At 72.6% G+C, this 112100-nt stretch carries 99 protein-coding genes and 2 pseudogenes (2 of these 101 cut by a window edge); 36 read left to right on the top strand and 65 right to left on the bottom strand.

Translation table 11 applies throughout. From position 1 onward, the window contains the following. A protein-coding gene (locus DEJ51_RS01965) for a TetR/AcrR family transcriptional regulator (protein ID WP_150255700.1) crosses the window boundary here: on the bottom strand, positions 1-112 show its 5' portion. It extends 452 nt beyond the left edge of the window; the window shows 112 of its 564 coding nt (coding positions 1-112); the start codon lies at positions 110-112; the stop codon falls past the left edge of the window. A 129-nt stretch (positions 113-241) separates the two neighbouring features. On the opposite strand from DEJ51_RS01965, the gene DEJ51_RS01970 reads away from it, so the two are divergent. After that, positions 242-1534, top strand: a complete 1293-nt coding sequence (locus DEJ51_RS01970) for a helix-turn-helix domain-containing protein (RefSeq protein WP_150255702.1) — start codon at positions 242-244, stop codon at positions 1532-1534. Here DEJ51_RS01970 and DEJ51_RS01975 read toward each other — a convergent pair. The 3 genes from DEJ51_RS01975 to DEJ51_RS01985 form a co-directional block, all read right to left on the bottom strand. Beyond that, a complete protein-coding gene (locus tag DEJ51_RS01975; protein WP_150255704.1) occupies positions 1452-3392 on the bottom strand; it encodes an APC family permease in 1941 nt (646 codons plus the stop codon). The genes DEJ51_RS01970 and DEJ51_RS01975 overlap by 83 nt on opposite strands. A 183-nt stretch (positions 3393-3575) precedes the next feature. Then, positions 3576-4031, bottom strand: a complete 456-nt coding sequence (locus tag DEJ51_RS01980; RefSeq protein WP_150255705.1) for a (2Fe-2S)-binding protein — start codon at positions 4029-4031, stop codon at positions 3576-3578. Between the two features lie 34 nt (positions 4032-4065). Then, the gene (locus DEJ51_RS01985) at positions 4066-6294 is read right to left on the bottom strand and encodes a xanthine dehydrogenase family protein molybdopterin-binding subunit (RefSeq protein ID WP_150255707.1); all 2229 of its coding nucleotides are present in this window, start codon (positions 6292-6294) and stop codon (positions 4066-4068) included. 489 nt (positions 6295-6783) lie between these two features. On the opposite strand from DEJ51_RS01985, the gene DEJ51_RS01990 reads away from it, so the two are divergent. After that, entirely contained in the window at positions 6784-8205 is a 1422-nt protein-coding gene (locus tag DEJ51_RS01990) for a PP2C family protein-serine/threonine phosphatase (protein ID WP_150255709.1), read from the top strand. A gap of 153 nt (positions 8206-8358) precedes the next feature. Here the strand turns inward: DEJ51_RS01990 and DEJ51_RS01995 are convergent, their stop codons facing one another. Then, positions 8359-9855 carry a hypothetical protein gene (locus DEJ51_RS01995; RefSeq protein ID WP_150255710.1) on the bottom strand — a complete coding sequence of 499 codons (1497 nt, stop codon included), beginning with the start codon at positions 9853-9855 and terminating at the stop codon, positions 8359-8361. A 231-nt stretch (positions 9856-10086) separates the two neighbouring features. Between DEJ51_RS01995 and DEJ51_RS02000 the strand changes: the two genes are divergently transcribed. From DEJ51_RS02000 to kstD, 3 genes are all read left to right on the top strand, one after another. Beyond that, positions 10087-11211 carry an aminoglycoside phosphotransferase family protein gene (locus tag DEJ51_RS02000; RefSeq protein WP_150255712.1) on the top strand — a complete coding sequence of 375 codons (1125 nt, stop codon included), beginning with the start codon at positions 10087-10089 and terminating at the stop codon, positions 11209-11211. 220 nt (positions 11212-11431) lie between these two features. Beyond that, positions 11432-12025, top strand: coding sequence for a hypothetical protein (locus DEJ51_RS02005; protein WP_150255713.1), 594 nt, complete (start codon positions 11432-11434; stop codon positions 12023-12025). 90 nt (positions 12026-12115) lie between these two features. Then, positions 12116-13909 (top strand): 3-oxosteroid 1-dehydrogenase, encoded by a 1794-nt coding sequence (gene kstD, locus DEJ51_RS02010; protein ID WP_150255715.1) that lies wholly within the window; start codon positions 12116-12118, stop codon positions 13907-13909. Between the two features lie 25 nt (positions 13910-13934). Here kstD and DEJ51_RS02015 read toward each other — a convergent pair whose 3' ends face one another. The 11 genes and pseudogenes from DEJ51_RS02015 to DEJ51_RS02065 all read right to left on the bottom strand — a co-directional run bounded on the left by DEJ51_RS02015 (position 13935) and on the right by DEJ51_RS02065 (position 24825). Next, complete coding sequence (locus DEJ51_RS02015; protein ID WP_150255717.1) at positions 13935-14435, bottom strand: hypothetical protein; 501 nt, start codon at positions 14433-14435, stop codon at positions 13935-13937. 88 nt (positions 14436-14523) lie between these two features. Then, positions 14524-15285: a maleylpyruvate isomerase family mycothiol-dependent enzyme gene (locus tag DEJ51_RS02020; protein WP_150255719.1), complete on the bottom strand. Its 762-nt coding sequence runs from the start codon at positions 15283-15285 to the stop codon at positions 14524-14526. Between the two features lie 34 nt (positions 15286-15319). After that, positions 15320-18195: pseudogene (locus DEJ51_RS02025) on the bottom strand (ATP-binding protein). A 103-nt stretch (positions 18196-18298) separates the two neighbouring features. After that, on the bottom strand, positions 18299-18706 hold the full coding sequence (locus DEJ51_RS02030; RefSeq protein WP_150255721.1) for an ACT domain-containing protein: 408 nt from the start codon (positions 18704-18706) through the stop codon (positions 18299-18301). 87 nt (positions 18707-18793) lie between these two features. After that, a complete protein-coding gene (locus DEJ51_RS02035) occupies positions 18794-19456 on the bottom strand; it encodes a hypothetical protein (RefSeq protein WP_150255723.1) in 663 nt (220 codons plus the stop codon). 88 nt (positions 19457-19544) lie between these two features. Then, the gene (locus tag DEJ51_RS02040) at positions 19545-20003 is read right to left on the bottom strand and encodes a hypothetical protein (RefSeq protein ID WP_150255724.1); all 459 of its coding nucleotides are present in this window, start codon (positions 20001-20003) and stop codon (positions 19545-19547) included. Between the two features lie 155 nt (positions 20004-20158). Further along, a complete protein-coding gene (locus tag DEJ51_RS02045; RefSeq protein ID WP_411757374.1) occupies positions 20159-20386 on the bottom strand; it encodes a DUF397 domain-containing protein in 228 nt (75 codons plus the stop codon). A 143-nt stretch (positions 20387-20529) separates the two neighbouring features. After that, complete coding sequence (locus DEJ51_RS02050; protein ID WP_150255727.1) at positions 20530-21696, bottom strand: thiolase domain-containing protein; 1167 nt, start codon at positions 21694-21696, stop codon at positions 20530-20532. Beyond that, on the bottom strand, positions 21693-22751 hold the full coding sequence (locus tag DEJ51_RS02055) for a thiolase domain-containing protein (protein ID WP_150255729.1): 1059 nt from the start codon (positions 22749-22751) through the stop codon (positions 21693-21695). Before DEJ51_RS02055 ends, DEJ51_RS02050 begins: the two co-directional genes overlap by 4 nt. Beyond that, positions 22751-23713: a Zn-ribbon domain-containing OB-fold protein gene (locus DEJ51_RS02060; RefSeq protein WP_150255731.1), complete on the bottom strand. Its 963-nt coding sequence runs from the start codon at positions 23711-23713 to the stop codon at positions 22751-22753. The genes DEJ51_RS02055 and DEJ51_RS02060 overlap by 1 nt, the downstream gene beginning before the upstream one ends. A gap of 311 nt (positions 23714-24024) precedes the next feature. Beyond that, positions 24025-24825 (bottom strand): crotonase/enoyl-CoA hydratase family protein, encoded by an 801-nt coding sequence (locus DEJ51_RS02065; protein WP_150255733.1) that lies wholly within the window; start codon positions 24823-24825, stop codon positions 24025-24027. Positions 24826-25025: 200 nt separating this feature from the next. On the opposite strand from DEJ51_RS02065, the gene DEJ51_RS02070 reads away from it, so the two are divergent. Then, on the top strand, positions 25026-26654 hold the full coding sequence (locus tag DEJ51_RS02070) for an acyl-CoA synthetase (RefSeq protein ID WP_150255735.1): 1629 nt from the start codon (positions 25026-25028) through the stop codon (positions 26652-26654). 29 nt (positions 26655-26683) lie between these two features. Here DEJ51_RS02070 and DEJ51_RS02075 read toward each other — a convergent pair whose 3' ends face one another. Continuing rightward, positions 26684-27250 (bottom strand): hypothetical protein, encoded by a 567-nt coding sequence (locus DEJ51_RS02075; RefSeq protein ID WP_190620134.1) that lies wholly within the window; start codon positions 27248-27250, stop codon positions 26684-26686. 325 nt (positions 27251-27575) lie between these two features. On the opposite strand from DEJ51_RS02075, the gene paaK reads away from it, so the two are divergent. After that, positions 27576-28904, top strand: a complete 1329-nt coding sequence (gene paaK, locus DEJ51_RS02080) for a phenylacetate--CoA ligase PaaK (RefSeq protein WP_150255737.1) — start codon at positions 27576-27578, stop codon at positions 28902-28904. Between the two features lie 71 nt (positions 28905-28975). Then, positions 28976-29830 carry a YhjD/YihY/BrkB family envelope integrity protein gene (locus tag DEJ51_RS02085; RefSeq protein ID WP_150255738.1) on the top strand — a complete coding sequence of 285 codons (855 nt, stop codon included), beginning with the start codon at positions 28976-28978 and terminating at the stop codon, positions 29828-29830. 69 nt (positions 29831-29899) lie between these two features. Here the strand turns inward: DEJ51_RS02085 and DEJ51_RS02090 are convergent, their stop codons facing one another. Beyond that, positions 29900-31441: a fatty acyl-CoA synthetase gene (locus DEJ51_RS02090; RefSeq protein ID WP_150255740.1), complete on the bottom strand. Its 1542-nt coding sequence runs from the start codon at positions 31439-31441 to the stop codon at positions 29900-29902. Positions 31442-31598: 157 nt separating this feature from the next. On the opposite strand from DEJ51_RS02090, the gene DEJ51_RS02095 reads away from it, so the two are divergent. Beyond that, the gene (locus DEJ51_RS02095) at positions 31599-34064 is read left to right on the top strand and encodes a penicillin acylase family protein (protein ID WP_150255742.1); all 2466 of its coding nucleotides are present in this window, start codon (positions 31599-31601) and stop codon (positions 34062-34064) included. Here DEJ51_RS02095 and DEJ51_RS02100 read toward each other — a convergent pair. The 4 genes from DEJ51_RS02100 to DEJ51_RS02115 form a co-directional block, all read right to left on the bottom strand. Then, the gene (locus tag DEJ51_RS02100; protein ID WP_150255744.1) at positions 34018-34791 is read right to left on the bottom strand and encodes a hypothetical protein; all 774 of its coding nucleotides are present in this window, start codon (positions 34789-34791) and stop codon (positions 34018-34020) included. The two genes, DEJ51_RS02095 and DEJ51_RS02100, sit on opposite strands and share 47 nt — an antisense overlap. Before the next feature lie 91 nt (positions 34792-34882). Then, entirely contained in the window at positions 34883-35983 is a 1101-nt protein-coding gene (locus DEJ51_RS02105) for a calcium:proton antiporter (protein ID WP_150255746.1), read from the bottom strand. 253 nt (positions 35984-36236) lie between these two features. Next, positions 36237-37829, bottom strand: a complete 1593-nt coding sequence (locus tag DEJ51_RS02110; protein WP_223835624.1) for an acyl-CoA synthetase — start codon at positions 37827-37829, stop codon at positions 36237-36239. After that, positions 37826-38941 (bottom strand): nitronate monooxygenase, encoded by a 1116-nt coding sequence (locus DEJ51_RS02115; RefSeq protein WP_150255748.1) that lies wholly within the window; start codon positions 38939-38941, stop codon positions 37826-37828. The genes DEJ51_RS02110 and DEJ51_RS02115 overlap by 4 nt, the downstream gene beginning before the upstream one ends. 412 nt (positions 38942-39353) lie before the next feature. On the opposite strand from DEJ51_RS02115, the gene DEJ51_RS02120 reads away from it, so the two are divergent. Next, positions 39354-41333 carry a serine hydrolase domain-containing protein gene (locus DEJ51_RS02120; RefSeq protein ID WP_150255751.1) on the top strand — a complete coding sequence of 660 codons (1980 nt, stop codon included), beginning with the start codon at positions 39354-39356 and terminating at the stop codon, positions 41331-41333. Positions 41334-41382: 49 nt separating this feature from the next. On the opposite strand, the gene DEJ51_RS02125 is transcribed toward DEJ51_RS02120, so the two are convergent. The 4 genes from DEJ51_RS02125 to DEJ51_RS02140 form a co-directional block, all read right to left on the bottom strand. Then, complete coding sequence (locus DEJ51_RS02125) at positions 41383-41757, bottom strand: VOC family protein (protein ID WP_150255753.1); 375 nt, start codon at positions 41755-41757, stop codon at positions 41383-41385. Between the two features lie 9 nt (positions 41758-41766). After that, positions 41767-42294, bottom strand: a complete 528-nt coding sequence (locus DEJ51_RS02130; RefSeq protein WP_150255755.1) for a hypothetical protein — start codon at positions 42292-42294, stop codon at positions 41767-41769. A gap of 146 nt (positions 42295-42440) precedes the next feature. Next, the gene (locus DEJ51_RS02135) at positions 42441-43844 is read right to left on the bottom strand and encodes an alpha/beta hydrolase family protein (protein ID WP_150255756.1); all 1404 of its coding nucleotides are present in this window, start codon (positions 43842-43844) and stop codon (positions 42441-42443) included. 366 nt (positions 43845-44210) lie between these two features. Then, positions 44211-44870 (bottom strand): TetR/AcrR family transcriptional regulator, encoded by a 660-nt coding sequence (locus DEJ51_RS02140; protein WP_150255758.1) that lies wholly within the window; start codon positions 44868-44870, stop codon positions 44211-44213. Between the two features lie 98 nt (positions 44871-44968). Between DEJ51_RS02140 and DEJ51_RS02145 the strand changes: the two genes are divergently transcribed. Continuing rightward, positions 44969-46177 carry an FAD-dependent monooxygenase gene (locus tag DEJ51_RS02145; RefSeq protein ID WP_150255760.1) on the top strand — a complete coding sequence of 403 codons (1209 nt, stop codon included), beginning with the start codon at positions 44969-44971 and terminating at the stop codon, positions 46175-46177. A 54-nt stretch (positions 46178-46231) separates the two neighbouring features. Next, positions 46232-46681 carry a nitroreductase family deazaflavin-dependent oxidoreductase gene (locus DEJ51_RS02150; RefSeq protein WP_150255761.1) on the top strand — a complete coding sequence of 150 codons (450 nt, stop codon included), beginning with the start codon at positions 46232-46234 and terminating at the stop codon, positions 46679-46681. Positions 46682-46745: 64 nt separating this feature from the next. Here the strand turns inward: DEJ51_RS02150 and DEJ51_RS02155 are convergent, their stop codons facing one another. The 4 genes from DEJ51_RS02155 to DEJ51_RS02170 form a co-directional block, all read right to left on the bottom strand. Then, the gene (locus DEJ51_RS02155; RefSeq protein WP_150255762.1) at positions 46746-47153 is read right to left on the bottom strand and encodes a PPOX class F420-dependent oxidoreductase; all 408 of its coding nucleotides are present in this window, start codon (positions 47151-47153) and stop codon (positions 46746-46748) included. 317 nt (positions 47154-47470) lie between these two features. Next, the gene (locus DEJ51_RS02160; RefSeq protein WP_150255764.1) at positions 47471-49039 is read right to left on the bottom strand and encodes a phytoene desaturase family protein; all 1569 of its coding nucleotides are present in this window, start codon (positions 49037-49039) and stop codon (positions 47471-47473) included. Beyond that, the gene (locus tag DEJ51_RS02165; protein WP_150255766.1) at positions 49036-51147 is read right to left on the bottom strand and encodes a serine/threonine-protein kinase; all 2112 of its coding nucleotides are present in this window, start codon (positions 51145-51147) and stop codon (positions 49036-49038) included. Before DEJ51_RS02165 ends, DEJ51_RS02160 begins: the two co-directional genes overlap by 4 nt. 26 nt (positions 51148-51173) lie before the next feature. Further along, positions 51174-52079: an oxygenase MpaB family protein gene (locus DEJ51_RS02170; RefSeq protein ID WP_150255768.1), complete on the bottom strand. Its 906-nt coding sequence runs from the start codon at positions 52077-52079 to the stop codon at positions 51174-51176. Between the two features lie 467 nt (positions 52080-52546). Between DEJ51_RS02170 and DEJ51_RS02175 the strand changes: the two genes are divergently transcribed. Continuing rightward, entirely contained in the window at positions 52547-53548 is a 1002-nt protein-coding gene (locus DEJ51_RS02175) for a DUF4344 domain-containing metallopeptidase (protein WP_190620136.1), read from the top strand. A gap of 266 nt (positions 53549-53814) precedes the next feature. Here DEJ51_RS02175 and DEJ51_RS02180 read toward each other — a convergent pair whose 3' ends face one another. Next, on the bottom strand, positions 53815-54942 hold the full coding sequence (locus DEJ51_RS02180; protein WP_150255770.1) for a DUF6183 family protein: 1128 nt from the start codon (positions 54940-54942) through the stop codon (positions 53815-53817). An 82-nt stretch (positions 54943-55024) separates the two neighbouring features. On the opposite strand from DEJ51_RS02180, the gene DEJ51_RS02185 reads away from it, so the two are divergent. The 3 genes from DEJ51_RS02185 (at position 55025) to DEJ51_RS02195 (ending at position 56482) form a co-directional block, all read left to right on the top strand. Continuing rightward, on the top strand, positions 55025-55417 hold the full coding sequence (locus tag DEJ51_RS02185; protein WP_150255771.1) for a molybdopterin-binding protein: 393 nt from the start codon (positions 55025-55027) through the stop codon (positions 55415-55417). 67 nt (positions 55418-55484) lie between these two features. Further along, complete coding sequence (locus tag DEJ51_RS02190; protein ID WP_150255773.1) at positions 55485-56072, top strand: MepB family protein; 588 nt, start codon at positions 55485-55487, stop codon at positions 56070-56072. Next, positions 56069-56482 (top strand): VOC family protein, encoded by a 414-nt coding sequence (locus tag DEJ51_RS02195; protein WP_223835625.1) that lies wholly within the window; start codon positions 56069-56071, stop codon positions 56480-56482. The genes DEJ51_RS02190 and DEJ51_RS02195 overlap by 4 nt, the downstream gene beginning before the upstream one ends. A gap of 35 nt (positions 56483-56517) precedes the next feature. Here the strand turns inward: DEJ51_RS02195 and DEJ51_RS02200 are convergent, their stop codons facing one another. From DEJ51_RS02200 to DEJ51_RS02210, 3 genes are all read right to left on the bottom strand, one after another. Beyond that, on the bottom strand, positions 56518-56997 hold the full coding sequence (locus DEJ51_RS02200; RefSeq protein ID WP_150255775.1) for a hypothetical protein: 480 nt from the start codon (positions 56995-56997) through the stop codon (positions 56518-56520). Between the two features lie 285 nt (positions 56998-57282). Then, the gene (locus tag DEJ51_RS02205) at positions 57283-58995 is read right to left on the bottom strand and encodes a SulP family inorganic anion transporter (RefSeq protein WP_150255777.1); all 1713 of its coding nucleotides are present in this window, start codon (positions 58993-58995) and stop codon (positions 57283-57285) included. A gap of 87 nt (positions 58996-59082) precedes the next feature. After that, entirely contained in the window at positions 59083-59490 is a 408-nt protein-coding gene (locus DEJ51_RS02210; protein WP_223835626.1) for a pyridoxamine 5'-phosphate oxidase family protein, read from the bottom strand. Between the two features lie 341 nt (positions 59491-59831). Here DEJ51_RS02210 and DEJ51_RS02215 point away from each other — a divergent pair, with 341 nt between their 5' ends. The 3 genes from DEJ51_RS02215 (at position 59832) to DEJ51_RS02225 (ending at position 61744) form a co-directional block, all read left to right on the top strand. Further along, entirely contained in the window at positions 59832-60296 is a 465-nt protein-coding gene (locus DEJ51_RS02215) for a Crp/Fnr family transcriptional regulator (protein ID WP_150255781.1), read from the top strand. Between the two features lie 25 nt (positions 60297-60321). Then, positions 60322-60960 carry a CBS domain-containing protein gene (locus DEJ51_RS02220; protein ID WP_150255783.1) on the top strand — a complete coding sequence of 213 codons (639 nt, stop codon included), beginning with the start codon at positions 60322-60324 and terminating at the stop codon, positions 60958-60960. Positions 60961-61045: 85 nt separating this feature from the next. Then, the gene (locus DEJ51_RS02225) at positions 61046-61744 is read left to right on the top strand and encodes a response regulator (RefSeq protein WP_150255785.1); all 699 of its coding nucleotides are present in this window, start codon (positions 61046-61048) and stop codon (positions 61742-61744) included. A 14-nt stretch (positions 61745-61758) separates the two neighbouring features. Here the strand turns inward: DEJ51_RS02225 and DEJ51_RS02230 are convergent, their stop codons facing one another. The 5 genes from DEJ51_RS02230 to DEJ51_RS02250 all read right to left on the bottom strand — a co-directional run bounded on the left by DEJ51_RS02230 (position 61759) and on the right by DEJ51_RS02250 (position 68232). Beyond that, complete coding sequence (locus tag DEJ51_RS02230) at positions 61759-63522, bottom strand: GAF domain-containing protein (RefSeq protein WP_411757277.1); 1764 nt, start codon at positions 63520-63522, stop codon at positions 61759-61761. Positions 63523-63601: 79 nt separating this feature from the next. Continuing rightward, entirely contained in the window at positions 63602-63877 is a 276-nt protein-coding gene (locus DEJ51_RS02235; RefSeq protein WP_411757278.1) for a DUF1918 domain-containing protein, read from the bottom strand. Positions 63878-63879: 2 nt separating this feature from the next. Next, entirely contained in the window at positions 63880-66456 is a 2577-nt protein-coding gene (locus DEJ51_RS02240) for a cation-translocating P-type ATPase (protein WP_150255787.1), read from the bottom strand. Between the two features lie 7 nt (positions 66457-66463). After that, positions 66464-67327, bottom strand: a complete 864-nt coding sequence (locus DEJ51_RS02245; protein ID WP_150255789.1) for a universal stress protein — start codon at positions 67325-67327, stop codon at positions 66464-66466. Next, positions 67324-68232 carry a universal stress protein gene (locus tag DEJ51_RS02250; protein WP_150255791.1) on the bottom strand — a complete coding sequence of 303 codons (909 nt, stop codon included), beginning with the start codon at positions 68230-68232 and terminating at the stop codon, positions 67324-67326. The genes DEJ51_RS02245 and DEJ51_RS02250 overlap by 4 nt, the downstream gene beginning before the upstream one ends. A gap of 237 nt (positions 68233-68469) precedes the next feature. On the opposite strand from DEJ51_RS02250, the gene DEJ51_RS02255 reads away from it, so the two are divergent. The 8 genes from DEJ51_RS02255 (at position 68470) to DEJ51_RS34845 (ending at position 74543) form a co-directional block, all read left to right on the top strand. Continuing rightward, positions 68470-69213, top strand: coding sequence for a ketopantoate reductase C-terminal domain-containing protein (locus DEJ51_RS02255; protein ID WP_150255793.1), 744 nt, complete (start codon positions 68470-68472; stop codon positions 69211-69213). 235 nt (positions 69214-69448) lie between these two features. After that, positions 69449-70117 carry a CBS domain-containing protein gene (locus DEJ51_RS02260; protein ID WP_190620138.1) on the top strand — a complete coding sequence of 223 codons (669 nt, stop codon included), beginning with the start codon at positions 69449-69451 and terminating at the stop codon, positions 70115-70117. 31 nt (positions 70118-70148) lie between these two features. Then, a complete protein-coding gene (locus tag DEJ51_RS02265) occupies positions 70149-71018 on the top strand; it encodes a universal stress protein (protein ID WP_150255794.1) in 870 nt (289 codons plus the stop codon). A 111-nt stretch (positions 71019-71129) separates the two neighbouring features. Further along, complete coding sequence (locus tag DEJ51_RS02270) at positions 71130-71762, top strand: CBS domain-containing protein (RefSeq protein WP_150255796.1); 633 nt, start codon at positions 71130-71132, stop codon at positions 71760-71762. Positions 71763-71775: 13 nt separating this feature from the next. Further along, positions 71776-72372, top strand: coding sequence for a CBS domain-containing protein (locus DEJ51_RS02275; RefSeq protein ID WP_150255798.1), 597 nt, complete (start codon positions 71776-71778; stop codon positions 72370-72372). A gap of 108 nt (positions 72373-72480) precedes the next feature. Then, positions 72481-73359, top strand: a complete 879-nt coding sequence (locus DEJ51_RS02280; protein ID WP_190620140.1) for a universal stress protein — start codon at positions 72481-72483, stop codon at positions 73357-73359. A 24-nt stretch (positions 73360-73383) separates the two neighbouring features. Further along, positions 73384-74376, top strand: coding sequence for an Acg family FMN-binding oxidoreductase (locus DEJ51_RS02285; protein WP_223835627.1), 993 nt, complete (start codon positions 73384-73386; stop codon positions 74374-74376). A 23-nt stretch (positions 74377-74399) separates the two neighbouring features. Then, positions 74400-74543, top strand: coding sequence for a LuxR C-terminal-related transcriptional regulator (locus DEJ51_RS34845; RefSeq protein WP_317852443.1), 144 nt, complete (start codon positions 74400-74402; stop codon positions 74541-74543). Positions 74544-74620: 77 nt separating this feature from the next. Here DEJ51_RS34845 and DEJ51_RS02295 read toward each other — a convergent pair whose 3' ends face one another. Further along, positions 74621-75496, bottom strand: coding sequence for a universal stress protein (locus tag DEJ51_RS02295; RefSeq protein ID WP_150255800.1), 876 nt, complete (start codon positions 75494-75496; stop codon positions 74621-74623). 239 nt (positions 75497-75735) lie between these two features. On the opposite strand from DEJ51_RS02295, the gene DEJ51_RS02300 reads away from it, so the two are divergent. Further along, positions 75736-78105: a phosphoketolase gene (locus DEJ51_RS02300; protein ID WP_150255802.1), complete on the top strand. Its 2370-nt coding sequence runs from the start codon at positions 75736-75738 to the stop codon at positions 78103-78105. 18 nt (positions 78106-78123) lie between these two features. On the opposite strand, the gene DEJ51_RS02305 is transcribed toward DEJ51_RS02300, so the two are convergent. The 14 genes and pseudogenes from DEJ51_RS02305 to DEJ51_RS02365 all read right to left on the bottom strand — a co-directional run bounded on the left by DEJ51_RS02305 (position 78124) and on the right by DEJ51_RS02365 (position 90012). Then, the gene (locus tag DEJ51_RS02305) at positions 78124-78945 is read right to left on the bottom strand and encodes an ABC transporter permease subunit (protein ID WP_150255804.1); all 822 of its coding nucleotides are present in this window, start codon (positions 78943-78945) and stop codon (positions 78124-78126) included. Next, positions 78942-79091, bottom strand: a complete 150-nt coding sequence (locus DEJ51_RS34350) for a hypothetical protein (RefSeq protein ID WP_190620142.1) — start codon at positions 79089-79091, stop codon at positions 78942-78944. Before DEJ51_RS34350 ends, DEJ51_RS02305 begins: the two co-directional genes overlap by 4 nt. 68 nt (positions 79092-79159) lie before the next feature. Then, positions 79160-79324 (bottom strand): annotated as a pseudogene (locus DEJ51_RS35785) (ATP-binding cassette domain-containing protein); the annotation flags it as partial. A 112-nt stretch (positions 79325-79436) separates the two neighbouring features. Further along, positions 79437-79721, bottom strand: a complete 285-nt coding sequence (locus tag DEJ51_RS02315) for a dsRBD fold-containing protein (RefSeq protein ID WP_150255806.1) — start codon at positions 79719-79721, stop codon at positions 79437-79439. 18 nt (positions 79722-79739) lie between these two features. Then, positions 79740-82403 (bottom strand): cation-translocating P-type ATPase, encoded by a 2664-nt coding sequence (locus DEJ51_RS02320; RefSeq protein ID WP_150255809.1) that lies wholly within the window; start codon positions 82401-82403, stop codon positions 79740-79742. Further along, positions 82396-82992: a hypothetical protein gene (locus DEJ51_RS02325; RefSeq protein ID WP_150255811.1), complete on the bottom strand. Its 597-nt coding sequence runs from the start codon at positions 82990-82992 to the stop codon at positions 82396-82398. The genes DEJ51_RS02320 and DEJ51_RS02325 overlap by 8 nt, the downstream gene beginning before the upstream one ends. Before the next feature lie 40 nt (positions 82993-83032). Next, positions 83033-83533 carry a flavodoxin domain-containing protein gene (locus tag DEJ51_RS02330; RefSeq protein ID WP_150255813.1) on the bottom strand — a complete coding sequence of 167 codons (501 nt, stop codon included), beginning with the start codon at positions 83531-83533 and terminating at the stop codon, positions 83033-83035. A gap of 43 nt (positions 83534-83576) precedes the next feature. Beyond that, the gene (locus tag DEJ51_RS35690) at positions 83577-84032 is read right to left on the bottom strand and encodes a PEP/pyruvate-binding domain-containing protein (RefSeq protein ID WP_150255815.1); all 456 of its coding nucleotides are present in this window, start codon (positions 84030-84032) and stop codon (positions 83577-83579) included. 332 nt (positions 84033-84364) lie between these two features. After that, positions 84365-84523, bottom strand: a complete 159-nt coding sequence (locus tag DEJ51_RS34355; protein ID WP_190620144.1) for a hypothetical protein — start codon at positions 84521-84523, stop codon at positions 84365-84367. Between the two features lie 32 nt (positions 84524-84555). Then, positions 84556-85008 (bottom strand): universal stress protein, encoded by a 453-nt coding sequence (locus DEJ51_RS02345; RefSeq protein WP_190620145.1) that lies wholly within the window; start codon positions 85006-85008, stop codon positions 84556-84558. Positions 85009-85092: 84 nt separating this feature from the next. Continuing rightward, positions 85093-87492, bottom strand: a complete 2400-nt coding sequence (locus tag DEJ51_RS02350; protein WP_150255816.1) for a glycoside hydrolase family 65 protein — start codon at positions 87490-87492, stop codon at positions 85093-85095. Continuing rightward, on the bottom strand, positions 87489-88247 hold the full coding sequence (locus tag DEJ51_RS02355) for an HAD family hydrolase (protein ID WP_150255818.1): 759 nt from the start codon (positions 88245-88247) through the stop codon (positions 87489-87491). The genes DEJ51_RS02350 and DEJ51_RS02355 overlap by 4 nt, the downstream gene beginning before the upstream one ends. Continuing rightward, on the bottom strand, positions 88244-88939 hold the full coding sequence (locus DEJ51_RS02360; protein WP_150255820.1) for a helix-turn-helix domain-containing protein: 696 nt from the start codon (positions 88937-88939) through the stop codon (positions 88244-88246). The genes DEJ51_RS02355 and DEJ51_RS02360 overlap by 4 nt, the downstream gene beginning before the upstream one ends. Beyond that, positions 88936-90012: a zinc-dependent alcohol dehydrogenase family protein gene (locus DEJ51_RS02365; RefSeq protein WP_150255822.1), complete on the bottom strand. Its 1077-nt coding sequence runs from the start codon at positions 90010-90012 to the stop codon at positions 88936-88938. The genes DEJ51_RS02360 and DEJ51_RS02365 overlap by 4 nt, the downstream gene beginning before the upstream one ends. 173 nt (positions 90013-90185) lie before the next feature. On the opposite strand from DEJ51_RS02365, the gene DEJ51_RS02370 reads away from it, so the two are divergent. The 3 genes from DEJ51_RS02370 to DEJ51_RS02380 all read left to right on the top strand — a co-directional run bounded on the left by DEJ51_RS02370 (position 90186) and on the right by DEJ51_RS02380 (position 92704). Next, on the top strand, positions 90186-91613 hold the full coding sequence (locus DEJ51_RS02370; protein WP_150255824.1) for an MBL fold metallo-hydrolase RNA specificity domain-containing protein: 1428 nt from the start codon (positions 90186-90188) through the stop codon (positions 91611-91613). 94 nt (positions 91614-91707) lie between these two features. Further along, positions 91708-92040 (top strand): hypothetical protein, encoded by a 333-nt coding sequence (locus DEJ51_RS02375; protein ID WP_150255826.1) that lies wholly within the window; start codon positions 91708-91710, stop codon positions 92038-92040. A gap of 10 nt (positions 92041-92050) precedes the next feature. Then, positions 92051-92704, top strand: a complete 654-nt coding sequence (locus DEJ51_RS02380; RefSeq protein WP_150255828.1) for a CBS domain-containing protein — start codon at positions 92051-92053, stop codon at positions 92702-92704. Between the two features lie 276 nt (positions 92705-92980). Here the strand turns inward: DEJ51_RS02380 and DEJ51_RS02385 are convergent, their stop codons facing one another. Continuing rightward, positions 92981-94171: an acyl-CoA dehydrogenase family protein gene (locus DEJ51_RS02385; RefSeq protein ID WP_150255830.1), complete on the bottom strand. Its 1191-nt coding sequence runs from the start codon at positions 94169-94171 to the stop codon at positions 92981-92983. A gap of 129 nt (positions 94172-94300) precedes the next feature. Between DEJ51_RS02385 and DEJ51_RS02390 the strand changes: the two genes are divergently transcribed. Further along, on the top strand, positions 94301-94852 hold the full coding sequence (locus DEJ51_RS02390; RefSeq protein ID WP_150255832.1) for a DinB family protein: 552 nt from the start codon (positions 94301-94303) through the stop codon (positions 94850-94852). Positions 94853-94952: 100 nt separating this feature from the next. Further along, positions 94953-95639, top strand: coding sequence for a hypothetical protein (locus tag DEJ51_RS02395; protein ID WP_150255833.1), 687 nt, complete (start codon positions 94953-94955; stop codon positions 95637-95639). Between the two features lie 23 nt (positions 95640-95662). Here DEJ51_RS02395 and DEJ51_RS02400 read toward each other — a convergent pair whose 3' ends face one another. Genes DEJ51_RS02400 through DEJ51_RS02410 form a run of 3 tightly spaced genes read right to left on the bottom strand, consistent with a single transcriptional unit; the run spans position 95663 to position 97964 of the window. Then, entirely contained in the window at positions 95663-96202 is a 540-nt protein-coding gene (locus DEJ51_RS02400; protein ID WP_150255835.1) for a hypothetical protein, read from the bottom strand. Positions 96203-96228: 26 nt separating this feature from the next. Then, positions 96229-97065: a class II fructose-bisphosphate aldolase gene (locus tag DEJ51_RS02405; RefSeq protein WP_150255837.1), complete on the bottom strand. Its 837-nt coding sequence runs from the start codon at positions 97063-97065 to the stop codon at positions 96229-96231. Continuing rightward, positions 97062-97964 carry an SIS domain-containing protein gene (locus DEJ51_RS02410; RefSeq protein WP_150255839.1) on the bottom strand — a complete coding sequence of 301 codons (903 nt, stop codon included), beginning with the start codon at positions 97962-97964 and terminating at the stop codon, positions 97062-97064. The genes DEJ51_RS02405 and DEJ51_RS02410 overlap by 4 nt, the downstream gene beginning before the upstream one ends. Before the next feature lie 211 nt (positions 97965-98175). Between DEJ51_RS02410 and DEJ51_RS02415 the strand changes: the two genes are divergently transcribed. Next, positions 98176-98955, top strand: a complete 780-nt coding sequence (locus DEJ51_RS02415) for a DeoR/GlpR family DNA-binding transcription regulator (protein WP_150255841.1) — start codon at positions 98176-98178, stop codon at positions 98953-98955. A 134-nt stretch (positions 98956-99089) separates the two neighbouring features. Here DEJ51_RS02415 and DEJ51_RS02420 read toward each other — a convergent pair whose 3' ends face one another. The 4 genes from DEJ51_RS02420 to tdh all read right to left on the bottom strand — a co-directional run bounded on the left by DEJ51_RS02420 (position 99090) and on the right by tdh (position 104507). Continuing rightward, positions 99090-101027: a S41 family peptidase gene (locus tag DEJ51_RS02420; RefSeq protein ID WP_150255843.1), complete on the bottom strand. Its 1938-nt coding sequence runs from the start codon at positions 101025-101027 to the stop codon at positions 99090-99092. 137 nt (positions 101028-101164) lie between these two features. Then, entirely contained in the window at positions 101165-102079 is a 915-nt protein-coding gene (locus tag DEJ51_RS02425) for a LysR family transcriptional regulator (protein ID WP_150255844.1), read from the bottom strand. A 48-nt stretch (positions 102080-102127) separates the two neighbouring features. After that, positions 102128-103336 (bottom strand): glycine C-acetyltransferase, encoded by a 1209-nt coding sequence (locus tag DEJ51_RS02430; RefSeq protein ID WP_150255846.1) that lies wholly within the window; start codon positions 103334-103336, stop codon positions 102128-102130. Between the two features lie 142 nt (positions 103337-103478). Then, on the bottom strand, positions 103479-104507 hold the full coding sequence (gene tdh / locus DEJ51_RS02435) for an L-threonine 3-dehydrogenase (RefSeq protein ID WP_150255849.1): 1029 nt from the start codon (positions 104505-104507) through the stop codon (positions 103479-103481). 209 nt (positions 104508-104716) lie between these two features. On the opposite strand from tdh, the gene DEJ51_RS02440 reads away from it, so the two are divergent. Next, complete coding sequence (locus DEJ51_RS02440) at positions 104717-105625, top strand: alpha/beta hydrolase fold domain-containing protein (RefSeq protein WP_223835628.1); 909 nt, start codon at positions 104717-104719, stop codon at positions 105623-105625. A 39-nt stretch (positions 105626-105664) separates the two neighbouring features. On the opposite strand, the gene DEJ51_RS02445 is transcribed toward DEJ51_RS02440, so the two are convergent. Then, a complete protein-coding gene (locus tag DEJ51_RS02445) occupies positions 105665-106402 on the bottom strand; it encodes a class I SAM-dependent methyltransferase (RefSeq protein WP_150255851.1) in 738 nt (245 codons plus the stop codon). A 194-nt stretch (positions 106403-106596) separates the two neighbouring features. Here DEJ51_RS02445 and DEJ51_RS02450 point away from each other — a divergent pair, with 194 nt between their 5' ends. After that, positions 106597-108840 carry a SpoIIE family protein phosphatase gene (locus tag DEJ51_RS02450; protein ID WP_190620867.1) on the top strand — a complete coding sequence of 748 codons (2244 nt, stop codon included), beginning with the start codon at positions 106597-106599 and terminating at the stop codon, positions 108838-108840. Positions 108841-108853: 13 nt separating this feature from the next. On the opposite strand, the gene DEJ51_RS02455 is transcribed toward DEJ51_RS02450, so the two are convergent. Both DEJ51_RS02455 and DEJ51_RS35455 read right to left on the bottom strand, forming a co-directional pair. Next, the gene (locus DEJ51_RS02455) at positions 108854-110638 is read right to left on the bottom strand and encodes a glycoside hydrolase family 15 protein (protein ID WP_150255855.1); all 1785 of its coding nucleotides are present in this window, start codon (positions 110636-110638) and stop codon (positions 108854-108856) included. A 67-nt stretch (positions 110639-110705) separates the two neighbouring features. After that, on the bottom strand, positions 110706-112100 hold the 3' portion of the coding sequence (locus DEJ51_RS35455; RefSeq protein ID WP_263411694.1) for a discoidin domain-containing protein. The gene runs 1161 nt beyond the window's last position; 1395 of the gene's 2556 nt are visible here — the last part of the coding sequence; the start codon falls outside the window, past its right edge; the stop codon is at positions 110706-110708.

Consider the following 112100-nt stretch of genomic DNA (forward strand, 5'->3'; position numbering starts at 1 on the left):
CGCCCGCCCCGGCGTCCACCGCGCGCAGGGTCAGGCCGCGCGAGCCCTCGCGCGCCAGGACTTCGATGGCCGCGTCGAGCAGTGCGGCGCGGCGCTCCGGGTTCTGGCGCATGGGCGGGTCCCTGGGTGTGGGTGGGGCACATCGGGTGAGCACTGCAGGTGCAGTGATTCGCACACGGTAGCGGACGTGCCCGGTCCGGGGCCTCCCCACCGCCCCCTCCCCCGTGTCAGGCTGCGCGTCATGGAGCGGATCATCGAGGAGATACGCGAGGACCTGTCCCGCCGGATCGCCGCGGCTGCGGACCGGCTCGCCGACCGGATACCAGCCGAGGACCCCGCCTACGCGGCCCTGCTGGGCCGGACCGAGCTGCGCGAGCGGATCCACCACGACCTCCGCCAGACCGTCGAGGGGCTGCTCCGCAGCTCCCGGGGACTGCCGTTGGACCTCACCGACGCACGGGCCGTCGGCTCGCTCCGTGCCGAGCAGGGAGTGCCGCTCACCTCGGTGCTGCGGGCCCATCGCCGGGGCGGCCGACTGCTCTGGCAGAGCCTCACGGAGGCCGTGACGGCGCACGACCGGGCGGCGCTGCCCCGGCTGCTGCCGGGCGCGACCGCACTCTGGGACGTACTGGACCAGACGGCCGACGCCATGACCGAGTCGTACCGCCGGACGGAGGCCGCGCACGGCGAGCGGGACCGGGAGCGCCGGGCGGCCCTGCTCGACGTGCTGCTCGGCGGGCCGGACGGCGCCGCCGGGGCCGACGGGGTGCCGGAGCCGGCCGCCCAAGCCGCCGCCGCGCAGCTGGGTCTGCCGGAGCGGGGCCGTTTCACGGTGGTCGCGCTCGCCGCCGACGCGCCGGGCGCGCCGGTCCCTCCGGTCCTCCCGGCCGGGGGGACCGGAGCCGCCTCCGCTCCGCGCGTGCTGTGGCGCATCCGCGCCGACGGGGAGATCGGCCTGGTGGAGCTGGGCCACCATCCGCTGGAGTCCGTACGGGAACTGCTCGCGCCCCTCGGGGTGCGTGCCGGGGTCGGGCCGGTCGTCGAGGCTCCGGCCGAGCTGGCCCGGGCCCGCCGGCTGGCCGCCCTCGCGCTGCGCACGGCCCCCGAGTCCGAGGGCCCGCGGACCGCGCTGCTGGACGAACGGCTGCCGGCGGCGCTGGTCGCGGCGCAGACCGAGCTCGCGGGCCGGCTGCGCCAGGTGGTGCTCGGTCCGGTGCTCGCGCTGCCGGCCGAGGACCGGCGGACGCTCCTGACCACCCTGGGCACCTGGCTGGCCTGCCGGGGCTCGACCACGGACGCCGCGCAGCGGCTGTACTGCCACCGCAACACCGTGTCCAACCGGCTTCGGCGGCTGGAGCAGCTCACCGGCCGTTCCCTGTCCGATCCCCGGCACGTGGTGGAGCTGGCGCTGGCGCACTCGGCGGTGCTGCAGCACGTCGGGGCCGGGCTTCCTACCCGTCCCGTCGTGCCGGATCCGCGGGCTTCGCGGACTCCAGGAGGTACGGCACGTCGATCACCGCGACGCCCGGCGTGAAGAGCAGTCGCGCCTTCAGCCGCAGGGCGTTCTGGTTGTGCAGCGGCTGCTCCCACCAGTGGCCCACCACGTATTCGGGGATCACCACCGACAGCATGTCCGTCCGGGAGCCGGCGGCCAGTTCGTCCACGTGGGCCAGGACGGGGGCCACCACTTCCCGGTACGGCGAGTGCAGGATCTTCAGTGGCAGGCCGGTGTCGTGCGCGGCCCACGCCTCGCGCAGCCCGGCCGCCTCCGTCTCGTCCGCCGCGACGGTGACCGCCGTGAGGGTGTCCGGGCGCAGCCCCTGCGCGTAGCCGATGGCCTTGAGCGTCGGGGCGTGTACGGCTGCGACGAGGACCAGGACGTGGTGGCGGGTGGGCCTGCGCGGGGTGGCGTCGGGGGCGATGGCGACCTGCCGGGCGACCTGGTCGTAGTGGCGGCGGACGCCCTTCATGCCGAGGAAGAGCAGCGGCATGGCGATGACCACCAGCCAGGCGCCGTGGGTGAACTTGGTGAGGAGCACGATGACCAGGACCAGGCCGGTCAGGGCGGCGCCGACCGCGTTGATGGCGCGCCTGCGGTGGATGTGGATCCGCTCCTCGCGCGGGGTGGCGGGTGAGGCGAGCACCTTCTTCCAGTGCCGGACCATGCCCGACTGGGAGAGGGTGAACGAGACGAAGACGCCGATGATGTAGAGCTGGATGAGGCGGGTCAGTTCGGCGTCGAAGGCCACGATCAGGGCGATGGCGGCGAGTGCGAGCAGGACGACGCCGTTGGAGTAGACGAGCCGGTCGCCGCGGTTGAAGAGCTGGCGGGGCGCGTACCGGTCCTTGGCCAGGATCGAGGCGAGCATCGGGAAGCCGTTGAAGGCGGTGTTCGCGGCGAGGATCAGGACGCCCGCGGTGACGGCCTGGAGCAGGTAGAAGAGGAAGTGCCAGCTGCCGAAGGTGGCGCGGCCGATCTGGGCGAGGGCGGTGGAGGTCGGGGTGCCCGGGGGCAGGCCCAGCTCGGTGGGGTCGGCCGCGACGTGCACCTGGTACGACATGGCCAGGGCGGTGATGCCGGCGAACATCGTCACGGAGAGCACGCCCATCGCGGCCAGCGTGCTCGCGGCGTTCTTCGCCTTGGGCTTGCGGAAGGCGGGGACGCCGTTGCTGATGGCCTCGACGCCGGTGAGGGCGGTGCATCCGGAGGCGAAGGCGCGCATCGTGAGGAACACCAGGGCGAGTCCGGTATAGGTGTCGACCGGGGTGATGGGGAGGGTGGCGGACTCGGCGCGGATGGTGTCGCCGGTCCCGAGCCGTACGGCGGCGACGGCGAACATGAGGTAGATGACGAGGACGAAGCCGTAGGTGGGGATGGCGAAGACGCGGCCCGACTCCCGTACGCCGCGCAGGTTCATGAGGGTCAGCAGCACCACGAAGGCGACGGACAGGGCCACTTCGTGGTCGCTGAGCGAGGGAACGGCCGAGGTGACGGCGGAGACGCCGGAGACGACGGAGACCGCGACGGTCATCACGTAGTCGACGAGGAGGGCGCTGGCGGCGGTGAGCGCGGCGGTCTGCCCGAGGTTCTCCGAGCTGACGACGTAGGCGCCGCCCCCGCCCGGGTAGGCGTGGCAGGTCTGCCGGTACGAGGCGACGACGACGATCAGCAGGAAGACGATGGCGGCGGCCGCGTACCAGGTGAGGTGCAGCAGTGCGACGCCGCCGAGGGCGAGGATCAGCAGGATCTCCTCGGTGGCGTAGGCCACGGAGGAGAGCGGGTCGCTGCAGAAGATCGGCAGGGCGAGTCTCTTGGGCAGCAGGGTCTCGCCCAGGCGGGCGGTGTCGAGGGGTTCGCCGACCAGCACCCGTTTCACATTGATACGCCTCATTCGGGCATGATCATGCATGTGGTCAGGGCATTACCCCTTTTGCGGCTTGTGTCACCGGATGAGGTTTCCGAACCGCGGCAGCCGCTCCGGGGCCGTACGGGTGGCCGGGACCCCTCTGACGCGGCCGGCGGCGTACGGGCGCACCGGGCCGGGCCGGGTGGGGTCGGTGGATCCCGTCGCCGTTCACATCTTGCGCGCGGCGCTGCGGATGGCCTCCCGGATGCGGAAGTAGGTGCCGCAGCGGCAGATGTTGGCGATGGCGTCGATGTCCTCGTCCGTGGGCTCGCTCGTACGCTTCAGCAGGGCGACGGCGGCCATGATCTGGCCGGGCTGGCAGAAGCCGCACTGGGAGACGTCCTGTTCGAGCCAGGCCTCCTGCACGGGGTGCAGGTCGTCCCCATCGGCCAGGCCCTCGATGGTGGTCACCGTCCGCCCGGCGCACGCCGACACCGGCACCACGCACGGGCGGATGTCGGCGCCGTCCAGGTGGCTGGTGCAGGCCTTGCAGACGTCCACCCCGCAGCCGTACTTGGGGCCGCGGACGCCCAGCATGTCGCGGAGCACCCACAGCAGGGGCATGTCGTCGGGCGCGTCCACGGTGACGCTCCGCCCGTTGACGGTGAAGGTGTGCGAGGGCACGGGTTTCTCCTGGATCCGGGACCGGTGCTACGGCCTAGCGGGGGTAGGGGGTGAAGTCGACGTCGAAGTCGAGGGGGAAGCTGCGCGGCTTGGAACCGGTGGCCCTGGCCCAGGCGTTGGCGATCGCTCCCACGGCGGCGGGCACGCCGAGCTCGCCCGCGCCGCCCGGCTCCTCGCCGGTGGCCGGCAGCACGAAGACCCGTACGTCGCGCGGGGTGTCGCGCTGCCGGGCCCAGTGGAACTGGCTGTAACTGCCCTCCAGCGGAAGCCCCTTGTCGATGTGGAGTCCGGCGCGCAGGGTGGTGGAGATCGCGTCGGTGAGGCCGCCGATCATCTGGGCCTCCAGTCCGCGGGGGTTGACGGGCAGACCCACGTCCACGGCGATGACGGCCTTGGTGACGCGCACATGGGCGGGGTCCCGCGTGTCGATCTCGACGAGGCACGCGGTGCGGGACTTGTACTCCTCGTGGAAGGCGATGCCCTGGGCGCAGCCGGCCTCCATGGGCCGTCCCCAGCCGCCCTCCTGGGCCACCTTGTCGAGTACGGCGCGCTGCGCGTCGGCCTTCAGGAAGGTGCGCCGGAAGCGGTACGGGTCCCGGCCCGTCCGGGCGGCGAGTTCGTCGACCACGATCTCCTCGGCCCCGCGCGTGTTGGCGGAGTAGACCGAGCGCCAGGAGGAGGTGGGGATGCCGGTGGGTACCTCGGTGAGGGCCTGGGTGGTGAGTCCGAAGTGGTACGGGGACTTCACCGTGGTCAGGAAGAGGGTCTGGGCGAGGGTGGCGTTGCCGATGCCCAGCGGCAGACTGGCCGCGGTGGCGGTGACGATCTCGCCCAGGCCGTGCCGGAAGTCGGTCTCCGCGGCGGCGACGCGGTGCTCGAAGCTGAGGACCTCGCCCAGCAGGTGGGTGGCACGGATCTTGTGATGGGTGGCGGGGCGCATCCGGCCGTGCCGGGTGTCGTCCACGCGGGTCCACATCAGCCGGACCGGGCGGCGGCAGGCTTTGGAGACGCGGGCGGCCTCCAGGGCCGCGTCGAAGAAGAGCCGCCGGCCGAAGGATCCGCCGGCCTGGACCACGTGCACCTGGACCTTGGACAGCGGCAGGCCGAGGTCGGCGGCGATGGTCTCGCGCGCCACGATCGGGGACTTGAGGCCGGACCAGATCTCGGCCCGGTCCTCGCGCACGTCTGCGATGGCGGAGTTGGTCTCCATCGGGGCGTGGCTGACGAAGGCGAAGTCGAACTCGGCGTCGACGTACGGGGTCAGCAGGGGCGGGACCAGCAGCGGCGGGGTGGCGGCCCGCAGCTTGGCGCGGATCACGTCGTCGGACAGCTGGTCGGCGGGGCCGGGGCCCCACGTGACCTGGAGGGCCGCCTTGGCGTCGATGGCCTGCCCGAAGGTCTCGGCGACGACCGCGACCCCGGTCGGAACGGTCACCACGTGCAGCACACCGGGCATGGCCCGGACGGCGGCGAGGTTGGTGACGCCGCGGACCGTGCCGCCCAGGGTGGGCGGGCGGCGCACGACGCAGGGCTTGGCGCCGGGCACGTCGAGGTCGAGCGTGTACTGCAGGGCGCCGGTGACCATGGCGCGGGCGTCGACGCGGCCGGTCGGCCGGCCCACGAGGGAGTGCCCGGCCCGCTTCTTGGGGGTGGCGCCGAGGACGGTCAGGCCGGGGTCGGCGGCGGCCGCGGCCAGGTCGCCGTAGTCGGCGGTGCGGCCGTCGGGGGCACGGACGGTGCCGTCGGAGGTGGTCAGTGCGGCCGGGGTCAGGCCCCAGCGGTGGGCGGCGGCCGCGACGAGGCGGGCCCGGGCGGTGGCGGCGCACTGGCGGACCGGCCCGTAGAGGGAGCGGATGGAGTTGGAGGATCCGGTGAGCTGGTTGAAGAGCAGCTCGGGCCGGGCGTCGTCCAGTTCCACGCGTACGTCGGCCAGCGGGGCGTCGAGTTCCTCCGCGACCAGCATCGCCACCGCCGTGGTGAGGCCCTGGCCCACCTCCTCCCGGGGCAGCCGGAAGCGGATGGTGCCGTCCGGCTCGACGGCGAGGGCCAGCAGGGCCGAGGTGGGGGCGCCGGCCAGGATGAACAGGTCACCGAGGTCGATCACGTCGGCGATGGCCGGCAGGGAGGGCACCACGGCGTGTGCGGTCTGCGGGGCCAGCGCGTCGGCGCCGGCCCGGGTGACCAGGGCCAGGGTCGGCGCGGCCACCAGACAGGTGAGGAAGGAACGGCGGCTCTGTCCTGCGGCGTGGTGCTGCCCGGTCATCTCGTTGTGTGTCCCCACGCTGCGCGGGCCCGCCCGAGCAGACCTCCCCCGGTTTATTACCGGCACGTAGGGTAGCGACCCGGCAGCGCGTTGGGAAGCCCCGATCACGCCGCGTCACCTACGGCGACATCACTCGTTCGGGGGTATCTCGACGGCCCGTCTTGATCCGTTCCTTACGCAATTCCCGCGGCCGTCCGGGCTCGCACATCTCGACCGTACGATCGATCGACGGCCGCCGGATGGCCTGATTCCGGCCGCTGCGTCCGCGGCCGTACGCCCCCCACCGGCCATGGCCGGCGCCTGGCCCCGGAGTTGGCCTGACCGGATTCGTTCGCACGCCACGGCCGGGGCGCCAGGCCTACGGCATATACCAGAAGCAAGAACGTAGCGGATGTTGCCAAACGCCTTACACACCGTCGCGCCCTGTGCAACAGTCGTTACCGGTCCTTCCTTCAGACTTGGCCGTGCCGCGCCTGTATCGGAGTTCTCATGCCGTCCCACCTGTTCGCGGACCGTCCCGCGCAGCCGCCCGAGCCGGGATCGGTGGACGCGCTGATCTCCCAGACCCGGCGGCTGCGGGGGGAAGTGGACGCGGTCCGCCGCGACACCGTGGTCGACGACGACGACGCCCAGGGGCGTTGGCAGCGCGCTCTGTGCGATCTCGCCGTCCACCACCTCGACGACCTCCGCGAGCACCTCGACCAGCTCAAGGAGGGCCTGCCGCCGGTTCCCGAGCCCCTCGGGGAGCCGCAGCCGGCGCCCGAGGCCGGGCCCGAGACCCAGACCCGCGTCGGCAGCGCCGAGTGGAACCTGCTGACCGACGAGGTGAGTTGGTCCGACGAGCTGTTCCAGATCTTCGGCCGCCCGCCCGAGTCCGGCGCGCTCCCCCTCGACGAACTGGGCTCGACCCTCTTCTCCGAGGACCAGCCGCTGCTCACCGCATGGCTCACCGCATGCCTGGTGGACGGCAAACCGATCGACGGCGAGTTCCGCATCGTCCGGGCCGACGGCCGGGTCCGGACGTTGCACATGAGGGGCGAGCCGGTACTCGACTCCGACGGCTGTACGGCCTCGATGTGGGCCGTACTGCGGGACGTGAGTGAACTGCGCCGTAGCCAGCGCGCGGTGCGCGAGTCACGTGACTCGCTGCAGCGCCAGCGGGAGATCGCGCAGACCGAGCGCCGGCTGGCGGTCGAGCTGCAGGAAGCCGTGCTCCCCCCGTGGCGCGGCTCCCTGCGGTTCCCGTACGGCAGCGCGGGCACCCTGGACGTGGCCGCGCACTACCTGCCCTCCGCGACCAGCGCGCTGATCGGCGGCGACTGGTACGACGCACTCGAACTTCCCGACGGCGGCTCCATGCTGACGGTCGGTGACCTGACCGGACACGGGGTGACCGCCACCTCCGGGATGGCGATGATGCTGGGAGCCCTGCGGGGCATGGCCATGGCGGGCATCGAGCCCGGCCCGCTGATGGGCTGGCTCAACCAGCTGCTGGAAACCTCCGTACAGCCTGCGCTCGGCTCCGCCGTGTGCTGCCGTTACGACCCCGCGCGCCGGGTCCTCTCCTGGGCACAGGCGGGCCACCCGGCGCCCCTGCTGTTCCGGCGCGGGTCGGGTCGCTCCCTGATGCCGCCGGAGGGCGTCCTGCTGGGCGCGACCTCCGGAGCGTCGTACGGGCAGGCCGAGGAACGCCTCGAAGTGGGCGACCTGCTGGTCCTGCACACGGACGGACTCACGCCGCGCAGCATCGAGTTCAGCCGGGCGGACGGGACCGAGCGGCTGCTGGCGCTGGCGCCGCGGTTCTCCGCGGCGCGGTCGGCGCAGGAGTGCCTGCGGATCGTGATCGAGGAGTTCGGCGAGAGCGAGCGCGAGGACGACGCCTGCATGCTCGTCGCCCGGGTCGGCGGGTGACGGGACGCGCGCCGCGAGGCTGCAGGACCGCACTGCCGTAAGACCGCATGGCTGCAAGGGACTTCAGGGCCGCGCCGGAAGGCGCGGCCTTTCTCGTCTGCGTACGGGATCCGGTGCGGGGGCGCGGCGGACCGTGCGGGGGCCGGCGTGGGACTACACCCCCGTACCGCGCGCGCCGCGCGGCGCCGGGGCGTCGGGGAGGGCCAGCTTGATCTCCTCGCGCAGGTCCTCGATACGCGCGTACCCGGAGTACTGGGCGGTGAGCCGGTACATCTCCCGCAGCCGGTCCCAGGTCCGGTGCGAGGAGGTCTCGTTCATCGAGACCAGGGCGAGGCGCGCGTACCGGTCGGCCTGCTCCGGCTCGTCGGCGATGAAGCAGGCCGAGGCCATGGAGATGTAGTCGAAGATCTGCGAACGCTGGTAGCCGTCGCCGCGCAGCCGCAGGGCCTCTTTGGCGTGGCGCGCGGCGATCGGCGCCGCGGCGGCGTCGTGGTCCGCGAGGGTCCGGTAGGCGAGGGCCTGCATGCCGTGCAGGTCGGCCTCGTCGAAGTGCTGCATCCAACTCGGCGGCGGCACGTCGCCCTTGTCGGAGACGAACAGCTCCTCCGCCTCGCCGAGGGTACGGCGCATGGCCTGGCCCTTGCCCATGGCCGCCTGCGCCCAGGCCTCGATGGTGTGCAGCATGGCGCGCGTGCGAGGCAGGGTCTGTTCGCCGGATCCGGACTGGGCGAGCTTCATCAGGTCCAGGGCCTCGTTCGGCTTGCCCAGGTGGACCATCTGCCGGGCCGCCCGGGACAGCGCCTCTCCGGCGCGCGGCCGGTCGCCGCCCTCGCGGGCCGCGTGCGCGGCGATGACGAAGTACTTCTGCGCCGTGGGTTCGAGCCCCACGTCGTGGGACATCCAGCCGGCGAGGACCGCCAGGTTGGCCGCCACCCCCCAGAGCCGGCGCTGGAGGTGGTCGGGGTGGTGGTAGGCGAGCATGCCGCCCACCTCGTTGAGCTGGCCCACGACGGCCTTGCGCTGGAGTCCGCCACCCCTGGAGGCGTCCCAGGCGCGGAAGACCTCGACGGAGCGCTCCAGGGCCGCGATCTCCTGGGAGCCGATCGGGGCGGCCTCGTAGCGGTCGTAGCCCGCTGGGTCGGCCTGGAAGGACTCCCCGAACTTCCGGGCCTCCGCGGCCCGGGCCGGGTCGGTGTGCAGCCAGTCGTACATGGCGTTGCTGAGGGCGGAGCCGGCGGTGAGCACCGCTCCCGCGCCCATCAGACCGCGACGGTTGAGCATGAGGTCCATTCCCGTGAATTCGGTGAGGACCGCGGCTGTGCGTTCGGGCGCCCAGGGCATCCCGTCGGGGTTCTCATGAGCCCCGTCCGGCTGCCGTCTGGAGGTGCGCCGCTGCCGTACGAACCCGAGGTCCTCGATGGTCACGACACGACCGAGCCGCTCGGTGAACAGTGCTGCCAGTACCGTGGGTACCGGTTCGCGGGGGGCCTCCCCCATGTCGATCCAGCGCCGTACCCGCGAGGTGTCGGTGGCCAGTTGGGGGTGGCCCATGGCCGCCGCCTGCCTGTTCACCATCCTCGCCAGTTCGCCTTTCGACCAGCCGGCCAGGCCGAACAGGTCGTTCAAGCGGGTGTTCGGACCTTTGCTCACGTCAAGCCCCCAGGTTCTCGGCTGAGTTGACAGTAGCCCGCCGTCAGATGCCCAGCGACTATTCGCCAGGCTTCGCCAGGGCACGCCCGATGGTTCGCCACCTTCCCGCGGGTGTCAGGTAGGAATGCGCCTCCCCGACCCGGTTCACCGGCGGAACTCCCCAGGGTGAAGTACGGGATCCGGCGGGGCGGCGTACGCAACTCGTCGGCGCACGAAGGGATCCGTATCACCATGTACGCAGCAACCTCCTCCGTGTCCGCACCGGTCCGGTCGCACCGCACGCTCCCGGCTGGCGGCGGCCCCTACCTCGAACCCGGCCGCCCGTCGGCACCGGCGCAAGGCGCCGTCCGGGCGCGGCGGATGCCGGGCACCGGGTCGCTGCCCGTCAGCGGAAGAATCGACCTCTCGGGGCCGCAGGGGGCGCAGCTGCGCACCGCGCTCGCCTCGGTGCAGCGGATCTGTCCGGAGTTCGCCCCGGTGCAGGTACTACGGCGCAGCGGCCGCTCGGTCCTCCTGGTCGGCACCACCGGGCGGATGACCGCCGTGGCCAAGGTTTTACTGGATCACTCGCCCGAGTGGCGTGAGCGCTACCGCCACGAAATAGCGGCATACCGGACCTTCGTCCGGCACCGCCCGCCGGTCCGGGTGCCGCGGCTGATCGCCGCCGACCCCGAGAACTGCACGCTCGTGGTGGAGCGGATGGCCGGCCGGGTCGCCGCACTGCAGCGGCACCCGGTGGAGCCGCCGCCGCGGGTGGACCTGCGGGCGGCCCTGGGCGCGGTGTGCCGGGTCAACCAGTGGCGCCCGCCGACGGAGTTGTTCGGCACTCCGCTGAACTACGCGCGGCGGATCGCCCGCGACTACGAGCTGGGCCTGCTGACCGACCGGGACCTCGGCGACCTGCAGAAGCTGCTGCACGGCGTGAAGCTGTCGGGCACGGCGCTGCAGTTCAACCACGGTGACGCCCTGCTGTCGAACCTGCTGCTGTCGCCGGCCGGTCCGGTCCTGCTCGACTGGGAGCACGCCGGCTGGTACCTCCCGGGGTACGACCTGGCCACGCTCTGGACGGTCCTGGGCGACGCCCCGGCCGCCCGCGCCCAGATCAGCCGGCTCGCCCAGTCGGCCGGTCCGGCCGCACGGGACGCCTTCCTGGTCAATCTGATGCTGGTGCTGACCCGGGAGATCCGGATGTCCGAGACGGCGGTGCAGCGCTCGATGCTGGCGACCACCCCGGCCCAGCCCCTGCCGGTGGGCGCCCTGTCCTGCGGCGAGGAGCAGCGGCTGCTGCTCCGCCGCCTGCACGACGATGCGGGGATGGCGCGCCGGGCGGTCCGTGCGGCGGTCGGCACGCGCTGATCCCGTCCCCCCGAGACGCGAAGCCCCGTGGCCCCCACCGCCACGGGGCTTCGCCGTTCACGGGTGCGGCACGGGGTGCGCGGCGTCTCATTCCCGAGGGGGACGGGTCTCCCCCACCCGGTGGAGGCGGATCCTTCCGGTGGGCGATCCGCACCCGCCCGCGCGGCTGCGATCTTCGAAGCGGAGCGGGCAAGGGCTGCCCGCGGCTCCGGAGGAGACCATGTCCGCACCTGTCGACGACCGCCCTGCGGGCGGTCGCGTCCGCACCGCCTGGAAGGCCGCGCACACCCCGGTGGCGGGGGTGCCGCGCTGGGCGCGGATCTGCGCCTTCGCCATCCCGTTCACCGTCCTGCCGTCCGGCCTGTGGCGGCTGGGCCTGCTCTTCGTCGACCACTCCTCGGCGGACAGCGGGCAGCTGCCCGACTGGCTGCCGCTGGAGGTGTACGTCGTCATCCTCTCGGTCGTCTCCGAGCTGCTGGCCTTCACCGCGGTCGGGCTGGTGGCGGCGTGGGGCGAGGTGCTCCCCCGCCGGATCCCGGTGCTGGGCGGGCGCCGGATCCCGGTGGCGGCCGCCGTCGTCCCGGCCTCGCTCGGCGCCGTCGCGCTGACCGGCCTCTGGAGCGTCCTCGCCGTGGTGACCCAGGTGGCCGGGACCACGCTCCAGGGCGATCCGGTGCCCGCCGGCTTCCCCAGTGAGGTGGGCGGCTGGAGCGCTCTGTGGTTCTACGTCTGCTACGCCCCGCTGGTCCTGTGGGGCCCGCTGCTGGGCGCGGTGACCGTGGCCTACTGGAGGCGGCGGCGCCGGATGCCTTGACATCACATGATCCCCCGAACACCTTTTCTGACTCAGCATCAGAAATGCTGGAGGCACTTCCCTTCCTCCCCACACCGCTGGAGCATGCCCATGTCCGCGAGCGCTTCACGCACCACCCCCGCCGCCCTCCCGTCCAGACGCTCGGTCCTCGCCGGTACGGGCGCCGGGGTGCTCGCCGCCACCGTGCTGCCGTCCGCCACCGCCCGGGCCGCCGGCGCCCAGGACGGGCCGCCGCTCGGCGAGTACGACGTCGTCGTGGTCGGGTCCGGGGCCGCGGGGATGACCGCCGCGCTCACCGCCGCGAAGCGGGGGCTGAGCGTACTGGTCGTGGAGAAGGCCCCGACCTTCGGCGGGTCGGCCGCCCGGTCGGGTGCCGGTATCTGGCTGCCCAACAACTCGGTGATCCTGGGTGCGGGGGTGCCGGACACCCCGCAGAAGGCGGCCGCGTACCTCGCGGCCGTCGTCGGACCCGGGGTGCCGGCCGACCGGCAGGCCGCGTTCCTCGCCAACGGGCCGCGGATGCTCGACTTCGTGATGGCCAACAGCCCGCTGAGGTTCCGCTTCATGGAGGGCTACAGCGACTACTACCCGAATCTGCCGGGCGGGCTGCCGAACGGCCGCTCCATCGAGCCGGACCAGATCGACGGCAACGTCCTCGGCGCCGAACTGGCCCGCCTGAACCCGGCGTACATGCCGGTCCCGGCCGGGATGGTGGTCTTCAGCCAGGACTACAAGTGGCTGAACCTGGCGGCGGTGAGCGCCAAGGGGCTCGCCGTCTCCACCGAGTGCCTGGCGCGCGGTACGAAGGCGGCGCTGCGCGGCGAGAAGCCCCTCACGATGGGCCAGGCCCTGGCGGCCGGACTGCGCGCCGGGCTGCAGCGGGCCGGGGTTCCGGTGTGGCTGGACAGCCCGCTGGTGGACCTGGTCCAGGAGGGCGGCGCGGTCACCGGCGTGGTGGTGGAGCAGGGGGGCGTACGAGGCACCGTACGGGCGCGGCGCGGGGTGGTCATCGGCTCGGGCGGGTTCGAGCACAACGCGGAGATGCGGGCGCAGTACCAGCAGCAGCCGATCGGCACCCAGTGGTCGGTGGGCGCGAAGGAGAACACCGGCGACGGGATCCGGGCGGGGCAGCGGGCCGGGGCCTCGCTGGCGCTGATGGAGGACGCCTGGTGGGGGCCGTCGATCCCGCTGCCCGGGGAGCCGTACTTCTGCCTGGCCGAACGGACCCTGCCGGGCGGGCTGATCGTGAACGCGAACGGCGCACGGTTCGTCAACGAGGCGGCGCCGTACAGCGACGTGGTGCACGTGATGTACGAGAAGGACCGGGGTGCGGCCGGTTCGCACATTCCGGCGTGGCTGATCGTGGATCAGCACTACCGCAACAAGTACCTGTTCAAGGACATCCTGCCGACGCTGCCCTTCCCGGACTCCTGGTACCAGGCGGGCGCGGCGAAGAAGGCGTGGACCTGGGACGCGCTGGCCGGTCAGATCGGGGTGCCGGCTGCGGCGCTGCGGGCGACGCTGGGCCGGTTCAACGCGCAGGCGTGGAGCGGTGACGACACCGACTTCCACCGGGGCGACACGGCGTACGACCACTACTACACGGACCCGAACGTGCACCCGAACTCGTGTCTGGCACCCGTCTGGGTCCCGCCGTTCTACGCGTTCAAGATCGTGCCGGGGGACCTCGGCACGAAGGGCGGCATCGTCACGGACGCCCGGGCGCGGGCCCTGCGCCCGGACGGTTCGGTGATCCCGGGCCTGTACGCGGCCGGCAACGCGAGTGCGGCGGTGATGGGCCACAGCTACGCGGGGGCCGGATCGACGATCGGGCCCGCGATGACCTTCGGCTACGTGGCGGCGAACGCCATCGCGGACGCGTGACGCCCGCGCCGGGGAGTACGGAGGGTCAGCCCTGCTGGAAGAGCTCGGCGGGGAGCGGCTTCAGGAGGGCGTAGAGGTCGTCGGTGATCGGTCGGTCCCAGCTGGCGATGGTGACCAGCACGTTGTCACTGCGGTCGAACTGGACGCAGGAGATGCGGGACTCCGACAGCTTGACCTTGCGGACGATGAGGAGGTTGTCGCCCTGCATGACCGGGCAGTCCTCGACGCCGGTGACCTCGACGTCCTCGTCGTTCTCCAGGGCGTCGAGGAGCTGGGCCACCTCGAAGGGGATCTGGGCGTCGGTGAGGTCCCGGGCCGGAGAGCCCTCCGGGAGGTTCCCGATGATCATCGCGGGGCCGCGCCCGCCGAACAGGTCGTAGCGGAGGAAGACACCCTGGCAGCTGCCGTCGGGCGCGGGCAGCAGCCCGGCCCCGAGATTGCCCGGCCAGTCCCCCGGGTCCATGGCCAGGACGTCGAAGTCCGGGCCGGCGGGTGTGGCGGCGCGGTGGCGGCGGAGGAAGGACATGCCGCCATGGTACGTGGCCTCGCGGGATTTCCGGCCCGGGGGCCCGCATCGGGGGACCCGTCCGGGCCGGGCCCTCCGGCCCGGGCCCTCAGACCGGGGGGACGAGCGTGAACCAGTACGGGAGCAGGGCGGCGTCGCCGGTGACGTGCAGGGCGGTGGGCGGGAGGCGGCGCCAGAGGAACAGGGCGAGGTCGGAGGCGGTACCGGCGGCCTCGACGTCCACCGGGGCGGTGGAATCCGGGTCCAGCAGGACCTCGTCCCCCGAGAGGACGACCGTCCAGGATTGCGGACCGTCGGTACGCCGGAAGCGGTACCTCTCCCCCGTGCCCGGCGGTGGCTGCTGCCAGCCGCGGCGGGCCGGGGCCATCACCTCGATCGTCTGGGTCACCGCGTCGGCGGCCACGTCCTGGTCGAGGCGGCCCGGGGTGCCGGTGGCGGATTCGGCGTCCCAGCGGTGCACGGCCAGCTCGATCAGCTGCATCCGGAGCCAGAATCCCGTGGTCTGCTGCGCCGACCAGGTCCAGACCGCCGTGTCCGGCCCCAGCTCGTCGAAGAGCTCGGCCAGCTCCCGGGCGCCCTGGGCGAACCAGTCGGTCAGCGCCTCCGGGTCGCCGGGGACCTCGGGGAGGGTGAGGCCGGCGGGGTCGGGCGGGACGGTGAGCCGTTCGCGCAGGACGCAGGCCAGATAGCGGTGCACTCCGCCCAGGTGCCGGACGAGGTCGGTGACCGTCCAGCCGGGGCACGCGGGAACGGCGGGCACCGGCTCTCCGAGGTCGAAAGCCCGGCGCACCGCCTTCTCGAACGCGGCCGCCTCGGTCCTGAAGGGTGCGAGTCGCTCGACGTGATCCATACGGTTCACCCTTCCCGCCGCGCCGCGGGTCCGATCACGTTGAGCTACGGGCGAACGCCTCCAGCGCGTCCCTGAGCCCGGGCCGGTCCGTGCCCAGCTTGCGGCAGGCCGCCGACAGGGCCCAATCCGGCGTGGGCAGCACCACGGCCTCCGGCGCGGACTCCTTCTCGGCGCGCACCGCGAGGTCCGCCGCCCGCTGCTCCTCCTCCGTGAGCGCGTCCTCCCAGGCCAGCCCGCAGGGGAGGGCGCCGCCCAGACCCAGCAGGGTGTCGGTGGTCGCCGCGGCGAGCCCGTCCGCACCGCATTCCCGTGCGGTCACCACGGCCTGCATCAGCAGGTCCGCGTCGCGCAGCTCGGTGCCGAGCGCGGACAGGGCGCATGCCAGTTCGTAGCCCGCCGGGGAGGCCGAGAGCAGGGTGACCGCCTCCTGGAGCATCCCGGCCCGTTCCTCCGGGGCCGCGACCTGCGCCGCCACCCGCAGGGCCTGGCCGATGCCCGAGGCGGCGCCGAAGGCGCGGGCCCGCCGGACGGCGTCGTCGGCCAGGGCGCGGGCCCGCCCGGGATCGTCCGCGGCCACCGCGCGGGCCAGGTGCAGCTGCCACGGGCACCAGGCCGGGTTCTGGATGCCGCGCGGGGTCAGCCGCCGGTCGACCGCCTCCAGTTCGACGATCGCTGCCTGCACCTCGCCCCGGGACAGGAGCAGTTCGGCGTACACGGTCTGCGAGTCGGGGAAGACGACGGCCGCCGGGAAGGGTGCGCCGTACTCGTGCTCCCGGGCGAGCTCCCAGGCCTCCTCGGGCCGGCCCCGTGCGAGCAGGGTGGTGAGGAGGATGGCTATGGCGTACCAGTGCACGGGGGTACGCCGTCCCACGCGTTCGGCGAGCCGCAGCCCGGACCGGGCCAGTTCCTCGGCCTCCGCGAGCCGCCCGCGCCGGTAGCGGACGTAGGCGCGCAGGCTGTAGGCGAAGGAGAGGTGTGCCCCGCGCCAGCCGTGCCGCTCGAACTCGGCGGTGCCCTCCTCGAACAGCTCCTCGGCGCGTCCGGGCCGGTCGGTGTACATGTGGGCCATCGCGACCAGGACCGGGACCTCGAAGCCGCGGTCCTCGTGGGCCCAGCTGAAGGGCCGCTCCAGCACCCGTCCGGCGTGGTGCAGCACGACGTCGACCGGCTCGCCCCGCAGGCACGCATCCCAGGCGCGCAGCCCGATGATGTACCGCTCGGTGAGGTCGCGCCCGGTCAGCCGGTCAGCCGGTCGGCGAGGCGGGCGAGCCGGCGGGAGCGGGCCGGGGAGTCGGTCTCGGCGGCGTTGAAGGCGTCCCACATGAACTGCTCGGACTGCAGGCGCAGCCGTGCGCGTACGTCCTGGGTGTACGGGATCTCCCGGGCGAGTGATTCCGAGGCCTCGGCCAGCCGGTCGCTGTGCGCGAGGACCTGGGCGAGCCGGATGACGATGCCCTGGCGCAGGGCGGGGTCGTCGGAGGGCTCGGCGAGGGCGGCCCGCAGGTGGTTGACGGTGTTGGCGGGTTCGGTGAGCAGGGAGGCGCAGCCCAGTTCGTAGAGGACGGCGGCGCGTTCGTCGAAGTCCGGGGGTTCGAGCAGGGCGCGGGCGAGCTGGCGGCGGGCGGCCTCGGGGGCGCCGGCCCGGAGGTTCTCGCCAGCGGCCTCGCGCAGGGTGCGGACCACCCAGGGGTCGTTCTCGGGGTGGGTCTCCAGCAGGTGGCGGGCGGCCGCGGAGGAGCCGAGTCCGGCGTCGACGACGGCGGCCGCGGCCTTGCCGTGGAGGGCGACGCGGAGCGCGTCGGGGATGGCCCGGTAGATGGAGGTGGCGATGAGCGGGTGGACGAACTCCAGCCCTGTTTCGGCTTCGTGTTCCTCGGCGGTGGCGGCCGAGAGGATGCGGGCGTCGCGCAGCCGCCTGGTGGCGTCCACGGCCTCCTCGGCCCCGAGGGCGGCGACCCGGGCGGCGAGGTCCTGCGGGATGGCGGTCCCGAGCACGGCGCAGGCCCAGGCGAAGCGGACGGTGGAGGGGCCGAGGCGTTCCAGGCGGGCGACGAGGCCGCTGCCGCGCTGGGCGGCGGCGAGGTCGCGCAGCTGTGGGGCGTTCGCCTCGACGGGGGTCAGGCCCTTGCCCCGGACCTTGGCGGTGAGTTCGACGGCCTCGAAGGGGTTGCCGGTGGTGACGGCCCACGCCTCGTGGCAGAAGGCGTCGTCGGCGTGGGCCCCGACGGCCTCGCGGACCAGGGTGGCGACGGCGGCCGGGGTGAGCGGGGCCAGGGGCAGCGGGCGCTGTCCGGCCCGGCCGGGCAGGGTACGGAAGGCGTCGGCGTGCGCGGGCAGTTCGTCGGGGCGGTAGGCGACGACGAGCAGCAGCGGGAGATGTTCGGCGCGCGGGGCGAAGGCGGCGAGCCAGCCGAGGGACTCGGGGTCGGCCCAGTGGGCGTCGTCGAGGACGAGGACGACGGGGGCGCGCTTGACCACGAGGTGGGTGAGGACCCAGTCGAGTCCGTCGCGCAGGCCCTGGGGGTCGGGCGGCACGCCCTGTTCGGGGGCGCAGAGTCCGAGGGCCGGGCCGACGATGGAGTACCAGCCGCCGAGGGCTGCGCGCAGCTCCTGCTCGGAGGTGCCGGCGAGCTGGGGCTGGATGAGCTGGCGGGCGACGTGGAAGGGCTGGCTCTGCTCCTGTTCGCCGCCTCGGGCGGCGAGGACGGTGCAGGTGCGGGACAGGGCGCGGCGGCGCAGTTCGGCCAGCAGGGTGGTCTTGCCGAGTCCTGCGGGGCCGGAGAAGGCGAGCAGCGCGCCGCCCGCGTCCGGCCCGGGACCGGTGAGCTGGTCCAGGGCTTCGTCGACGATCGCGAGTTCGGCATCGCGTTCGACCATCGTGCGCCGTGTGCGGGTCCGGCGGTCCGTCATGGCTGGTACCCCCCAGGCCTGTTCGGGGGTTCAGCGTACGCCCGGCGCACAGCGTGAGGGATGCCAGTGCGGAAAAGAATCCGATCTTCTTTTCCGGAGGGCTTCAGTCGTGTACGGAACGGGCCGCGAGCTCCTCCAGGACGGCCACGGCCTCGGCGGCTCGGTCGGCGTCCACGAGGAGGTGGTCGTGGTGGTAGCCGGCGATGACGTTGCAGCTCAGACCGTGTGCGCCGAGTTCGGTGGCGAAGGCTGCGGTGAGCCCGACGGCGTCGAGGGCGGAGTGGACGCGGAGGGTGATCCACCCGGCGACGTAGTCGTACGGCAGGCCGGCCGCGTCGGCCTCCTCCTGACGCAGCACCAGGGTGAGCCCTTCGGGTTCCAGGACGGTGGCGACGGGGGCGGTCCCGGCGGGGACGGTGGTGCCGTTGACGGTGCAGAAGACGTACCGTCCCTCGTTCAGCTCGGGCCGCATGCCGCTCAGGAGTTTCCGCAGGTCGTGCTCTCCGCTCATGCGGCCGACCCTACCCGTCGCCCCGGCTGTGCCCGGTACGCGGGGAGTCGGGCCGTGTGCCGTGTTCGGCCGCGAGGGGTCCTCGGCTCACGGGAACTCCTCGGAGTAGTGCGCGGAGCGGCCCCACACCCGGGCGAGCTCCTGCCGGTCGGTGGACGCGACGAGCGCCGCGAGGCGATCCGCCTCGGCCTCCGGGTCCCCGTCGCCCACCTCCAGGGTCACCCCGAGCTGCAGCCACGGCCGGCCCTCCCGGTCCGCCGCCGCATCGGGGTGGAGGAGCACCAGCTCCACACGGCCCGGCGCGGCCTGGTCGGTCCAGACCGCGTCCAGCTCGCACTCCCAGCGCCGTGACCAGCCGGGGTCCGCCCGCAGCCGCTCCGCCAGCAGGCCCGCCACCGTCCGCGCGGGCCACTCCCAGGCCCGGTCCTGCTCCGCGCGGCGGACCTCGGCCGCGTACCGCGCCGCGTCGAAGCGGAACTCCGGCATATCCGCATGGCCGCCGGCCGGATTGCGCCAGCCGTCCCAGACGACCTCGCCGCCCTCCCGGCGTACCGTCACGTACAACGCCCCGCAGCAGACCTCCGTGCAGGAGATCCGCGCGAGCCGTACCTCGTGGGGCCCGCCCCCGGCGGCTGCGACGCCGCCCGGGCCCAGCACGACCCACGGGTCCTCCCCCGCCCACGGCGGCCACAGCTCCGCCAGGACGTCGCGCCCGTCGATCACGGGCCGGACCTGGATCCATCCCCTCACGGGTGCCACGATCCGCAGCTCCAACACCTGGCCCCGTTCCGCTTCTCCCAATTCCCCCTCGCTCCCCGTCACTTCCATGGCCCTCCTCTCACCCGTCCTCGTACAGCCGCCGGTGCCACCACGGACGCGGATTCCCCAACCGGTCCGTGGTCGCGGCGTCCCGGTCGAAGACCGTGCGCCGGCGGAACTCCGCGTCCAGGGGCCGCAGTACGTGGCCCAGCGCGCGCCGGGCTCCGGGCGCAAGGGACCGGTACGCGTCGGCCAACTCGTCCCGGACCGCGGCGACGTCGTCGATCGCGCAGGACGGCGCCGGGCAGACGGCGTGGGTCAGCCGCAGGCGGGAGCCGGGGCTCCGCAGGAAGGCGCGGTAGCGGTGCAGGAGGTCGCCGAGCGGGTGGATGCGGGCGCCGGCCGTCCAGTGGGCCTCCGCGCTCGCGGCGGGTGACAGCCGGTCCGAGGAGGGCAGTTCACGCGCCCAGGCGGGTGCGCGGCGGCCGGCGTGGCTTCCTCGTGCGGCGCGCAGCGCGCCGGGCCGTCTACGCGGCATCGCCCTTTCGGCGGGTGAGCTTCATGCGCCCCATCCTGCCGGATGCCCCTGGCGGGCACAAAGGGATTCGGCGGCCACCGGGCCGGCGGCTCCGCGCCCGGTGGTGCGCCGCGTACGTACTCCTCGTACGTACCCCGCCTACGTACTCCGCCCGGTCAGGTCAGGTCGAACTCCCCGCCGCGGGCGTTCAGCACGAACTTGTGCCACTCGTCCGGCGAGAAGATCAGCGAAGGGCTCTCGGGGCGCTCGCTGTTGCGCATCGCGATGAAGCCCTCGACGAAGGCGATCTGGACGTCGCCCACTCCCCGGCTGCTCGACTGCCAGTCCGCCCCGGTGAGATCGAGGTCCGGCTTCCCCCAGCCGGCGAGGGGTCGTGAAGTCATGCTCTCGGCCACGTGCGTGCTCCTCCCGGTACGTCGTCCGGGGCAAGGGTAGCCACCGCGGCGAGTGCCGGACAGGCCACGGTGCGTCACCCGTGGCCGTCGGGCTTCCCGGCCGGCCCCTCCGTCACCGGCCAGGCGGGCGTTCAGGAGGTCGGCTCCTCGGCCCCCACCAGCCACATCGCGAAGAACTGCGCGCCGCCGCCGTACGCGTGCCCCATGGCCCGGCGGGCGTCCGGAACCTGGTGCTCCGCCGCCTGGCCGCGGACCTGGAGGGCCGCCTCCGCGAAGCGGATCATGCCGGAGGCGCCGATCGGGTTGGTGGACAGGACACCGCCCGAGGGGTTGACCGGGAGGTCCCCGTCGAGTTCGGTGACCCCGGCCTCGGTGAGCTTCCAGCCCTCGCCCTCCGCGGCGAAGCCGAGGTTCTCCAGCCACATCGGCTCGTACCAGGAGAACGGTACGTACATCTCGACCGCGTCGATCTCCCGGCGGGGGTCGGTGATCCCGGCCTGGCGGTAGACGTCGGCGGCGCAGTCCTTGCCGGCCTGCGGCGACACGAAGTCCTTGCCGGCGAAGAGGGTGGGCTCGCTGCGCATCGCCCCGCCGTGCACCCAGGCGGCCGGCTTCGGCGAACGGGCGGCGCCCGCCCGGTCGGTGAGGATCATCGCGCACGCACCGTCGGAGGAGGGGCAGGTCTCCGAGTAGCGGATCGGGTCCCAGAGCATCGGCGAGGCCTGGACCTTCTCCAGGGTGATGTCGTGCTCGTGCAGGTGCGCGTACGGGTTCTTCAGCGCGTTGCGCCGGTCCTTGTACGCCACCAGCGAGCCCACCGTGTCCGGCGCGCCGGTGCGCCGCATGTACGCGCGTACGTGCGGGGCGAAGAACCCGCCCGCGCCGGCGAGCAGCGGCTGCTGGAAGGGGACCGGGAGCGACAGACCCCACATGGCGTTGGATTCGGACTGCTTCTCGAAGGCGAGGGTGAGGACGGTGCGGTGGACGCGGGCCGCCACCAGGTTGGAGGCGACCAGGGCCGTGGACCCGCCGACCGAACCGGCCGTGTGCACCCGCAGCATCGGCTTGCCGACCGCGCCCAGGGCGTCCGCCAGGTACAGCTCGGGCATCATCACCCCCTCGAAGAAGTCGGGGGCCTTGCCGATGACGACCGCGTCGATGTCCGCCCAGGTCAGTTCGGCGTCGGCGAGGGCGCGGGCGGCCGCCTCGCGGACCAGTCCGGCGATGGACACGTCGTGGCGGGCCGCCACGTGCTTGGTCTGGCCGATCCCGACGATGGCCACGGGCTCTTTACTCACCTTGCGTCCCCTTCCAGGACGGCGACCAGGTTCTGCTGGAGGCAGGGGCCGGATGTGGCGTGGGCGACGGCCCGTCGCGATGCGCCGCGGTGGATCCGGGCGGCCGCCTCGCCGATGCGGATCAGGCCGGCGGCCATCATCGGGTTGGCCGCGAGCGCTCCCCCGGAGGGGTTGACGGCCACGTCGTCGGCGAGGCCGAGCGCCTTGCGCAGGACGATCTCCTGGGAGGAGAACGGCGCGTGCAGTTCGGCCGTGTCCACCGGGGCTTCGAAGACACCCGCGTGCTCGGCGGCGAGCCGGGTGGACGGGGAGTCGGTGAGGTCGCGCAGGCCCAGGCTGTGGGCCTCGATGCGGTGGTCGATGCCGGTGATCCAGGCGGGGCGTTCGCAGAGCCGGCGCGCGAGGTCGCCGGCGGCCAGGACGACGGCGGCCACGCCGTCGCCGACGGGCGGGCAGTCACCGGTGCGCAGCGGCCGGACCTGGTAGTCGCCCTGGGGGACGGGGCCGCGGAGCTGGGCGTGCGGGTTGGCGACGGCCGCGTCCCGGCTGCGCGCCCCGACGGCTGCCAGGGCGGCCTCGTCGGTCTCGCCGGTGTCGATCAGGGCCTGGGCCTGGAGGGCGGCCAGCGCGACCGCGTCGGGCCAGAGCGGGGCGACGTAGTACGGGTCGAGCTGGCGGGTCAGCACGTCGCGCACCGACCCGGGCGAGGACTTCCCGTACGAGTAGACGAGCGCGGTGTCGGCCTCGCCGGTCTGGATCTTGACCCAGGCCTCGTAGAGGGCCCAGGCCCCGTCCATCTCGACGTGTGATTCGGAGATCGGGGGCCAGGCGCCGACCCCGTCGAGGGTCATGGTGAAGGAGAAGGCCCGGCCGGCCAGGTAGTCGCTGGAGCCGGAGCAGGTGAAGCCGATCTCGCCGGCCTTCAGTCCGGTGGCGGCCAGCACCTCGTGCAGGACCGGCATGACCATCTCGACTTCGCTGAGCTCGTCGGTGCGCCGCAGGTGGTCGCTCTGCGCGAAGGCGACCACCGCGACCTCGCGGGCGTGTCGGGCCATCAGATGAGCTCCTTGTACGCGTCGTAGTCCGCGTCCGGTTCGCCGGTGGGGCGGTAGTGGTCGGGGTAGCGGCCGCCTTCGGTCCATACGGGCTCGACGCGCAGGCCCATGCGGACCTGGTCGTAGGGGATGCCGCCGATCCGGCCGTGGAGGGCGAGGTCGGCGCCGTCGAGGGCGATGTGGGCGTAGACGTAGGGGACCTCGATGTCGAGGTTCTTGGCCTTGATGTTGACGATGCAGTAGGTGGTGACCGTGCCGGCGGGGCCGACCTCGACGCGGTCGGTGGTGGCGACCCCGCAGGTGGGGCAGGCGCCGCGCGGCGGGACGTACACCTTGTGGCAGGAGGGGCAGCGCTCGCCGACGGTCCGCCGTTCGGAGAGGGCGTTGATGTACGCGGTCTGGGCGCGGCCGGGGCTGTAGACGTAGTCGAGGCGGGCCTCGGCGACGATGCCGGTGACGGAGTCGGCGAAGGCCCCGTCGTGCGGGGTGGGCCCGCCGTCCGCGGGCCCGTCGTCGCACGGCTCGAAGCAGGCGATGTCGGTGATGGCACCGGTGCGCTCGGCGGCCCAGCGGACGCGGACGCGCATGCCGGTGCGGACGGCGTCGGGGCCGGGCGCGTCCAGGGCGTGCAGGAGGGCGGTGTCGGAGCCGTCGAGCCTGACCAGCACCCAGGCGAAGGGGGTGTCCAGGGGCTGTTGGCGGCGGGGATGCTCGTTCCACGCCCAGGTGGTGACGGTACCGGTGGCGGCGACCTCGACGAGTTCGCGGATCTCCTCGGCGGTGACGGGGTCGTACTCGACGGGCGGGACCATCACCTTGCCGTCGGAGGTCCTCACCCCGAGGACGGTGCCTTCGCGCAGCCCGGTGAGGAAGGCGCTCTGGACGGGCCCGAGGGACCGGGTGAAGGGGAACTCGACGACGAGGGGCGCGCGGAGCACCTCCGGTGGGGAGGCAGCTGTCATGGTGTCTCTCCGATGCGATCGATTCGGTTGATGTCAGCCCGGCAGGCACAAGAGGCCCTCCACCGGCCCGGCCGGCGCCCTCATCCAGCCCTGCCTACGATTGAGGCGCCCTCTTCCAGCCCCGCCGGCGTTCGAGGCGAACCTTCAGCCCCGCCGGCGTTCGAGGCGAACCTTCAGCCCCGCCGGCGTTTGAGGCGATCCTTCAGCCCCGCCGGCGTTTGAGGCGCGGGGGTCCGGGGGCAGCGCCCCGGGCAACGGCGCCGCACCCGGCAACGCAACGGCAGCGGCACCCGGCCCGGCCCCGGCCAGAACTACTCGCGCCGATACACCGCGGCCCGCTTCTCGGCAAAGGCCCGCGCCCCCTCTTTCGCATCGGCGGTGTCGAAGATCGGCCACCCCCGCAGCAGCTCCGACGCCAGCCCCTCCCGCTCCGTCATCTCGGCGGTCTCGTAGACCGACGCCTTGACCGCCTCCACCGCCAGCGGCCCGCACGCGTTGATCCGCTCCGCGATCTCCAGGGCCGCCTCCAGCGCCGTACCGTCCGGCACCACCCGCCCGACCAGCCCGATCCGCTCGGCCTCGGCTGCGGAGTACGGGCGCCCGGTCAGCAGCATCTCCAGGGCGTGCGTGCGCGGGATCTGGCGCGGCAGCCGCACGGTGGAGCCGCCGATCGGGAAGAGTCCGCGCTTGACCTCGAACAGCCCGAAGGTCGCGCCCTCGGCCGCCACCCGGATGTCCGTGCCCTGCAGGATCTCGGTCCCGCCGGCCACGCAGTAGCCCTCCACCGCCGCGATCACCGGCTTGCGCGGCCGGTGGTGGCGCAGCATCGCCTTCCAGTGCAGGTCGGGGTCGGCCTTGAGACGGTCCCGGTACCGGTCGCCCGCCATCCCCTTCCCTGCAAGGGCCTTGAGGTCCATTCCGGCGCAGAAGTCCCCGCCCGCGCCGGTGAGGACCACCGAGCGGATCCCGTCGTCGGCGTCCGCCTCCAGCCAGCCGTCGTACAGCCCCACCAGCAGCGGCAGCGAGAGCGCGTTCTTCGCCTCGGGCCTGTCCATGGTGAGCACCAGCGTGGCGCCGTGCCGATCCACGGTCAGGTGTTCCGTCCCACCCATTGCCGTCCTCCCGTCTCAAGACCTAGAACAGGTTGCAGTAGGGGAGGGTGCAGTTCAATAGTCTTCTGACACCCAGTCAGATTTCTTGGGTGGCGCCCTTCCCACTTGCCGTCTCCGGCGCTCTAATGACCGCCGGAGCAGGCCGGTCGCACGGCCGGCCGTCGGGAGTTCCGGGCAAACATCCAGGGTCAGGAGGAACGGTGGAGTACAACCTTGCCGACCTGTTCGAGTCGGTCGTGGACGTGGTCCCGGACCGCGAGGCCCTCGTGTACGTGGACCACCCCGGGACCGGCGCCGAGCGCCGCCTGACGTACGCGGAGCTCGACACGGCGGCGAACCGGATCGCGCACCACCTGCGCGACAGCGGCCTGGCCGCCGGCGAGCACGTGGGCCTTCACCTCTACAACGGAATCGAGTACCTGCAGACGGTGCTCGCCTGCCTGAAGGCCCGGCTGGTACCGGTGAACGTCAACTACCGGTACGTGGAGGAGGAGCTGGTCTACCTCTACAACGACGCCGATCTCGCCGCCCTGGTCTTCGAGGGCGAGTTCACCGAGCGGGTCGCGGCCGCACTGCCGCAGACGACGAAGCTCCGGCACCTGATCCGGGTCGGCCGGGCTCCCGAGGGCGCACCCGAGCCGTCGGTCGCGCCGGTCCCGTACGCGGACGCCGAGGCGGCCGGATCGCCCGGGCGCGGCTTCCCGCCGCGCAGCCCCGACGACCTGTTCATCATCTACACCGGCGGCACGACGGGCATGCCGAAGGGGGTGATGTGGCGGGCCGAGGACCTCTTCTTCGCCGGACTGTTCGGCGGCGAGCCCTCGGGCGAGCCGGTGAAGCGGCCCGAGGAACTGGCCGAGCGGGTCGCGGGGCGCGGCGCGGGGCTCACCTTCTTCCCGGCGCCCCCGCTGATGCACGGCACGTCGACGCTGACCTCCTTCATCGCGTTCAACTACGGCCAGCGGGTGGTCATCCACCGGAAGTACGCGCCGGAGGAAGTGCTCCGCACGATAGAGAAGGAGAAGGTCTCCAGCGTGTCGCTGGTCGGCGACGCGATGCTGAGGCCACTGATCGACGCCCTGAACGGCCCGCTCAAGGGCACGGACCTGTCGTCACTGTTCAGTGTCTCCTCGTCCGGGGCGATCATGTCGGATTCGGTGCGGGCCGAGTTCCAGCGGCTGGTGCCGAACGTGCTGCTCCTGAACAACTTCGGTTCGTCGGAATCCGGTTCCAACGGCCGGGCGACGGACGACTCCGGCCCGGAGAAGGGCTTCCGGCTGGAGGTCAACGACCGTACGCAGGTGGTGGACCCGGTGACGCACGAGCCGGTGGCGGTGGGCGAGCCGGGTCGCCTCGCGCAGCGCGGGCACGTCCCGCTCGGCTACTACAACGACCCGGGGAAGACCGCCGAGACCTTCTTCCAGAAGGGCACGGAACGCTGGGTGCTGCTCGGCGACATGGCGACCGTCGACGAACAGGGCATCGTCACGGTGCTCGGCCGCGGCTCGCAGTGCATCAACACGGGCGGCGAGAAGGTCTATCCGGAGGAGGTCGAGCAGGCCCTGAAGTCCCACCCCGACGTGTACGACGCCCTGGTGGCGGGGGTCCCGGACCCGACCTGGGGCAGCCATGTGGCCGCTGTGGTGCAGGTCCGGGAGGGCGCCGAAGCGCCGTCCCTGGACCAGATCCAGAGCCACTGCCGCACCAGGCTGGCGGGCTACAAGATCCCGCGGCAGCTGGTCATCGCGCCCGCCATCCAGCGGTCCCCGAGCGGCAAGGCGGACTACCGCTGGGCCAAGGCGGTGGCGACGGAGGCGGATTCGGCGTAGCCGTGGGGTCTCGTACGTCCCGCGCTCGCTCAGGACGGCACGGGCGCGGGTATGAGGGCCGGGGCGGACGGCGAGGGTGCCGTGGCGGCGTCGCCCTCGTCCACGCAGGTCAACACCATGGACACCGGAACCGGCAGACCCGACGCCCCCTCACCCGTGGGGCGGGAGGTCACCGTCCAGTTGCCCTTCGTCAGGGCCAGCGCCCCGTCGCCCCGGTCGGGGCCGTCCTGCCAGCCGTGTTCGGAACGGGCCCGCGCGAAGGCCGCTGCCACGGCGGCGTCCGCCGTCTCCGGCGCATGAAGCCCTGAGAGCCGTTCGTAGCACGAACGTATGCCCCGGGAGGGCTCCCGCTCCACCGTGATCCCCTCCGCCGCCAGTATCGAGGTCATCTCCGACACCACCGTTTCGCGGGGCAGCGGCGGACCCGAGTACCGCGGGGGCAGCGGGCCGAGGTCCCGCAACAGATACGCGCCGACCGCCACCGCCGCCGTCGCCAATGCCGCCAAAGCCAGGGCCGCCACGGCTGTGAGCAGCAGTATCCGTCGCACGGTGTTGTCGGCCCTCTCGGTTCGCTGTACGGCCGGCCAGTCTGTCACCCCGCCGATCTTGACGAACCACCGGCCACCGGCCAGTGGCGGCCGCTCGGGGGCGACTCGTCGGCCGGCGGTGCGGAGTCGCCCGTGCCGCGCCGGTCGAGGAGGATCAGAGGACGACCCTCCGCCGGTCCGCCGGTCCACTGGTCCACCTGACCGCTGGTCCACCTGACCACCGGTCCGCCGGTCCGCCGGTCCGCCGGTCCGCCGAGAAGATCGGCATCCGGGCCGCCACAACAGACGATCACTCGTTCGAGTCATTGATTTAACCTGCGGATTCCTGGCAATCTACCGAATGATCGGTCGGTTCTCATGGTGAGGTGACGGCATGGCGGTGTACACGGATCTCCACGACACGGGCGAGCGGCTGGGCCGCGACGAGCTGGCCGCGCTCCAGCTCACCCGGCTGCGCGCGACCCTGCACCGCGCCTACGAGAAGGTGCCGTTCTACCGGCAGGCGTTCGACAAGGCCGGCGTACACCCCGACGACTGCCGCTCCCTCGCCGACCTCTCCCTGTTCCCCCTGACCACCAAGGCCGATCTGCGCGACCAGTACCCCTTCGGGATGTTCGCCGTACCGCGCTCGCAGGTGCGCCGCATCCATGCCTCCAGCGGCACGACCGGGCGGCCGACCGTCGTCGGGTACACCGAGGGGGACCTCGCCACCTGGGCGGACGTGGTCGCCCGGTCCATACGCGCGGCGGGCGGACGTCCCGGGCAGATCATTCACATCGCCTACGGGTACGGGCTGTTCACCGGCGGCCTGGGCGCGCACTACGGTGCCGAACGCCTCGGCTGTACGGTCGTGCCCGCCTCGGGCGGGATGACGGACCGGCAGGTCCGGCTCATCGAGGACTTCCGGCCGGAGGTCATCATGGTGACCCCTTCCTACATGCTGACCCTGCTGGACGAGATGGAGCGCCAGGGGATCGACCCGCGCACCACCTCGCTGCGGACGGGGATCTTCGGTGCGGAGCCGTGGACCGAGGCGATGCGCCGGGAGATCGAGGAACGGCTCGACATCGACGCGGTGGACATATACGGCCTGTCCGAGGTCATCGGACCGGGCGTGGCGCAGGAGTTCGCCGAGACCAAGGACGGCCTCCACATCTGGGAGGACCACTTCTATCCCGAGGTGGTCGATCCGCTGACCGGCGCGGTACTGCCGGAGGGCGAGCCCGGCGAGCTGGTGTTCACCTCCCTCACCAAGGAGGCCATGCCCGTCATCCGCTACCGCACCCGGGACCTGACGCGGCTGCTGCCCGGAACGGCCCGGCCTGCCTTCCGCCGGATGGAGAAGATCACGGGGCGCAGTGACGACATGATCATCGTGCGTGGGGTGAACGTCTACCCGACGCAGATCGAGGAGGTCCTGCTGCGGACGCCGGGCCTGGCTCCCCACTTCCAGCTGCGGCTGACCCGGGAGGGCCGGATGGACGCCCTGACGGTACGGGTGGAGGCGCGCCGGGAGACGGACGCCGCTCGGCGGCAGGACGCGGCCGCCGCCGTGGTCCGGGCCGTCAAGGAGGGGGTCGGGGTCTCCGTCCGGGTCGAGGTGGTGGACCCGGAGACGCTGGAACGCTCGGTGGGGAAGATCAAGAGACTGGTCGACCTCCGCGGAGCCGGGGAGGCCGGAGACACGCGTCCGGGCGGCTGAAACCACCCCTTCGGGCCCATTTGGGGGTGGCCTCCGGGAGCGGGCGCACGCTCGGGGGTATGGCTTGAGACGTGATCTCCACCCTCCGGAAGCTCTACGACCGGCTCCAGGGCTCCCAGATCGGGCTGGCCTGGAGCCGCGGCCGGGAGATGGAGCTGATGCACCGGGCGATGGGCTTCGCGGCCCTCGGGTTCCTCACCCTGGTGCCGCTGCTGGTGGTCGTGGCGGCCGCCGCGCCCGGGAGCGGCTCGGGCTTCGGGCGGTGGCTCGGTCAGGCCCTCGGGGTCACAGAGGCCTCACGGGTCCGGGTCGAGATGCTGTTCGGCGCGGCGGACCTGGCGCTGGAGCGGACCACCGCGTTCGGTCTGGCCGCCCTCGCGGTGTTCGGCCTGACCTTCGGGTCGGCCGTGCAGACGGGCTACGAGAAGGTCTGGGACCTGCCGACGGCGCGCTGGCACACGATGTGGCTGCACGTCGTCTGGCTCGCCCTGCTGGTCTGCTATCTCGCCCTGCTCGTCGGGATCCCCTCGCCGTCGGACAACGCCATCGGCACGGTCCTCGGTGCTCTGGGCGACCTCGTCGGCACGTGCCTGTTCTTCATCGCCTCACAGCGGCTGCTGCTCGGCGGCCGGGTCCGCTGGCGCGCCCTGGTGCCGGGGGCGGTCGCGACCAGCCTCGGGCTGCTGGGACTGCGGATCTTCTCGCAGCTGGTGTTCTCGCCGCTCATCGCCTCCAACGCGGTGATCTACGGCCCCTTCGGCACCCTGCTCGTCGTCCAGTCCTGGCTGGTCGGCGTCGGCTTCGTGGTCTACGGCGGCGCGCTCGTCGGCCGGCTCGTGCACGAGCACCTCACCCTGCGGCGGCTGCGGCGCAGCGGGCTCTTCCCTCCCGGGGATCCCCCCGCACACCGGCCGCACCGCGGTTGACCGGGCTCCCCCACCGGTCCCCCACCGGTTCCCCGAGGGGCTCCCCCGGGCCGGTTCCCCGGGCGGGTGTCAGCGGCCGGGCTGCGCGAACCGGTCGCGCAGTTCCCGCTTGAGGATCTTGCCGCTGGCGTTGCGCGGGAGGGCGTCCACGAAGAACACCCGCTTCGGGGCCTTGAAGTGGGCGAGCCTCTCCCTCGCGTAGGCCACCAGCTCCGCCTCCGTCACGTCCCCCGCCTCCCCGCGCCGTACGACCACGGCGGTGACCGCCTCGATCCAGCGCTCGTCGGGCAGCCCCACCACCGCGGCCTCGGCCACACCCGGGTGGGTGTAGAGCACGTCCTCCACCTGGCGTGAGGCGACCAGTACCCCGCCCGAGTTGATGACGTCCTTCACCCGGTCCACGACCGTGAAGTACCCCTGCGCGTCGCGCACCGCGAGGTCGCCCGAGCGGAACCAGCCGTCCCGGAAGGCCTTCTCCGTCGCCGCCGGATCGTTCCAGTACCCCTGGCACAGCTGTGGCGAGCGGTAGACCACCTCGCCCGCCGTCCCGTCCGGTACGTCCTTGCCGTCCTCGTCGACGACCTTCGCCTCCACATGGCGCACCGGCCGCCCGCAGGAGTCCATCCGTCCCTCGTGCTCCAGCGGCCCGAGCACCGTGGCCAGCGGGCCGATCTCGCTCTGGCCGAAGCAGTTGTAGAAGGCGAGCTCCGGCAGCCTCGCGCGCAGCCGCTCCAGGACCGGGACCGGCATGATCGAGGCCCCGTAGTACGCCTTCCGCAGCGCGCCCAGCTCACGCACCGCGAACTCCGGATGCTCGGCCAGACCGATCCACACGGTCGGCGGCGCGAAGAGGCTGTCCGCCTCACCAGCCTCGACCAGGTCGAAGATCCGCTCCGCGGCCGGCGCCTCCACGATCGTGTTCCGTGCCCCCACCGCCAGGTACGGCAGCAGGAAGACATGCATCTGCGCCGAGTGGTAGAGCGGCAGCGAGTGCACGGGCCGGTCGTCCTCGGCCAGGTCCAGTGCCTCGATCGCGCTCTCGTACTCGTGCGCGAGGGCCCGGTGGGTCATCATCGCGCCCTTGGGCAGGGCCGTGGTCCCCGAGGTGTAGAGGAGCTGCGCCAGCGCCCCCGGGTCCCGGTCGCCTTCAAAGGGCAGCGGCTCGGCCAGCTCCGCCAGGAAGGAGCCGGGGGCATCGCGCAGCGCCCGTGCCGCGTACCCGTCGGGGACCCGCCCGGCCAGGCCGGGATCGGCGAGGACCAGGGCGCTCCCGGAGTCGTCCAGGATGTACGAGAGGTCCTCGCCGGTGAGGTTCTGGTTGACCGGTACGTGGGTGAGCCCGGCGCGGGCGCAGGCCAGGAAGGCCAGGAGATAGGCGTCGGAGTTGTGGGCGAAGGTGGCGACCCGGTCCCCGGCGGCCAGCCCGTACCGCTCCCGCAGCACGGCGGCGCCGGTGGTGACGGCCGCGTCGAGCTGGGCGTACGTCCAGCTCCGGTCGCGGTATCGCACCGCCGGCCGGTCGGGGATCCGCCGTGCGCTGTCGTGCACCAGTCCGTCGACCGTACCGTCCCGCACCGCTCGCCCGGTCCGCACCGCCCGCTCTGCCGTCATGGCGCGATCCTCGCCCTCCCGTATGCCCAAGGTCAACAACCCGGTACCACACGCGATGTTGACAGTCCGCCGGACGGCCTGAATGAGTGTGGGGGCACGGACGTACCGCCTGTCCAACGGGTAACCACGCCCATCCACAGGCTACTTGGGAGGACCGTTGCACCTCAGCACTCGTCCGACACTCCGGCGCGTCGCCCTCACCGGCGCCGCCCTGCTCGCCGCGACGGCCGCCGTGCCCCCGGCTTCGGCCGCGGCGCCCGACGACCGGAGCCCCTCCGGCGGCGGTCTGTCCGCCGTCATCCGGTACACCGAGAACGGCGTCCCGCACATCCTCGCCCGCGATTACGCGCGGCTCGGCTTCGGCACCGGCTGGGCCCAGGCCTCCGACCAGGTCTGTGTCCTCGCGGACGGGTTCGTGACCGTGGCCGGTGAGCGCTCGCGCTGGTTCGGCGCCGACGCGGCACCCGACTTCTCGCTCTCCTCTGCCACGAGGAACCTCTCCAGCGACCTGTACTTCAAGGGGGTGCGGGAGTCCGGCACGGTGGAGAAGCTGCTGGCGGCCCCCGCCCCGGCCGGTCCCGGCAAGGACCTCAAGGAGCTGATGCGCGGCTGGACCGCCGGCTACAACGCCTGGCTGGCCCAGAACGAGGTCGACGACCCGGCCTGCAAGGGAGCCGGCTGGGTCCGCCCGGTGACCACGGCCGACGTGGCCGCCCGCGCCTTCGCGGTCTCGGTCCTCGGTGGCCAGGGCCGCGCCGTCGACGGCATCACGGCGGCGCAGCCCCCGGGCGCCACGGCCTCGCCTGCCGGCCCCGCGGAACGCCCGCCGGCCGCCGGTCCGGTGGCCGGCCCTGCGGCCGATCCGGCGGCCGCCGCCGAGGCCGCCCGGGAGTTCTTCGACACCGCCCGCTACGACATGGGCTCGAACGCGGTGGCCTTCGCCGGCTCCACCTCGGCGAGCGGCCGCGGCCTGCTCCTCGGGAACCCGCACTACCCGTGGCACGGCGGGCGCCGCTTCTGGCAGTTCCAGCAGACCATCCCGGGCGAACTGAACGTCTCGGGCGCCTCCCTGCTCGGCACCGCCGTGGTCAACATCGGCTTCAACGAGAAGGTGGGCTGGAGCCACACGGTCGCCACCGGCACCCCGGTCAACCTGCACCAGCTCACCCTGGACCCGTCGGACCCCACCGCCTACCTCGTCGACGGCGAGCCGGAGCGGATGACCCGGCGGACCGTCACCGTCCCGGTGGCGGACGGCGCCCCGGTCACCCGCACCCAGTGGTGGACCCGCTACGGACCGGTGGTCCAGGCCCTCGGCCCGGGCCTGCCCCTGCCGTGGACCGCGCAGACGGCCTACGCGCTGAACGACCCCAACGCGGCGAACCTGCGCGGCTCCGACACCGCCCTCGCGATGGGCAAGGCCCGTTCGGTGGCCGGGATCCAGGACGCCCTGCGAAGCACCCAGGGCCTGCCCTGGGTCAACACCGTGGCCGCCGACTCCGCGGGCGGCACCCTCTTCACCCAGACCCAGGTGCTCCCCCGGATCACCGACGAGCTGGCGGCCCGCTGCTCCACCCCGCTGGGCCGGGCCACGTACCCGGCGTCGGGCCTGGCGGTCCTGGACGGTTCGCGCGGCGACTGCGCGATCGGTTCGGATCCGGACGCGGTGCAGCCGGGCGTCTTCGGCCCGGGGAAGGCACCGACCCTGCGGGACGCGCCGTACGCGGAGAACTCCAACGACAGTGCCTGGCTGGCCAACGCCGACCGGCCGCTGACGGGCTACGAACGGATCTGGGGCAACGTCGCCACCCCGCGCTCACCGCGCACACGCGGCGCGGTCGAGGACGTCTCCGCGATGGCCGCGAAGGGCCGGCTGACCGTGACAGACTTGCAGAAGCAGCAGTTCGCGAACCGGGTCCCGGCCGGTGACATGGCCGCGGCGGACGCGGCGCAGGCGTGCGCCGCCCTGCCGGGCGGAACGGCGACGGGGAGCGACGGCGGTGCGGTGGACATCTCGGCGGCCTGCGGGGTGCTGGCGGGCTGGGACCGTACGGCCGACAGCGCCAGCCGGGGCGCGCTGTTCTTCGACCGGTTCTGGCGCAGGCTGACGGCCGGGACGCCCGCCAAGGACCTGTGGCTGGTGCCGTTCTCGGCGGCCGATCCCGTACGCACCCCCCGTACGCTCGACCGGACGGCACCCGGCATCGGGCGGGCGCTCGCGGACACGGTGGCGGAGCTGAAGGCGGCCGGGATCGCGCTGGACGCTCCGCTGGGTGAGCACCAGTTCGTGGTGCGGGGCGGGGGCAGGCTGCCGGTGGGCGGCGGTACGGAGGCACTCGGCGTCTGGAACAAGACCGAGGCGCCGTGGAACGCGGCGGCCGGCGGCTACGCGGAGGTTTCGAGCGGGTCCAGCCACATCCAGGCGGTCGGCTGGGACGGCGGCCGCTGTCCGGTGGCGCGCACCCTGCTGACGTACAGCCAGTCCTCGAACCCGCTCTCGCCGCACTACGCCGACCAGACCCGGATGTACTCCGAGGAGCGCTGGGTCACGGCACGCTTCTGCGAACGGGACATCCTCACCTCGCCGAAGCTGAAGGTGGTCCTGGTGCGCGAACGGCGCTGACCCGGGAGCCGCCGAGGGCGGTGGCCAGCGCCTGGGCCTGATCCGGGGTGATGCCCAGGGCGAGCGGTACCCGGCGGGGGCTGTACGAGGAGGAACACACCGCGACCGGGCCGGCCTCCGTAACCGTCCACCGGGGGCCGCCGACCGGATCCGGCTCCCCCAGCAGGGTCGCGGCCAGATCGCCGGCGGCGTCCGCGCGTATTCCGCAGTGGGCCAGTGCCCGGGCCACGATGCCGCGCGCCCCGGCGGGCAGGGCGGCGTCCCCGAGCATGGGGAGCAGGAGCAGGAGGCGCTCGGACGGATCGGTCAGGCCCTCACCGCCGTCCTGCGTCGGTGTGGCGAGCGCGCGGAGCTCCGGCCAGGACAGGCCGGGGCGTGCGTCGTCGGCGCCGCACTGGCCGAGATGGCCCAGGCGCCCCCATCGGGGGTGCCGGACGAAGAACTCGACGTTGTTCTCGTCCTCCTCGTTGGCGTAGACGGCATAGGCCGTGTGCCCGCCGCCGAAGGGGATCCGCAGCACGGGCCACGGCCGCTCGGGGTCGCTGAGGCGGTCCACCATCGCGTCGTAGGCGGACGCGTCCACGCCGTACGGCTCGGTCGGCTCGTCCGGATCGCCGGTGGTCAGGAGGAGATGAGCGAGCCAGAAGGCGGGGTCGCGGGCGAGGTCCTCGCTCGCGACCAGCTCGCGGTCCTGCAGGTACTCGGGGATGTGTACGCCCATGGTCATGGGAGGAGGGTAGGAGGGCCCCCGGACACGGCCCCGTGCGGGGGCCGCACGGGGTGGCGTCCGGGGCGCTCGGGCGGGGGCGGGGCGGTGGCTACGGGCTCACGGCCAGGAAGAGGTAAGCGGCCAGCAGCACGATGTGCACGCCGCCCTGCAGCAGCGTGGCCCGCCCCGGGACGATGGTGAGGGCGCTGACCACGACGGTGAGGGCGAGCAGCACCATGTGGATCGGTCCGAGGCCGAGCAGCAGCGGGCCGGAGAGCCAGACCGAGGCGAGGGCGATCGCCGGAATGGTCAGGCCGATGCTGGCGATGGCGGATCCGTAGGCGAGGTTGAGACTGGTCTGCACGCGGTCGCGGCGGGCGGCCCGGACGGCGGCGAGGGTCTCGGGCGCCAGGACGAGCAGGGCGATGATCACACCGACGACCGCCTGGGGCAGGCCTGCGGCCGCGACGGCCCGCTCGATGGTCGGGGAGACGGCCTTGGCGTCGCCGACCACGGCGACGAGCGCGATCAGCAGCAGGCCGAGGCTGACGAGGGCGGCGCGGGCGGTGGGAGGCTCCGCGTGCTCCTCGCCGCCGGGCCCCTGCCCGGTGTCCACGGGCAGGAAGTAGCTGCGGTGGCGGACGGTCTGGACGGCCACGAAGAGCCCGTACAGGGCGAGTGAGGCGACCGCGGCGAAGGTGAGCTGCGCGGTGGAGAACTCCGGGCCCGGCTTGCTGGTGGTGAAGGTCGGCAGGACCAGGCTGAGGGTGGCCAGGGTCGCGACGGTGGCGAGGGCGGCACCGGATCCCTCGGGGTTGAAGACGGCGATCCGGTTGCGCAGGGCGCCGACGAGCAGCGACAGCCCGACGATCCCGTTGCACGTGATCATGACGGCTGCGAAGACCGTATCGCGGGCCAGTGAGGCGGTCTTGTCGCCGCCGTCGGCCATCAGGGTGACGATGAGCGCCACCTCGATCACCGTGACCGCGACGGCGAGGACGAGGGAGCCGAAGGGCTCGCCGACCCGGTGGGCGACCACCTCGGCGTGGTGGACCGCCGCCAGCACCGCGCCCGCGAGGCAGAGCGCGACGAGCGCCACCGCGAAGCCGGGCAGGTCCCGCCCCCAGCTGAAGACGAGCGCGACCAGCGCCACCACGGGGACCACGAGGGTCCAGTCGGTCAGGGGAGATCTGCGCGCAGTCGTACTCATATCAGCCAAGTTGCCAGAAGTGTCCCGCCAGTGCGGCGCAAGGCGCGCCTCCAGGGCCTTGACGTGGCTTTTCTCACGACATTGCGCGCGCCGCGGCGGGTGCGGGGCTGCCCGGACGAGGCGGCGACGAGCCGGGACATGCGGGCCTGCCCCGGCGCACCCGCCCTCGCTCTGCAACGACGACCTGACGGACCTGCACCGTGCGGCGCCGCGGGCGCTGCTGCGTCACGTCTCGGATCGCCGCGCCCCCGTGTCAGAGCGGCCGGTCATGGCCCTCCCAGTAGGGGTCGCGCAGCCGCCGCTTGTAGAGCTTGCCGTTCGGGTCGCGGGGCATCGTCTCGATGAAGTCGACCGTCTTGGGGCGCTTGTACCCGGCCAGCTGCCGCTCGCAGTGGTGCAGGATCTCGGCGGCCAGGGCGTCACCCGCGACGAAGCCCTCGGCCGGCTCGACCACCGCCTTGACCTGCTCGCCCCAGTCGGCGTGCGGGATGCCGAAGGCGGCGGCGTCCGCCACGGCCGGGTGGGTGAGCAGGGCCGACTCGATCTCGGCCGGGTAGATGTTGACCCCGCCCGAGATGATCATGTCGATCTTGCGGTCGCGGAGGAAGAGGTAGCCCTCCTCGTCCATCAGCCCCAGGTCGCCGACGGTGAAGAAGTCCCCGATCCGGTTCTTCCTCGTCTTGCCCTCGTCCTTGTGGTAGCTGAAGCCGCCGGTGTTCATCTTGAGGTAGACGGTGCCCAGTTCCCCGGCGGGCAGCCGGTTGCCGTCGTCGTCGAAGATGGCGAGTTCACTGATCGGCCAGGCCTTGCCGACGGTTCCCGGCTTCTTCAGCCAGTCCTCGGCTGTGGCGAAGGCGCCGCCGCCCTCGCTGGCCGCGTAGTACTCCTCCACGCAGCGGCCCCACCAGTCGATCATCGCCCGTTTGACGTGGTCGGGGCAGGGCGCGGCGCCGTGGATGGCGTGCCGCATCGAGGAGACGTCGTACGCGTCCTTCGTCTCCTGCGGGAGGGCGAGGAGCCGGTGGAACTGGGTCGGCACCATGTGGGTGTGCGTGCAGGCGTGGCCGTCGATCAGGCGGAGCATCTCCTGTGGCGTCCACTTGTCCATCAGCACCAGCGGGTGCCCGATGTGCAGGGCGGCGCCCGCGAACTGGAGGACGGCGGTGTGGTAGAGCGGCGAGCAGACGAGGTGGACGTTGCCGTCGAACGGCCGGATGCCGAAGATGCCGAGGAACCCGCCCAGATACGTCTCCTCCGGGAGCTTGCCGGGCAGCGGGCGGCGGATGCCGCGCGGGCGGCCGGTGGTACCGGAGGTGTAGTTCATGACCCAGCCCAGGGTGCGGCCCTCGGGGACGCTCGCGGGCTGTCCGTCGAGCAGCTCCGCGTACGGCCGGAAGCCCTCGACCGGTCCGACGCAGTAGCGGTGGCTCGCGGGCAGGGCGGCCTCGTCGGCGGCGGCCGTGGCGGCTTCGGCGAAGCGCTCGTGGGCGATGAGGACCTTCGCACCGGAGTCGGAGACGATCCAGGCGATCTCGGGGCCGACCAGGTGGTGGTTGACGGGGACGAGGTAGAAGCCCGCCTGGGAGGCGGCCAGGTAGGCGGTGAGGAACTCGACGCCGTTGGGGAGGACGACGGCGAACACGTCGCCCTTCTCCAGGCCGGCGGCGCGCAGTCCGTGGACGAGGCGGTTCACGTCGGCGTGCAGCCGGCCGGCGCTCCATTCCTCGCCCTCGGGGGTCACCAGGACGGTGCGCCCGGGGTCTGCGGCGGCCTGGGCCCAGAAGCCGTTGGGCGGCTGCCGGTCGGCGGCAGGATGCGTGGACGTCGTGGCGTTCATGTCGGTCATGCCTCTCGGACTCGGCCGGCGATGCGGTTGATGCGGTCGATCGCCTTCTCGAACCCGCTGGTGAGGTCGTCGAAGACGGCCCGGACGCTGCGTTCCTCGGTCATCCGGCCGACGATCTGGCCGACTGGGGTGCCGAGCAGGGGCTGGATCTCGTACTTCTGGATCCGGGAGACGGCTTCCGCGACGAGCAGGCCCTGGAGCGGCATGGGGAGCGCACCGGGGCCGGCCGGGTCGTCCCAGGCGTCGGTCCATTCGGTGCGCAGCTGCCGTGCGGGCTTGCCGGTGAGGGCGCGCGAGCGGACGGTGTCGCCTGAGCCGGCGGCGAGCAGCTTCTCGGTGAGGGCGCGCGAGTGGAGGTCGGCCTCGGTGGTGGTGAGCCAGATGGAGCCGAGCCAGGCGCCCTGGGCGCCGAGGGCGAGGCCTGCGGCGATCTGCTCGCCGCTGCCGATGCCTCCGGCGGCGAGGACCGGGAGGGGAGCGACGGCCTCTGCGATCTCGGGGACCAGGACCATGGTGGCGATGTCGCCGGTGTGCCCGCCGGCCTCGTAGCCCTGGGCGACGACGACGTCGATGCCGGCCTCGGCGTGGCGGCGGGCGTGCTTGGCGCTGCCTGCGAGGGCGGCGACGAGGACGCCGTGGTCGTGGGCGCGCGCGATGACGTCGGCGGGTGGCGAACCGAGGGCGTTCGCCAGGAGTTTGACGGGGTAGTCGAAGGCGACGTCGAGCTGGCTCCGGGCGACCTGCTCCATCCATCCGGTGATCCGCCAGCCGGAGGCCTCGCCCTCGGCGAGTTCGGGCACGTGGTACTTGGCGAGGGTGTCGCGGACGAAGGCACGGTGCGCGGCCGGGATCATCGCCTCGATGTCGGCCTCTGCGATGCCGTCGACCGCCTTCTTCGCGGGCATGACGACGTCGAGGCCGTACGGCTTTCCGCCGGTGTGCGCCTGCATCCAGTCGAGGTCGCGTTTCAGGTCGTCGGGGGCCGTGTAGCGGACCGCTCCGAGTACCCCGAAACCGCCCGCTCGGGTGATGGCGGCGGCGACCGCGGGGAAGGGCGTGAAGCCGAAGATGGCGTGCTCGACTCCCAGTTTCTTGCTCAGCTCCGTCTCCATGGGCGGCAGGATGCCGCAGCCCGACGGCCGAGGGAAGAGATTTTCTGATGCAGTGTCAGATTCTTTACGGGCCGGTCGGTGCGGAGGGTGCCCGGCGGGCGGGCAGATACCCACTACCGTGCGGATCGCCTGCGGCGCGCTCGGCGCATCCGGGGAGCCCGGGACGTGTCGCCCGCGGCGCGCCCGGAGGTCCCGGAGCCCGGAACCCGGGCGGGCGATGGCGCCGCAGGCGGTCGGCGGGGCGGTCCGGCCCGTCGGTGCGGGAGGTGCGCGACCCCGGGCCGAGCGCCGGAAGACGGCACCGCGGACCGGGGCCGTCCCGGCCCCGCCGGGCGTTCGGGGCGCGGGGGCCCGAGCCGGGGCCGGGCCCGGAGAGACGACGCCGCAGGTAGGCAGCGGACAGGAGGCGGACATGACAGTACGCACGGGGGTCATCGGTGGGGCGAGCGGGGAAGCGCGGCCCGCACCGACCGCGTCGGGCACACCGACCGCGTCGGGCGGGCCCGAGAACACGGGCGGCCGGCCCGGGCCGGCCGGCGGCGCACCGACACGACGACGGCCCGGGGCGGCGACGGGCACGCTGACACGGCGACGGCTCGGGGCGGCGACGGGCACGCTGACACGGCGACGGCTCGGGGCGCGACTGCTCGCGCTGGGCGGGGTACTCGTCCTGCAGGCCGCGCTCCCGGGCTCCGCGGGCGCCGCGGGCGGTCCCGCCGAACGGCGCGCGCTCCAGGGGCTGCGGCTGCGGTACGGGTCGGCACGCCAGGCGGGCCTGCTGGAGCGGCACCTGGAGGGGGTCGCGGACGAGGCCCGGCGCTTCCTGGGCCCCTCCCCCGAACACCCCTACTACGCGGGGGCGGTGGTCCTCGCCGGCCGGGGCCGCACCATCGCCCTGCACCGGGCCATGGGGTACGCGGTCCGGTACGCGGAGTACGACGGACGGACCGACCGGGTCCGGGAGTTCCCGGCGGCCGAGCGGATCGCGATGGCCGAGGACACCGTCTTCGACCTGGCCTCGCTGACCAAACTGTTCACCTCCATCCTGGCGGTGCAGCAGATGGAGCGCGGGCGCCTGGAGCTGGAGGCTCCGGTGTGCCGGTACCTGCCGGAGTTCGTCGGGGGCGGCAAGGAGATCGTCACGGTCCGCCAGCTGCTGACGCACACCTCGGGGTTGCGCTCCTGGGCGCCCTTCTACCAGGAGTCCACGCGGGAGGGGCGGCTGAGGCTGCTGTGGTCGGTGCGGCCGCAGGAAACCCCCGGGACCGTCTACCGGTACTCCGACCTCAACCTCATCACGCTGCAACTGCTCCTGGAACGGATCACCGGTCGCACTCTGGACGTCCTGCTCCGGGACGAGATCACCGCTCCGCTCGGGATGCACCGCACGCGTTACAACCCACCGTTCTCCTGGCGCCGGGTCACCGCCGCCACCGAGGTGCAGCGCCCGCCCTGGTCCGGCCTGGACCGCGGGCTGGTCTGGGGCGAGGTCCACGACGAGAACGCCCACGCGCTCGGCGGCGTCGCGGGCCACGCCGGGGTCTTCGGCACCGCCTGGGATCTGGCCGTCCTCGCCCGCGCCCTCCTCGACGGCGGGGTCTACGCGGGCAGGCGCATCCTGCGCCCCGCCTCCGTCGAGCTGCTCTTCACCGACTACAACACGGCCTTCCCCGGCGACGACCACGGTCTCGGCTTCGAGCTCTACCAGCACTGGTACATGGGCGCCATGGCCACCCCGCACTCCGCCGGGCACACCGGCTTCACCGGCACCTCCCTGGTCCTCGACCCCTCCACCGACTCGTTCCTGATCCTGCTCGGCAACTCCGTCCACCCCGTACGGACCTGGCGGGCCGGCAGCGCGCCACGGGTCGCCGTCGGCAACCGCTTCGCCCGGGCCGTCCCGGTCCGCACCCGGCACGGCGGCGCGGCCTGGTTCTCCGGCATCCAGCCGGGCGCCTCGGGCACCCTCACGCTGCCGCCGCTCGTCCCGGCGACAGCCGCCGCCCGGCTGCGCTGCGCCGTGTGGTGGGACACCGTGCCCGGTGAGGGCGCCCTGCACCTGGAGGCCTCCGCCGACGGGGAGCGCTGGGAGCCGCTGCCCTTCAGCACGCTCCGGTCCACCGGCGGTACGCCCGAGCAGTGGCCGCGGGGTTCCGTGAGCGGCTGGTCGGGCCGCGTCTGGCACCGCCTCGAAGCCCCCCTCACGGCCGCCTGGGCGGGGCGCGAGGTGCGACTGCGCTTCCGCCACACCGCGACCGGCCGCTACGTGGGGCGCGGGGTCTACGTGGACGTGGTCCGCGTGGCCGAACCGGGCCGCCTGCTCTTCGCGGAGGACCGCCCCGCCGACGCCGCCCGCATCGAAGCCATCGGCTGGACCCGGTCGCCGGACTGAACTCCCCGACCGCCGCCACGGATCGGTGCTGTTCGAGAGTCCGGGCGGATCAGTGCCGTACGAGACAGAAGGGGTGCCCCGCCGGGTCGGCGTAGACCCGCCAGCCACGCCCGTCCGAACCGTCGAGGAGCGTCCCCCCGGCCGCCAGCACCTCCTCCTGCGCCCGGTCCAGGTCCGGGACCCCGAGGTCCAAGTGGAACTGCTGGGGCCGGGTGGGGTCGGGCCAGCGCGGCGGCACGTGGTCCAGGGCCTGCTGGAAGGCGAGGACCAGGCCCGACGGGGTGTGGAGCGTCGCCCAGCTCTCGTCGAGCGACCAGCGCCGGTCCGGCTGGTTGACGGTCCCGCCCAGCAGGGACCGGTAGAACGCGGCGAGCGCCTGTGGCTCGGGGCAGTCCAGGACCACGCACTGAAGTTCGGCAATCATGATCGAATCCTAGGTCGTGGGGCCGCCGGCTCCTCGTCGGCCGGGCCTGGCCAGTGGCTCCCGTGCGGCGCCGGCCGGCCAGACGACCTCCACCGGCAGTCCCTGCGCGCGAGCGGCCGCCACGGCGTCGCCCGTCCCGCCCCGTCCGCCGCCCGGCCCTCCGTCCCAGACCGCGACCAGCAGCTCGGCCCGGCCGAGCAGCAGTCGGTTGGCCGCGGCGTAGGCGGCGGAACCCGCCCTCTGGTACGGCATGACCTTGACCTCGGAGGCCGCCCGGACGAGGCGGTCGAACGCGACGGTGTGCGGCCCCTCCGGCATCCGGGCGCGGTAGTCGGCCGAGGGGAGCACCGCGACCAGCCGTCCGCCCAGCGCGAGAACGGCGTCCCCGAAGACCGTGTCCGCGCCGGCGGCCAGGCAGGACACCCCGGTGAGCTCCGCGGCCGGGTGGCGGGCGAGCAGCGGGAGCAGCGCCTCCGCGACGAGGGGAAGGGTCGCCGCGGTGAGGTTCACATGGCCCGTCACCGCGATGGTCGCCATGGCATCCCTGCTCCACGTCGTAGGACCGTCATCGAGGCCGCCGGGCGGCGACGCCCCCATCATGCCGTCCGGAACGGCCCCGGTCACGGAACGGGCCGCCGGGCAGCGTCCGGCCGAAAACGGGCCCGGGTGTTCCGGGCCCGCCCTCAGCGGTTCAGGAGCGTCTGCTGGAGCCAGTCGAAGACGACCTCGCAGTGCAGCTGCGGGGCCATGGGGGAACAGTGCAGCTGCGCGCCCTGGGCCGCCGTCAGTTTCAGGTAGTCCCTGGGCGAGGTGAGGGCGTCGTACATGCGGCGCGGCTGGCCGGGGTAGAACTGCTCGCCCTCGTAGTCCAGCACCAGGGTGGGTGCCTTGATGCGGCCGACCACATCGGTGATCGACAGGGCCTGGATCCGGGTGGCGGGGGTGTAGAAGTCGGTGAACAGCTTTCCCTGACGGGCTTCGAGCATCGCGGGGATGGAGAACGGTTCGAAGCGCTTCTTCATCACGTCGGCCGCGTCCGGCGGCAGTTCGGGGACGACCTCCTTGTTCCAGATGTCGTTCGTCTCCTGCTGGTCGGGGGTGAGGATCTTGCGGATCTCGGGCGGGAATCCCAGCCACGGCTCCACACACCCCGGCATGGCCACCAGCGCGGCGATCCGGGTCTCGAACGCCGCCGCCCTCGGGGCGAGGTCCCCGGCCATGCTCAGACCCGTGAGGGCGATCTTGCCCGGGTCCACGTCGGGCCGGGCCGACAGCCAGTCGACGAGGGGGGTGACGACCTTCTCCCAGGTGGGCGTGAAGACGACCTGGTCCACGAAGAGCAGCTGCCCCTGGCCCGGCCCGTCGTAGACGAGCGCGTTCCAGCCCCGGTCCAGCGCAGCCGGGACCCCGTAGGTCCACATGTCCACGTTCTGGCCGTCGCTGCCGTTGGTCAGGATCACCGTGGGGCGCGGGGTGTTGGAGGTGTCGGGGCGGAAGAACCACACGGGCAGGGGTGTGGTGCCGTACGGCACGTTCGCCTTCACCGGCGCGGGCTCGCACAGGCCGCAGAAGGTGTCCCAGGCCGCGCGCCCCGCCTTGTACAGCTGCTCCTCGCTGCCCGGGTCGTCGGAGCCGAGGACGAAGAACAGTGCCTGGCCGTAGTACTGGGCGGCGCGCAGCGCCCGGAACCGCTTGGTCTGGCTGTCGGCCGGGGCGCCCGGTGGTGCCTTCAGGAGCTGGTCGCCGAGTGCGCGGAAGGTCTGTACGTAGGTCTGCGCGGTCGTACCCGCGCCGTTGATCGTGTTCACCGCGGTGAGGACCTCGCCGACCTCGGCGGCGCCCGCGCCCGAGGCGCCGAGCGCGAGGAGGCCGTTGAAGTTGTACGCCGGGTCCTTGAACAGCGTCATCGCGCCCGGGGTGAGGCCGCCCGCGGCCGCGGTGGGTGGGGCGGAACTGCTGGACTCCGCCGCCGGGGCACCCGGGGCGCCGCCGCGGGTGCAGCCCGCCACGAGGGCGGCACCCGCCCCCGCGGTGAGGAGGGCACGGCGGGTGGGGCCGGAGGGCTGGTCACCGGATATGCGGTTCATGCCATCGGAACGTAGCCCCGACACGGTACGGCGACCTCCCGTGCCGTCCGCTGCGAAGGGGGCGCGGCCCCCGGTCCCGGCGTCGGCGAGCCATCGAACCGGCAGGTCACAGCCTTGTGTCCCGGCCTGTCGGTGCCTGTGCGCGGACGCCGCCCGCCTTGCGCCGGTCGGGGGACACGGCTCCCGGCGCAGGCTCGCCATCCCCTGTCGGCCCGGAACGTCCTACGCTGAAAAGCGGCGGCCGAACCGGCGAGCGGCCTGCGGCCGCCTGTGGGCACCTGCCCCTCCCCCACTGTGCAGGTGCCCACCTCGGGCTTCCCGCGGCGCTGCGCCGGCCTGATCCGCAGGGCTCCGGAGCCCTGCGGATCAGGCCGGACGGGCGAGGACCGCGTCGAGCATCCGCCGGGTGACGGAGGTGAGTTCGGCGAGGTCCGGGGCCGGACGGGAACGGGCGAGGGCGCCGGCCAGCCGGTCGTAGAGCAGCCCGTCCGTCCAGGCGACCAGCAGTTCGGCGGCCTCCTCGGGCCGCTGCGCGCCCAGGGCGGCGAGGATGCCCGAGGCCCGGACCCGGGCCCCCCGGCCGGCCCGGTGGAAGTCCGCCTCCAGTTCGGGGTTGCGGGCCGCTTCGAGGCTGAGTTCGAAGCGGGCCAGCTGACGCGCGCGGCCCACCGTCAGCCAGCGGTGCAGCAGCCCGCCGAGCGCGGCCGCGGCCGCCTCCCGGCCCCTTTCCAGGTCCCGCTCCAGGTCCCTGTCCAGGTCCGCAGGCGGCCCCCCGGGCGCGAGGGGGCCCCCGAGGTCGCCGACGTCGTCCAGATCCAGCTCGGCCAGCCGCTGGTAGCAGGCCCCGATCAGCGCCGTCCTCGTACGGAAGTAGTACGAGGTGCTGCCGGCCGGCAGCCCGGCCGCGCCGTCGACCGCCCGGTGGGTCAGGCCCCGGAGCCCGGTGGCGGCCACGAGGTCGATGGCGATGTCGGCGATCAGCGTTCTGCGGTCCGCCGCGGGCGGGCTCTTGCGAGGGGTGGACATCGGCCCACTCTACAGCTGTAGAGTGACTGCAACGGACTCTACAGATGTAGAGGATCCGGCCGCAGGAGTACCGAGGAAGAGGAAGCGGGGGACTCGTCATGTCTGCAGTTCAGCGTCACGCGGTCGTGGCAGGCGCGGGGATCGGCGGGCTCGCCGCGGCCCTGGCCCTGCACCGCCACGGCTGGCGGGTCACCGTCTGCGAGCGGGCGGCCGGGCCGACCGCGGTCGGCGCCGGGATCGTGCTCGCCCCCAACGCCCTGCGTGCCTTCGACACCCTCGGCTTCGACGTCACGCGCGCGGCGGGCCGCGCTCTGCCCGCCGCGATGGGCCTGCGCCGCCCGGACGGCCGCTGGCTCAGCCGAGCCGACACCGCCGCCCTGGCCGCCCGCTTCGGCGGCCCGCCGCTCGCCCTGCACCGCTCGGCCCTCGCCGAAGCCCTGGCCGCCGCCCTCCCCGCCACGGCGATCCGCTACGGCGCCGCCGTCACCTCCGTCGACGACGCCGACGGCTCCCCCGTGGTCCGCACCGACGCCGGCGACCTGGACGGCGCCGATCTCGTCATCGCCGCCGACGGCATCCACAGCCCGCTGCGCCGCCAGTACTTCCCCGGCCATCCCGGCCTGCACCACAGCGGCGAGACCGCCTGGCGCACGGTCCTGCCGGCCGCCGCGCACCCCACCGGGGCGGCGACCGCCGAGACCTGGGGCCGCGGCGAGCGCTTCGGCGTGGTCCCGCTCGCCGACGGCAGGACCTACCTCTACGCCACCGCCGTCGCCCCGGAGGGATACCGCCCCGCCGACGTCCGCGCCGAACTCCTGCGCCGCTACGGCACCTGGCACGACCCGATCCCGGCCCTGCTGGAGCGGATCGATCCGGCGGCCGTGCTCCAGCACGACCTCTACGACCTGGCCGGTCCGCTCCCCCGCTTCCACCACGGGCGCCTGGCCTGGCTCGGAGACGCCGCCCACGCCATGACCCCCAACCTCGGGCAGGGCGGCTGCCAGGCCGTCGAGGACGCGGCGGTCCTCGGCCGTCTGCTGGCGGGCACCCGCGCCGAGGACGTCCCGGCCGCCCTCGCCGCCTACAGCGCCGCCCGCTGCGCGCGCACCGACGCCATCCGCGTCCGCGCCCGCCGGGCGGGCCGGGTCGCCGCCCTCTCCCACCCCCTCGCAGTGGCCGTCCGCGACCTCGCCGTCCGCGCCACCCCGGCCCGGGTCACGGACCGGGCCATGGCTGCACTGTTCGACGGATTCACGCTCCCGGAGGGAACGGAAACCGTGCCCTCGGGTGTTTCCACTCGTTGGTGAGGTTCGCTGACTGTGATGACTGTGCTGATCCGATGCGAAGGCAGGCGGAGTGACATGACGACCGACATCGACTGGGACAACCCGACCGACCCCAGGGAGGGCACCTGGCAGCTGGACCACGTCAAGCTCTACGCGGGCTCGGGCGGCTCCGAGGGCCAGTACTGGAACGGCACCCAGACCCTGCTGCTGACCACCCTGGGCCGGGTCTCGGGCAAGCCCGTACGGACCCCGCTCATCTACGGCGAGGCCGAAGGCGCCTACCTGGTCGTCGCGTCCAAGGGCGGCGACCCCGAGCACCCGCTCTGGTACCGGAACCTCTCCGAGCACCCCACGGTCCGTGTCCAGGTCGGCCCGAAGATCATGCAGGGCACCGCCCGTACCGCCACCCCCGAGGAACGCGCGGCGTACTGGCCGGTGATGGTCGGGCACTGGCCCGCGTACGACGAGTACCAGGCCAAGACGGACCGCGAGATCCCGATCGTCGTCATCGAACCCGCCGGATGACCACCGCGGCCCGGTGGTCCGAGGGCCGGCGGGAGTCTCCTCCCGACGGCCCGTCCGGCGCGCGTCAGATGGAGCCGACCACCTTGCGCGGGGTGACGCGGACGACGACGCGCTGGGCGTCGTCCTTCGACGCCGGGTTGAAGTCCGAGTAGTCCTTGCCCGTGTACTTGCGCGACAGCGCGTCGATCAGCTCGTACCCGCCCTCCGTGGTCAGTTCGGCGGTGCCGCGGACCTCGGCGTAGGTGTAGGGCGCGTCCGCCGGGTTGATCATGACCGTGATCCGCGGGTCCGCGCGCAGGTTCTTCTCCTTGCGGCGGCCGACCGTCGTGGAGACGAGCAGGTCGTCGCCGTCCCGGGTGAGCCAGGTGATCGACAGCTGCGGGCTGCCGTCGGGCTGGATCGTGGCCACGGTCGCGAAGACCGGGCTGTCGTCGATGAGGTTCTTCAGGTCGTCGGAGAGTGCGGCGGACACGGGGCGGTTCCTTCCCTCGGCTGGCTGCCGTCCCCCGGCCGACTGGCCTCGGAGGGGACCGGCAACGGACAGCCTGCAAAACCGCTGCCGCCCCGGGCAAGCTCCGCCACCCCGTGCCGCACCGCGCGCCGCGGCGCCGCGGGCCCCGGATCCCCGGTGGTGGCCGGGCCGCGGCGCCCGACCCGGCGGGCGGACGCGTACCCACGATCCACCCGTCCGGCCGAGCGCGGTCGCACCGCACCCGGATCCTGCCGGACCCGCGACGCCCGGCACCGCGCCCTGATCCGCCCTGGTCCCCCCGATCGGCAGGACACGTCCTAGCGCCCGAGTACCGCCATCGCCGCGTTGTGTCCGGGGACCCCGCTGACACCGCCGCCGCGGACCGCGCCCGCACCGCACAGCAGGACGTTGCGGTGGGCGGTCTCCACGCCCCACCGGCCGCCCTGGTCGGCGTAGGGCCAGGACAGGTCCCGGTGGAAGATGTGGCCGCCGGGCAGCCGCAGTTCGCGCTCCAGGTCCAGCGGCGTCTTGGCCTCGATGCAGGGGCGGCCGTCCGCGTCGAAGGCCAGGCAGTCGGTGAGCGGTTCGGCCAGGTGTGCGTCGAGCTGCGCGAGGGTGGCCGTCAGCAGGACCTCGCGGGCCTGCTGGTTGTCGTGTCCGAAGAGCCGGGCCGGGGCGTGCAGGCCGAAGAGGGTGAGGGTCTGGTAGCCCTGCTCCACCAGTTCCGGGCCGAGGATCGTCGGGTCGGTCAGCGAGTGGCAGTAGATCTCCGAGGGCGGTACGGAGGGCAGCTCGCCCGAGGCGGCCTCCGCGTAGGCCCGGGCGAGCTCGGTGTAGCCCTCGGCGATGTGGAACGTGCCGCCGAAGGCCTCGCGCGGGTCCACCGAGGTGTCCCGGAGCCGGGGCAGCCGGCGCAGCAGCATGTTGACCTTGAGCTGGGCTCCCTCGGGGGCCTCGGCCGCGCCCTCCGCCGGGGCTTCGCCGAGGAGTTCGGCCAGGGCCTTCGGCGAGGCGTTCACCAGCACCGTGCGGCCGACGACCCGGCCCTCCCCGGTCGCCGTACGGAACACCACCTCCGCCGGGGCGACTCCATCCGTGTCGATCCGCAGCACCTCGTGGCCGGTCGCGATCTCGGCACCGGCCGCCCGGGCCGCCGCCGCGAGGGCGTCCGTCAGCGCGCCCATGCCGCCGACGGGCACGTCCCAGTCGCCGGTCCCGCCTCCGATGACGTGGTAGAGGAAGCAGCGGTTCTGCGCCAGGGAGGGGTCGTGCGCGTCCGCGAAGGTGCCGATCAGCCCGTCCGTGAGGACCACACCGCGCACCAGGTCGTCGGCGAAGTTCCGCTCCACGGCCTGCCCGAGGGGCTCCTCGAAGAGCATCCGCCAGGCGGCCTCGTCGTCGATCCGGGCCCGCAGCTGCGCACGCGTGGGCAGGGGTTCGGTCAGGGTCGGGAACACCTTCTCGGCGACCCGCCCGGTGGTCCCGTAGAAGGAGCGCCAGCTCTCGTACTCGCGCTCCGAGCCGGTCAGCCGCGCGAAGGACTCGCGGGTGCGCTGTTCTCCGCCGCCGACGAGCAGCCCGCCGGGCCGCCCGCCGCGTTCGGTGGGCGTGTACGAGGAGATCGTGCGCCGGCGTACCGCGAACCGCAGGTCAAGGTCGCGCACGATCTTCGACGGGAGCAGGGAGACGAGGTACGAGTAGCGCGAGAGTCTGGCGTCGACGCCCAGGAACGGGCGGCTGGAGATCGCCGCCCCGCCCGTGTTCCCGAGCCGCTCCAGGACCAGCACCGAGCGGCCCGCCCTGGCCAGGTACGCGGCGGCCACCAGGCCGTTGTGCCCACCGCCCACGATCACGTCGTCGTACACGTCCCGCCCGAAGGTCGTCATGGCTCTTGGTAGCACACCTGGCCGAGCCGCTCCAGACAGTGGGCCTCGTCGGCGTGGGCCAGGACCGTGTCGGGATGTTCGTCGCCGAGGGACCGTTCGCGGATGCCGGAGAGGTCCCGGTAGATGGGCAGCGCCTCGTCCCAGCGGCCCAGCCGGCCCAGCCCTCCGGCCAGTTCCCGGCGGCTGACCAGGGTGTCCGGATGCTCGGGCCCGAGCACCTCGGCCCGCAGGGCGCCCACCTGGCGGGCCTCCGCCACCGCTTCCGCCCAGCGTTCCAGACGGCCCAGGTTGACCCCGAGGACGTGCCGGGCGCGCAGCGTCTCGGGGTCGGTGACCCCGTAGGCGCGGGTGCGGTCGCGGACCAGGCCCCGGAACAGGTCGAGGGCCTGCTGGGTGTTGCCGGTGCGGCCCAGCGCGATGCCGACCTCGTAGCGGGCGGCCAGGGTGTCGGGGTGGTCGGGGCCGAGCACCCGCTCGCGTGCGACGCCGACCTGGTGGAAGGCGACCAGGGCCTCCTGCCAGCGCTCCAGGCGGCCGAGCGCGTACGCCGCCTCGTAGCGGGTCAGCAGGGTGTCCGCGTGCTCGGCGCCCAGGACGGCCGCCCGGTCGGCGGCGACCTCGGCGGCGGTGGCGTGGGCCTCCGCGTGGCGGCCCAGCGCACCCAGCGCGCAGGCCAGGTTGTGCCGGCAGCGCAGGGTGTCGGGGTGGAGCGGGCCCATGCTCCGCTCGCGGGCGACGAGGACCGCCCGGTAGACGTCGTGCGCCTCCTGGTGGCGGCCGAGCCGGCCCAGTTCGTACGCCGTCTCCTGGCGTGCCGCGAGGGTGTCGGCGTGGTCCGCGCCGAGGACCCGCGTGCGCCCCTCGGCCACGGCCGTGTACCCGGCGAGCGCCTCGTCGGGCCGGCCCGCGCGGCTGAGGGCGTACGCACGCGCGTGACCGGCGGCGAGCGCGTCCGGGCCGCTGCCGCGCGGCCCGGCGGGGCGCGGGAACCCGTACGCGGCGGTGAGCCGCGGGTCCTCGGCGGGCGCCGGACGGACGATGGTGGTGGTGCCGGGGTGGACCGGGGGGTACGCGCCGCGCGGACGCGGTACCGGCGGCCGGCCGGCGGGGCGCGCGGCGGTCCAGGCTCCGGTGAGCACGGCCCATTCGCCGCTCGCCGGCCGGGCGTCGATCCCGGCCTTGCGGCCGGCGGTCATGCCACGGGCCCACGGCGGGAGCGGGGCCTGGGCGCCGGACAGCCCGCCCGGTCCCAGCCGTGCCTCGACGAGCCGGCGATGCACATGGCGGGCATCGCCCGGCCGGTCCTCGGGGCGCTTGGCGAGCAGGTCCAGGACCACCTCGTCGAAGTAGCCGGGCAGCTCGGGGCGGTGCTCGCGCAGCGGTACGGGCGCGTTGTCGCGGTGGCCGACCAGCACCGACCAGGAGTCGCCGAGGTCGAAGGGCGGGGCACCCGTGGCGATCTCGTACAGGACGCAGCCGAAGGAGTAGAGGTCGCTGCGGTGGTCGACCTCGCCGCCCGCGATCTGTTCGGGCGACATGTAGTGCGGGGTGCCCATGGCCATGCTGCCGCCGGTGAGCTTGGCGGTGAAGCCGATGTCGTGGGCGAGGCGGGCGATGCCGAAGTCGCAGATCTTCACGGTGCCGTCGGTGAGCCGCATGATGTTGGCGGGCTTCAGGTCGCGGTGGACGACGCCCTGGTCATGCGTGTAGCCGAGGGCGGCGGCCATCTGCTCGGCGATGTCGACGACCACGTCCACGGGGAGCGGGCGCGTGTCGTTGTCGTCCAGGAGCTGGCTGAGGTTGCGGCCTTCGAGGAGTTCCATGACGAGGTAGAGCGGGCCGCCGGCGGCGCTGTCGTCGCCGAAGTCGTGGACGACGGTGACCCCGCGGTGCTGGAGGGACGCGGCGACGCGCGCCTCGCGCCGGAACCGCTCGCGGAGCACCTGGGTGAAGTGGGCGTCCTGCTCGGCGCCGATCGGCTTGAGGCACTTCACGGCGACCTGCCGGCCCAGCGATTCGTCCCGGGCGCGCCATACCTCGCCCATGCCGCCGCGCCCGATCAGATCGAGCGACCGGTACCGGCCCTGGATCAGTCTGGACTCCGCCATGTCTTAAAGCCGCCCCCGTTTTCGCGCTACGCCCTCCCCGGCCGGTCCAGTATGGCCGCTGATGTACGCAGTGTGTACGGCGAGGGGCGGCTCCCGGGGCCCATGCGACGCATCGCTTTCAAGATGTGACCTGGAGGCAGCTGCCAGCGTAGACCTGCGGGAATGCTGCGCAGCACGCGCCCGGTGAGGCGCATGCGCCGGGTGACGGTGCGCGGGTCGGGTGCGGGCCGCCCGTACAGCCGGTGCGCCCAGCCCGGGAGGGAACCGTACGCCAGGCCGGCGAGGGGCGGCCACAGCAGGTTTCGGCCACGTACGAGGACGGCGGGGACGGGCGGACGGCGCAGGAAGTCGTCCACGGCGAGGGCATCGGGGCCGGCGGCGAGTTCGGGCCGGATCCGGCCGAAGTAGGCGGCGAGCCCGGCGGCGTCGGCGGGGACCGCAGCCGGGTCGAGTCCGACGAGGCGGGCGCTCACGCGGTTCTCGTCGACGTAGCGGTCCGCCTGGGCGGGGGTGAGGGGGACGCCGGAGCGGCGCAGTACGTGCAGGAAGCTGTCGATCTGCGCGCAGTGGATCCACAGCAGCAGCTCGGGGTCGTCGACGGGGAAGCGTTCGCCGGTGTCCGGATCGGTGGCGGACAGGCTGCGGTGGATGGTGCGGACGCGGCGGCCGGCGCGCTCGGCGGCCTCGGTGGTGCCGTAGGTGAGGGTGCCGACGAAGTCGGCGGTGCGCAGCAGCCGTCCCCAGGCGTCCGACCGGAAGTCGGAGTTCTCCATGACCCCGCGGACGGCGCGCGGGTGGAGGGCCTGGAGGTAGAGCGCCCGGAGCCCGGCGATCCACATCATCGGGTCCCCGTGGCACTGCCAGGTGACGGACGAGGGGCCGTACAGCCCCGGGTCGGCGCCGGGGCGCGGTCCGGTCACGGTGGTCCCCATCCCGTACCTCCCCGTCGCAGACGCCCGGCGGCTCCAGCGTACCGATCCGGGGTGGCCGTCGGCGGGGTGCCGCCGCCGATGGGTCGCCGGGCGGTTCGGCGTTCCGGCGGGCCGGGGGCGCGGTACGCCTCGGCCGGGGAGGCGGCCGCTCGCCGTCCCGGCGGTCTTGACGGTGTCTTCAGGCGGTGTCTTCGGGCGGTGTCTTCGGGCGGTGCGGAGGGGCGTACGCGTGCCGGCCGGTCGACGGGCGACGGTCCCGTCCGCCCGGCCGGAACCGCAGCGGGCGTCGCGGCAGGGACCGGACGACGGACGGCGGACCGCGCCCAGGCGGACGGCGGACCGCGCCCAGGCGGACGGCGGAGGGCGCTCAGGCGGGCGTCGGTCCCCCGAACGGGCGGCCCGACGGGCACCGGCCCGCAGCCGGCCGGAAGATCGGTGCGGGGGCACGTGACGGGAGCCGACCAGGGATGCCGAACACCGCCGATTGCTCGAAGAGGGCCCGCACCGTCCTGTCAGGCGTGCTGCTCCTCGCCGGGGTCGTCGTGACCGGCTGCGCCGGCGGAACTCGCGACGCGGGCCAGGGGCCGCAGGGGCCCGGAGCCGGATCCCAACCGCCGTCGGCCCGGTCCGGCCGGGTCACCGTCGTCTACGAGACCCGCACGGTCGAACCGGCGGACCGGGAGGCCGTGGCGCTGATCCGGAACTCGCAGGTGCTGGAGCGGTCGGCGGACTGGGTGAACCGATCGCTCACGCTCCCGCACGACATGGTCGTGAAGGTCACCTCGCAGGTCCCGCCCGGCGTCACCGACGCCGTCACCCAGCCCGACGGCAGGACGATCTTCGTCCCGCCGTCGTTCCTGACCCAGATCGAGAAGGCGCTCGCCGACGTCGTGAAGACCGTCGAGCGGCCCGCCCTGTTCCCCGCGGCCGAGTACAACACCGACGACCTGACCGTCCTGTCGACCGAGTTCATCTTCGGCCACGAGATGGGCCACGCCCTGCAGCGCCAGCTCACGCTGGCCAACCTCGGCCTCGAAGAGGACGCGGCCGACGGCTACGCGTCCTTCTACACCGTCAACGAGGTCGGGCCGGGCCCGTCGCTGGCCGCCGCGATCCTCTTCGACGAAATCGCCCGCAAGGAAGGCCGGCCCACGCTGGAAGGCATGTCGAGCGACCACCCCGTCACGCAGCAGCGGGCCTTCAACTTCCTGTGCTACCTGGACGGCAGCGACCCGGAGAAGTACCAGCGGTCGCTGGTCGACAGCGGCTACCTCCCCAAGACGCGCGCGCCGCTCTGCCCGCAGGCCTGGGCGATGCTGGACTACGGCTGGTGGACCCAGCTCCAGCCCCACTTCAGCCCGGCGTTCAGGCCCCGCGGTGACGAGGAGCAGAAGAAGGCGCACGCCCGGCTGCTCTCGGAGACGAAGGCTCTGGCAGAGCGGATCGACGAGATCCGCCGCAGCCAGTGAGCCCGCCCGGCACGGGCCCGGGAAGCCACGGCTCGCGCTGCGCCGGGCCCCTGCTGCGTGCCGGCCACGACTTCGCGGTGGTCCTGGGCACCGGACTGCGCTGCGAGGGCTTCGAGCCCTGCGGCTGTGGAACGTGACCCGGAGTTCCGCCCCGTACCCGCGTCCAGCTGCCCGGCCGGGCCGACCCGCTGGACGCCCGCTGAACACGACGGGGCCCGACACCGTCCCCACCGTCCGGGTCCCCCGCCGTACGAACCGCCGGTAGCTCAGTCGGTGTCGGTCGCGGCGAGCACGGCCAGGCGCCGACCGTCCGAGGACAGCGCGGCCAGACCGATGTCCCAGGCCACCTGCTCGAACCACGTCGTGCCGGCGTCGAACTCGTACCAGACGCAGTCCAGCACCTGTGCTTCGGCCTCTGCGGCGGTGGCGTCCCCGGAGCTTCCGGCCAGCGCGGCCAGAGACTGCCAAGCCGCCAGCCGGCCGTAGGCTCCGAAGGAACCGGAGGTGTACGCCCCGCCCGTCGACGCCGCCGCGAAGAGCACGCGCCACGCCTGGGCCGGCGGACAGACCCCCACCGACAGCGGGGCCTTCTTCCCCGCTCCGCGCAGAGACTCCAGCCCCAGCGTCAGGAGTGCGGTCGGGACCGATGCGGCGTCCAGGGGTTCCGCGAGAGCGAACACCCGCGCTTCGATGCGCCCGTTGGAGCCTTCGGCCCAGTTCGCCACGGCTTTGCCCATGGCCGTGGCAGTGGCCTGCGTCGTCGTCTCCTGCGCCGACGGGACGCGCACGTCGGCGAACACCGACGGACCGCGGCTCTCCGACGGGCCGTACGGCATCGAGTGGCAGCTGCCGCCCAGGCCGTAGCCCGGCAGATCCGCGTGCTTCTCCACGTCGGACCGCGTCAGGGGCAGCCGGCCCAGCGGGTGATGGCTCCAGTGCGGCGACGTCGCCCATCCCGCGATCCCCGGCGTGTCCTCGACGGCCGCGCCCCTGAGGACGAGCTCATGGACCAGGCAGGCCCGGAACTCCTCCGAAGCGCGGCCGGTGAACGCCGCGGCCAGGGCGGTCGCCTCGTGGCAGGAAGCCAGCAACGAGGCCGCTCGGCGGTCCAGCTCCCTGGTGGTGACCGCGTCCGAGGAGATGAGCCGCAGTGCCTGGGCGAGGTTGTCGGGGCCGGTCGTGGTGGCCAACAGCCGGAGCAGATGGTCGAAAACGCTTCGGTACTGCCACAACTGCCCCTCGGTGCCGTACGTCCTGGCGAGAGCGATACCAAGGTCCGCGGCGAAGACGGCGTCTCCCCGCGCGACCCGGTCGTCGGCCACGGCCCATACCGCCTTGACGTCCTTCAGGGCCGGAAGCCCCGCCACGATCTTCTGTATCTGATCATCAGCCACGGCCCGAGCCTACGCATCCGGCGGGCGCACGACCCGGGCGGCCCCGGCCCGGGCCGGGGCGTCGGCGGCATAGAGTTGCGGGGTGCAGCTCTACACGATCGGCGAGGCCGCCCAACTCCTACGCGTCAGCACCGACACCGCCCGTCGCTGGGCGGACGCGGGCCGCTTCCCGACCCTGCGGGACGGCAACAAGCGGATCGTCGAGGGCGTGCATCTGGCCGCCTTCTGCGTCGCGCTCGCCAAGGAGGCGGCCGAGGGCGACGGCGAGTCCGCCACGTCGGCGCGCAACGCGCTGCCCGGGATCGTGACGGCGGTGACGCTCGGCGAGGTGGCCGCCCAGGTCGAGATCCAGGCCGGCCCGCACCGCGTGGTCTCCCTGCTGACCCGAGAGGCGGTCGAGGAGCTCGGGCTCGCGGTCGGTGTGCAGGCCGTCGCCCGTGTGAAGTCCACCAGCGTCCACATCGACCTCGACTGACGGCGGCCCGGCGCCCGGCGAACCGTACCGGGCCGGGGACCGGTCAGGGCCGTGACAGGGTGAGGGCATGACGACGCGCCACGCACACACGCCCCCTCCCAGCCCCCGACCGTGGTCGGACACCGCCGCCACCCCGGTCCACCCGGATCTCGTCGCGGCGAAGGCACTCGTCTACGACCCCTGCGGATTCACCTGCTCGCTGCCGGTCCCGGAGGCCGAGGGCGCCGCCTACGCCGCCCACGCCTTCACCCTGGACGGGCGCGCCGTCCGGTTCCGCGCGGCGAAGACCACGCCCACGAAGGCCGGCCAGTTCGTCACCGTGTGGAAGCGCTCCCCGGCCGGTCCCATCATGCCGTTCGACGCCGCGGACCCGGTGGACCTCTTCGTCATCAGCACCCGCGACGGTGACCACTTCGGCCAGTTCGTGCTGCCGCTGGAGGCGCTCCGCCGGCACGGCGTCGTATCGACGGACGGCTCCGGTGGGAAGCGCGCCTTCCGCGTCTATCCGCCCTGGGTGGCCACCACCAACCGGCAGGCCGGGAACGCGCAGCAATGGCAGGTGGAGCACTTCCTGCCGCTGCCGTCGCCCCTGTCCCTCCCCCTGCCCCAGGACGGAGCCGTCGACCTGACCCGTGCCCGGGAGCTCTACGCGTGAGCCGGCCGGTCAGCGGCACGCTGCATCACATCGAACTGTGGGTGCCGGACCTCGACCGCGCGATCGCCTCGCTCGGCTGGCTCCTGGAAGCCCTGGGTCACACGCCCTACCAGCACTGGGCCGACGGCCGCAGCTGGCGGCTGGGGCCGACGTACCTGGTCGTCGAACGGTCGCCGGCCCTCACCTCCGACCGGCACGACCGCTGTCGTCCGGGTCTGAACCACCTGGCCTTCCACGTGGAGGACGCGGCCACCGTCGAGCGCCTCGCCGAGGAGTCGGCCCGCCACGGCTGGCAGCTGATGTTCCCGGACCGGCATCCGCACGCCGGAGGCCCGCGGCACCATGCCGCCTACCTGGAGAACGAGGACGGCTTCGAGGTCGAACTCGTCGCGATCACCGCGCCCGGCTGATCGACCGGACCGTGGTGCGGCCGGCTTCCGGGCGGCTACGTTCCGGTGCCGGCCGGCTCGCGGCCGCTGCCGGAGTCCAGGGCCACGACGGTGAAGCACACGGCGGCGCCGAGGCCCAGGAAGAAGAAGACCGGATTGACGTAGCCGGGGACCGAGGTGGCGTAGTCGCCGACGTCGTCGGTCTCGCACACGAACCGCAGGGGCACGTACTCCACCCGGTAGCCGGTGATCCCTTCCCCCCGGGTCTCCCAGCCCTGGGTACGGCAGGGCGTGATGGGGACCGAGTTGGTCCCGCCGTCCTCCGCCGCCACGACCGCGCCGGTGACGTGCAGCAGGCCCCAGGCGTACACGCCCACCGCGATCGCCGCCTGCGCGAAGCCGGCGGTCCGCAGCCAGGCCCCGCTGCCGGCACGCCGCGACCCCCCGGCCCGGGCGAGCACACCGACGGCGCGCCCCGCGAAGACCAGCGGAAGGATCAGACCGGCCGGAACGAGAACCAGCAAGAAGTACGCCACGGACCGACCCCACCATCGCGACAGCGGCGGGCACTGTGCCGGAACCCACAATTCCTGCAACAACTCCGTAACCGCCCCGGCCGCACCGCACCTGACGGCCGCGTGTGACCACAGCCGCTAGGTGTCCCCGGCCCGTCCGATCGAGCTGTACTCGTGCCAACCGGCTTCGGCGCCATGCAGCGCTGTCTGCCGGGGTTTCTCGGCACATCGGTACGAATACCCAGGCCCTCCCAGCCGGCGTGTGGACCAAGACGCCTCTTACCCGCTCCAGCAGCCGCAGGACGCTCATTCCCACCGCTGCGCTGGATCGTGGCCCATGACGCGTTGCCAGTCCCGATAGGCGGCAACGGCTGTGGGGAGCGTGGGGAAGATGCGCTCCGGGCCGACTGCGGCTGTCAGGCCGTAGGCGTCGAGGGGGCGGCGCAGGTCCTGCTTGACGCGGGCGAGGGCGAAGACGATGTCCCGTTGGGTGAGTTCGGAGCGCAGGGCCTCGACGGCGTCGAGGGCGGTGATGTCGACCTCGACGTTGGCCTCGGTGTTCAGGACGAACCAGTGCACAGGTTCGTCCTGAACAGCCACCGAGGCCAGTGCCCGGCGACGGAAGTCCTCGGCGTTGGCGAAGAACAGCGGGGAGTCGTAGCGGTAGATGAGCAGACCGGGAATGGTGCGCGCGGTCGGGTAGTCGTCGATGTCGTGCATGCCGGCCAGACCGGGCACCATGCCCTCGACCGCGTCGTGGGGGCGGGCGACCCTGGTGAGCAGTTCGGCGACGGACAGCGCCACGGCGAGGAGCACGCCGTACAGGATGCCGAGGGCCAGGACCCCGAGTCCGCAGCCGAGCGCGAGCAGGAACTCGCGGCGGCGGAAGGCTGCCAGCCTGCGGAACTCGTCCACCTCGACCAGGCGTACGGCGGCGTAGACGACGATGGCGCCGAGCGCGGCGGACGGCGTGTGGGCCAGCAGCGGGCCCAGGAAGAGCAGGACGGCGGCTACGCAGACGGCGCCGACGAGGGAGTACGCCTGGGTGCGGGCGCCTGCGGAGTCGGCGAGGGCGGTGCGGCTGGCGCTGCTGCTGACGGGAAAGCCGTGCAGGACGCCGGCGCCGATGTTGGAGACGCCGAGCGCCAGCAGCTCGCGGTTGGCTGCCAAGGGGTGCGGATCGTCGTGGCGGGCGAAGGCGCGCGCGGTGAGGACGACGTCCGAGTAGCCGACGAGGAGCACTCCGAGGGCCGGCAGGACCAGGTCGGCATAGTCCGACGGATCGGGCAGGGCGAAGCCGGGAAGTCCGGTCGGGACGACTCCGATGACGTTGATGCCGTCGTTCGCGTCGAGCGCGAAACCCGCCACCACGGCGGTGGCGAGCGCCAGCACGACGAGGGGTCCGGGCAGCGGTCGCCACACCAGCGGGAGGACGAACAGGAGGGCGAGACATCCGGCGGCGAGCACGGCCGTGGGCCAGTGCACGTCACCGAGGTGGTGGAGGAAGGAAGCCAGCTGGGGAAAGAACCCCGATCCGCTGCCACTCGTCCCGGTCAGGCGGGGAAGCTGGTCCACGATCATGATCAGAGCCACCCCGGCCAGGTACCCGACGAGGACCGGCCGGGAGAGGAGATCCGCGAGGAAGCCCAACCTGACGGCCCACGCGACGAGGCAGAGCAGACCGACCACGACCGCCAGGGCCGCCGAGAGCACCGCGTACCGCGCGGGGTCGCCGGCCGCCAGCGGGCCCACGGCCACGGCGGTCATGAGGGCGGTGGTCGACTCCGGTCCGACGGACAGCAGACGGGAGGACCCGCTGAGGGCGTAGAGGACCATGGCCGGCAGGGCGGCCCAGAGACCGACGACCGGCGGCAGGCCGGCAACGCCGGCGTACGCCATGACCTGCGGTACGAGATAGGCAGCGACCGTGATGCCGGCCAGCACGTCACCCCGGAGCCAGGGGGCGCGGTACCCGTGGAAAGCAGGCGGGACCGCCACGGTCCAACCGCGCTTCGGCATGGCACCTCCGGAACTCCTGCGGGCGATTCCCGCACCATCGTGACCTGCGACGGCCCTCGTAGAGGTGAAGCGCGCGAACGGGCGCCGCTACGGGCCGCCCTCGCGCAAGCGGAATCCGGTGACGAGGTCGGGTCGGATCCGGATCGCTCCCGATGCGCTGCTTGCGGCCCAGGGCTCCAGGAGGCGTCCGTACCGCTCGGTCTCGTCCGGGTCGGTGACAGCGGTGGCGTAGCCGGTGGCGACCACGCTCCAGCCCAGGTGTTGACCCGGATCGATGTCGTCGGCCTCGTAGGCGACGACCACGCCTGCACCCGGCTGGGTCGCGAGCAGCGCTGCCAGCGTCGATCCGTCCTGGACGCGGACGATGATGTCGCCGGCATCGAGAACGTGGTTGACGGGGCGTACGGCGGGCAGTGCGTGGTGGGTGAAGACGATCCGACCCAGTTCGGCGGTGCCGAGCAGCCGCAGCGCTTCGTCGGCGCCGAGCTCTTCCATCTGTCGTCCCGGCACACTGACGGCAGGCGAAGCGGTGGTCGCACCGGCCGGGTGACTTTTCATCGTCGGCGCCCTTCGTCGAGCGAGCAGGCCGCGATCCGGATCGACGGCGTGGTGCGGGAGGCGAACACCTGCGCTCTCCACGCCGTGCCCGTTCCCGTACGTCCCGCGCCTGCCAGTCGGACAGCGGCGAAAGCCGTGAACGGGCTGTCTGCTGCCAGGATCTCCGCGCGCGCCGAACTCGCACATGGGCCGATCGGTCCCTGGACGGGACCACAGGGCCCATGCCCGGAACGGCGGGAAGGCCAAGACTGAAGACGGACTCGAACAGGAGGCCGTCCATGAGTACCCTCTCACCCACCCGTATCTCCGAGGCACTGCCCGCCGACTGCCGCTCCCGTCTGCTGGAACTGGCCCGAGAGGTCAACTTCGAGGAAGGGACGCGTCTCTTCCGCGAGGGCGGCCACGCCGACCGGTTCTGGATCGTCCGGTCCGGCACCGTGACCTTGGACGTCCATGTGCCCGGGCGGCGCGCCGCCGTCATCGAGAGCCTGGGCGCCGGTCAGCTGGTCGGCTGTTCGTGGCTCTTCAAGCCCTGCGCGTGGCGCTTGGGCGCCGAGGCGATGTCGCCCGTCCGCGCGTACGAGTTCGACGCGGAGCGCGTGCGAGCGCTGATGGACGCCGATGACGCTTTCGGCTCTGCCCTGGGCCACTGGGTCGGGCAGGTCCTCGCCAACCGGCTGCAAGCCGCCCGTGTGCGCCTTCTCGATCTGTACGCGCCCTACGGCAGCGGCAGTTTCCTCTGATCGTCCGCACGGGAAGGAGCCGGTCATGCCCGCATCCCGCTACACCGTCAGTGACGTCATGACGCACACGGCCGTCGCCATCGGCCGGGAGGCGTCCTACAAGGAGATCGTCGAGCTGATGCACGCGTGGAAGGTCAGCGCGGTCCCCGTCGTGGAAGGCGAGGGCCGCGTCGTCGGCGTGGTCTCCGAGGCGGATCTGCTGCCGAAGGAGGAGTTCCGGCGGACGGACCCCGCGCTGCCCGAGCAGCTGGAGGAAGCGTCGAAGGCGGGCGCGGTTCTGGCCGAGGGGCTCATGTCGAGCCCGGCGATCACCGTGCACCCCGACGCGCCCGTCGCCGAAGCCGCCAGGATCATGGCCCGCAAGCACGTCAAGCGCCTGCCCGTGGTGAACGCGCTCGGCATGCTGGAGGGCGTGGTCAGCCGCAGCGACCTCCTCAAGGTGTTCCTGCGGCCCGACGAGGAACTCGAGGAGGAGATCCACCAGAGCGTGCTCACCGAGCTGGCACCCGGCGTGAACGTGGACTTCGCCGTACAGGACGGGGTTGTCACTCTGCGCGGCCCGCTGCGGGACCGGGCCCTCGTCCCCCCGCTCGCACGGGCGATCCGCGCCGTCGAGGGCGTCGTGGACGTCCGGATGGAGCTGGACGGTGCCGCCGCTGCCTAGTGCCTCACGGCCACGGGGTGTTTTGCACGCCTCACTGAGACAATTCGGTGGGAAATGCGTCATTGGCACTGAACCAGGGGCGATCATGTCCGACGATCCGAATGCCTCCGCCGGAGCGCCGATCAAGGTGTTTCTCCTCGACGACCACGAGGTGGTCCGGCGCGGACTGCATGACCTGCTGGACGCCGAGCCGGACATCACCGTCGTGGGCGAGGCGGGCACGGCCGAGCAGGCACTGGCCCGCGGGCCGGCGCTGCGCCCGGACGTAGCCGTGCTCGACGTGCGGCTGCCCGACGGCGACGGCATCACCGTCTGCCGAGAGCTGCGCTCCCGCATGCCCGGCCTGGCCTGTCTGATGCTGACGTCCTTCGATGACGAGGACGCACTGCTGGACGCGATCATGGCGGGTGCCGCCGGGTACGTGCTGAAGCAGATCAAGGGCTCCGACCTGGTCTCCGCCGTACGGACGGTGGCGACCGGGCAGTCCATGCTGGATCCGGCCACCACCGCCCGTCTGATGCACTCCCTGCGGGACCCTGAGGCGGCGAAGGAACCGGAGGACGCCCGGCTGGCGGCTCTGTCCGAACGCGAGCGGGCCGTCCTGGAACTCATCGGAGACGGCCTCACCAACCGGCAGATCGCCAAGCAGCTCTACCTCTCCGAGAAGACGGTCAAGAACCACATCTCGCGGCTGCTGGGGAAGCTCGGAGTGGAACGGCGGGTCCAAGCGGCCGTGATCGCCGCCCAGGTGCACGGGCACGACACCGGGACCGCGAAGCCGTAGGACGCCGACGTCGGTCACTGCGGTGGTGGAGCCAGGGGCACCTGCCACTCCAGGCGAGTGCCGCCCTTCCCGACACCGTCACCCCGCGCTGCGACCTTCATCCGGCCGTTCAGCCTCTCGGCACGCTCTGCCAGATTCCGCAGTCCGCTGCGCCGACCGCTCTCGGGCAGGCCGACACCGTCGTCGAGCACGGTGACGGTCAGGTTTCCGGCAGCCGCGGCGATCGAGACCTCCGCCCGCGTGGCCTCGGCATGGCGGGCGACGTTGGTGAGTGCCTCTCCTACCACGGCGAGGGCCTCTTCCGCGACGGCCGGCGGTACGTCGGTGTCGATCAGCCCCTCCATCCGCAGGGCCGGGGCGAAACCGAGGGCTGCTGCGGCCTCGTCCATCGCCTGAATCAGGCGGGAACGCAGTTTGTACGCCTGACCTGGGGTGTCGTGCTCGCGGAGACCGAAGATGGTAGACCGGATGATCTTGATGGTGGCGTCAAGGTCGTCCACTGCCCGCGCGAGGCGTTCGGACGCCTGGGGGTGGTCGACGAAGCGCTGGGCGCTCTGGAGGGTCATCCCGGTGGCGAAGAGGCGCTGGATGGCCAGGTCGTGCAGGTCGCGGGCGATGCGGTCGTGGTCCTCCAGCAGGCTCATCTGCTCGGCGTCACGGCGCCGGTCGGCCAGCTCCAGCGCCAGGGCAGCCTGGCCGGCGAACCCCGGCAGCGCGGCGACCTCAACGGTGGCGAAGCCTGGGCGGCCGTGCCGCCGGGCGAGCATCAGGACGCCGCTGAGCTTTTCCTTCGTGCCCACGGTGACGGCCACGGCCGGGCCGAAGCCGGTCCATCTCTCGGGCTGAACGGTGACGCGCTCGTCGCTCGCCACGTCGGGGACCATGATGAGTCCGTCGCGGGCCAGTGCGGCCTCGGCGAGCGTGCCCTTGGTACTGGGCAGGACGATCCCGCGATGCGCCTCCGCCCCCTCCCCGAGAGCGAGGGAGCCCCTCAGTTCACCGGCGGATCCGAGCAGGTAGAAGACGCCCATGTCCGCGCCGGTGATGTCCTTGGCCCGCTCCAGCATGCCCTCAAGCACCTCGTCCTCGGGTGCACCGGAGAGCAGGGCGCTGGTGATGTCCGAGCTGGCCTCCAGCCAGCGCTCGCGCAGCCTGACCGCTTCGAAGAGCCTGGCGTTCTCGATGGCGATGCCGGCCGCCACAGCGAGGGTGGACAAGACCGCCTCGTCCTCCGCGTCGAACTCGGCTCCGCCGTGTTTCTCGGTCAGGTAGAGGTTGCCGAACACCTCCTCGCGGATCCGGATCGGGACACCGAGGAAGGAGTGCATCGGCGGGTGGTGGGCCGGGAACCCGTAGGAGGCCGGATGCTCGGACAACTCCGACAGCCGCAGCGTCTCGGGATGGCGGATCAGCTCACCGAGAATGCCGTGTCCGGAGGGCAGGTCCCCGATCTGCCCGCGCAGTTCGTCGCTGATGCCAACGGGGAGGAACTGGGCCAGTTTCTTGTCGGTCCCGATGACTCCGAGGGCCCCGTACTCGGCGTCCACGAGCACCACAGCCGCCTCGACGATGCCGCGCAGGACCTGCGGAAGGTCGAGTTCCCGGCCCACGGACATGACGGCTTCGAGCAGACCGTTAAGCCGGTCCCGGGTTCCCCTGACCTCGTTGATCCGTACCTGCAGCTCATCCAGGAGTTCGTCGAGCCGCAGTCGAGGGACTCCGCTCCGGGCGGGCCGGCCACCCGGGCTCATGCCCGTGGGCTGATCGGCTGCGGTCATGCCCACCTCCGGCCGGAAGCGCTGGCGCGATGGCCATCGCTTCCACGGTATCTCCGGCCGGAGGACCCGGCCTTCCCACTCAGCCGGCCATGGCCCCGTATGGCCTCTGGTCGTGCCGCGGCGTACCGGATTCGTGGTGCAGGTGCCGGACGTGGGCGTCCGGGCCGGGGAAGAACACGGTGGTACGACCGGTGTCGGACCAGCGCACGTCGTAGGGCGGGGTGCCGTCGGCGTGGTGCAGGGCAACGACTTCTCCGTCGCGGCCCGGGGTTCCGACGGTGGGGCCGCCCACGACGATCTGGTCGCCCACCTCGGCGTGGATCCCGTGCCCGTAGGCAGGCGAATAGGCGTCCATGATCATGCCTTTCTGTGGAATGCGCCGCGCAGGAGGCGGGCGGCGATGAATGCCGCGAGCGCTGCGGCGGCGGCGAGTCCTGTGCCGGCCCAGCCCACCGGCTGGGTGTCCAGCAGCGACTGAAGGGCGGGAACGTGCAGGGCTGCCATCGCGAGCAGGGCGGAGGTCGCCACGGAGGCGGGGAGGAAGAGGTTCTGGGTGGTGAGCAATCGGGCTCGCAGTCCCAGTGCCACTCCGAGCTGTGCGCCGAGCAGGGACAGGAAGAGCACGCTCTGCCAGGGCAGGCCCGTGGCACGCGCGCCGATGCCGGCGATCAGGCTGAACGCTGTCACGGCTGCGGCGAGGACGAGGAGGCGTTGCCACACGCCTGCGGCCAGGATGTGCTGTTCCGGCGGCCGGGGCGGGCGCCGCATGGCCTGCGGCGCGGCCGGTTCCGCGCCCATCGCCACGCCGGTGAGGCCGTGGGTGAGGAGATTGATCCACAGGATCTGGCCCGCCCGCAGGGGCAGGGCCAGGCCGAGCAGGGGGCCTGTCAGCATCACGAGGATCTCCGCGGCCCCACCGGCCATGGCGTAGACGAGGAAGCGCCGGATGTTGTCGTAGACGCGGCGGCCTTCCTCGACGGCCGTCACCACGGTGGAGAGTTCGTCGTCCGTGAGGACGAGATCGGCGGCCTGGCGGGCCACCTCCGTGCCGCGGGCGCCCATGGCGACGCCGATGTCGGCCTGCCGCAGGGCAGGGCCGTCGTTGACGCCGTCCCCGGTCATGGCGGTCACGGCGCCGCGGGCCCGCCAGGCGTGGACGATGTCCAGCTTCTGCTGTGGATCGGTCCGGGCGAAGACGCGGACCGCTGTCAGGTCGGTGTTCGGAGCCGCGGCCAGCTCGGGTCCGGTGACGACCACGTCCGCAGGTCCGTCCTCGACGATTCCGATGCGAACGGCGATGGCGTGGGCCGTCGCCGGGTGGTCTCCGGTGATCAGGACGGGTGTGATGCCGGCGGCGCGGCATGCCGCCAATGTGGCGGCGGCGGTCGCCTTCGGCGGATCGCTGATGGCGACCAGTCCGAGCAGGCGTAGTCCGTGCTCCGCCTCGGCGGCGGGCAGGCTCCACTGGAGCCGTTCGGCGCCTGCCACCGCCAGGACCCTGAATCCACGGGCGGCCAGTTCAGCAGCCCGCCGATGGGCCTGGGCCAGGACGTCGGGCGGGTCGGCGAGGACCGTCGGGGCCAGGACGGTCTCGGGCGCACCTTTGAGGCAGACCAGGACGTTGCCGTCGGGCAGGTGGTGGAGGGTGGTCATCCGTTTACGCAGGCTGTCGAACGGCGCTTCTCCGATCCGGGGACACTCCCGGTGCAGTTCGGCAGGGTCGGCGCAGCCTGCCTTGGCAGCGGCTGCCATCAGTGCGGCCTCCATGGGGTCGCCCAAGGCCGTCCAGACGTCGGAACGGCTCCGGGGCGGTTTGAGGCTCGCGTCATTGCACAGGGCCGCCGTGGTGAGAAGCTCTTGCAGCGGGCGGAGCTGCTCAGGGGTGAGGGAGCGGCCGGAGCGGGTCAGGGCGCCGTGGGGTTCGTAGCCGCTGCCGGACACGTCGGCGGCTCCCGCCGGTGTCCACACGTGCTGGACGACCATGCGGCCCTCGGTGAGGGTGCCGGTCTTGTCCGTGGCCAGCACGCTCACCGAGCCGAGTGTCTCGACCGCCGGAAGGCGTCGGATCAGGGCGCCGCGGGCGGCCATGCGGCGGGCGCCGAGGGCGAGGGCGAGGGTGACGACGGCAGGCAGGGACTCGGGCACTGCTGCGACGGCCAGGCTGATGGCGGTGACGGCCATCGTGCTCACGCCGAGGCCGCGTACGAGGCCCAGGGCGAAGAAGAGCACGCACAGGGCGAGCGTGACGGCGGCCAGGATCCGGCCGAGGGAGGCGAGGCGGCGCTGGAGCGGGGTCGGCCCGTGTTCCCCTTCGAGGAGCGCTGCGATGCGGCCGAGGGCACTGGCGGATCCTGTGGCCGTGGCGGTCGCGACACCCCGACCGCGCACCACGACGGTGCCGGCGCTGACCGTGTCGCCCGCGGTCTTGGCGACGGGTTCCGATTCGCCGGTGAGCATCGACTCGTCCGCAAGGAGCGCCGACGCCTCGGTGAGATCGGCGTCCGCGGCGACGACGTCTCCCTCGCCGAGCAGCAGGCTGTCGCCCGGCACCACGAGTGCTGCCGACAACTCGTGGGCCGCGCCGTCGCGCCGTACCCGGGCGTGTGGGGCCGAAAGAGCGGAGAGCGCGGCGACCGCACGGTCCGCCCGGACTTCCTGGGCCACTCCCACGGTCGTGTTGAAGACGACCACCAGCCCGATGACGACGGCGTCCGGGTGGTCGCCGATCGCGATGGTCAGGAGTGCAGCACCGAGCAGCACCATGATCAGCGGATCGCGCAGCTGTGCCAGAACCCGACGGTGGAGGGGTGTGGGCCGCGGAGGAGCGACCTCGTTGCGGCCGTACCGGGCCAGTCGGCGTTCGGCCTCGGACTGCGTCAGCCCACCCGGGGCCGAAGAGTCGGCGAACGGCGTTTCGATGGCGCGGCTGGTCATGGCGGGCTCATCCGGTGGGGACGGTGATCACGGGGCAGTGCGCGCGGTGCAGGAGGCCGTGGACGACGGATCCGATCCGCATGCCGGTGTATCCGCCGGTGCCGCGGCGGCCCACGACGACGGACAGGGCGTGCTCGGCGGCCCGGGCCAGTTCCTCGACCGGGTGGCCGGTGAGGACCTCGTGGGTGACGCGTACGTCCGGGTACTTCTCGGACAGGCCGGTGGTGGCTTCGGAGAGCAGGGTGTGCTGCGCCCGCAGCGCCACCTCCTCGCCGTCCAGCATGATCAGCGGCGGCTGCCACACGCAGACGACCCGCAGCGCCGCGCCCCGGAGGTCGGCCTCGTCGAAGGCGAAGGTCAGCGCGGCGGTGGCGGACGAGCTGCCGTCGATGCCCGCGACGACGCAGGGCGGCTGCTGGCTGATGTGCTCGGCGTCGCCCACGACGACGACGGGGCAACGGGCCTGGGCGGTGACGGGGACCACGAGCGAGCCGGCGCTGAAGAACTCGGCGGTGCGGCTCAGGTGCCGGGAGCCGAGGACGATCATGCGGGCCTCGCGCGCCGCCCCGCCCAGGACGTGGGCGGGGAAGCCGCCCAGCAGATCACCGGTGACGCTCACCTCGGGGTGACGGTCACGCACCCAGTTGCAGGCTTGTTCGAGCCTGTCCGATCCGGCCTGCCGCAGGGCGGTCTGGCCGGGTGTGTCATCGACGTGATGGGTGTCGTGCTGGGGTGGTACCGCGAGCACCAGGCGCAGCGGGAGCCGGCGCCGTTGTGCCTCGTCGGCGGCCCAGGCCAGGGCGAGGTGCCAGTCCCGGTCCGGGTCGATCCCCACGACGATGTCATGGCTGCCTGTCTGGCGGCTGGTCATGACCGGCTCCCGAAGTCGCTGCCGGTCCGGGGGATGAGGAGGACCGGGCAGTGGGCGTGGTGCAGCAGGCTGTGCGTGGCCCTGCCCAGGTTGCGGGTCATTCCAAGGGCGCTGGGGACGCGGCGGCCGCCCATGACGAGCAGGTCGGCGTGGCGGGACGCCTCGACCAGGTCACCGGCCACGGAGATGCTCTTCTCCGCGTCTGCCTGCACCTCCAGGTCGGGGAACTCGCCGCGGACCACGTCCGTGACCGCCCGAAGGATCTCTTCGTGCCCACGCGCGATCTCGTCCACGCCGTCGAGCATGCTGACCACTTCGCCGACGGACTGAAGCACGTTCCAGACGTGCAGCAGCCGCAGGGAGGCCTTGTGCAGTTCGGCTTCCTTGGCCGCGTACCGGGCTATCAGGTGGTCGTGTTCGTCGCGGATCGCCGCGAGGACGGTGCCGGTCTCCTCGGCGCCGTCAATGCCCCGGACGACGATGACAGGGGTCATGGCGGCGGCCGCGACATCCAGGCCGACCGAGCCGAGCATGAGGGAGTTGAACCCTCCCAGGCCGCGGTTGCCCACCACGACCGTGCCGTGGAGTCCGCCGGCCCGGTGCAGGCTGTCGACGGCGCCCGCGCGGCTGAATTCGGTGGTCACGTTCAGCCCGGGGTACTCGGCCGACACGGCCTTCGCCGTGTCGTCCAGGAGCTCCCGCCCGTTGACGCGGACCCGTTCGATGATCTCCGCCGACAGGTACAGGGCCCTGCCGTCGGTGTCGGCGCCGTAGACGATGTGCAGGGGACGGTCCCGGCGTACGGCCTCCTTGGCCGCCCACAGGGCAGCGACGCGCGCTGACTGCGAGCCGTCCACGCCGACGGTGACCGAGCTGGTGTCCGGGGTGCGGAATGTGCCTTCCACGATTCCTCCCAACCGAGAAGCCGATGAGGGACACCACTCACGCTGGCACCGCCGGCGCTCCGGGAAGAGGGCCGCCCGGGACCGCAGACGGGACCAAAGGTCCCCATCGCTCCGATCCTGTCCTGGGGCCGTCACGGGCCTGCGCAGTGCTCAGTCACGGGCGTGCCGCGCCCCTTGATCCCCGGACGGCTTCCGCCTGCTTTCGGGTAACCACTGTGGACCAGGAGCGATGCCGGCATGCCTCACCCCGGACGCCTCCGCCCGGACGCCGTCGTCGTCAGCTTCCGGAACGGGCTGCACAATGCCCGCCTGCTGCGGGACGGACTCCCGGGCGCCACCGTGCTCGCGGGGATGGTGCCGTACAACGTCGCGCGGACCGCACCCGGCACCTTCCACCAGGGCACGGGTGGGGCTCTGATGCTCGACGGCGCCCCCGCTTCAGCCCCGTTGGTGGCGGCGCTGACGGCCGCCGGGCTGCCGGTAGAGCCGCGCGACCACATGCGGCAGGTGCAGCACGCCAAGCTGCTGATGAACCTCAACAACGCGGTGAACGCCCTGTCCGGCCTGCCGCTGCGGGAGCAGCTGGGCGCACGCCCGTACCGTACGTGCCTCGCGCTGTGCCAGGAGGAGGCGCTGGCGGCGTTCGCCGCGGAAGGAGTCCGCCCGGCACGGCTTGGCCCTGTCCCGGCCCGGCTCACGCCACGGATCCTGCGCCTGCCCGACGCCTTGTTCCGCCGCATCGCAGCGGCCGGCCTCCGGGTGGACGCGCACGCGCGGTCCTCGATGCGGGACGACCTGGAGCACGGTCGGGCGACGGAGATCAGCAGTCTCCGGGGCGAGGTCGTCGCCATGGCGGAACGACGCGGCCTGACCCCACCGGTGAACGCACGGCTCGTCTCGCTGGTTCACGAGGCTGAACGGCCGGGCGGCCGGCGTTCCTGGTCGGGCCCGGAGCTGCTGCACGCGCTGCGCCAGCCGTGAGCCGGCCGGGGCAGCCGGTCAGCCGTGTGCGCCGGTCGGCGCCGTCGGCTGCCGGGCTCTCACTGCGGTAGGTGGCACCGCCTCTCCGCAGCTGCAGGCAACCTCATTGACCCGTACGGGCCCCTTGACGGGACCGGTCGGCCCTTGATCGCGGGCAGAGACCGGCCGGATGGTGGGGGAAACACACCCACACCGGACACCAGCCTCGCGTGACACGGCGGAGCAGGAGGGCCTCATGAAGCATCTCAAGGTGGCGGACCTGATGACCGACGAGGTCGTCTCCGTGGCACCGGGTACCGCCTTCAAGGACGTCGCCAAGCTCCTCGCCCAGTACGACATCTCGGGTGTCCCCGTCCTGGACGACGAGGACCGCGTGGTGGGCGTCGTATCGCAGACGGACCTGCTGGCCCGCACGGTGCCCGAGCCCCATCCCCCCGAGCAGGGCACCACCGCGACTAATCCGCCTACCGCGGGTGACGTCATGTCCGCGCCCGCGGTCTCCGTCCACGCCGAGGAGACAGTGGCTGACGCCGCCCGGCTGATGACCCGCCGAGGTATCGAACGCCTCCCCGTCGTGGACGTGGAGGACCGGCTCGTCGGCATCGTCACCCGCCGGGACCTGCTCCGCATGTTCCTGCGCCCGGATTCGGAGATTCGGCGGCGTGTCACCGACGAGGTCCTCACGGAGGTGCTCGGAGTGCCTCCCGGGGGCGTCGACGTCCATGTGGTGGACGGCATCGTCACGCTGGACGGCCTGGTCGACCACCGAAGTCAGCTCCCCGCGCTCCTCAGCCTCGTCGAGCGACTCGACGGGGTCGTCGCTGTGGCATCGCGTGTCACCGCCCGCACCGACGACACGGAAACCACGCAACCGGACCATGCCCGGCACGCGATGCCATGGTGACGCACCGGACCGTACGAAGGGAACGGCAGCCATGAAACACCACGTGACCGTCGGAGTCGACGGCTCCCCGGAGAGCCGGGCAGCGGCCCGCTGGGCCGCGCAGGAGGCCGTCCTTCGGCAGGTGCCACTGCGGCTCGTGCACGCCGTCGACTGGCCACTGGACCCGGTGTTCCCCGGCCTGGGCCGCCAGGACGTGGACCGCTGGGCGGACCAGGCCCTGACCGAAGCCGCACAGGAACTGCACGGGCGCCATCCGAACCTGGAGATCACGACCCGCTGCCTGACGGCCCGGCCCGCCGCCGCCCTCGCGGCCGAGGCAGCGGACGCCGGGCTGCTCGTTCTGGGCTCGCGCGGTCTGGGCGGCCTGGTCGGGTTCGTCGTGGGCTCAGTGGCGATGTCCACCGTGGTCGCGACCGACACCCCGGTCGTCCTCGTTCGCGTCGCCGACGACCCGGGCGGGCCGGGCACCGGCTCCGGCGCCGAGATCGTCGTGGGCGTCGACATCCACGAGGCGTGCGACCGGGTACTCGCCTTCGCCTTCGAAGAGGCGACCCGGCGCGATTGCCCCTTGCGGGCCGTGCACGGCTGGAAGGTGCCGGCCGCCTACAACTACGTCCCCTTCTTCGACCCGGACGACGAACGGGACATCGGCAGGAGCGTCACACACATGGTGGACGACATGCTGCTGCCCTGGAAGCACAAGTTCCCCGACGTGAACGTCAGCCACAACGTGTTCACGGGGTCGGCGGGGGAACATCTCGTCCGCGCCTCGCAGGGCGCTGGACTCGTCGTCGTGGGACGCCATGTGCGCCGCTCTCCCCTCGGCGCCCACCTCGGCTCTGTCACGCACGCGGTCCTGCACCACGCAGCAGCCCCCGTGGCCGTCATCGCCCACGACTGAAGGAGCCGAATCCGTTGAACGCCCGTGCGCGGGAGCCCGGACGGCCTACCCGCAGCGGGGCCGCCCTTCGCACCACCGCGAGTACCGGACGTTCCATCGAGGAGGAAGACCATGAAGCACCTGCGCAACGTCGAGGACGTCATGACACACGCCGTGATCTCCGTCGACCGAGGAACCGCGTTCAAGGACATCGTGGAAGAGCTGCGGATGTGGAACGTCAGCGCGCTCCCCGTCCTCACCCAGGACGGACAGGTGGTCGGCGTCGTCTCCGAAGCCGACCTGCTGCTGAGGCCCCAAGGCACCGGCACGGCCCACGACACCACCGCCGAGCAACTGATGACCCGCCCGGCCGTGACCGTTACGAAGGACGCCACCATCCCCACCGCAGCGCGTCTGATGGCCCGCAGGCACCTCAAGCGCCTTCCCGTGGTCGACGGCGACGACCGCCTCGTCGGCGTCGTCAGCCGCGGCGACCTGCTGAAGGTGTTCCTGCGCCCGGACGAGGACATCGGCGCCGAAATCCGCGAACTGATCATGTACCAGCTGCTCCCGCAGGTTCCCGCCGAAGCCCACGTCCACGCGCACGGTCCCGTGGAGGTGCACGTCCACGTCGCCAACGGCGTCGTGTACCTCACCGGGTCGCTGCCGGACCCCGCGATGGAAGACGTCGTCGTACGCGCCGCCGGCACCGTACCGGGCGTCGTCGACGTCAAGGCGGATTTCACCGCACCCGTCTGCGCATGAGGGCACGACCGCCATGAGGCACCGCAGTGTCGCGGACCTGATGACGCGCACCGCCGTCACCGTCCGGCGCACGACCACGTTCAAGGAGATCGCCCGGCTCCTGAAGGAGTTCGACATCACCGCCATGCCCGTGATCGACGATACCGGGCGCCCCGTCGGCGTCGTCTCCGAAGCCGACCTTCTGCGTCGGCGGCCCGCAGGTGGTGCTGCAACAGCCGAGGAGTTGATGACGAGCCCGGCCGTGACGGCCCGACCGGAGTGGAGCGTGGTCCGCGCGGCCCGCATCATGCAGCGGCACCGGGTCAAGCGGCTGCCGGTCGTCGACGAGGAAGGCCACGTGGTCGGCATCCTCAGCCGCAGCGATCTGATCCAGATCTTCCTCCGACACGACCACGCGATACAGGAAGAGATCCTGGAGGACGTCCTCACCCGAATGCTCCGCCTCGCTCCTTCGGCCGTCACCGTCGAAGTCGACGACGGCCTGGTGACACTCAGCGGCACCGTGCCGCAGGCCGACCTGTTGCCCGTGCTGGTGCGTCTTTGCCAGAGCGTCGACGGGGTCATCGACGTCGACACCAGGCTCACCTGTGCATCGGCCGAACCGGGCTGAGCGGCAAGCAGGGCCGGTCGGTCCCCAGTTGGGCCACTCGGTCCTTCTCAGAAACCCCACAAGCGGAAGAGCCTGATAGCAGCGGCTTTCCGACCCAGGAGGAACATCATGTCGAACCGGATCACGGTGGGCCTGGACGGATCGGGCGCCGGCAGCGCAGCAGCCGACTGGGCCGCCAACGAGGCCGAACTGCGCGGCGCGACGCTGGAACTCGTTCACGCGGAGGACTGGGCACAGTACGGGCCCTTCGCCGCGCCACTTCCCGAACCGCGTCGCCAGTGGGCGGAGGACCTCCTCTCCCTCACACGGGACCGGCTACTGCGTGAGCACGGCACGCTGGACATCACCACCCGCGGCACCAGAGGAGTCGCAGCCTCCAAGGTCCTCGCTTCGTCCTCGGCGGATGCGGACCTGCTCGTTCTCGGTTCTCGTGGTCTCGGCGCTGTCGCAGGGTTCATCGTTGGATCGACCGGCTCGGCAACGATCCCCGAGACCGAAACACCCGTCGTCCTCGTGCGCTCCGCCGACGGCCAAACCCCTCCGCACCGGCCGGCGAACGATGCCGGGGCGGTAGTGCTCGGGGTGGACCTGCGCAGCAACAGCGACCGGCTCCTCGCCTTCGCATGCGAGGAAGCGGACCGGCGGTCCTGCCCCCTCGTGGTCGTACACGCCTGGTCGCTCCCGCCGGTCTTCGCCTACGCTCCTGCCCTCCATCCCGGCGTCGAGAAGGAGATGGCCGACGGACTCGACACCACGCTGCGCGAGCTGCTGAGTCCCTGGGAGCAGAAGTATCCGCAACTGGCCATCGACGCACGCGTCGTCATCGGACAACCCGCCATCCAGATCCTGGACGCGGCGTCGGGCGCGGCACTCGTCGTGGTCGGCCGGCACCTCCGCCGTCCGGCATTCGGCTCCCGCATCGGCCCCATCACCCATGCGGTGATGCACCACGCCACCTCACCGGTCGCCGTCGTGGCGCACTACTGAGGCCGCACAGACAGGAACAGTCCCGTGACCGCAACACACTTCGACCCCGACACCGTCATCCGGCTCGTCGGCGATGCCGTCACCGCCCCGTCCATGCACAACGCCCAACCGTGGAAGTTCATGTTCCATGTCGGACGTGGCGCCCTGGCCCTGTACGGCGATCCGGACCGCGCCATGCCCCGCACCGACCCGGATCACCGCAGCCTGCACCTCGGCTGCGCCGCGGCACTGTTCAACCTCCGCGTGTCCGCAGCCCGGATCGGCCTCCCCGTCCGCGTGCAGCTCTTGCCCGACGCTGCCGAACCATGGCTGCTCGCCACAGTGACCATCGACGAAACCGCGGGCACGGACCGCGAGCTGGCCTCCCTGCACGACGCCGTCCGGCGCCGGCACACCAGCCGGTACCCCTTCATCGAGGAGCCGGTGCCGACCGCGCTGCTGGACGGCCTCTGGGCCGCAGCCCATTTGGAGGGCTGCCGCCTCACCGTCCCTGACACCTGGCACATCGACGCCGTGCTCGGGCTGGTCCGGGACGCAGAGCACCGAGAGGAGATCGATCCGCTCGCCCGATCGGAGACCGCGGCCTGGACCTCCCAGGCGCCGAGCGCTTCAGACACACGTCGCGATGGCATTCCCGCCGCCGCATTCGGACCCAAAGCCTCCGGCGGCCCCACCCCCGTACGCGACTTCGGCTGGGCCAACCCCATACCGGACCGCGGCTGGGCCGTGTTCGAGAAGCGGCCACAGCTGGCTCTTCTCAGCACCGAGGGGGACACAAGAGCCGACTGGCTGCGCGCCGGCCAGGCGATGGAGCGCGTCCTTCTGCAGGCCACCGCCGACGGCCTTGCCACGTCGATGACATCCCATCCACTGGAATGGCCCGAGTTGCGCTGGACGGCCCGCGACCCGGTCGCGGCCATGGGACACGTGCAGATGGTCTTCCGCCTCGGCTACGGCCCCCCAGGCCCCGACACACCCCGCCGCCCGTTGACCGAGGTACTGGAAATCCGGGAGTAGACACGCCGGCCTCTGCCGAACGGCTGTTCCTCGCCGAGAAGACCGTCGAGAAGATCATCTCGCGCCTGTTCACCAAGCTGGGTGCAGACGGCCGCGTCCAAGCCGCCGTGATCGCCAGCCACACGCTGGTCCCGCCGAGCCGGCGCACCGTGCCGACCGCCGAATAGCCGAAGAGTCATGACGGCCGAGAGCCGGGCGCGCCGTACAGTCGCGTGCCCGGCCCTCCTGCCTGCCACGGGCAGGGTCAGGGGTGCGGGACCACGGCCACGGGACAGGCCGAGTGGTGCAGGACGGCATGGGCCACGGACCCGATGTGCGGCCCCACCGCCGACTCGCGGACCCGGCGGCCGACGACGAGCAGTTGCGCGTCGGTCGCGGCGGCCAGCAGCACGTGGCCGGCACTGCCCTGCTCCAGGTGCGCGACGACTTCGACCTGCGGGTACTTCACCCGCCACGGCTCCAGGGCCTGCTCCAGCGCGGCCTTCTCGTACGGCTCCAGGCCACCGAACTGGTCGGCGATCCACATCGACCCGGGGCTGTAGCCGTAGACCGGCGGCAGGGCCCACGCGCGGACCGCGCGGAGCGGTACCCCGCGTGCCGCGGCCGCCTCGAAGGCGAAGCGCAGCACCTCGGCGGACTCCTGCACGCCGCCCTGCTGCCCGACGACGACCTCACCCTCCTCCGGCACGGCGGCCGGCCTGCCGTGCGCGGAGCGTACGGACACGACCGGGCACTCCGCGGCGGCGATCACCTGCTGACCGTAGGAGCCCAGCAGGAAGGCGACCAGCGCTCCGTGCCCGCGCGTCCCGATGACCAGCGTCTCCGCCTCCCTGGCGGCGTGCAGCAAGGCCGACACGGGCGCGTCGCAGAGAACTTCCGCGGTGAGGTCCAGTTCCGGGTACCGGTGGGTGAGCTCGCCCTCGACCTCCTTCAGGACGTCGTCGGCCCGGCGGGCTTCGGCATCGCGGTCCTGGACGACGGGGGCGGAGAGCGGCGCCCACAGCCAGGCATGGACCACGTGCAGGGACAGGTCACGCCGTACGGCCTCCTGCGCGGCCCAGTCCGCCGCGGCCCGGCTCTCAGGGGATCCGTCCACTCCGACAACCAGGGTGTGCTTCACGAGTCTGTCCTCCGTACTGATGCTGCCGGAGCATCGGGGTCGGTCGGCAGGGGGCGGTGCCGGCCGGGGGAGACCGCCACCGCCGACCTCACTCTCCCGTCCGGGCGCCGTCGCACACAGGGGCCGACAGTCCCTCCCCCAGGGCCGGTCCTCCCCTCGCGGCCCCCACGCGTGGAGGGCAGGGTGGAGGGATCGGCTCAGTCGACGAACGTCCCGGACCGTCGCACTCAGGAGCGGGCATGACCTCGTACCCCATCGCGGAGATCGCGGAGCTCGACGCGCACTGGCGCGCCGCCAACTATCTGGCAGTCGGCCAGATCTACCTCATGGACAACCCCCTGCTCACCGAACCGCTGCGGCCGGAGCACATCAAGCCGCGGCTGCTCGGCCACTGGGGCACCTCCCCCGGCCTGAACCTCGTCCACACCCACCTCAACCGCGTGATCAAGGACCGCTCGCTGGACGCCCTGTGCGTCTGGGGTCCCGGCCACGGCGGTCCCGCCGTCCTCGCCAACTCCTGGCTGGAGGGCACGTACACCGAGACCTACCCGGACGTCACGCGGGACGCGGCCGGCATGGGCGCGCTGTTCCGGCAGTTCTCCTTCCCCGGTGGCGTGCCGAGCCACGTGGCCCCCGAAACGCCCGGCTCGGTCCATGAAGGCGGCGAGCTCGGGTACTCCCTCGCCCACGCCTACGGAGCCGCCTTCGACCACCCCGACCTGCTGGTCGCCTGCGTCATCGGGGACGGTGAGGCCGAAACGGGGCCGCTGGCCGCGTCCTGGCACTCCAACAAGTTCCTCGACCCGGTCCACGACGGCGCCGTCCTGCCGGTCCTTCACCTCAACGGCTACAAGATCGCCAATCCGACGGTGCTGTCCCGGATCCCCGAGGGCGATCTCGACGCGCTGCTGCGCGGCTACGGGCACGACCCGCTGTACGTGACCGGCAGCGACCCCGCCTTGGTGCACCGTGCCATGGCCCGCGCGATGGACGAGGCACTGGACCGCATCGCCGCCATCCAGCGCCAGGCCCGGACGGCGGGCACCGATCCGGGCCGGGAGTACGCACGCTGGCCGGTGATCGTGCTGCGCACCCCCAAGGGCTGGACCGGCCCCGCCACCGTCGACGGCGAGCCGGTCGAGGGCACCTGGCGTGCCCACCAGGTACCGCTCGGCAGTGTGCGGGAGAACCCTGCGCACCTGAAGCAGCTGGAGACCTGGCTGCGTTCTTACCGGCCGGAGGAGCTCTTCGACGCCGACGGGCGGCCCTCCGGACGGGTGCTCGCGTGCGTCCCGCGGGGTGAGCGCCGCCTGGGCGCTGTCCCGTACGCGAACGGCGGCCGGCTGCTGCGGCCTCTCCCGCTGCCCGCCCTCGGTGCGTACGCCGTCCCCGTCGAAAAGCCGGGCTCCAGCCTCCACGAACCGACCCGGGTCCTCGGGCAGTTCCTCACCGGGATCATGCGCAACACCGCCGAGCGGCGGGACTTCAGGGTCGTCGGTCCGGACGAGACCGCGTCGAACCGGCTGGACGACCTGTACGACGCCACCGGCAAAGCCTGGCAGGGGCTGACGGAGGCCACGGACAGGAACCTGTCCCGGGACGGCCGCGTCATGGAGATCCTGTCCGAACACGTCTGCCAGGGCTGGCTGGAGGGCTACCTCCTCACCGGCCGCCACGGTCTCTTCTCCACCTACGAGGCCTTCGCCCACATCGTCGACTCCATGGCCGGCCAGCACATCAAGTGGCTGAAGACCTCGCGAGACCTGTCGTGGCGTGCACCGATCGCCTCCCTGAACTACCTGCTCACCTCGCATGTCTGGCGCCAGGACAACAACGGCTTCTCCCACCAGGACCCCGGCTTCGTCGACCACGTCCTCAACAAGAGCCCCGAGGTCGTACGGGTCTACCTGCCACCGGACGCCAACACCCTCCTCGCCGTGGCCGATCACGCCCTGCGCAGCCGCGACCGGGTCAATGTGATCGTCGCCGGGAAGCAGCCCTCCTTCGACTGGCTGCCCCTCGACGAAGCCCTCGTCCACGTCGCGCGGGGCGCCGGCAGCTGGGAGTGGGCGGGCACCGGCCACGGCTCCCGCGAACCCGACGTCGTCCTCGCCTGCGCCGGCGACGTACCCACCATGGAGGCCCTCGCCGCCACCGCCCTCCTGCGCGAGCACCTCCCCTCGTTGGCCGTCCGAGTCGTCAACGTCGTGGACATCGCCCGCCTGATGCCCCACGAGGAACACCCGCACGGCATGACCGACACCGAGTACGACGCCCTCTTTACCACCGACAAGCCGGTGATCTTCGCTTACCACGGCTATCCGTGGCTGATCCACCGCCTCGCCTACCGGCGCACCGGCCACCCGAACCTGCATGTCCGCGGGTACAAGGAGTCCGGCACGACGACCACTCCCTTCGACATGGTCGTGCGCAACGACCTCGACCGGTACCGGCTCGTCATGGACGTCATCGACCGCGTCCCGGGCCTGGCCGGCCGCGCTGAGGGGTTGCGCCAGGCGATGGCCGACCAGCGCGTCCGCCACCACAGCTGGATCCGCGAGCACGGCACCGACCTGCCGGAGGTCTCGGACTGGTCCTGGCCCTATTGATCGCGGAGGCAGCTGTGCTCACGGCGCGAGGTCTCGGTGTTGGAGCAGCAGCCGGGCCAGCAGGATGCCCAGCACTCCCGTTCCGATGAGGATCCCTAGCTGCGGCCACAGCACGCAGCCTTCGGCCAGGGCGTCGCCCGGGGCGTAGTAGTGGAACGGGCTGAGGAACCTCAGTGGGGCTGCCGGCGACCAGGCCAGGGCGATGAAGTTGACGGCGAATCCCACGGCTCCGATCGCGATGGTCGCGCCGACCACCTGGGCCCGCCGTCGGCCCGCTGCCGATACGGCCATTGCCGGCCCGATCAGGCACAGGGCGAAGCCGAGGCCCATGACCCCGGCGGCGAACACACCGCCGAGCGGCACCGCACGGTGGATGTCCGGTGACAGCGAGACCCCGACAGCCACCGTGAGGGTCGCCGCCAGGTTCAGGGCGAGCGCCGCGAGCACCAGCGCGGCGGTCCGCTCGACCAACAACCGGGTACGGCTGACGGGACGCACCATGACGAGCTCCACGGTCCCGGACTCCACGTCCGCCGCCACGGCGGCCGCGGCGAGCGAACCGATCGCGGTGAGCTGCATGGCGATCCAGAAGGGATGGGTGAGACCGTCGCCCAGCAGGCCGGCGTAGCTGGCGATCGACACGTCGCCGCTGGACCCGCTGAACGCCCGGTAGGCCGAAGGCGGTCCCTTCCCGCCCGCGGAGAAGAGCTGACCCGGAGGAATCGCGTTGGCGACCACCACGATGAGTGCTTCGAAGACGACCATCCCGATGATCAGGGCGGCCAGCATCCGGCGCCGCCGGTACAGGGCGAGCCACAACAGCGGCCACTGGCTTCTCACGGCTCCTCCCCCACGGCGCCGTTGCGGTACAGGTCCATGAAGGCTTCGTCCAGTCCGGCTTCTTCCACCGTGACGTCGGCCACCGGCAGGCCGAGCAGGGTGCGAAGGGCGCCCACCAGTTCACTCGGCGGTACGAGCAGCTCCACTCGGTCCCCCTGCCAGCGAGGGGCCCAGCGGTCTGCGTCGCCCAGTGGCCGTGCTCCGTGTAGCCCAGGTGCGGGGCCACCCTGTGGTGATCGGCGATCGGGTCCAGCCCGAGCACTCGAACACGTCCTTCGGTGGGGCGAAGCAGCCCGGTGAGACATCGCAGAGTGGTCGTCTTCCCCGCACCGTTCGGTCCGAGGAAACCGAACACCTCGCCTGGTCGCACGGTGAGGTTCAGGCGGTCGATTCCCGTCACCGGCCCGTACCTCTTGGTCAGTCCGGTCAGCTCGATCGCCGGCCCGTCGCTCATGGATCCAGTCTGGGCCCGCTGCCGGAGACCCGCCCGCTCATCCGATGTCGTAGGCCGTGAGGGGGGCGTGCTGCGGTGCGGTCCCGGCTGCTGCCATGTCGCCGTAGGCGGTGCGCTTGAGCTGCAGTGCCAGGTTCTCCAGAGCTCGGGCGGCCGCGAGTTCGTTGCCGATCTCGGGCACGTCCTTGTCCGTCGGGTTGCAGCGTGCGGTGCCTTGGCCCGTGAGACGTGTGGTGCCGGTGTCGAGCTCGACGCGGACCTTGGTCGTGTGCTCTTCCTCGAAGAGGTAGAGGTGGGTCTTCCATTCGCTCGTGTGCGACATGGTGTGCCTCCGGTCGGATCAGGAGTGGCGGTGGTGCCGGCGTCGGGCCCATCGTCGGAGCTCGTCGCTTCCCCAGACCAGCGGCGGGAAGACCGCGATGAGGAGGACGACGTCCAGCGGGAGGGCTGCGGTGCCGAAGAGGTGCTGGAGCGGCGGCGCGTACACGAGCGCCGCGGTGAAGACGAGTTCGAAGGCGATGCCGGCGAGCAGCAGCGGGTTGGTGAAGAAGCCGATGTCGCGCAGGGCCGCGTGGTCGGTTCGGGCGGCGATGGCCGTGCCGACCTGGCAGGTCACGATTCCTGCGAAGGTGGCGGTGGTCGCGGTGAGGTGGGCGTGGTGCAGGGGGCTTCCCGGTCCGGTGGGGTCGCCGGGGTGCCAGCCCGCGCGCCACAGCACGTAGAAGAAGCCGGTCATCACGAGGGCGGCCGAGACGGTGCCGAGCCAGCCCCAGCTGCGCACGAGCATGTCCTTGTTGATCACGCTCTGGGAACTGGTCCGGGGCGGTCGGGACATGATCCCCGGCTCGGCGCGCTCACGGCCGAGGGCGAGGGCCGGCAGGGTCTCGGTCCCCAGGTCGACGGCGAGGATCTGCAGGACGGTCAGCGGCAGCGGTACGGCCCCTGCGGAGAGGGCGAACACGAGGAAGGGCACGACCTCGGGGGTGAGGTGGGCGAAGATGTAGACGATGAACTTCCGGACGTTGTCGTAGACGCGGCGCCCTGATTCGATCGCGGTGACGATGGTCGCGAAGTTGTCGTCGGTCAGGACCATGGTCGACGCCTCGCGTGCGACGTCGGTGCCGGAGAGCCCCATGGCCACACCGATGTGGGCACGGTGCAGGGCCGGGGCGTCGTTCACTCCGTCACCGGTCATGGCCACGATCCGGCCGTGCGCCCGCAGGGCATCGGCCACCTTCAGCTTGGTCTCGGGCGAGGAGCGGGCGAAGACGATCTCCGTGCCGTCCTGGCGGAGGAGGTGGTCGAGCTCGCGGTCGTCGATCGCCTCGGACTGGGCGACCACCTGGAGGTCCGGTGTACCGATGCCGACGGCGCGGGCCACGGACGCGGCGGTCGCCCCGTTGTCGCCGGTGACGATGTGGACGGTGAGACCCGCCTCGTGGCAGCGCCGGACCGCGGCGGCGACCTCGGGGCGCGGCGGGTCGTACAGGCCGACGAGGCCGAGCAGGTGCAGCTCCTGCTCGGCGTCCTGCCGCCGCACGGGCGCTGCCCCGCTGCCCGGCGGCAGCTCGCGTACCGCGACGGCCAGCACGCGCATGCCGTTCGCCGCCAGAGCGTCGGCGGCCTGCTGGGCCTCGTCGGCCGGTTCGCCTTCGGCCAGCAGCGCCACGACGGCTTCGGGGGCGCCCTTGACGATCACGCGGAGGGTGCCGTGTTCTCCGTCATGGATCACCGACATGCGGCGCAGGCGCGGGTCGAAACGGAAGCAGGCCCGTCGGTGGGTGTCCCGGCCGGCCGGGTCGAGGGGTGCGGCATGTTGTGAGGCGCCCTCGACCAGTGCGACCTCGGTCGGGTCACCGTGCAGCGCGCCGTCGCTCTCGCGGGTGACGGTGGTGCACTGGGCTGCGGCACGGACCAGTTCGGCGGTCTCCGCACCGGTTGCCGTCTCGCGTGGCGGGGTCCAGGTGGAGTGGAGGCGCATCTGGTTGCGGGTGAGCGTGCCGGTCTTGTCGGTGCAGATGACGTTGGTGGAGCCGAGGGTCTCCACGGCGCTCAGCCGCTTGACCACCGCGCCCTGACGGGCGAGGACGCGTACGCCCACGGCGAGGGCGAGGGTGATGGTGGGCAGCAGCCCTTCGGGCACGTTGGCGACGAGCAGGCCGATGGCGAACATCAGCGAGTCGGTCAGCGGGAGGCCGACCGCGAGGCCGGTCACCAGGAAGACGGCCCCCATGGCGACCGCGACCGCTGCGATCAGCCAGGCGACCTTCTTGACCTGCTGTTCCAGTGGGCTCGGCTCGCGGCGGGTGCGCTGGCTGAGGGCGGCGATCCGGCCGAGTTCGGTGTGGTCGCCGGTGGCGAAGACGATCGCCTGCGCCTGGCCTTCCGTGGCGGTGGTGCCGCTGAAGACGAGGTTGGGCTCCTGGAGCAGGGAGAGGCCTTCCAGGCCCGGGCCGGCGAAGCGCTCGACCGGGGTGGATTCGCCCGTGAGCATGGAGAGGTCGGCCTCTATTCCTCCCTCGGTCAGGCGGGCGTCGGCGGGTATCCGGTCGCCCTCGTCGAGAGCGATGAGGTCGCCGGGGACGAGGTCCCGGGCCGGGAGGTGCTGTGCCTGTCCGTCGCGGATGACCCGGGCCTGGGCCGGGAGGTAGCGGGCCAGGGTTTCGACGGCCTTCTCGGCCTGCCGTTCCTGGACGAGGGCGAATCCGGCGTTGACGAGGACGACCGCGACGATCGCCCAGCCGAGGACCGCGATCGCGGCGGTGAAGGCGAGGGCGGCCGCGGCCCACAGCAGCAGTGCCAGCGGGTGGACGAGTTGCCGCAGCAGTTCTTTCAGGATGCTCGTGCGGGTGGTGCGGCGGACCTCGTTCGGGCCGTAGACGGCCAGTCTGCGTGCTGCCTCCCGGCTGGAAAGGCCGAGGCGACCGGTGTGCAGCTCACGGCGGAGCAGGGGAAGGGGTTCCAGGGGATCCGGCGCGAGGTCAGGGGCGGCGGTCTCAGTCATCGCCGGCTCCCTGTCCGGGGCGCAGGCGGCCTGACCACAGGGGCTCGACGCCTGCCCACTCGGAGTCCCAGGCCCGTGCGCTGCCCGCGTCCACGAAGCGCAGGCGCAGGGCTACGAGGGCGCCGCCGGCGAGCACGATTCCGGCCAGCGCTCCGGTACCGATGCCCACCGCGTTCAAGGCGACGTGGGCCTGGCTGGGCGGTGCGCCGGTCGCACGGCCGTTTCCGTCGACCCACAGGCGGACCGTGTCCCCGTGCCGGGTTCCTGCCGGAACGGGGATGGTTTCGGTGTGCGCGCGCTGCGAGGGGTAGTGCCACGTGGCGGCCGCTACGGTGACCGGCCGACTGCTCGGCTGCGCTCCTGCCCGGTAGGTGGTATGGCCGACCGTGGTGGCCGTCACGGTGTGGCGGTGGCGCGCGAGGTTCTCGGCGGTGCGGTGGCCGTCCGTCCAGGCCGCGCGCCCGAGGGCGAAACCGGCGATGACGGCCAGGAGGCAGGTCAGCGCGAAGGCGGCATGCATGCGGGTCCGGGTGCGGTCGGCGTGACGCCTGAGCGGGTTGGCGCCCGTACCTTTCGTCCGGTGGTGCATGGCACGCCTCCGTGCTGTGCGTGCCGAGCGGGCCGTCCCTTCAGGCGGCGACGAGCTCGGCACTGATGTGGTGGGCCCAGTTCTGGATCCGTTCGGGGTTGCGGAAGTCTCCGCCCTTGCCCTGCCGGGTCATGGCCTTGGCGAGGAATCCCGGGGTGTGGGCCGTGATGCTGCCGCCGAAGGTCATGTGCTCGCGTGCTCCGATGAGTTGCATCTCCCGGGCGACGGCGGACACCGGGGGGATGTCGCGTTCTTCGGCGGAGCGGTCGAGCGGGCCGCTGCTGAACATCCACACCGGGCGGTGCCGCAGGGATTCGGCGTTGCGTTCGGCGCAGTGCTTGGCCTTGCTGCTCCAGTGACCGGCGTAGAGGGAGCCGCCGAGGACGACGGCGTCGTAGGCGCGGACGTCGTGGACGTCGCCGGCCGGCAGGACGACGGCGTCGAGACCGTCCTCGCGGAGGGTCTTGCCGATCTGTTCGGCGATGCCTGCGGTGGCGCCGTGCTTGGTGCCGTAGGCGACCAGGACTCGCTTGGTGCTCATGGCGGGTGCTCCTTGATTCCGTGGTGCGGGTCTGATGCCACTGTCACGCGGCCGACGGCCGGACCGCTTGGGCCGGACGGATCCCGATGGGGGCCGTTCGGTCCTCCCCGTAGCGTTCTCCTCGGCGGTGGCGCTGTTTCGGACGGCGAGCTCCGGGCCGGAACGCCCCAGCTCGCGGCTGAGGTCCTCGCAGGCCGTGATGGCCTCGGCCATCAGGGGTTCGGGCAGAAACTCGCCCATGATCATCGAGCGGATGCCCGCTCGACGTCTTCGAGCGCGACACCGTCGTGGAACCGGTCGAGCTGGTCCTGCATGCGGGTGCGCAGGCCGTGTCGTCGAGCAGCTCTTCGTAGGCGTCGGCGGCCGGGGCGAAGCCGGGCGGCACCCGCAGGCCGGCGGTGGTCAGCCGTCTGGTCAGCTCGCCCAACGAGGCGTTCTTGCCGCCGACCCGGCCGATGCCGCCTCGGCCGAGCTCGGTGAACGGTACGACGGGTCGCATGTGTGTCCTGTGACGTTCTCCGGGGCTGCGTATCGGCAGGGATCAGTACGGCAGGGGGCGGCCGGACGGCGTGCGCAGATCCAGCGGGGCGGGCTTGTGGGGCTGCTTGGGCCGGGTCTGGATCCGAATGCGCAGCATCGTGGTCACCCTCTTCGGAAGGCGGCGCCGGAATGGCGTCCGGGTTCCACGATCACGCGGTGGGCCATGGGGACCGCAGTGCCGAGGGGGCCATGCCCATGGGGCCGAGTAGGCCGCTGCGGTGCTGGGCCGATCGGCCCGGCTTCCGGTGCTGAAGGGCTGTCTGACCCGCGGCTGGACCACGTTCGCCCTGCTCAGGACCATCGACGGGAATCGTCGTCCACCGCCCGGTCCACCGCCCGCCGGAACGCGGTGCGCATGAGGTGGATGGAGAGGTTCGTCAGCGCGCCCCTGCGTTCCTCGGGAGCCTCAGTCAGGTAGCCGTCGACGTCGTTTGCCTTGCTCTGCACCATTCCGTGAGGCTGTGCCGGATTCAAAGCGTCCATCAATGTTCGACATCCGCATCTGCCCGGACGATGGTGATCGGACATGGCGCGTGGAGCGCCGTCTGATGGCTCACCGAACCGAGCAGGGCTCGACCGAAGCCGCCGCGACCGCGACTGCCCACGACCAGCATGTCCGCGCCCTCTGCCGCGTCGACCAGGACGTCGACCGGATTGCCGCGCACCAGGCGCTGGTGTACGGAGGAGGCACCGTCCTCACCGAGTACCGTGCGGACCTCCTCGACCAGCCGGCGCTCGGCCTCCTCCTCGTCGAACGTGGTGTCCACCGCCGGGGCCGACCACGACGCGGCACCGGGCAGGTCCCACGCTGCGACCGCCTCTACTCGCCCGCTCACCAGCCCTGCGTACCGGACCGCCCAGCGCAGCGCGGCCTGGGACGAGGGCGATCCGTCGACGCCCACCACAATCCGCGGAGCCTCTTGCTGCCTGTTCATTCCGCTCATCCTTCCGACGGCTGATACATCCACAGTGTGCGCATCACGATCGCCCCGCCACGCGAGGAGGAGGTGGCTGCCGTGTCAGCCCTTTGGGAGGCGGAACCATCGCTCCTGGCCTGCGGCAATACGTTCGTGCCGGTCACCGGGCAGGACCAGGGGCACCGGACCGAGGGGGGATGAAGGGACGCTGATGCCGAGCCGGCCCGGCCGGAACCGGATGCGGATGTCCCGGTGCCCCAGATAAGAGATCGAGAACGAGGAACCGGGCACTTCGGAGAGGGGCACGGGGTCGATGTGCAGGCCGTCGCCGTGGGGTTCGAGTCCGACGATGCCGCGCTCGACGAGGCCGAGGGTGCCACCCATGGCACCGAGGTGGATCCCCTCACCGGTGGTGCCGCCCTGGACGTCGGTGATGTCACCGAGCAGCGCTTCCTGGCAGTAGCGCCAAGCATCCGGGCCCTGCTCGCGAGCAAGTACCCAGCCGTGGACGAGGCTGCTGAGCGTGGAGCCGTGGCTGGTGCGCCGCAGGTAGTAGTCCACCGTCCTGTGCCAGAGGTCGTCGTCGAGGCGACACCCAAGCCGAAGGAACAATCGTTCGAGTTCTGTGGGGCGGAAGAGGTAGCCGAGCATGAGGGTGTCGGCCTGCTTGGACGCCTGGTAGCGGTTGGGGGTGTCGCCTTCGGCTTCCAGAATGCGGTCCAGGCGGCGGATGTCGTGGTAGCGGGCGCGGTATCCGTCCCAGTCGAGTTCGGCGAGGTCCCCGTAGCCGTGGAACTGGCTGATCACCTCTCGGTGGAACGGCACGTACAGGCGGCGGGAAACGTCCTCCCAGACGGTGAGTACGTCGGGGCCGACGCCGATGTGCGCGAGGAGCTCGGCACGTCGGGCGGCAGGAAGCTCCCCGTACAGGTCGAGGGACCGGGCCAGCACCCAGGCGGCGGTGACGTTGGTGTAAGCGTTGTCGTCGATGCCGGGACCAGTGGCGTCCGGGTAGGCATCGTGGTACTCGTCCGGTCCGACGACGCCGCGGATCCGGTAGCGGCCGAGGCCCGTGTCCCACGTCGCTGCGTCCGCCCAGAAGCGGGCCACGTGCAGGAGGAGTTCGGCGCCGGGACCGTGCATGAATCCGGCATCGCCGGTGGCCTGCCCGTACCGCCACACGTTCCACGCCACAGCCGACCCCACGTGGTGCTGGAGGTGGGAGTGGTCCGGCAGCCAGCGGCCGGAGCGCGGATTGAGGTGCAGCCGCTGGGTCTCCTCGGTGCCGGAACTGCCGCTCTGCCAGGGGAACATGGCTCCCTTCACCCCAGCCCGGCGAGCGGCCTCCCGAGCTGCGGGGAGCCGTCGGTGCCGGTACATCAACAGGGCGCGAGCGGTCTCGGGGAGGTGGAGGGCGAGGTAGGGCAGGACGAACAGCTCGTCCCAGAAGACGTGGCCCCGGTACGCCTCGCCGTGAAGGCCGCGAGCGGGGACGCCGGCATCGAGCTCGGCGGTGTGCGGCGAGAGGGTCTGCAGCACGTGGAAGGCGTGCAGCCGGAGGACCTTGCCGGTCTCTCCGGGCACCTTCAACTCTCCGTCGCTCCAGAGGCGTTGCCAGGCAGCGCGGTGGGAGGCCAGCAGGGAGGGAAAGTCCGGGGCGTGCGTGGCGCAGTCGATGCTCCGCCGCAGCGTATCGGCCGCGGGACGGTCGAGCGAGGTGCACAGGGCAGCAGTCTTCACCACGACGACCGGGGCCGCCCGATCGATCGGCAGGACGAACGTCTGTGTGGCGGTGGTGGATGTACAGACCCGGCCCACCGGTGCCAGAGGACGTGCCGATGTACGGACCGCGAGCCCGATCTGTACCCGGGAGGTGGCCGTCGTGCAGGACAGCCAAGCGGTGCCCTCCGCCTCCACCCCGGCCCGGTGCCCGACGAGATGCCGCCCGGCCAGGGCGCGGTAGCGGTCGACTCCCGCGTTCGTGACGTCGCCGTCGAGCACGGACTCGATCCCTATCCGGCCACTCCAGCCGTACGCTCTGAACACCGTGTTCTGCGCTGCCAGGTTCGGGACGCCCATGTGGACCAGGCGGGTGTGCGTGACACCCAGGCGACGGCCTTCGGCATCGTGGAAGAGCATGCGGCGGGTGAGCGTTCCGGCGCGCAGGTCCAGCGTCACGTTGCTGTGCCGCAGGGACGGATGGTCCGGCGTGAGCCAGTCCCCCGGCGGTGCGCCCTCGGGCAGGCAGCGGTACCGCAGGGCGGTCCAGTCCGGCAGTCGGACCATGTCCTCGTTGGAGACCGTGCGTCCGCCGATGGTGGAGTCGAGCCGGTTGTAGCAGCCGGCGAGGTAGGTGCCCGGGTAGTGGATGTCGTCGGCGACGCTTTCGGGGGCTGAACCGCGCGTGGCGAAGCGGCCGTTGCCCAGAGTGCACAGGGCTTCGACCAGCCGCTCGGTCTTGGGGTCATAGCGGTGGTATTCCCAGTGCCAGGCAGTGGTCACAGACGGCCGCCTTCGAGTATGGCGGGCAGCCCGCCGAGGTCGGGAAGGACGAGATCGGCGCCATGCGCACCGAGGGCCTCCGTCATGCGCGGGTCGTCGTCCCTGTTGAGCCCCACCACCAACCGGAAACCGCCCAGGTGTCCCGCCTCGACGCCGGCGAGCGCGTCCTCCACCACGGCCGTGTGCGCGGGGGTCACGCCGAGTCGGCCGACGGCTTCGAGGAAGAGGGCGGGGTCGGGTTTCCCCGCAAGTGCGAGTGCGGCCGCGTCCTGGCCGTCCACCAGGGCGTCGAAGTAGCCGACGAGCTGTGCGGACTCCAGGAGGGATCGGGCGTGCCGGGAAGCCGAGACGGCCGCGCAACGGACCGTCTTCTCCCGAAGTTCCTGAAGCGCGGGCCGCACGTCGTCGAAGGTGCTGACGCCGTCAGTCCGCAGCATCGATGAGAAGACCTCCTCCTTGCGGGCGGCGACCGCGTGGACGGTCGCGCACCCGGGCGGATCCTCGGGCGTCCCGGGCGCAAGGTCGATGTGGCGGGCGGTGAGGAAGGCGCGTACACCGTCGAGACGGGACCTGCCGTCCACCAGGTCCCGGTACTCCCGGACGGCGTCGAACGGGCGCGGCCGCGCACCGGCGTGCGATGGCTTCCACTCCGGGAGACAGCCGTCGAAGGTCTCCTTCCAGGCGGCCGCGTGCCGGTCCGCCGTGGCCAGGAGCACTCCGTCGGTGTCGAAGACGACCGCGCGCAGTTCGTTCATGAGTCGTGCACCACGCGACGGCCGGTGATCCGAGCCGGGGTGAGCTTCATCCAGTGGCTGCGCGGGCCGCCGGCCCAGGGCTGGGAGCGGGCCGTGGTGTTGAGGTGGTGGATCTCGTCCGGGTCTGTGACGGCTGCCAGTTCACCCACGGCCAGCACGCTCCAACCAGTGGCGGTGACGTCGTCGATGTTGTCGATCTCGAAGGCGACCTCGGTTCCGGCCGCTCTGGAAGTGACCGCTTCCGCGGAGGTGCGGAAGGCGATGTCGGAGCCTGCGATCAGGTAGTTGACGGGGAGGATGGCGGGGCCTTCGGACGTGAAGATGGCGATGCGGCCAACGCCGTGCGTGCTCAGCAGCCGCCGGCATTCGGGCTCGTCCAGCGGTACGAGCACACTGTCGCGCCGGGCTGTGGCCCGCCCTGCGACGCGTCGGGCGCTGGCGCCGGTCAAGTCGTCAACCGTGAGGCCCAGGGCGTCGGCCACCCGAACCAGGGTGCCGATGGCAGGACTGGCGGCGTGCTCCTCCAGGTAGGCGATGTACGTCCCATCGGCACCGCACCGCCGGCCCAGATCCTCGCGGCTCAGCCCCAGGGCCTCACGGCGGGCCGCCAGGCGGCGGCCCAGGTCGGTGCGTCCGGTCATCTCGCCTGACTGCTGGGGGCGGGTGCTCGGCATGTTCTTCACGGCGCTCACTGCTCCTGGGGCGGTACGGCGACCGTGTCGTGCTGCGGTCCGCCGAGCACGACCTTCAGGGCGCCGGTTTCGCCGGCGCTGGAGAAGACGTCGTACGCCTCTTCCATCTGGTCGAGCTCGAAGCGGTGGGTGACCATCGCGGCCCCGGGCAGGCGGCCGGCGGCCATCATGCGGAGCAGCATGGGGGTGGAGTGGGTGTCGACGAGGCCGGTGGTGATGGTGACGTCCTTGATCCAGAGGTCTTCGAGGTGGAGGACGGCAGGCTTGCCGTGGACGCCGATGTTGGCGACCCGTCCGCCCGGGCGGACCATCCGGGTGCACATCTCGAACGCCTCGGGCACGCCGACGGCCTCGATGACCACGTCCGCGCCGAGCCCGTCGGTGAGGTCCTCCACCAGCCGCTCGGGCTCTTCGTCCGCGCTCGCGGTGGCATCGGCGCCGAGATCGCGTGCGGCGGCGAGCCGGGACGCGGCGAGGTCGACGGCGATGATCCGCCCGGGGCTGTAGAGCTGTGCGGTGGCGATGGCGGCCAGGCCGATGGGTCCGGCGCCGACCACGACCACAGTGTCGCCGGGGCGCACGTTGCCGTTGAGCACGCCGACCTCGTAGGAGGTCGGGAAGATGTCGGCGAGCAGCACGGCGTCGTGGCTGGCCAGGGCGCTGGGGAGCGGGTGGACGGAGAGGTCCGCGAAGGGGACGCGTACGTATTCGGCCTGGGTGCCGTCGATGGTGTGGCCCAGTACCCAGCCTCCGCCTCCGCGGCACTGGCCGTAGTGGCCCTCTCGGCAGAAGCGGCAGCGACCGCATGCGGAGATGCAGGAGATCAGGACGCGGTCGCCAGGGCGGACGCTACGGACGTCTCCGCCGGTCTCGACGACGGTCCCGACGGCCTCGTGGCCCAGGATCCGCCCCGGAGTGACTTCGGGGACGTCGCCCTTGACGATGTGCAGGTCGGTGCCGCAGATGGTGACGGCGTCGACCCGGACGATCGCGTCGGCGGCGTCCTTGATCGAGGGGTCCGGGACGTCCTGCCAGGAGGTTTGTCCGGGCCCGTGGAAGACGAGTGCCTTCATGGCGCGGCCTTCTCTCTGTGTGTGCGGGAGGGGTCACCGTCAGGCTGTGCCTGCGTCCCTCCCTCCCGCTTGGGCCGGTCGGCCCCTACCCGGGACCGGTCGGTCCCCAGCTGACAGGGCGCTGCGGTGCGACGGTGGAGACCGGCATCCGTTCCGAAAGGAGGGCTGCTGCCATGTCCCAGTCAGCCCCGTCCCATGCTTCCGCCCGCCCGGCCCTGCTGAGGTTCCTCGGCGGTGTACGGACGGTCACCGGCAGCAAGTTCCTGGTCGAGAGCGACCACGCCCGGATCCTCGTCGACTGCGGACTCTTCCAGGGTGTCGCGGACCTACGGCGCCGCAACTGGGACAGGCTGCCCTGCGACGCCTCGGACATCCACGCCGTCGTCGTGACGCACGCCCACCTGGACCACTGCGGGTACCTGCCGCGACTGGTCCGGCACGGCTTCCGCGGTCCGGTCCTGATGAGCGCGGCCACTGCCCGGCTCGCGGAGATCGTGCTGCGCGACAGCGCGAGGCTGCAGATGGAGGCCGCCGAGCACGCAAACCAGCACGGCTGGTCCAAGCACCGGCCCGCCAAGCCGCTCTACGACGATGACGACGTCGACCACACGATCAAGTACTTCGACCCGGTATCGGTGGGCAGCGTGATCGAGATCATGGCCGGCACGAAGCTGATGCTGCACCACGGCGGTCACATCCTCGGCTCCGCCTGGGGGCACCTGACCCTGGAGGACGGCCACACCCTGGCCGTCAGCGGCGACCTCGGCCGCCCCGGCCACCCGCTCCTCCTGCCGCCCGAGCCTTTCTCCGGCGCCGACGTCCTGCTGATGGAGTCGACGTACGGCAACCGCCGCCACGACCACGAGAGCGCCCGCAGGGAATTCGCCTCGGTGATCACCCGCGCCCTGTCCCGTGGCGGGACCGTGGTCATCCCGGCCTTCGCGATCGACCGCACCGAGGTCGTCCTGCACGAGCTCGCCACCCTGCGCAGGGACGGCACCCTGCCCCGCCACGTACCGGTCTACGTCGACAGCCCCATGGCCCTGGCCGCACTGGACGTCTACCGCGACGCCGTACGGACCCGCTCGCCCGAACTACGCCCCGAGATCCTCGCCCAGGGCGAGGCTGCGATCAGCCCGGAGCCCTTCCAGGCCGCCCGGACCGTCCAGGAGTCGATCGACATCAACAATTCCACCGGGCCGGCGATCATCGTCTCCTCCGCCGGCATGGCCACCGGCGGTCGCGTCCTGCACCACCTCCACCGGATCCTGCCCGACCCCCGCAATGCCGTGGTCATCGTCGGCTTCGCCGCCGCCGGCACCCGCGCCCGCGACCTCGTGGACGGCGCCCGCACGCTCAAGATGTTCGGCGAGTACGTTCCCGTACGCGCCGAAGTCGCCGACGTCCCGCACTTCTCCGCACACGCCGACGCCGGCCAGATCATCGACTGGCTGCGAGGCGCCCCGGCCCCGGCCCCGCACACCACCTACCTCGTCCACGGCGAGGAGAGCGCCGCCGAGACCCTGCGCGACCGGATCGACGACGAACTGGGCTGGACGGCCGTCGTACCCAAGTCCGGGGAGGCCGTCCTGGTCCGCTGACGGGGCCGGACGGCCCCGGCGGTGTGCACCGCGCGGCCCTCCCGGACACGGTGGCCCACCGACCAGGGTGGATGCGAAGGGTTGGAGGCACTCCATGAGCACCATGCACAGCATCCTCGGAGCGATGGCACCGGAAGCCCGCGAGGCCCTGCTCGCCCACTCCCACCCCGTGACCTTCCCGGCCGGCACCCGCATCTTCAACGAACGTCGGCAAGCCGAGAAGTTCTGGATCATCCAGTGCGGCACCGTGGGCCTCGACACCCACGTCCCCGGCCACAAGAACGTGGTCGAGGACTCGGCCGTCGGCCGCTCCGTCTCCACCGCTGTGGCCGCCGTCATCGCAGACCGGCTCGACTCCGCCCGCACCCGACTCCTCGACCTGTCCGCCCCTCACGGCAGCGGCACCCCGCTCGCCTACGCACGCTGAGGACCTCGCCATGACCTCCACCCCGTACACCGTCGCCGACGTCATGACCACCAAGGTCATCGCCGTCACCCCCTCGACCGGCTTCAAGGACATCGCCACCGCGATGGAGCGGTGGAAGGTGACCGCCCTCCCCGTCATCGAGGGCGAGGGCCACGTCGTCGGCGTCGTCTCCGAAGCCGATCTCTTGCCCAAGGAGGAGTTCCACGAGCACCGCCCGGGCCTGATCGAACAGATGCGCCGCCTGGGCGACACCGCCAAGGCCGGCTCCACCCGAGCCGAGAACCTGATGACCACCCCGGCCGTCACGATCCGCCCCGATGCCACCCTGCCTCAGGCCGCGCGTCTCATGGCCGACCGGCACATCAAGCGACTCCCTGTCGTCGACGCCGACGGCACCCTCAAGGGCATCGTCAGCCGCGCCGACCTCCTCAAGGTCTTCCTCCGCACCGACGAAGAACTCGCCACCGAGATCCGCCGCACCGTCGTAGACCGCCTCTTTCCCCTCTCCCACGAAGCCGTCAAGGTCACCGTGGCACAAGGTGTCGCCACGCTGACCGGCGAGGTTCGCGACGGCGACCTGATCCCCCTCGCCGAACGCCTCACCCACTCCGTCGAGGGCATGGTGGACGTCCACTGCCGACTGGTTGCACCGGCCAGGGCGTGAAGTCCGACCGCGGAGCTGTGCCGGGCCATGCCGCGCAGAGCCCGTACCAACGAGGGAGCGGCGGCCGGTCCGTCCAACGCTGCTGCCCCAGTTCCGGCGGGGCCCTGTCCGACGCCGGGCACCAGCCGCACGCACCCCTTCCCCGACCGGCGACCGTTCTGACGCGCGCCCGGGACCGAACGCACGTCAGCCATCCGGCTCGACGAAAAGTTCGCACGCACGTCCGGTGACAACAACGGTCGTCATGTGCCGACTATCGTTGTGAGTCACAACGCTCTAGCGGCGTACGCGCGGCATGCCGAGGCCGATCCAGGAGATGATCTCGCGCTGGATCTCGTTGTTGCCCCCGCCGAAGGTGAAGATCACGGCGCTGCGGTAGCCGCGTTCGAGCTCTCCGTGCAGGACCGCGCCCGCCGAGCCGTCCTTGAGGGAGCCGGCCGCGCCGACGATCTCCATCAGCCAGGCGTACGCGTCCCGGCGGGCCTCCGAGCCGTACACCTTGACCGCGGAGGCGTCCTGCGGGGTGAGGGTGCCGGCCTGGACCGCGCCCACCATCTGCCAGTTGAGCAGCTTCATCGCGTCGAGCCGGGCATGGGTGCGCGCGAGGCGGCCGCGGACCCAGGAGAGGTCGATCACCCGGCGGCCGTCGGCGAGTTTCGTCGCGGCGGCCCAGCGCTGGACGTCGTGGAGGGCCCGGATCGCCATCGTGCCGTGTGCGGCGAGGGTGACGCGTTCGTGGTTGAGCTGGTTGGTGATCAGGCGCCAGCCCTTGTTCTCCTGGCCGACGCGGCGGCTCGCCGGGACGCGGATGTTCTCGTAGTAGCTGGCGGTGGTGTCGTGTGAGGCGAGGGTGTTGATGAGGGTGCAGGAGTAGCCGGGGTCCGAGGTCGGAACCAGCAGCATCGTGATGCCCTTGTGGGCGGGGGCGTCGGGGTCGGTGCGTACGGCGAGCCAGACCCAGTCCGCGGTGTCCCCGTTGGTGGTCCATATCTTCTGGCCGTTGACCAGGTAGGTGCCGGTCTCCTCGTCGCCCTCGCGCACGGCCTTGCACCTGAGCGCCGCGAGGTCGGTGCCGGCGTCGGGCTCGCTGTAGCCGATGGCGAAGTCGATCTCCCCGGCGAGGATCTTCGGCAGGAAGTACGCCTTCTGCTCGTCGGTGCCGAACTGCATGATGGTCGGCCCGACGGTGTTGAGCGCCATCAGGGGCAGCGGTACGACGGCCTGAGCGGCCTCGTCGAAGAAGATGAACTGGTCCATCGGGGTCATCCCGCGGCCGCCGTACTCCTCCGGCCAGCCGACCCCGAGCCAGCCGTCGGCGCCGAGCCGGCGGATGGTGTCCCGGTAGAAGCGCTTCTGGGCGGCCGGGTCCTCGTAGCGGGCGTAGACGTCCTGCGGCACGAGCTCGGCGAAGTAGGCGCGCAGTTCGGTGCGCAACTGCTGCTGCTCAGGCGTGTATTCGAGGTGCACGGCCCCTCCGGGGGTCTCGCGGTCCAGCCGGTCGCTGTGGTGGTGGCGGCGGTCAGAGTAGAACCTGTTACAAGAATTCGGAAGGACCCGGATAGCGGCCGTTCGGGACCGGCGGCGATAATCGCGACCATGACGAGCCCTCGCAGCAGAGCGGAATTCTTCGTGGAGCCCGAGCGGGACGGTCGCTTCAGCGGCCCGGCGACCGGTGACGAGCGGCGGATGCTGGTCGCCTTCCTGGCGGACCATCGCGCCACCCTGGAACTCAAGTGCGCGGGCGTCGGAGCGGAGTTGGCGCGCCGCTCGGTGGAGCCCTCCACACTGTCCCTGCTCGGACTGGTCCGGCACCTGGCCGATACGGAGCGCCGCTGGTTCCGGCAGGTGCTGGCGGGCCAGGACGCACCGCCCCACTTCTCCTCGGCGGAGGAACCCGACGGCGACTTCGACGGGGCAGCGCCCGGCCCCGAGGCGGCGGAGGCGGCCTGGGAGGCATGGCGTGCCGAAGTGGCCTTCGCCGAGCGCTTCGTGGCCGAGGCGCCCCATCTGGACGTCGAGGCCGTCGACGCGTGGCGCGGGAAGGTGTCGCTGCGCTGGGTGCTGATCCACATGGTCGAGGAGTACGCACGGCACAACGGGCACGCCGACCTGCTGCGCGAGCGGATCGACGGGGCGATAGGCATCTGAGAGCGCCCGGCCGCCCGGTCCGGGTGATCTGCCGCCAACTCGCATGAAAGGCAACGCAGTTCCGGTACCTGCCGCACAATGGGCGTACATGGAGGCGGACATGGACATCGACGCATGGCGGCGCGAGGACCCCGAGTTCACGCGGGCGGTGACACAGATCCACGAGCCGGGTGCGCTCCCCACCGACCCCGGGATCCCGGACCGGCACGCCTACTGGGAGCTGCTCCCGCCGGACGTACGGGCCCGGCTGCTGGAGAAGGCCGGCCGGTGCCTGACCTGGTGGGCCGGGCCGGATGCCGACGGGCGTCCCGGCGCGCTGGCGGTCGGTGACCGCGGGCTGTGCCGGGTCGGCCAGGTGCTGCGGGACGGGGTGGCGGAGTTCCGCGGGCAGCGCACCCGGGTGGAGCCGGGCTCGCTGCGCAGCCGGACCTTCGACGGGAGCCCCGCACCGGACGGGCGGGCCACCGCCCCGGGTCTGCCGGGGGCTCCGGTGCTGCGCCTGGAACTGGACCCCGGGGCCCAGGGTGTGCTCGGCCATTTCCCGCTGCCCGTGCAGGACTTCCTGCAGCGTCCGTTCCTCGCCGGGGAGGCCCGTGTCACCGCCGACTGGTACTACGACGAGACCGTCGAGCCCGAGCGGACCACCTGGTTCGTCGCCCTGGTCCTGTCCACCGAACGCGCCCTGACGCTCGCCGAGGGGACCCGGTCCCTGGACCGGGGCCGCCGCCCGGACCAGGCCAAATGGCACGGGATCCAGTACCACCAGGCCCGGCTCGCACCGCGCTGAGGTCCGTCCCGGCCGGCCCGGTGTCAGGTGAAGAGGTACAGGACGTCGAAGTGGACGAGGTCACGGGCCGTGTCGAAGAGGTACCGGCCCGAGGGGAGCCCGTCCGAGGCCTGGCTGTCGGCGCCCTGGCGGTTCGCCGACGCGTCGAACCCGGGGCTGTGCTGCCAGGCCGCGGCGGCGGGCAGGTGCTGCTTCAAAGCGGCGGGCACGCCGGAGGGCGCGCCGACGGCGGCGAAGGCGTGCTCGGGGCGGCCGGTGATCGCGGCCGCGCCTCCGGCGGCCAGGCGGGCGACACCGACCACGCGGACCCGGGAGTCGGGGCCCGGAATGCTCCGGCTGTCACCCGTGTCGTCGATGTCGTAGCCCAGCCAGTGCGCGTCGGTCAGCTCGCCCAGGAAGGGCCCGAGCCGCCGGTTCAGCGGTTCCAGGTCGCTGCGGACCTCGGGCCGGAGCGGCGGCTCCGGCCACAGGAGGTAGGTCAGGCCCGCGCCCACCGTCAGCAGCGGGACTCCGGCGATCATCAGGAACCGACGGCGATCCGTGCGTCCGCGCTGTGTGTCCATGATCGCCGCCCCCGCCGCACGCCAGTTCAGTTCAGGGCGCTGATCATAGCCTTCGCCGTCGCCGTCATCGCCGTACGGGCCGCCGTCAGGTACGGCCGGGGGTCCGCCTCGGTCAGGTGGGTACGGATGGCCCCGGTCATCGCCACGTTGAGGGCGGTGCCGATGTTGACCTTGCGGATGCCTCCCGCGACGGCCGCCGCGAGCTCGGCGTCCGGCAGCCCCGAGGAGCCGTGCAGGACGAGCGGCACGTCCACGGTCTTGGCCAGCCGGGCCAGCAGCACGTGGTCCAGGGCCGCGGTCCGGCTGGTCATCGCATGGCTGCTGCCGACGGCCACGGCCAGGGCGTCGACCCCGGAGTCGGCGACGAACCGCCGGGCCTCGTCGGGGTCGGTACGGGCGCCGGGCGCGTGCGGGTCGAGCGGCGCGGCGCCGTTCTTGCCTCCGACCTCGCCCAGCTCGGCCTCGATCCACAGCCCGTTGGCGTGCGCCCAGTCGGCCGCGGACCGGGTGGCCTCCAGGTTCTCGGCGTAAGGGAGTTGCGCGGCGTCGTACATCACCGAGCTGTATCCGGCGTCGCAGGCCTGCCGGAGCAGCTCGGGGCTCTTGACGTGGTCGAGGTGCAGGCCGACGGGGATCCCGGCGGCCTCCGCGCACGCGCCTGCGGCCCGCGAGATGGGCAGCAGCTGCCCGCCGCGGAACTTCACGGCGTTTTCGCTCAGCTGGAGGATGACCGGCAGGCCGGCCGCCTCGGCCCCGGCGACCACGGCCTCGGCGTGCTCCAGGGTGATGACGTTGAAGGCGGCGACGGCCCGGCCGGCCGCGGCGGCCTCCAGGACCAGGTCGCCTGCGCGGACGAGGCTCATCGGACCGCCTCCTCGCCGGTGGTGAGGATCACCGAGCGCGTGAGGTTGCGCGGTGCGTCCGGATCCAGCTGCCGGTGCGTGGCCACAGCGAGGGCGAGGCGCTGTACGCGGACCAGTTCGGCGAGCGGGTCGAGCCGTCCGGGCACCCACTGGGAGCCGGTGGCGCGTACCTGTTCCGCCAGCCCGTCGGGGGCCTGGTCGAGGGACCAGGTGACGGTGCCCGGCCCGGACACGCTGACGGGCCCGTGCCGGTACTCCATCGCCGGGTAGGACTCGGCCCAGGACAGCGAGGCCTCGCGCATCTTCAGGGCGGCCTCGTGGGCGAGTCCGACGCTCCAGCCGCGGCCGAGGAAGGTGAACTGGCCCCGGCCTGCGACGTCGGCGGGCAGCGGCTCGACGAGGGCGGTGCGGGCGTCGGCGACCACGGCGGGGGTGTGCCGCCCGACGTGGGCGCGCAGCAGGGTGAGGGCGGTGGTCGCGAACCGGGTCTGCACGACGGACTGTTCGTCGGCGAAGTCGAGGACGACCAGCTCGTCCGCGGCGGTCATCACCGGGGTGGCCGGGTCGCCGATGACCGCGGTGGTGGGCACGCCCGCGTCCCTCAGTCCGGCCAGCAGGTCCAGTACCTCGGTCGTGGTCCCGGACCGGGTCAGGGCGACCACCCGGTCGTAGCGGCGGTGGCGCGGGAACTCGGATGCGGGGAAGGCGTCGGTCTCGCCCTGTCCGGACTCCTCCCGCAGCACGGCGGCCGCCTGGGCCATGTAGTACGAGGTACCGCACCCGACGATCGCGGTGCGCTCCCCCGGCTGCGGGAGCACCGGCCGGCGGGCCGGGGCCAGTTCGGCGGCCCGCTCCCAGCATGCGGGCTGCGTGCCCAACTCGTACGCGACGTGACTCATTCAGGCTCCCTCGTGCGGCGGGCGGGACTGGATGTGCAGGGCGTGGAGCGTTCTACGTGCGGTGTGTGGCATCCGCATGGGACTTCTTGCACTTTCCTGCAAGATAGCTCGCGTTTTCGCGCAACTTCAAGCAACCACGGGGTGATGTGCTGAGTTAGTGTCGCCGGGTGGCCCGGCCGAGGCCACGGGACGAGTACGGGAGGGGCGGCCGATGACCCGCAAGGAGCGCTGGCAGACACTGCTGGACCTGCTGGTGGAACGGGGCGAGCTGGAGGTGGAACCGGCCGCCGAGGCCCTCGGTGTGTCCGCCGCGACCATCCGCCGCGACCTCGACCAGCTCGCCGAGCAGCAACTGCTGGTCCGTACGCGCGGAGGGGCGGTGGTGCACGGGGTCTCGTACGAACTCCCGCTGCGCTACCGGACGTCACGCCGCGCCGCGGAGAAGCGCCGGATCAGCGAGGCGGTGGCGGCCCTGATCGCCCCCGGCGAGGTGATCGGCCTGACGGGCGGCACCACGACCACCGAGGTGGCGCGCGCGCTGGCCGGGCGCCCGGACCTGGCCCAGGGTTCGCCGGCGCTCACCGTGGTCACCAACGCCCTCAACATCGCGGGCGAGCTGGTGATCCGGCCTCAGTTCAAGATCGTGCTGACCGGCGGAGTCGCACGCTCCCAGTCGTACGAACTGACCGGGCCGCTCGCCGAACAGGTCCTCGGGCAGCTCGCGGTGGACACCGCGGTGCTCGGCGTGGACGGCTTCGACCCGCAGGACGGCGCGGCGACCCGGCACGAGGACGAGGCCTCGGTCAACCGCCTGCTGTGCGAACGGGCCCGCCGGGTGGTCGTCGCGGCCGACTCCAGCAAGCTGGGCGTTCGCGCCTTCGCCCGGATCTGCGCGACCTCGTCGGTGGACGTCCTGGTGACGGACACGGACCTGGCCCCGGCCGTGGCCCGGGCCTTCACCGCGGCGGGGGTCGACGTCATCACGGTGTGAACCGAACGCGGAACGGGCGAACGGCGAACGGGGAACGGGCGAGCGGGCCAGCGGGCGGGGGGCGGAGGGGGCGGAGGGGGGCGGCTGCCGGGCCCGTCCGGCCGTCCACCGCACCGCCCGCCCCTCCCCTGTGCCTACAGCGGCATGGTGCGGCTGGCGACGAGCTCGCCCACGGCGTATCCCTCGACCTGCACCGACCGGGCGGCCGTGGCTCCCGGCACGGTGACGTCGGCCTGGCCGTCGGGGACGTCCACGGAGGCACCGGGACGCCGGTCGAGGTAGACGTCGACGCGGTCGATGTTGGCCGTCGTCAGCCTGAGGCGGAGCGCCCCGTCGGCACGCGCGACATTGGCGATGTTCAGCTCCCGCACGGGCTGGGCCGCCAGCAGTTCACCGGCTCGCGCCAGGAGGTCGGCGTTGCCTTCCAGCAGGTCGCGCCGGGTCATCCGGTGGCGTACGTCCGGTACGACGCCCAGGTCCTCCAGGGGTGTGCCGGAGCGGTCACCGACCCGCAGGGAACGGCGGATCGACACGCGCATGCCGGCTCCGTTCGGCAGCGGCCGGTAGGGCGAGGAGGCGAGCGGGAAGTCCGCGAGGAAGTCGCCCTGTTCCCAGACGTTGGCGCCGCCGGCCCCGGTGTTGTCGTCGGTGCCGAGCACGGTCCCGATCCGGTGGTCCTGGAAGCCGGCGGCGAACATGTCGGTGGCGGAGTAGCACCGGGCGTTGGTGACGAGGACGACCGGGCCGAAGTACTGCTGGCCCTTCTCGTTGGCCAGGTCCTCCGGAGTGAGGGGCAGCGCGGCGGAGAAGGTGGCGCCGGTCTCGACCGCCTGCTCCATCGACGGCACCCACGGGTCCAGCTGTCCGCTGCTCCGGCAGATCCGCAGGTTGAGCGGGGTGTTGATGAACTGGAAGGACTCGGGCGTGATGTGACGTGCGGTCAGGGTCTGCAGGGTGCGCTCCGCCGCCCAGACGGAGCCACCGCCGTTGTCCCGCACGTCGACGATCAGGCCGTTCTGCGGAAGCGTGCCGATGAGCCGGACGAACTCGTCGACGAAGGCCCGGGAGTCGGGAACCATGAAGGTGTGGATGCGGATGTGGCCGAAGTTCCCTGAAGGGGTCTCGACGGAGCGGGCCGTGAACACCTCCGGCATCGTGCTCGCGATCTCCCCGGCCGCGGACCGGGGTGACTCTCCCGCGGCCACCGCCTGCTGCTGCTCGATGACATGGGGGACGTAGAGCATGACCTTGGCCCGGCTGATCTCCTCGGACTCGTAGTCCACTCCCAGGACCAGCGCCTCCTCGCCATCGGGTCCGGCCTGCTCCCCGAAGACGTCCACGATCTTCCAGAACACCCGCAGTTCGCGCTGGACGCCGTCGGTGCCGAGGTAGCTGACGGTCACCCACTCCTCGAACGGGGGCAGGTGGGCGGAGAGCGAGCGCACCGTCAGCGACTCGATGCCCCGGCTGCGACGCGCCGCCACGTTGCCGCCGGCGAACCGGCCCGCGTTGAGCTCGACGGCCTGCCCGATGGGGACTCCGCTCCAGTGCGTGATCTCGGCCCCGGGCTCGAAACCGGGCGCGGAGAAGCCCTGCATGACGAGGGTGACCAGGAAGCGCGGCTCCGGTCCGTCGGTGGTCTCCTCGACCAGGAAGGGCAGGAAGGCGATCTTCTTCGCGAACGGCGCGGGCAGTTGGTAGTTGGTGTGCAGGTCCCGCACCGAGTTGAACACCTTCGACATCTCCGAGTGGAAGATCCACTCGGGTGGCATGGTGGCCGGTGTCTGCTGCTCCAGCTGCCGGCGGATCAGGCGCAGCCGCTGTACGGGGTTGACGGCGTGCATCGCGATCTTCAGCGGCAGGTGTACGTAGTTCTGCTCCAGCAGCACCAGCGCCTGGTCGACGAGGAGGGTCCGCTGCTCCAGGGTGAGGGTGCCCGCGTCCTCCAGGAAGGTGTCGAGCTCGGTGGCGGCTGCCAGGTGATCACGGACCACCTCGGCCGAGTGCTTGAGGTAGTCGGGGTCGTCGGGGGTGCCGGCGGTTTCGGCGGTTTCGGCGGTGGCTCGGCCCATGATGCCTCCGTGGTCGGGGTGGGCTCCTACGGCTCGGGGCACAGTCTTCGACCGTGGGGGCCGCCCTTGACAGAGCGCGCGCCGGAGTTCACCCGTACAGGCGCGTGGCGAAACCATTCACCCTGCCACCGGGTGCCTCAGTGGGTCGGCAGGCGCTCCGACTCCCGGACCAGTGCCGCCAGGACGGGGGCGATCAGCGGGTGGGTCTCGCCGCCTCGGCGGGTGGCCGCGAAGACCCGGCGGGTGGCGGCCGGGCCGGTGACCGGGCGGACCTGGACCTCCTTGAGGTCCATGCCGCGCAGGGCCGAGCGCGGGACGAGGGCCACTCCGGCCCCCGCGCCGACCAGCGCCGTCACGGCGCGGAAGTCGTCCGAGGAGTGCACCAGCCGGGGCTGGAAGCCCGCCAGTTCACAGGCGAGCAGCGTCACGTCGTGGCAGGGGTTGCCGGGGTACTGGCCCACCCAGTCCGAATCGGCAAGGTCGGCCAGGGACACCGCGGGCAGGTCCGCCAGCGGGTGCCCCGAGGGCAGGACCGCGTCGAAGGGTTCCGCGTACAGCGGGAGGACGGACAGCCGCGCGTCGTCGGCACCGGGGCCGCCGCGGTACTCGACGGCCAGAGCGAGGTCCGCCTCGCCGTCCAGCAGCAGCGGCAGGCTCTGGTCTCCCTCGGCGTCCCGGACCCGCAGCCGGATGCCGGGCCGTTCCAGGGCGAGCCGGGCGATGGCCGGGGCCAGGACTTCCGCGATGCCCGTCGCGAAGGCGGCGACGGTGACCTCGCCCGCCGAACCGCCCGCGTACGCCGCGAGTTCCGCCTCCGCCCGCTCCAGCTGTGCGAGCACCTCGTGGGCGTGGCCGAGCAGGATCTCACCGGCCGCGGTGAGCCGTACGCCCCGGCCGCTGCGGGTGAGCAGGGCGTGGCCCGTCTCCTGCTCCAGGGCGGCGAGCTGCTGGGAAACGGCCGAAGGGGTCAGGTAGAGGGCTGCGGCCGCGGCGGTCACCGTACGGTGGTCCGCCACGGCCCGCAGGATGCGCAGCCGGCGGGGGTCGATCACCCCACCATTGTCTCAGGGTGCAGAGGCCCTTCGGACCTCGTGCTCCTCTCAGGCCCCAGTGGTCCCGAGGGCCGCGCGGGCGTCGATGAAGGCGGCCACCGCGCGCTCGACGTCGGCCGTGGAGTGGGCCGCGGAGAGCTGGACGCGGATGCGGGCCGCGCCCATCGGCACCACCGGGTAGGAGAAGCCGATCACGTACACGCCGCGCTCCAGGAGCAGCTCCGCCATCCTGGCCGCCTCGGCCGCGTCGCCGATCATGACGGGGGCGATGGCGTGGTCGCCGGGCAGGACCTCGAAGCCCGCCTCGGTCATCTTCGTACGGAAGAGCGCGGTGTTGGCGGCGAGGTGTTCGCGCAGGTCACCGGCCGACTCCAGCAGGTCGAGGACCTTGAGGGAGGCGGCCGCGATGACCGGGGCGAGGGAGTTGGAGAAGAGGTACGGGCGCGAGCGCTGGCGCAGCAGCTCCACGATCTCGGCGCGCGCCGCGACATAACCGCCGGAGGCGCCGCCGAGGGCCTTGCCCAGGGTGCCGGTGATGATGTCGACGCGGTCCATCACGCCGTGCAGCTCGGGGGTGCCGCGGCCGCCGGGGCCGACGAAGCCGACGGCGTGCGAGTCGTCGACCATGACCATGGCGTCGTAGCGGTCGGCCAGGTCGCAGATCTCCGCGAGCGGGGCCACGTAGCCGTCCATGGAGAAGACGCCGTCGGTGACGATCAGCTTGCGGCGGGCGCCGCCCTCGGTGGCTTCCTTGAGGCGGGCTTCGAGCTCGGCCAGGTCACGGTTGGCGTAGCGGAAGCGCTTGGCCTTGCTGAGCCGGATGCCGTCGATGATCGAGGCGTGGTTGAGGGCGTCGGAGATGACCGCGTCCTCGGCGCCGAGCAGGGTCTCGAAGACGCCGCCGTTGGCGTCGAAGCAGGAGGAGTAGAGGATCGTGTCCTCCTGGCCGAGGAAGGCCGAGAGCCGCGCCTCCAGCTCCTTGTGCACCTCCTGGGTGCCGCAGATGAAGCGGACGGAGGCCATTCCGTAGCCCCAGCGGTCCAGGGCTTCCTTCGCGGCGGCGACGACCTCGGGGTGGTCGGCCAGCCCCAGGTAGTTGTTGGCGCAGAAGTTGAGCACCTCGCCGGCGGCGCCGCCCGAGGTGACGGCGACGGCCGCGCTCTGCGGGGTGCCGATGACGCGCTCGGGCTTGTGCAGGCCGGCGGCGCGGATCTCGTCGAGGGTGGAGCGCAGTTCCTCGCGGACGGTCTCGAACATGGTGCGGTTCTCCTTGTGCGGCGGAGGGCGACGAGGGAGGGGGCCGGGCCCCGCGGAGGGGGGAGGGTGTGCGGGGCCCGGCCCGAGGGAGATGGTTCGGTGGGTACGGCGGCCGGTGGGGCCCGGCCGGTACGGCGGGCGGTTACGCCGTCCAGTCCAGGATGATCTTGCCGCTGCGGGCGGTCGACGCCTCGTCGAAGGCGGCCTCGAAGTCGCGGTGCGAGTAACGGCCGGTGATGACCGGGCTGAGGTCGAGCCCGCCCTCCAGCAGGACGGTCATCGCGTACCAGGTCTCGAACATCTCACGGCCGTAGATGCCCTTGATCGTGATCATCGAGGTGACCACCTTCGCCCAGTCCACCGGGAACTCCTGCGCGGGCAGACCGAGCATGGCGATGCGGCCGCCGTGCGTCATGTTGTCGATCATGTCGCGCATGGCCTCGGCGCGGCCGGACATCTCCAGGCCGATGTCGAAGCCCTCGCGCAGGCCGAGCTTGGCCTGGGCCTCGGCGATGGAGGACTCGGCGACGTTGACGGCGAGGGTGGCGCCCGCCTTGCGGGCGATCTCCAGGCGCTCGGGGCTGACGTCGGTGATGACCACGTTGCGCGCACCGGCGTGCCGGGCCACGGCCGCCGCCATGATCCCGATCGGGCCGGCGCCGGTGATCAGGACGTCCTCGCCGACCAGCGGGAAGGACAGCGCCGTGTGCACGGCGTTGCCGAACGGGTCGAAGATCGCGGCGACGTCCAGGTCCACGGGGGTGCGGTGGACCCACACGTTCTGGGCGGGCAGCACCACGTACTCGGCGAAGGCGCCGTCGCGGCCGACTCCCAGTCCGATCGTGCTGCGGCACAGGTGACGGCGGCCGGCCAGGCAGTTGCGGCACTTGCCGCACACCAGGTGGCCCTCGCCGCTGACCAGCGCGCCGACCTCGATGTCCTGGACGTCCGCGCCGAGCGCCGCGACCTCGCCGACGAACTCGTGGCCGAGGACCAGGGGGGTCTTGACGGCGCCCTGCGCCCAGCCGTCCCAGGCGCGGATGTGCAGGTCGGTACCGCAGATGCCGGTGCGCAGCACCTTGATCAGCACGTCGCCGGGGCCGTACTCGGGCTCGGGGACGTCCATGAGCCACAGGCCGGGTTCTGCCTTGTGCTTGACGAGTGCCTTCATGGGGTGGCTCCAGGCATGCGGAAGGGTACGCCGCGGGCGGGGGCCCGAACGGCGGCGGTGACGTGCACCAATCTGCCGATCGGCGCGGTGATCAGTCCATCGAGACTTTCTTAAGCGGGTCGACAGCACAGCTTCACGCCTATGCTCCTCCCGTGACGGGGATGGGGCTCGCGCCGGCGACGGCGCGGGAAAAAGGGGAGGTGAGGGGCGTGCCGAGTCTGCGCAGCAGAGCGCTGTCGGTGGCGCTGACCGCAGCGGGACGGCGAAGACGGTACGCGAGCGCGGAGGCCGTCCGGAGCCGGGTGGCCGAGTCCGCCCGCCGGCCCGCCTCCCATCTGCCGCCGCGGTCCCTGGGGCGGGTCGCCGACATCTCGCGGACCTTCGTCGGCGCCTGGCCGGTGTACGACGTGTCCCCGCTCGGGGAGGAGCCCGCGGCCCATGTGCTGTACGTCCACGGCGGCGGCTACGTCCACGAGCTGGTCCGCCCGCACTGGGCGCTGATCCGGACCCTGGTCACGCGGGCGCGGGCGCGCGTGGTCGTCCCCGCGTACATCCTCGCTCCGCGCGGTACCGCCGACCGGACCGTCCCGGTCGCCGCCGACCTGCTGAGCGGGCTGATCGCGGGCGGCGGATCCGGCGGGACGGTGCTGATCGGGGACTCCGCCGGGGCGGGGCTGGCGCTGGCCGCCGCGCAGCGGCTGCGCGACCGCACCGGGGACCAGCCGTCCCGGATCGTGCTGATCTCGCCCTGGCTGGACGTGACCATGAGCCATCCGGACCAGGCGGCCATCGAGGCGGTCGATCCGCTGCTGGCCCGGCCGGGGCTGCGGGAGGCCGGGCGGTTGTACGCCGGAACCCTGGCCGCCGAGGATCCCCGGGTGAGCCCGCTGCACGGCGGCTTCGCCGGGCTGGCCCCGATGACGGTGTTCACCGGGACCCGGGACGTGCTGACCACCGACAGCCGGGAGCTGCTGCGCCGGGCGCGCGCGGAGGGGGCCGATGTGGAGTTCCACGAGGCGGCGGGACTGCCGCACGGGTACCCGCTGCTGCCCGTGCCGGAGGGGCGGGCGGCGCGCGAGCGGATCGTCGAACTGATCAGGTCGACGGCGGAGCGCTGAGGGCACGGCGGTGACGGGCGGATCGCTGACGGCCGCGCCTCAGGCCGTGCAGGTCATCAGCGAGCTGATCGGCCACGCGCGGTACGCCGTCCAGTACGCCTCGTCGCGTACGGCGTCGGCGGGAGGGGTCCGGTTCGGCTGCCAGCCGACGGTGACGAAGCCCGCGTCGACGGCGGCCTCGGCGAGGTCGGCGTGCGCCCACTCGCGGAACTCGAAGGGCACCGGGGGCTCGGTCAGGAAGTGCGCCTTGAGCAGCGGCGCGTCGCCGTCCGGGACCCGGTCGAGGATGCGCACCCCGTACGGCGACCAGTCCACGCGCGGGAACGCCCCCGCGTTGGGAACGATGGCGAGCAGCCGCCCGCCCGCCCGCAGGTTGGCCCGGACGGACCGGAACATCGCGTGCAGCGACCTGCGGTCGGGCGCGTAGCTGAAGACGTACGCGGCGGTCGCGAGGTCGAAGGGGCCCAGGTGCGGCAGGCCCGCGGCGTCGGCGACGTGGTACTCGACGTCCGGCCGGTCCTTGGTCGCCTCGTGCGCGCGGGCCTGCCGGATCATCTCCTCGGAGACGTCCACGCCGACGGTCCGCCGGGCCCCGCCGCGGGCCAGCAGCCGGGTGTTGTATCCGTATCCGCAGGCCAGGTCGAGGGCGTCGAGGCCGCGTACCCCGCCGAGGGCGTCGAGGGCGCCGTGCAGGGTGTAGGTGTCGGCCGCGGAGAAGGCCGCCGTGCTCGTGGACTGCGCGTAGCGCTCGCCGATGGTGTCGTACTGGAACCGCATGCTCTGCCTTCCGGTGACCTGCCGGGGGTGGGACGCGTGCGTATCGTGCCCCGCGGCGCCGTCCGGGGGCGGTCCGCACACCCGTGCGTCCCCCGGACGAGGGAAGGGGTCCGGCCTATCGGCCGGGGCAGGGCCGCGGGCCGCGACCAGCCAGGATGCAGGCGGCGGCGCCGAGGGCGCATCCTGGCTGTGTGATGGCGAGAGCGGGCAGCGTCGGCGCCGCGCCTGACACCACGGATGCCCCTGATGCGACGGCCCAGGTGCTCGCACGGGCCGCCGTGAACGCGATGGAGGCCGTCGGTGGGTACGCGGCCGGCGTCTACCTGCGCTCACCCACCACCGGGCTGCTCCTGATGGCCGTGTTCGCCGGGCTGCCGCTGCAGCTGTTCCGGCCCTGGTGGCGGATGCAGGTGAACCGGCCGTTCCCGGTCGCCGAGGCCTACCGTTCCGGGCAGGCCGTGCACCTGCCCGACGCGGAGTCGGCCATGAGCCGCTTCCCGCAGCTGATGGCCGGACTGCCGTTCACCTTCGCCTCGCTGTACGAGCCGGTGTCCGCCGGGACGGAGCGGTTCGGCGTGCTGGTGGTGCTGCGCGAGGCGACCCCGGGGATTGCGGTCGGGACCGCGGACCGCGAACGGCTGCGACGGACCGCGGAGGTGCTGGCCTCCGACCTCACCGCCCTCGCGGCGGCCGGGGCCCGGGTGCTGTGGGAGGGCGACCCGGTGGGCGTACCGGCGCCACCGCCCGAGGCCGGTGCCGAGGGCGCCCGCAAGGCCGCGGACCGGCTCGCGCAGGCGGTGCTCTCGCTGGACCGGGAGGGCCGCATCGGCTACGTGAACACCGCGGCGGAGGAGCTGCTCGGCCTCGACGGTCCCCGTCTGCAGGGCAGGCTGCTGTGGGAGGCGCTGCCGTGGCTCGGGCATCCCGCCTACGAGGACCACTTCCGGGCGGGCTTCATGTCCGGCGAACCGGTGCACTTCCCGGCCCGGCGCGGCCGGCACGCGCCCGGGCAGTGGCTGTCGGTGGACCTGTACCCCGCGGCCGACGGCGTGACCCTGACGCTGGGCACCTCCGCGAAACCGGTCTACGCGCCCGAGTCACGGGCCCGGCGGAACGCGGACGCCGACATGGACGCCGGCGCCGACGTGGGCGTGGACGGGGACGGGGACGCCGGGGCCGACGCTGACGCGTCCGCGTACGCGGCCCTCGACGCGTCCGCCGACGAGGCCTCGTCGCTGTACCGTCCGGTCGCCCTGGCCATCGCGCTGACGGAGGCCGTCACGGCCCGGCAGGTGTCGGCGGTGGTCACCGAGGAGCTGCTGCCGGCCTTCGGCGGCCGCCAGCTGGCGATCTACCTCCTCGACGAGCGGCACATGTACCTCGCCTGGGAGACCGGTTTCCCGCAGGGCTTCCTCAACCGGTTCGACGGGGTCTCCCTCGATGTCCGGCTGCCCGGCGTGGAGACGCTGACCACCGGCCGGCCGCTGTTCTTCGAGTCGATGCAGCACCTGGCCGCCGCCTATCCGGGCATTCCGCTGGACGCCGACGTCGGTGCGCGCGCGTTCCTGCCGCTGATCGCCTCCGGCCGGCCGGTCGGCTCGTGCATCCTCGGCTTCGACGCGCCCCGCGGCTTCAGCCCGGAGGAGCGCACGGTCCTCACGGCGCTGGCCGGTCTGATCGCGCAGGCGCTCGCACGGGCCCGGCGCTATGACAGCGAGGTGGAGCTCGCCCGTGGGCTGCAGTCGGCCCTGCTGCCGCACCGGCTGCCGGTTCGGGAGCACGTGGACACGGTCGGCCGCTACCTCCCCGGCAGTCTGGGCATGGACGTCGGCGGCGACTGGTACGACGTCGTCGAGACGGGCACCGGCCTGCTGGCCCTGGTCATCGGTGACGTCCAGGGTCACGGGGTGGCGGCCGCGGCGACGATGGGCCAGCTGCGCAGCGCCGTACGGGCCTTCGCGCTCAGCGGCAGCACCCCCGAGCAGGTGGTGAGCGGCACCAACCGGCTGCTCATCGACCTGGATCCGGGCCAGTTCGCGAGCTGCTGCTACATGCTGCTCGACCCGGCGACGGGCTCGCTGATGGCCGCCCGGGCCGGGCACCCCCAGCCGCTGCTGCGCCACCCGGACGGCCGGACCGAGGTGCTGGACCTGGCGGGCGGCGTGGTGCTCGGCATCGACCCGGAGGCCTCGTACCCGGTCACGGAGCTGCGGCTGACGACGGGCTCGGTCCTCGCCCTGTACACGGACGGGCTGGTGGAGAATCCGGGCCTCGACATCGACGTCGGGGTGGAGCGGCTGCGGAAGGCCCTGCAGGCGGCCCGGCCGTCCCCGCTGGCCGAGACCGCGGACCGGCTGATCGGCGAGGCGGGCAACAGCGCCGACCGGCCGGACGACATCGCGCTGCTGCTGGCCTCCCGTACCGGCGGGGACTCGTAGCGCCTCGTGCGGGTCAGTCCGGGCTCGCCAGGGTGAGCGCGGTGTTCACGAGGCCGACGTGGCTGAACGCCTGTGGGAAGTTGCCGAGTTGCCGTCCGGCGAGGGGGTCGTACTCCTCCGCGAGCAGGCCCACGTCGTTGCGTACGGACAGCAGCCGCTCGAACAGGGCCCGGGCCTCCTCGCGCCGCCCCGTCATGTGCAGGGCGTCGGTCAGCCAGAACGAGCAGGCCAGGAAGGCTCCTTCGTCCCCGGGCAGCCCGTCGACGGTGGAACCCGCGGTGCTGTAGCGGCGGACCAGTCCGCTGCTGCCGAGTTCGGCTCGCACCGCGTCGACGGTGCCGACGACCCGCGGATCGTCGGGCGGCAGGAACCCGACCCTGGGGATGAGCAGGGTCGCCGCGTCCAGCTCGGCGGATCCGTAGTACTGGGTGAAGGTGCCGCGCACGGGGTCGTAGCCCCGCTCGCAGACGTCGCGGTGCACCTCGTCGCGCATGGCCCGCCAGCGTTCCACCTCGCCGTCCAGGGAAGGGTCGCTCTCCAGGGTGCGTACGGCCCGGTCGGCCGCGACCCATGCCATCACCTTGGAGTGCACGAAATGCCGGCGGGGGCCGCGGACCTCCCACAGGCCCTCGTCGGGGCGCTGCCAGTTGCGTTCGAGGAAGTCGAGCAGCGCGAGCTGGATCCGCCAGGCGTGGCGTTCGGAGGGCAGGCCGGCGGTCCGGGCCAGGTGGAGGGAGTCGATGACCTCCCCGTAGACGTCCAGCTGGAGCTGGTCGACGGCGGCGTTCCCGACGCGGACCGGGGCGGAGGAGGCATAGCCGCGCAGCCAGGGCAGTTCGCTCTCGGGGATCCGCCGCTCACCGGCGATCCCGTACATGATCTGGAGGTCGGCGGGGTCACCGGCGACCGCGCGCAGCAGCCACTCGCGCCAGGCGCGGGCCTCGTCGAGGAAGCCGGTGGACAGGAGCGAGCCGAGGGTGAGGGTGGAGTCCCGGAGCCAGCAGTACCGGTAGTCCCAGTTGCGGATGCCGCCCAGCTCCTCGGGAAGGGAGGTGGTGGCCGCGGCGGCGATGCCTCCGGTCGGGGCGTAGGTGAGGGCCTTGAGGGTGATCAGGGAGCGGGTGACCGCTTCCTGGTAGGGGCCCTCGTAGCGGCATTGCGAGGTCCATTCCCGCCAGTCGGCGAGGCTCTGCTCCAGTGCGTCGAAGGGGTCGCAGGGCTCGGGGCGCGGCCGGTGCGAGGGGTGCCAGGTCAGGACGAAGGCGACGCGCCGGCCCGCGGTGACGGGGAACTGGGAGCAGGTGCTGTTCGCCTCGCCCCAGGTGCGGACCGGGGGTTCGCTGCGGAACCAGGCGGAGTCGGGCCCGGCGACGGCGACCCGGTCGCCGTCGCTGCGGCGCACCCAGGGCACGACGTGGCCGTAGTCGAAGCGCAGGCGCAGGGTGCTGCGCATCCTGACCGTGCCGCTGATGCCCTCGACGATGCGGATGACGTCGGGGGCGACCTCACGCTGGGGCATGAAGTCGGTGACCTTGACGGTCCCGGTCTCGGTCTCCCAGTACGACTCCAGGATGAGCGATCCGTCGACGTAGGCGCGGCGGGTGCAGGGCTCGCCGACCGCGGCGTCGAGGGGCGCGATGCGCCAGTGGCCGTTCTCCTCCTCGCCGAGGAGCTTGGCGAAGCAGGCCCCCGAGTCGAAGCGGGGCAGGCACAGCCAGTCGATCGACCCGTCTCGGCCGACCAGTGCGCTGGTCATCAGGTCGCCGATGAGTGCGTAGTCCTCGATGGGTTGTGTCATTTGTGCGCTATTCCCCTGAATGTCCGGGGCCAATCAGCTCGGCCCCGGACTTCGCTCAGGGGTCGGGTCAGGAGATCGTGACGAACTGGCCGATGCTCGGCACGCCCTGGGCGTCGAGGGCGAAGAGCATGTAGGTCCCCGGCAGGACCACCCCGGTGTCGGCGGGTACGGACACCGTGTACGTGCCGCCTCCCGCGGCGGTGGACACCACGGGAACCCGGCGCTGGTCGTTGTCGGTGGAGTGGGTCGCGGCGGCGGCCCGCATCAGGACGAAGGACGCCACCGGGCCCTGGGTGCTCACCGTGAGCTGGGCCCCCGGCGCGGCCGTGGGGGGCACGCCCGCGGTGATGGCGGGACGGGGCTTCGGGGTGCCGTCGGCGTTGAGCAGGTACGGCGGGGTGAAGATCGCCCCGTCGGCGTGGTTGGTCGCGCAGTCGCCGCACAGACCTCCGCCGCCGGAGAAGATCCGTCCGTCGGGCAGCAGGTTGGCCACGCTGTGGTAGTTGCGCGGAACGGCCATGGTGGCGAGCGGCGTGAAGGCGCCGGTCGCCGGATCCCACAGCTCGGGGGTCAGGACGGAGGTGGCGTCACTGAACGGCACCGGATAGGCCTGCCCGCCGAAGACGGCCACCTTGCCGTCGGGCAGTACCACGCTGTTGCTGAAGGCACGGGCGTGCTCCATGTCACCGGTGCGGGCGGCCTGGACCTGGCTGCCCGAGATGCCCACGGTGTAGGCGCGCTGGGTGGCCGGGCTGTCCTGGTAGGCGGGCGAGCCGCCCAGGGTGAGCAGTTTGCCGATGTCGTAGGCGACGGCGTTGCCGGTCATGGCGTCCTGGCTGTCGGCCCGGGTGCCGGCGGAGGTGATGCCGCCCTGCCCGCTGGTGGAGATCCAGTTCATCTGCTTGCTCGGGCCCAGTTGCAGCACCTTGCCGCCCGAAGTGGCGTGCAGCCACATGTGGTTGTCGGCCCGGTAGGGACCGGCCGGGTCGGCCGTCAGTGCCGGCACGGCGGAGACACCGGCCAGGCTGCGCCAGGTACGGGTGTCCGGGGACCAGACCTCGCCGGCCTTGTCGGTGCCCGTGGATCCGCTCCAGGACCCGCCGAGGACGAAGGCCTCGCCCGTGGAGAGCAGGGTCATGGCCTGGTAGCCGCGGGCTATGTTCATGCTCGTGGTGGCGGACCAGGTGTCGGTCGCCGGGTCGTAGATGCTCGCCTTCTCCGCGTTGCTGCCGCCGGTGACCAGGACCCGGCCGTCGGCGAGCATGGCGATGCCCGGGCAGAACATGTCGTGCCCGGTGTTGTCGATGCGGCGCTGGGTGACCTTGCCCGTCTTGAGGTCCAGGATCGCGGTCTGCGTGTAGCCGTTGCTGCCGCCGAAGCGGTCGACGGCGTACGCGGACCAGGCCAGCAGCTTGCCGCCGGGCAGGGCGGCGGTGGCCACCGGCACCAGCGGGAAGCCGGT

Source organism: Streptomyces venezuelae, assembly GCF_008642275.1.
Lineage (GTDB): Bacteria > Actinomycetota > Actinomycetes > Streptomycetales > Streptomycetaceae > Streptomyces > Streptomyces venezuelae_E.

Bases quoted from the DNA above. Each gene is read 5' to 3' on its own strand.
- DEJ51_RS01970 (WP_150255702.1), top strand. From the start codon at position 242: ATGGAGCGGATCATCGAGGAGATACGCGAGGACCTGTCCCGCCGGATC.
- DEJ51_RS01975 (WP_150255704.1), bottom strand. From the start codon at position 3,392: ATGAGGCGTATCAATGTGAAACGGGTGCTGGTCGGCGAACCCCTCGAC.
- DEJ51_RS01985 (WP_150255707.1), bottom strand. From the start codon at position 6,294: ATGACCGGGCAGCACCACGCCGCAGGACAGAGCCGCCGTTCCTTCCTC.
- DEJ51_RS01990 (WP_150255709.1), top strand. From the start codon at position 6,784: ATGCCGTCCCACCTGTTCGCGGACCGTCCCGCGCAGCCGCCCGAGCCG.
- DEJ51_RS02000 (WP_150255712.1), top strand. From the start codon at position 10,087: ATGTACGCAGCAACCTCCTCCGTGTCCGCACCGGTCCGGTCGCACCGC.
- DEJ51_RS02005 (WP_150255713.1), top strand. From the start codon at position 11,432: ATGTCCGCACCTGTCGACGACCGCCCTGCGGGCGGTCGCGTCCGCACC.
- kstD (WP_150255715.1), top strand. From the start codon at position 12,116: ATGTCCGCGAGCGCTTCACGCACCACCCCCGCCGCCCTCCCGTCCAGA.
- DEJ51_RS02015 (WP_150255717.1), bottom strand. From the start codon at position 14,435: ATGTCCTTCCTCCGCCGCCACCGCGCCGCCACACCCGCCGGCCCGGAC.
- DEJ51_RS02020 (WP_150255719.1), bottom strand. From the start codon at position 15,285: ATGGATCACGTCGAGCGACTCGCACCCTTCAGGACCGAGGCGGCCGCG.
- DEJ51_RS02030 (WP_150255721.1), bottom strand. From the start codon at position 18,706: ATGAGCGGAGAGCACGACCTGCGGAAACTCCTGAGCGGCATGCGGCCC.
- DEJ51_RS02040 (WP_150255724.1), bottom strand. From the start codon at position 20,003: ATGCCGCGTAGACGGCCCGGCGCGCTGCGCGCCGCACGAGGAAGCCAC.
- DEJ51_RS02045 (WP_411757374.1), bottom strand. From the start codon at position 20,386: ATGACTTCACGACCCCTCGCCGGCTGGGGGAAGCCGGACCTCGATCTC.
- DEJ51_RS02055 (WP_150255729.1), bottom strand. From the start codon at position 22,751: ATGGCCCGACACGCCCGCGAGGTCGCGGTGGTCGCCTTCGCGCAGAGC.
- DEJ51_RS02060 (WP_150255731.1), bottom strand. From the start codon at position 23,713: ATGACAGCTGCCTCCCCACCGGAGGTGCTCCGCGCGCCCCTCGTCGTC.
- DEJ51_RS02065 (WP_150255733.1), bottom strand. From the start codon at position 24,825: ATGGGTGGGACGGAACACCTGACCGTGGATCGGCACGGCGCCACGCTG.
- paaK (WP_150255737.1), top strand. From the start codon at position 27,576: ATGGCGGTGTACACGGATCTCCACGACACGGGCGAGCGGCTGGGCCGC.
- DEJ51_RS02090 (WP_150255740.1), bottom strand. From the start codon at position 31,441: ATGACGGCAGAGCGGGCGGTGCGGACCGGGCGAGCGGTGCGGGACGGT.
- DEJ51_RS02100 (WP_150255744.1), bottom strand. From the start codon at position 34,791: ATGACCATGGGCGTACACATCCCCGAGTACCTGCAGGACCGCGAGCTG.
- DEJ51_RS02105 (WP_150255746.1), bottom strand. From the start codon at position 35,983: ATGAGTACGACTGCGCGCAGATCTCCCCTGACCGACTGGACCCTCGTG.
- DEJ51_RS02110 (WP_223835624.1), bottom strand. From the start codon at position 37,829: ATGACCGACATGAACGCCACGACGTCCACGCATCCTGCCGCCGACCGG.
- DEJ51_RS02115 (WP_150255748.1), bottom strand. From the start codon at position 38,941: ATGGAGACGGAGCTGAGCAAGAAACTGGGAGTCGAGCACGCCATCTTC.
- DEJ51_RS02120 (WP_150255751.1), top strand. From the start codon at position 39,354: ATGACAGTACGCACGGGGGTCATCGGTGGGGCGAGCGGGGAAGCGCGG.
- DEJ51_RS02125 (WP_150255753.1), bottom strand. From the start codon at position 41,757: ATGATTGCCGAACTTCAGTGCGTGGTCCTGGACTGCCCCGAGCCACAG.
- DEJ51_RS02130 (WP_150255755.1), bottom strand. From the start codon at position 42,294: ATGGCGACCATCGCGGTGACGGGCCATGTGAACCTCACCGCGGCGACC.
- DEJ51_RS02135 (WP_150255756.1), bottom strand. From the start codon at position 43,844: ATGAACCGCATATCCGGTGACCAGCCCTCCGGCCCCACCCGCCGTGCC.
- DEJ51_RS02140 (WP_150255758.1), bottom strand. From the start codon at position 44,870: ATGTCCACCCCTCGCAAGAGCCCGCCCGCGGCGGACCGCAGAACGCTG.
- DEJ51_RS02145 (WP_150255760.1), top strand. From the start codon at position 44,969: ATGTCTGCAGTTCAGCGTCACGCGGTCGTGGCAGGCGCGGGGATCGGC.
- DEJ51_RS02150 (WP_150255761.1), top strand. From the start codon at position 46,232: ATGACGACCGACATCGACTGGGACAACCCGACCGACCCCAGGGAGGGC.
- DEJ51_RS02160 (WP_150255764.1), bottom strand. From the start codon at position 49,039: ATGACGACCTTCGGGCGGGACGTGTACGACGACGTGATCGTGGGCGGT.
- DEJ51_RS02165 (WP_150255766.1), bottom strand. From the start codon at position 51,147: ATGGCGGAGTCCAGACTGATCCAGGGCCGGTACCGGTCGCTCGATCTG.
- DEJ51_RS02170 (WP_150255768.1), bottom strand. From the start codon at position 52,079: ATGGGGACCACCGTGACCGGACCGCGCCCCGGCGCCGACCCGGGGCTG.
- DEJ51_RS02175 (WP_190620136.1), top strand. From the start codon at position 52,547: ATGCCGAACACCGCCGATTGCTCGAAGAGGGCCCGCACCGTCCTGTCA.
- DEJ51_RS02190 (WP_150255773.1), top strand. From the start codon at position 55,485: ATGACGACGCGCCACGCACACACGCCCCCTCCCAGCCCCCGACCGTGG.
- DEJ51_RS02205 (WP_150255777.1), bottom strand. From the start codon at position 58,995: ATGCCGAAGCGCGGTTGGACCGTGGCGGTCCCGCCTGCTTTCCACGGG.
- DEJ51_RS02210 (WP_223835626.1), bottom strand. From the start codon at position 59,490: ATGGAAGAGCTCGGCGCCGACGAAGCGCTGCGGCTGCTCGGCACCGCC.
- DEJ51_RS02215 (WP_150255781.1), top strand. From the start codon at position 59,832: ATGAGTACCCTCTCACCCACCCGTATCTCCGAGGCACTGCCCGCCGAC.
- DEJ51_RS02220 (WP_150255783.1), top strand. From the start codon at position 60,322: ATGCCCGCATCCCGCTACACCGTCAGTGACGTCATGACGCACACGGCC.
- DEJ51_RS02225 (WP_150255785.1), top strand. From the start codon at position 61,046: ATGTCCGACGATCCGAATGCCTCCGCCGGAGCGCCGATCAAGGTGTTT.
- DEJ51_RS02230 (WP_411757277.1), bottom strand. From the start codon at position 63,522: ATGACCGCAGCCGATCAGCCCACGGGCATGAGCCCGGGTGGCCGGCCC.
- DEJ51_RS02235 (WP_411757278.1), bottom strand. From the start codon at position 63,877: ATGGACGCCTATTCGCCTGCCTACGGGCACGGGATCCACGCCGAGGTG.
- DEJ51_RS02240 (WP_150255787.1), bottom strand. From the start codon at position 66,456: ATGACCAGCCGCGCCATCGAAACGCCGTTCGCCGACTCTTCGGCCCCG.
- DEJ51_RS02245 (WP_150255789.1), bottom strand. From the start codon at position 67,327: ATGACCAGCCGCCAGACAGGCAGCCATGACATCGTCGTGGGGATCGAC.
- DEJ51_RS02255 (WP_150255793.1), top strand. From the start codon at position 68,470: ATGCCTCACCCCGGACGCCTCCGCCCGGACGCCGTCGTCGTCAGCTTC.
- DEJ51_RS02260 (WP_190620138.1), top strand. From the start codon at position 69,449: ATGAAGCATCTCAAGGTGGCGGACCTGATGACCGACGAGGTCGTCTCC.
- DEJ51_RS02265 (WP_150255794.1), top strand. From the start codon at position 70,149: ATGAAACACCACGTGACCGTCGGAGTCGACGGCTCCCCGGAGAGCCGG.
- DEJ51_RS02270 (WP_150255796.1), top strand. From the start codon at position 71,130: ATGAAGCACCTGCGCAACGTCGAGGACGTCATGACACACGCCGTGATC.
- DEJ51_RS02275 (WP_150255798.1), top strand. From the start codon at position 71,776: ATGAGGCACCGCAGTGTCGCGGACCTGATGACGCGCACCGCCGTCACC.
- DEJ51_RS02280 (WP_190620140.1), top strand. From the start codon at position 72,481: ATGTCGAACCGGATCACGGTGGGCCTGGACGGATCGGGCGCCGGCAGC.
- DEJ51_RS02300 (WP_150255802.1), top strand. From the start codon at position 75,736: ATGACCTCGTACCCCATCGCGGAGATCGCGGAGCTCGACGCGCACTGG.
- DEJ51_RS02315 (WP_150255806.1), bottom strand. From the start codon at position 79,721: ATGTCGCACACGAGCGAATGGAAGACCCACCTCTACCTCTTCGAGGAA.
- DEJ51_RS02320 (WP_150255809.1), bottom strand. From the start codon at position 82,403: ATGACTGAGACCGCCGCCCCTGACCTCGCGCCGGATCCCCTGGAACCC.
- DEJ51_RS02325 (WP_150255811.1), bottom strand. From the start codon at position 82,992: ATGCACCACCGGACGAAAGGTACGGGCGCCAACCCGCTCAGGCGTCAC.
- DEJ51_RS02330 (WP_150255813.1), bottom strand. From the start codon at position 83,533: ATGAGCACCAAGCGAGTCCTGGTCGCCTACGGCACCAAGCACGGCGCC.
- DEJ51_RS35690 (WP_150255815.1), bottom strand. From the start codon at position 84,032: ATGCGACCCGTCGTACCGTTCACCGAGCTCGGCCGAGGCGGCATCGGC.
- DEJ51_RS34355 (WP_190620144.1), bottom strand. From the start codon at position 84,523: ATGGTGCAGAGCAAGGCAAACGACGTCGACGGCTACCTGACTGAGGCT.
- DEJ51_RS02345 (WP_190620145.1), bottom strand. From the start codon at position 85,008: ATGAACAGGCAGCAAGAGGCTCCGCGGATTGTGGTGGGCGTCGACGGA.
- DEJ51_RS02355 (WP_150255818.1), bottom strand. From the start codon at position 88,247: ATGAACGAACTGCGCGCGGTCGTCTTCGACACCGACGGAGTGCTCCTG.
- DEJ51_RS02365 (WP_150255822.1), bottom strand. From the start codon at position 90,012: ATGAAGGCACTCGTCTTCCACGGGCCCGGACAAACCTCCTGGCAGGAC.
- DEJ51_RS02370 (WP_150255824.1), top strand. From the start codon at position 90,186: ATGTCCCAGTCAGCCCCGTCCCATGCTTCCGCCCGCCCGGCCCTGCTG.
- DEJ51_RS02375 (WP_150255826.1), top strand. From the start codon at position 91,708: ATGAGCACCATGCACAGCATCCTCGGAGCGATGGCACCGGAAGCCCGC.
- DEJ51_RS02380 (WP_150255828.1), top strand. From the start codon at position 92,051: ATGACCTCCACCCCGTACACCGTCGCCGACGTCATGACCACCAAGGTC.
- DEJ51_RS02390 (WP_150255832.1), top strand. From the start codon at position 94,301: ATGACGAGCCCTCGCAGCAGAGCGGAATTCTTCGTGGAGCCCGAGCGG.
- DEJ51_RS02395 (WP_150255833.1), top strand. From the start codon at position 94,953: ATGGACATCGACGCATGGCGGCGCGAGGACCCCGAGTTCACGCGGGCG.
- DEJ51_RS02400 (WP_150255835.1), bottom strand. From the start codon at position 96,202: ATGGACACACAGCGCGGACGCACGGATCGCCGTCGGTTCCTGATGATC.
- DEJ51_RS02405 (WP_150255837.1), bottom strand. From the start codon at position 97,065: ATGAGCCTCGTCCGCGCAGGCGACCTGGTCCTGGAGGCCGCCGCGGCC.
- DEJ51_RS02410 (WP_150255839.1), bottom strand. From the start codon at position 97,964: ATGAGTCACGTCGCGTACGAGTTGGGCACGCAGCCCGCATGCTGGGAG.
- DEJ51_RS02415 (WP_150255841.1), top strand. From the start codon at position 98,176: ATGACCCGCAAGGAGCGCTGGCAGACACTGCTGGACCTGCTGGTGGAA.
- DEJ51_RS02420 (WP_150255843.1), bottom strand. From the start codon at position 101,027: ATGGGCCGAGCCACCGCCGAAACCGCCGAAACCGCCGGCACCCCCGAC.
- DEJ51_RS02430 (WP_150255846.1), bottom strand. From the start codon at position 103,336: ATGTTCGAGACCGTCCGCGAGGAACTGCGCTCCACCCTCGACGAGATC.
- tdh (WP_150255849.1), bottom strand. From the start codon at position 104,507: ATGAAGGCACTCGTCAAGCACAAGGCAGAACCCGGCCTGTGGCTCATG.
- DEJ51_RS02445 (WP_150255851.1), bottom strand. From the start codon at position 106,402: ATGCGGTTCCAGTACGACACCATCGGCGAGCGCTACGCGCAGTCCACG.
- DEJ51_RS02450 (WP_190620867.1), top strand. From the start codon at position 106,597: ATGGCGAGAGCGGGCAGCGTCGGCGCCGCGCCTGACACCACGGATGCC.
- DEJ51_RS02455 (WP_150255855.1), bottom strand. From the start codon at position 110,638: ATGACACAACCCATCGAGGACTACGCACTCATCGGCGACCTGATGACC.